Annotated in this window: 100 protein-coding genes and 6 pseudogenes (2 of these 106 running past the window's edge); 48 read left to right on the forward strand and 58 right to left on the reverse strand. The window is 74.5% G+C overall.

The features are described 5' to 3' along the window. Window positions 1–80, forward strand: the 3' portion of a protein-coding gene (locus tag GQS52_RS02480; RefSeq protein ID WP_182311453.1) for a DUF6332 family protein. 232 nt of this gene lie to the left of the window's left edge; 80 of the gene's 312 nt are visible here — the last part of the coding sequence; its start codon lies off the left edge, out of view; it ends in the stop codon at window positions 78–80. Window positions 81–170: 90 nt separating this feature from the next. Here the strand turns inward: GQS52_RS02480 and GQS52_RS02485 are convergent, their stop codons facing one another. Together GQS52_RS02485 and GQS52_RS02490 are read right to left on the reverse strand one after the other, a co-directional pair. Continuing rightward, a complete protein-coding gene (locus GQS52_RS02485) occupies window positions 171–1,211 on the reverse strand; it encodes an IS30 family transposase (protein ID WP_259371022.1) in 1,041 nt (346 codons plus the stop codon). 2,209 nt (window positions 1,212–3,420) lie between these two features. Further along, window positions 3,421–4,131, reverse strand: coding sequence for a TetR/AcrR family transcriptional regulator (locus GQS52_RS02490; protein ID WP_182311454.1), 711 nt, complete (start codon window positions 4,129–4,131; stop codon window positions 3,421–3,423). 140 nt (window positions 4,132–4,271) lie between these two features. Between GQS52_RS02490 and GQS52_RS02495 the strand changes: the two genes are divergently transcribed. After that, window positions 4,272–4,730: a nitroreductase family deazaflavin-dependent oxidoreductase gene (locus tag GQS52_RS02495; RefSeq protein WP_182311455.1), complete on the forward strand. Its 459-nt coding sequence runs from the start codon at window positions 4,272–4,274 to the stop codon at window positions 4,728–4,730. On the opposite strand, the gene GQS52_RS02500 is transcribed toward GQS52_RS02495, so the two are convergent. Together GQS52_RS02500 and GQS52_RS02505 are read right to left on the reverse strand one after the other, a co-directional pair. Continuing rightward, on the reverse strand, window positions 4,714–5,439 hold the full coding sequence (locus tag GQS52_RS02500) for a DUF4230 domain-containing protein (protein WP_182311456.1): 726 nt from the start codon (window positions 5,437–5,439) through the stop codon (window positions 4,714–4,716). The genes GQS52_RS02495 and GQS52_RS02500 overlap by 17 nt on opposite strands. Before the next feature lie 230 nt (window positions 5,440–5,669). Continuing rightward, the gene (locus tag GQS52_RS02505; RefSeq protein ID WP_182311457.1) at window positions 5,670–6,890 is read right to left on the reverse strand and encodes a geranylgeranyl reductase family protein; all 1,221 of its coding nucleotides are present in this window, start codon (window positions 6,888–6,890) and stop codon (window positions 5,670–5,672) included. 154 nt (window positions 6,891–7,044) lie between these two features. Between GQS52_RS02505 and GQS52_RS02510 the strand changes: the two genes are divergently transcribed. After that, window positions 7,045–8,427 carry a dipeptidase gene (locus GQS52_RS02510; RefSeq protein WP_269119012.1) on the forward strand — a complete coding sequence of 461 codons (1,383 nt, stop codon included), beginning with the start codon at window positions 7,045–7,047 and terminating at the stop codon, window positions 8,425–8,427. Between the two features lie 82 nt (window positions 8,428–8,509). Here GQS52_RS02510 and GQS52_RS02515 read toward each other — a convergent pair whose 3' ends face one another. Next, complete coding sequence (locus GQS52_RS02515) at window positions 8,510–8,830, reverse strand: chorismate mutase (protein WP_182311458.1); 321 nt, start codon at window positions 8,828–8,830, stop codon at window positions 8,510–8,512. A gap of 381 nt (window positions 8,831–9,211) precedes the next feature. On the opposite strand from GQS52_RS02515, the gene GQS52_RS02520 reads away from it, so the two are divergent. After that, on the forward strand, window positions 9,212–10,570 hold the full coding sequence (locus GQS52_RS02520) for a cytochrome P450 (RefSeq protein WP_182311459.1): 1,359 nt from the start codon (window positions 9,212–9,214) through the stop codon (window positions 10,568–10,570). Between the two features lie 113 nt (window positions 10,571–10,683). Here GQS52_RS02520 and GQS52_RS02525 read toward each other — a convergent pair whose 3' ends face one another. Continuing rightward, entirely contained in the window at window positions 10,684–11,760 is a 1,077-nt protein-coding gene (locus tag GQS52_RS02525; RefSeq protein ID WP_182311460.1) for an NUDIX hydrolase, read from the reverse strand. 277 nt (window positions 11,761–12,037) lie between these two features. Here GQS52_RS02525 and GQS52_RS02530 point away from each other — a divergent pair, with 277 nt between their 5' ends. Further along, window positions 12,038–13,012, forward strand: a complete 975-nt coding sequence (locus GQS52_RS02530; RefSeq protein ID WP_182311461.1) for an acetylxylan esterase — start codon at window positions 12,038–12,040, stop codon at window positions 13,010–13,012. Between the two features lie 50 nt (window positions 13,013–13,062). Here GQS52_RS02530 and GQS52_RS02535 read toward each other — a convergent pair whose 3' ends face one another. From GQS52_RS02535 to GQS52_RS02555, 5 genes are all read right to left on the reverse strand, one after another. Then, the gene (locus GQS52_RS02535; protein ID WP_182311462.1) at window positions 13,063–14,223 is read right to left on the reverse strand and encodes a winged helix DNA-binding domain-containing protein; all 1,161 of its coding nucleotides are present in this window, start codon (window positions 14,221–14,223) and stop codon (window positions 13,063–13,065) included. Between the two features lie 214 nt (window positions 14,224–14,437). Next, the gene (locus GQS52_RS02540; protein ID WP_182311463.1) at window positions 14,438–15,400 is read right to left on the reverse strand and encodes an electron transfer flavoprotein subunit alpha/FixB family protein; all 963 of its coding nucleotides are present in this window, start codon (window positions 15,398–15,400) and stop codon (window positions 14,438–14,440) included. A 60-nt stretch (window positions 15,401–15,460) separates the two neighbouring features. After that, the gene (locus GQS52_RS02545) at window positions 15,461–16,246 is read right to left on the reverse strand and encodes an electron transfer flavoprotein subunit beta/FixA family protein (RefSeq protein WP_182311464.1); all 786 of its coding nucleotides are present in this window, start codon (window positions 16,244–16,246) and stop codon (window positions 15,461–15,463) included. Window positions 16,247–16,461: 215 nt separating this feature from the next. After that, window positions 16,462–17,073 (reverse strand): flavin reductase family protein, encoded by a 612-nt coding sequence (locus GQS52_RS02550; RefSeq protein ID WP_182311465.1) that lies wholly within the window; start codon window positions 17,071–17,073, stop codon window positions 16,462–16,464. Next, window positions 17,070–17,471, reverse strand: coding sequence for a thioredoxin family protein (locus GQS52_RS02555; RefSeq protein WP_259370525.1), 402 nt, complete (start codon window positions 17,469–17,471; stop codon window positions 17,070–17,072). The genes GQS52_RS02550 and GQS52_RS02555 overlap by 4 nt, the downstream gene beginning before the upstream one ends. A 309-nt stretch (window positions 17,472–17,780) precedes the next feature. Between GQS52_RS02555 and GQS52_RS02560 the strand changes: the two genes are divergently transcribed. Beyond that, window positions 17,781–18,515 carry a lysophospholipid acyltransferase family protein gene (locus GQS52_RS02560; protein ID WP_182311467.1) on the forward strand — a complete coding sequence of 245 codons (735 nt, stop codon included), beginning with the start codon at window positions 17,781–17,783 and terminating at the stop codon, window positions 18,513–18,515. 130 nt (window positions 18,516–18,645) lie between these two features. On the opposite strand, the gene GQS52_RS02565 is transcribed toward GQS52_RS02560, so the two are convergent. The 3 genes from GQS52_RS02565 to GQS52_RS02575 are packed head-to-tail and all read right to left on the reverse strand — an operon-like array spanning window position 18,646 to window position 21,943. Further along, window positions 18,646–19,755 (reverse strand): low specificity L-threonine aldolase, encoded by a 1,110-nt coding sequence (locus tag GQS52_RS02565; protein WP_259370526.1) that lies wholly within the window; start codon window positions 19,753–19,755, stop codon window positions 18,646–18,648. Beyond that, window positions 19,734–20,501 (reverse strand): SDR family NAD(P)-dependent oxidoreductase, encoded by a 768-nt coding sequence (locus GQS52_RS02570; RefSeq protein WP_182316164.1) that lies wholly within the window; start codon window positions 20,499–20,501, stop codon window positions 19,734–19,736. Before GQS52_RS02570 ends, GQS52_RS02565 begins: the two co-directional genes overlap by 22 nt. Before the next feature lie 47 nt (window positions 20,502–20,548). Beyond that, a complete protein-coding gene (locus tag GQS52_RS02575; RefSeq protein ID WP_182311468.1) occupies window positions 20,549–21,943 on the reverse strand; it encodes a DUF6421 family protein in 1,395 nt (464 codons plus the stop codon). Between the two features lie 277 nt (window positions 21,944–22,220). Between GQS52_RS02575 and GQS52_RS02580 the strand changes: the two genes are divergently transcribed. Further along, window positions 22,221–22,907 (forward strand): glycerophosphodiester phosphodiesterase family protein, encoded by a 687-nt coding sequence (locus GQS52_RS02580; RefSeq protein WP_182311469.1) that lies wholly within the window; start codon window positions 22,221–22,223, stop codon window positions 22,905–22,907. Between the two features lie 46 nt (window positions 22,908–22,953). Here the strand turns inward: GQS52_RS02580 and GQS52_RS02585 are convergent, their stop codons facing one another. After that, window positions 22,954–23,529, reverse strand: a complete 576-nt coding sequence (locus GQS52_RS02585; RefSeq protein ID WP_182311470.1) for a GNAT family N-acetyltransferase — start codon at window positions 23,527–23,529, stop codon at window positions 22,954–22,956. 78 nt (window positions 23,530–23,607) lie between these two features. Between GQS52_RS02585 and GQS52_RS02590 the strand changes: the two genes are divergently transcribed. From GQS52_RS02590 to GQS52_RS02610, 5 genes are all read left to right on the forward strand, one after another. Continuing rightward, window positions 23,608–23,994: a VOC family protein gene (locus GQS52_RS02590; RefSeq protein ID WP_182311471.1), complete on the forward strand. Its 387-nt coding sequence runs from the start codon at window positions 23,608–23,610 to the stop codon at window positions 23,992–23,994. A gap of 160 nt (window positions 23,995–24,154) precedes the next feature. Continuing rightward, window positions 24,155–24,865, forward strand: coding sequence for a DUF5134 domain-containing protein (locus tag GQS52_RS02595; RefSeq protein WP_182311472.1), 711 nt, complete (start codon window positions 24,155–24,157; stop codon window positions 24,863–24,865). Window positions 24,866–25,054: 189 nt separating this feature from the next. After that, window positions 25,055–25,993: a M56 family metallopeptidase gene (locus GQS52_RS02600; RefSeq protein WP_182311473.1), complete on the forward strand. Its 939-nt coding sequence runs from the start codon at window positions 25,055–25,057 to the stop codon at window positions 25,991–25,993. A gap of 232 nt (window positions 25,994–26,225) precedes the next feature. Then, window positions 26,226–26,972: a phosphatase PAP2 family protein gene (locus GQS52_RS02605; protein WP_182311474.1), complete on the forward strand. Its 747-nt coding sequence runs from the start codon at window positions 26,226–26,228 to the stop codon at window positions 26,970–26,972. Window positions 26,973–27,105: 133 nt separating this feature from the next. After that, the gene (locus GQS52_RS02610) at window positions 27,106–27,975 is read left to right on the forward strand and encodes a glycerophosphodiester phosphodiesterase family protein (RefSeq protein WP_182311475.1); all 870 of its coding nucleotides are present in this window, start codon (window positions 27,106–27,108) and stop codon (window positions 27,973–27,975) included. A 125-nt stretch (window positions 27,976–28,100) separates the two neighbouring features. Here GQS52_RS02610 and GQS52_RS02615 read toward each other — a convergent pair whose 3' ends face one another. Further along, window positions 28,101–29,594, reverse strand: coding sequence for a hypothetical protein (locus GQS52_RS02615; RefSeq protein WP_182311476.1), 1,494 nt, complete (start codon window positions 29,592–29,594; stop codon window positions 28,101–28,103). Between the two features lie 173 nt (window positions 29,595–29,767). Between GQS52_RS02615 and GQS52_RS02620 the strand changes: the two genes are divergently transcribed. Next, complete coding sequence (locus GQS52_RS02620; RefSeq protein WP_259370527.1) at window positions 29,768–30,460, forward strand: DUF305 domain-containing protein; 693 nt, start codon at window positions 29,768–29,770, stop codon at window positions 30,458–30,460. A 50-nt stretch (window positions 30,461–30,510) separates the two neighbouring features. On the opposite strand, the gene GQS52_RS02625 is transcribed toward GQS52_RS02620, so the two are convergent. Further along, entirely contained in the window at window positions 30,511–31,713 is a 1,203-nt protein-coding gene (locus tag GQS52_RS02625; RefSeq protein WP_182316165.1) for an RNA-guided endonuclease TnpB family protein, read from the reverse strand. Window positions 31,714–31,965: 252 nt separating this feature from the next. On the opposite strand from GQS52_RS02625, the gene GQS52_RS02630 reads away from it, so the two are divergent. Continuing rightward, window positions 31,966–32,646 (forward strand): hypothetical protein, encoded by a 681-nt coding sequence (locus GQS52_RS02630; protein WP_182311478.1) that lies wholly within the window; start codon window positions 31,966–31,968, stop codon window positions 32,644–32,646. Between the two features lie 261 nt (window positions 32,647–32,907). Here the strand turns inward: GQS52_RS02630 and GQS52_RS27275 are convergent. Further along, window positions 32,908–33,063: pseudogene (locus GQS52_RS27275) on the reverse strand (IS5/IS1182 family transposase); the annotation flags it as partial. Window positions 33,064–33,506: 443 nt separating this feature from the next. Then, the gene (locus GQS52_RS02635) at window positions 33,507–33,842 is read right to left on the reverse strand and encodes a helix-turn-helix transcriptional regulator (protein ID WP_182311479.1); all 336 of its coding nucleotides are present in this window, start codon (window positions 33,840–33,842) and stop codon (window positions 33,507–33,509) included. Between the two features lie 118 nt (window positions 33,843–33,960). Here GQS52_RS02635 and GQS52_RS02640 point away from each other — a divergent pair, with 118 nt between their 5' ends. From GQS52_RS02640 to GQS52_RS02665, 6 genes are all read left to right on the forward strand, one after another. Then, window positions 33,961–35,058 (forward strand): NADH:flavin oxidoreductase/NADH oxidase, encoded by a 1,098-nt coding sequence (locus GQS52_RS02640; protein ID WP_182311480.1) that lies wholly within the window; start codon window positions 33,961–33,963, stop codon window positions 35,056–35,058. Between the two features lie 95 nt (window positions 35,059–35,153). After that, window positions 35,154–36,245, forward strand: coding sequence for an exo-alpha-sialidase (locus tag GQS52_RS02645; RefSeq protein ID WP_182311481.1), 1,092 nt, complete (start codon window positions 35,154–35,156; stop codon window positions 36,243–36,245). A 6-nt stretch (window positions 36,246–36,251) separates the two neighbouring features. Further along, entirely contained in the window at window positions 36,252–36,929 is a 678-nt protein-coding gene (locus GQS52_RS02650) for a uracil-DNA glycosylase (protein ID WP_182311482.1), read from the forward strand. Window positions 36,930–36,987: 58 nt separating this feature from the next. After that, window positions 36,988–38,100 carry a phospholipid scramblase-related protein gene (locus GQS52_RS02655; protein ID WP_182311483.1) on the forward strand — a complete coding sequence of 371 codons (1,113 nt, stop codon included), beginning with the start codon at window positions 36,988–36,990 and terminating at the stop codon, window positions 38,098–38,100. Between the two features lie 4 nt (window positions 38,101–38,104). Then, the gene (locus tag GQS52_RS02660) at window positions 38,105–39,157 is read left to right on the forward strand and encodes a BadF/BadG/BcrA/BcrD ATPase family protein (protein WP_182311484.1); all 1,053 of its coding nucleotides are present in this window, start codon (window positions 38,105–38,107) and stop codon (window positions 39,155–39,157) included. Window positions 39,158–39,338: 181 nt separating this feature from the next. Continuing rightward, entirely contained in the window at window positions 39,339–40,190 is an 852-nt protein-coding gene (locus tag GQS52_RS02665; protein WP_182316166.1) for a hypothetical protein, read from the forward strand. Window positions 40,191–40,365: 175 nt separating this feature from the next. Here the strand turns inward: GQS52_RS02665 and GQS52_RS02670 are convergent. Together GQS52_RS02670 and GQS52_RS02675 are read right to left on the reverse strand one after the other, a co-directional pair. Further along, window positions 40,366–41,417 (reverse strand): annotated as a pseudogene (locus GQS52_RS02670) (lactonase family protein). 64 nt (window positions 41,418–41,481) lie between these two features. Beyond that, window positions 41,482–43,078 (reverse strand): annotated as a pseudogene (locus GQS52_RS02675) (FUSC family protein). 340 nt (window positions 43,079–43,418) lie between these two features. Here GQS52_RS02675 and GQS52_RS02680 point away from each other — a divergent pair. Beyond that, window positions 43,419–43,907, forward strand: coding sequence for an Lrp/AsnC family transcriptional regulator (locus tag GQS52_RS02680; protein ID WP_182311485.1), 489 nt, complete (start codon window positions 43,419–43,421; stop codon window positions 43,905–43,907). Window positions 43,908–43,958: 51 nt separating this feature from the next. Here GQS52_RS02680 and GQS52_RS02685 read toward each other — a convergent pair whose 3' ends face one another. Continuing rightward, complete coding sequence (locus GQS52_RS02685; protein ID WP_182311486.1) at window positions 43,959–45,023, reverse strand: 2,3-butanediol dehydrogenase; 1,065 nt, start codon at window positions 45,021–45,023, stop codon at window positions 43,959–43,961. Between the two features lie 188 nt (window positions 45,024–45,211). Then, window positions 45,212–45,634, reverse strand: coding sequence for a secondary thiamine-phosphate synthase enzyme YjbQ (locus GQS52_RS02690; RefSeq protein WP_182311487.1), 423 nt, complete (start codon window positions 45,632–45,634; stop codon window positions 45,212–45,214). Between the two features lie 110 nt (window positions 45,635–45,744). Between GQS52_RS02690 and GQS52_RS02695 the strand changes: the two are divergent. Beyond that, a pseudogene (locus tag GQS52_RS02695) lies at window positions 45,745–46,862 on the forward strand (NAD(P)-binding domain-containing protein). Between the two features lie 108 nt (window positions 46,863–46,970). On the opposite strand, the gene GQS52_RS02700 reads toward GQS52_RS02695, so the two are convergent. The 7 genes from GQS52_RS02700 to GQS52_RS02730 all read right to left on the reverse strand — a co-directional run bounded on the left by GQS52_RS02700 (window position 46,971) and on the right by GQS52_RS02730 (window position 52,024). Beyond that, entirely contained in the window at window positions 46,971–47,993 is a 1,023-nt protein-coding gene (locus GQS52_RS02700; protein ID WP_182311488.1) for a LacI family DNA-binding transcriptional regulator, read from the reverse strand. Window positions 47,994–48,046: 53 nt separating this feature from the next. Then, window positions 48,047–48,442, reverse strand: coding sequence for a hypothetical protein (locus GQS52_RS02705; RefSeq protein ID WP_182311489.1), 396 nt, complete (start codon window positions 48,440–48,442; stop codon window positions 48,047–48,049). Next, window positions 48,439–49,614 carry a GTP-binding protein gene (locus GQS52_RS02710; RefSeq protein WP_182311490.1) on the reverse strand — a complete coding sequence of 392 codons (1,176 nt, stop codon included), beginning with the start codon at window positions 49,612–49,614 and terminating at the stop codon, window positions 48,439–48,441. Before GQS52_RS02710 ends, GQS52_RS02705 begins: the two co-directional genes overlap by 4 nt. A 6-nt stretch (window positions 49,615–49,620) precedes the next feature. Continuing rightward, window positions 49,621–49,791, reverse strand: a complete 171-nt coding sequence (rpmF, locus tag GQS52_RS02715; RefSeq protein WP_182311491.1) for a 50S ribosomal protein L32 — start codon at window positions 49,789–49,791, stop codon at window positions 49,621–49,623. Window positions 49,792–49,898: 107 nt separating this feature from the next. Next, entirely contained in the window at window positions 49,899–50,078 is a 180-nt protein-coding gene (locus tag GQS52_RS02720) for a hypothetical protein (RefSeq protein ID WP_182311492.1), read from the reverse strand. A 139-nt stretch (window positions 50,079–50,217) separates the two neighbouring features. Next, on the reverse strand, window positions 50,218–51,426 hold the full coding sequence (locus GQS52_RS02725) for an RNA-guided endonuclease TnpB family protein (RefSeq protein ID WP_182311493.1): 1,209 nt from the start codon (window positions 51,424–51,426) through the stop codon (window positions 50,218–50,220). Between the two features lie 10 nt (window positions 51,427–51,436). Then, a complete protein-coding gene (locus GQS52_RS02730) occupies window positions 51,437–52,024 on the reverse strand; it encodes an alpha/beta fold hydrolase (protein WP_182311494.1) in 588 nt (195 codons plus the stop codon). A gap of 126 nt (window positions 52,025–52,150) precedes the next feature. Between GQS52_RS02730 and GQS52_RS02735 the strand changes: the two genes are divergently transcribed. Then, window positions 52,151–52,618 carry a hypothetical protein gene (locus tag GQS52_RS02735; protein ID WP_182311495.1) on the forward strand — a complete coding sequence of 156 codons (468 nt, stop codon included), beginning with the start codon at window positions 52,151–52,153 and terminating at the stop codon, window positions 52,616–52,618. Window positions 52,619–52,789: 171 nt separating this feature from the next. Here GQS52_RS02735 and GQS52_RS02740 read toward each other — a convergent pair whose 3' ends face one another. Continuing rightward, on the reverse strand, window positions 52,790–53,299 hold the full coding sequence (locus tag GQS52_RS02740) for a CAP domain-containing protein (RefSeq protein WP_182311496.1): 510 nt from the start codon (window positions 53,297–53,299) through the stop codon (window positions 52,790–52,792). Between the two features lie 284 nt (window positions 53,300–53,583). Here GQS52_RS02740 and GQS52_RS02745 point away from each other — a divergent pair, with 284 nt between their 5' ends. Further along, on the forward strand, window positions 53,584–54,186 hold the full coding sequence (locus GQS52_RS02745) for a GNAT family protein (RefSeq protein WP_182311497.1): 603 nt from the start codon (window positions 53,584–53,586) through the stop codon (window positions 54,184–54,186). 119 nt (window positions 54,187–54,305) lie between these two features. On the opposite strand, the gene GQS52_RS02750 is transcribed toward GQS52_RS02745, so the two are convergent. From GQS52_RS02750 to GQS52_RS02760, 3 genes are all read right to left on the reverse strand, one after another. Next, on the reverse strand, window positions 54,306–56,126 hold the full coding sequence (locus GQS52_RS02750) for an ABC transporter ATP-binding protein (protein WP_182311498.1): 1,821 nt from the start codon (window positions 56,124–56,126) through the stop codon (window positions 54,306–54,308). A 241-nt stretch (window positions 56,127–56,367) separates the two neighbouring features. Continuing rightward, entirely contained in the window at window positions 56,368–57,765 is a 1,398-nt protein-coding gene (locus tag GQS52_RS02755) for an alpha-amylase family protein (protein ID WP_182311499.1), read from the reverse strand. 193 nt (window positions 57,766–57,958) lie between these two features. Further along, window positions 57,959–60,247 carry an ATP-binding cassette domain-containing protein gene (locus tag GQS52_RS02760; protein ID WP_182311500.1) on the reverse strand — a complete coding sequence of 763 codons (2,289 nt, stop codon included), beginning with the start codon at window positions 60,245–60,247 and terminating at the stop codon, window positions 57,959–57,961. Between the two features lie 62 nt (window positions 60,248–60,309). On the opposite strand from GQS52_RS02760, the gene GQS52_RS02765 reads away from it, so the two are divergent. Next, window positions 60,310–61,260, forward strand: a complete 951-nt coding sequence (locus tag GQS52_RS02765) for a WYL domain-containing protein (RefSeq protein ID WP_182311501.1) — start codon at window positions 60,310–60,312, stop codon at window positions 61,258–61,260. 146 nt (window positions 61,261–61,406) lie between these two features. On the opposite strand, the gene GQS52_RS02770 is transcribed toward GQS52_RS02765, so the two are convergent. Then, entirely contained in the window at window positions 61,407–62,186 is a 780-nt protein-coding gene (locus GQS52_RS02770; protein ID WP_259370528.1) for a L,D-transpeptidase family protein, read from the reverse strand. A 286-nt stretch (window positions 62,187–62,472) separates the two neighbouring features. Here GQS52_RS02770 and GQS52_RS02775 point away from each other — a divergent pair. From GQS52_RS02775 to GQS52_RS02795, 5 genes and pseudogenes are all read left to right on the forward strand, one after another. Further along, a pseudogene (locus GQS52_RS02775) lies at window positions 62,473–64,346 on the forward strand (ABC transporter ATP-binding protein). Next, a complete protein-coding gene (locus GQS52_RS02780; protein ID WP_182311502.1) occupies window positions 64,343–66,196 on the forward strand; it encodes an ABC transporter ATP-binding protein in 1,854 nt (617 codons plus the stop codon). The pseudogene GQS52_RS02775 and the gene GQS52_RS02780 overlap by 4 nt, the downstream one beginning before the upstream one ends. A gap of 161 nt (window positions 66,197–66,357) precedes the next feature. Next, window positions 66,358–68,004: an alpha/beta hydrolase gene (locus GQS52_RS02785; protein ID WP_182311503.1), complete on the forward strand. Its 1,647-nt coding sequence runs from the start codon at window positions 66,358–66,360 to the stop codon at window positions 68,002–68,004. A 94-nt stretch (window positions 68,005–68,098) separates the two neighbouring features. After that, the gene (locus GQS52_RS02790; protein ID WP_182311504.1) at window positions 68,099–68,566 is read left to right on the forward strand and encodes a hypothetical protein; all 468 of its coding nucleotides are present in this window, start codon (window positions 68,099–68,101) and stop codon (window positions 68,564–68,566) included. A gap of 58 nt (window positions 68,567–68,624) precedes the next feature. Next, window positions 68,625–69,212 carry a type VII secretion target gene (locus tag GQS52_RS02795; protein WP_182311505.1) on the forward strand — a complete coding sequence of 196 codons (588 nt, stop codon included), beginning with the start codon at window positions 68,625–68,627 and terminating at the stop codon, window positions 69,210–69,212. 111 nt (window positions 69,213–69,323) lie between these two features. Here the strand turns inward: GQS52_RS02795 and GQS52_RS02800 are convergent, their stop codons facing one another. Beyond that, a complete protein-coding gene (locus GQS52_RS02800) occupies window positions 69,324–70,118 on the reverse strand; it encodes a metal-dependent hydrolase (RefSeq protein ID WP_182311506.1) in 795 nt (264 codons plus the stop codon). Window positions 70,119–70,283: 165 nt separating this feature from the next. Here GQS52_RS02800 and GQS52_RS02805 point away from each other — a divergent pair, with 165 nt between their 5' ends. From GQS52_RS02805 to GQS52_RS02815, 3 genes are all read left to right on the forward strand, one after another. Further along, window positions 70,284–72,797: a DEAD/DEAH box helicase gene (locus tag GQS52_RS02805; protein WP_182311507.1), complete on the forward strand. Its 2,514-nt coding sequence runs from the start codon at window positions 70,284–70,286 to the stop codon at window positions 72,795–72,797. A gap of 161 nt (window positions 72,798–72,958) precedes the next feature. After that, window positions 72,959–73,432 carry a hypothetical protein gene (locus GQS52_RS02810; protein ID WP_182311508.1) on the forward strand — a complete coding sequence of 158 codons (474 nt, stop codon included), beginning with the start codon at window positions 72,959–72,961 and terminating at the stop codon, window positions 73,430–73,432. Continuing rightward, entirely contained in the window at window positions 73,429–74,058 is a 630-nt protein-coding gene (locus GQS52_RS02815; protein WP_182311509.1) for a tetratricopeptide repeat protein, read from the forward strand. Before GQS52_RS02810 ends, GQS52_RS02815 begins: the two co-directional genes overlap by 4 nt. On the opposite strand, the gene GQS52_RS02820 is transcribed toward GQS52_RS02815, so the two are convergent. Genes GQS52_RS02820 through GQS52_RS02830 form a run of 3 tightly spaced genes read right to left on the reverse strand, consistent with a single transcriptional unit; the run spans window position 74,036 to window position 77,322 of the window. Then, on the reverse strand, window positions 74,036–74,473 hold the full coding sequence (locus GQS52_RS02820) for a DUF742 domain-containing protein (RefSeq protein ID WP_182311510.1): 438 nt from the start codon (window positions 74,471–74,473) through the stop codon (window positions 74,036–74,038). The genes GQS52_RS02815 and GQS52_RS02820 overlap by 23 nt on opposite strands. A gap of 9 nt (window positions 74,474–74,482) precedes the next feature. Then, entirely contained in the window at window positions 74,483–74,896 is a 414-nt protein-coding gene (locus GQS52_RS02825; RefSeq protein ID WP_182311511.1) for a roadblock/LC7 domain-containing protein, read from the reverse strand. Continuing rightward, window positions 74,893–77,322: a nitrate- and nitrite sensing domain-containing protein gene (locus tag GQS52_RS02830; RefSeq protein ID WP_182311512.1), complete on the reverse strand. Its 2,430-nt coding sequence runs from the start codon at window positions 77,320–77,322 to the stop codon at window positions 74,893–74,895. Before GQS52_RS02830 ends, GQS52_RS02825 begins: the two co-directional genes overlap by 4 nt. A 258-nt stretch (window positions 77,323–77,580) precedes the next feature. On the opposite strand from GQS52_RS02830, the gene GQS52_RS02835 reads away from it, so the two are divergent. Next, window positions 77,581–78,258, forward strand: coding sequence for an enoyl-CoA hydratase-related protein (locus GQS52_RS02835; RefSeq protein ID WP_182311513.1), 678 nt, complete (start codon window positions 77,581–77,583; stop codon window positions 78,256–78,258). A 346-nt stretch (window positions 78,259–78,604) separates the two neighbouring features. On the opposite strand, the gene GQS52_RS02840 is transcribed toward GQS52_RS02835, so the two are convergent. Further along, window positions 78,605–79,348, reverse strand: a complete 744-nt coding sequence (locus GQS52_RS02840) for a hypothetical protein (protein ID WP_259370529.1) — start codon at window positions 79,346–79,348, stop codon at window positions 78,605–78,607. Window positions 79,349–79,536: 188 nt separating this feature from the next. Here GQS52_RS02840 and GQS52_RS02845 point away from each other — a divergent pair, with 188 nt between their 5' ends. The 3 genes from GQS52_RS02845 to GQS52_RS02855 all read left to right on the forward strand — a co-directional run bounded on the left by GQS52_RS02845 (window position 79,537) and on the right by GQS52_RS02855 (window position 81,385). After that, window positions 79,537–79,764 (forward strand): dodecin, encoded by a 228-nt coding sequence (locus tag GQS52_RS02845; RefSeq protein WP_182311514.1) that lies wholly within the window; start codon window positions 79,537–79,539, stop codon window positions 79,762–79,764. A gap of 243 nt (window positions 79,765–80,007) precedes the next feature. Further along, window positions 80,008–80,370: a hypothetical protein gene (locus GQS52_RS02850; RefSeq protein WP_182311515.1), complete on the forward strand. Its 363-nt coding sequence runs from the start codon at window positions 80,008–80,010 to the stop codon at window positions 80,368–80,370. Between the two features lie 283 nt (window positions 80,371–80,653). After that, window positions 80,654–81,385: a hypothetical protein gene (locus tag GQS52_RS02855; RefSeq protein ID WP_182316169.1), complete on the forward strand. Its 732-nt coding sequence runs from the start codon at window positions 80,654–80,656 to the stop codon at window positions 81,383–81,385. Window positions 81,386–81,464: 79 nt separating this feature from the next. Here GQS52_RS02855 and GQS52_RS02860 read toward each other — a convergent pair whose 3' ends face one another. Further along, window positions 81,465–82,856 carry an FAD-dependent oxidoreductase gene (locus GQS52_RS02860; RefSeq protein WP_182311516.1) on the reverse strand — a complete coding sequence of 464 codons (1,392 nt, stop codon included), beginning with the start codon at window positions 82,854–82,856 and terminating at the stop codon, window positions 81,465–81,467. A gap of 205 nt (window positions 82,857–83,061) precedes the next feature. On the opposite strand from GQS52_RS02860, the gene GQS52_RS02865 reads away from it, so the two are divergent. After that, on the forward strand, window positions 83,062–83,664 hold the full coding sequence (locus GQS52_RS02865; RefSeq protein ID WP_182311517.1) for a hypothetical protein: 603 nt from the start codon (window positions 83,062–83,064) through the stop codon (window positions 83,662–83,664). Between the two features lie 53 nt (window positions 83,665–83,717). On the opposite strand, the gene GQS52_RS02870 is transcribed toward GQS52_RS02865, so the two are convergent. The 6 genes from GQS52_RS02870 to GQS52_RS02890 form a co-directional block, all read right to left on the reverse strand. Further along, window positions 83,718–84,698, reverse strand: a complete 981-nt coding sequence (locus GQS52_RS02870) for an alpha/beta fold hydrolase (RefSeq protein ID WP_182311518.1) — start codon at window positions 84,696–84,698, stop codon at window positions 83,718–83,720. An 89-nt stretch (window positions 84,699–84,787) separates the two neighbouring features. Beyond that, window positions 84,788–84,916 (reverse strand): LPFR motif small protein, encoded by a 129-nt coding sequence (locus GQS52_RS27280; protein WP_259370530.1) that lies wholly within the window; start codon window positions 84,914–84,916, stop codon window positions 84,788–84,790. A 114-nt stretch (window positions 84,917–85,030) separates the two neighbouring features. Further along, entirely contained in the window at window positions 85,031–85,588 is a 558-nt protein-coding gene (locus tag GQS52_RS02875) for a DUF6328 family protein (protein ID WP_182311519.1), read from the reverse strand. A gap of 128 nt (window positions 85,589–85,716) precedes the next feature. After that, the gene (locus GQS52_RS02880) at window positions 85,717–86,598 is read right to left on the reverse strand and encodes a hypothetical protein (RefSeq protein ID WP_182311520.1); all 882 of its coding nucleotides are present in this window, start codon (window positions 86,596–86,598) and stop codon (window positions 85,717–85,719) included. Window positions 86,599–86,697: 99 nt separating this feature from the next. Then, the gene (locus GQS52_RS02885; RefSeq protein ID WP_182311521.1) at window positions 86,698–88,224 is read right to left on the reverse strand and encodes an APC family permease; all 1,527 of its coding nucleotides are present in this window, start codon (window positions 88,222–88,224) and stop codon (window positions 86,698–86,700) included. Between the two features lie 83 nt (window positions 88,225–88,307). Beyond that, on the reverse strand, window positions 88,308–89,267 hold the full coding sequence (locus tag GQS52_RS02890) for a hypothetical protein (RefSeq protein ID WP_182311522.1): 960 nt from the start codon (window positions 89,265–89,267) through the stop codon (window positions 88,308–88,310). Window positions 89,268–89,671: 404 nt separating this feature from the next. Between GQS52_RS02890 and GQS52_RS02895 the strand changes: the two genes are divergently transcribed. Together GQS52_RS02895 and GQS52_RS02900 are read left to right on the forward strand one after the other, a co-directional pair. Next, the gene (locus GQS52_RS02895; RefSeq protein WP_182311523.1) at window positions 89,672–91,024 is read left to right on the forward strand and encodes a hypothetical protein; all 1,353 of its coding nucleotides are present in this window, start codon (window positions 89,672–89,674) and stop codon (window positions 91,022–91,024) included. A 194-nt stretch (window positions 91,025–91,218) separates the two neighbouring features. Beyond that, entirely contained in the window at window positions 91,219–91,743 is a 525-nt protein-coding gene (locus tag GQS52_RS02900) for a GNAT family N-acetyltransferase (protein WP_259370531.1), read from the forward strand. A 64-nt stretch (window positions 91,744–91,807) separates the two neighbouring features. On the opposite strand, the gene GQS52_RS02905 is transcribed toward GQS52_RS02900, so the two are convergent. Then, window positions 91,808–92,278, reverse strand: coding sequence for a PPOX class F420-dependent oxidoreductase (locus GQS52_RS02905; protein ID WP_182311525.1), 471 nt, complete (start codon window positions 92,276–92,278; stop codon window positions 91,808–91,810). A 272-nt stretch (window positions 92,279–92,550) separates the two neighbouring features. Between GQS52_RS02905 and GQS52_RS02910 the strand changes: the two genes are divergently transcribed. Beyond that, window positions 92,551–93,606: a hypothetical protein gene (locus GQS52_RS02910; protein ID WP_182311526.1), complete on the forward strand. Its 1,056-nt coding sequence runs from the start codon at window positions 92,551–92,553 to the stop codon at window positions 93,604–93,606. A 23-nt stretch (window positions 93,607–93,629) separates the two neighbouring features. On the opposite strand, the gene GQS52_RS02915 is transcribed toward GQS52_RS02910, so the two are convergent. Together GQS52_RS02915 and gntA are read right to left on the reverse strand one after the other, a co-directional pair. Next, on the reverse strand, window positions 93,630–94,061 hold the full coding sequence (locus tag GQS52_RS02915; RefSeq protein WP_182311527.1) for a hypothetical protein: 432 nt from the start codon (window positions 94,059–94,061) through the stop codon (window positions 93,630–93,632). A 210-nt stretch (window positions 94,062–94,271) separates the two neighbouring features. After that, on the reverse strand, window positions 94,272–95,006 hold the full coding sequence (gene gntA / locus GQS52_RS02920; RefSeq protein WP_182311528.1) for a guanitoxin biosynthesis heme-dependent pre-guanitoxin N-hydroxylase GntA: 735 nt from the start codon (window positions 95,004–95,006) through the stop codon (window positions 94,272–94,274). 367 nt (window positions 95,007–95,373) lie between these two features. Here gntA and GQS52_RS02925 point away from each other — a divergent pair, with 367 nt between their 5' ends. Continuing rightward, the gene (locus GQS52_RS02925; RefSeq protein WP_346268218.1) at window positions 95,374–96,285 is read left to right on the forward strand and encodes an alpha/beta hydrolase; all 912 of its coding nucleotides are present in this window, start codon (window positions 95,374–95,376) and stop codon (window positions 96,283–96,285) included. A 47-nt stretch (window positions 96,286–96,332) separates the two neighbouring features. Here GQS52_RS02925 and GQS52_RS02930 read toward each other — a convergent pair whose 3' ends face one another. After that, window positions 96,333–97,292, reverse strand: coding sequence for an alpha/beta hydrolase (locus GQS52_RS02930; protein WP_182311529.1), 960 nt, complete (start codon window positions 97,290–97,292; stop codon window positions 96,333–96,335). 131 nt (window positions 97,293–97,423) lie between these two features. Here GQS52_RS02930 and GQS52_RS02935 point away from each other — a divergent pair, with 131 nt between their 5' ends. After that, entirely contained in the window at window positions 97,424–98,092 is a 669-nt protein-coding gene (locus GQS52_RS02935; RefSeq protein WP_182311530.1) for a helix-turn-helix domain-containing protein, read from the forward strand. 104 nt (window positions 98,093–98,196) lie between these two features. On the opposite strand, the gene GQS52_RS02940 is transcribed toward GQS52_RS02935, so the two are convergent. Next, window positions 98,197–98,943, reverse strand: coding sequence for a sigma 54 modulation/S30EA ribosomal C-terminal domain-containing protein (locus GQS52_RS02940; protein WP_182311531.1), 747 nt, complete (start codon window positions 98,941–98,943; stop codon window positions 98,197–98,199). 177 nt (window positions 98,944–99,120) lie between these two features. Between GQS52_RS02940 and GQS52_RS02945 the strand changes: the two genes are divergently transcribed. Further along, the gene (locus GQS52_RS02945; RefSeq protein WP_182311532.1) at window positions 99,121–99,432 is read left to right on the forward strand and encodes a hypothetical protein; all 312 of its coding nucleotides are present in this window, start codon (window positions 99,121–99,123) and stop codon (window positions 99,430–99,432) included. A 141-nt stretch (window positions 99,433–99,573) separates the two neighbouring features. Here the strand turns inward: GQS52_RS02945 and GQS52_RS02950 are convergent, their stop codons facing one another. Further along, window positions 99,574–100,872, reverse strand: coding sequence for a peptidoglycan DD-metalloendopeptidase family protein (locus GQS52_RS02950; protein WP_220472734.1), 1,299 nt, complete (start codon window positions 100,870–100,872; stop codon window positions 99,574–99,576). A gap of 140 nt (window positions 100,873–101,012) precedes the next feature. Further along, window positions 101,013–101,471, reverse strand: coding sequence for a hypothetical protein (locus GQS52_RS02955; protein WP_182311533.1), 459 nt, complete (start codon window positions 101,469–101,471; stop codon window positions 101,013–101,015). Window positions 101,472–101,675: 204 nt separating this feature from the next. Here GQS52_RS02955 and GQS52_RS02960 point away from each other — a divergent pair, with 204 nt between their 5' ends. Next, window positions 101,676–104,078, forward strand: coding sequence for a Tex family protein (locus GQS52_RS02960; protein WP_259370533.1), 2,403 nt, complete (start codon window positions 101,676–101,678; stop codon window positions 104,076–104,078). 173 nt (window positions 104,079–104,251) lie between these two features. Here GQS52_RS02960 and tnpA read toward each other — a convergent pair whose 3' ends face one another. Further along, on the reverse strand, window positions 104,252–104,680 hold the full coding sequence (gene tnpA, locus GQS52_RS02965) for an IS200/IS605 family transposase (RefSeq protein ID WP_182311535.1): 429 nt from the start codon (window positions 104,678–104,680) through the stop codon (window positions 104,252–104,254). Between the two features lie 24 nt (window positions 104,681–104,704). Between tnpA and GQS52_RS02970 the strand changes: the two genes are divergently transcribed. The 3 genes from GQS52_RS02970 to GQS52_RS02980 all read left to right on the forward strand — a co-directional run bounded on the left by GQS52_RS02970 (window position 104,705) and on the right by GQS52_RS02980 (window position 109,878). Then, entirely contained in the window at window positions 104,705–105,910 is a 1,206-nt protein-coding gene (locus GQS52_RS02970; RefSeq protein WP_182316172.1) for an RNA-guided endonuclease TnpB family protein, read from the forward strand. Between the two features lie 135 nt (window positions 105,911–106,045). Next, window positions 106,046–108,967, forward strand: coding sequence for an alpha/beta fold hydrolase (locus GQS52_RS02975; RefSeq protein WP_182311536.1), 2,922 nt, complete (start codon window positions 106,046–106,048; stop codon window positions 108,965–108,967). Between the two features lie 35 nt (window positions 108,968–109,002). Further along, the gene (locus GQS52_RS02980; RefSeq protein ID WP_182316173.1) at window positions 109,003–109,878 is read left to right on the forward strand and encodes an ABC transporter permease; all 876 of its coding nucleotides are present in this window, start codon (window positions 109,003–109,005) and stop codon (window positions 109,876–109,878) included. Window positions 109,879–109,959: 81 nt separating this feature from the next. Here GQS52_RS02980 and GQS52_RS02985 read toward each other — a convergent pair whose 3' ends face one another. The 3 genes and pseudogenes from GQS52_RS02985 to GQS52_RS28180 all read right to left on the reverse strand — a co-directional run. Further along, window positions 109,960–110,937 (reverse strand): acyl-ACP desaturase, encoded by a 978-nt coding sequence (locus GQS52_RS02985; protein WP_182311537.1) that lies wholly within the window; start codon window positions 110,935–110,937, stop codon window positions 109,960–109,962. A 165-nt stretch (window positions 110,938–111,102) separates the two neighbouring features. Beyond that, window positions 111,103–112,119, reverse strand: a complete 1,017-nt coding sequence (locus GQS52_RS02990; RefSeq protein ID WP_182311538.1) for an aldo/keto reductase — start codon at window positions 112,117–112,119, stop codon at window positions 111,103–111,105. A 126-nt stretch (window positions 112,120–112,245) separates the two neighbouring features. Beyond that, window positions 112,246–112,458 (reverse strand): annotated as a pseudogene (locus GQS52_RS28180) (nitroreductase family deazaflavin-dependent oxidoreductase); it runs 251 nt beyond the window's last position.

Consider the following 112,458-nt stretch of genomic DNA (forward strand, 5'->3'; position numbering starts at 1 on the left):
CAGCGAGGTGGTCCGGCGCCCGCTCCGGCCGCAGGCCCGCCGGCGGGCCCGGCCGGGCCCGCCCCCGGACCACCGGCTGAGCCGCAGGAACTGAGCCGCAGAACAGGGAAGACGCGCGCCGGCCCCCTCCCGGACTTGGGTTCAAGGGGTCGTCGCAACACCACTTGGTTTCAGGTGGTGAGTAGATCACGTAGACGCTCGGCTGGGGTATCCCAGCCGAGCGTCTTGCGTGGGCGGCCGTTGAGTTCCTGGGCGACGTGTTCGAGGTCTTCGGGACTGTGGACGCTCAGGTCGGTGCCCTTGGGGAAGTACTGGCGCAGGAGTCCGTTGGTGTTCTCGTTCGAGCCGCGTTGCCAGGGCGAGGCCGGGTCGCAGAAGTAGACGGGCATGCCGGTGGCCATGCTGAACTGCTGGTGGCGTGCCATCTCGCTGCCCTGGTCCCAGGTGAGGGAGCCGCGCAGGTGGGCGGGCAGGGTCTGGACCGTGGTGACGAGGCCGTCGCGGACGGTCTCGGCGTCGTGGACGCCGCCCGGCAGGTGGACCAGCATGGTGTACCGGGTGCTGCGCTCGACCAGGGTGGCGATCGCGGAGCGGCCGCCCGCGCCGATGATCAGGTCGCCTTCCCAGTGCCCGGGCACGGCCCGGTCCTCGACGTCGGCGGGACGGTCGCTGATCATCACCATGGGGTCGGTGAACCGAGGGGTGCGCCGCTGGGGGTCCCGGCGTGGTTTGCGGCGGGTGCGGCCGGAACGGACGGCGGCCTGGACCTCCCGCTTCAGGCCGCCGCGGGCCTGGAAGTACAGCGCCTGGTAGATCGTTTCCACGCTCACCCGCATGCTCTCGTCGTCGGGATGCTCCTTGCGTAGAGCGTGGCAGACCTGCTCCGGTGACCACCGCCGGCGCAGTCCGTCCCGGACGAAGCGGCGCAGCCGTCCCGCGCGCAGCAGCTTGCGCTCCTTGGGCCGGGGCCTGCGTGCGGCGGCCGCGCGGTGGGCGGCGTAGGGCCGGTAGCCCTCGGTGCCGGAGTTCGCGTCGATCTCCCGCTTGACGGTGCTCGCCGGCCGTCCCAAGGCCCGTCCGATCGCCCGCAGCGACTGCCCCGCCGCACGCAGATCACGGATCTTCTCGCGCTCGGCGAGCGTCAGGAATCGCGGGTGAAGCTGCTTCTCCAGGGCGGTCAGGCCCACCGGTGGCATGGTCACACCGCACATCGTGACGGTCCCGGCCGCGTAGTCGACACGGCGCCCGTCCGGATAGATGCGCGAAGAGCGGGTCTTCTTGACGCCCCAGTCCCAGTCCTTGGCCGTGCGCTCGTTCACACCGACCTGCCGGGCCGCAACCCGGCGTGCGACACCGGCGGCCCGAAGCCGCTCGTACTCGTCCCGCCGGGGATGCCGGCGCGGCCGGCGCTCCGAACGCCGCCCGGCCTTCCGGGCCCAGCCGAAGGCAGTGTTCCGGTTCACCCCCAGCTCCCGGGCCACCACAGTCACGTTCCCCACGACGTCCAGCCGCGCAAGGAAACGCTCCCGCAGCCCGGAAAAATCATCACGCTCAACGCCCACGGTCCCCGCAACTCCCACAGATCGCGGGTGTTGCGAGGACCGTTAGAACCCAAGGGAAAGGGCGGGGGCCGACGCGCGTCCGCACGCCCAGCCCTCCGGTACGCCTCCGTCCCGCCTCCTCACACCCTCGCCCGTCTTCGCTCGCCCACGCCTGTCCGCACCAGTGCCCATGCCCGCCCGCATCCACCCACGCCGTCCGCACCAGCCTGCGCCCGCCTGCTGTCCGGCCCTTCTCGCCCCTCCCTTCCCCTGTCGGCGCGCCCACGGCTACGGAGGCCCCGGGCTCTTCCGCCGTGGCCGATCGATCGGGCAGTCGACTTCCTCGGTGGGGCAGTTCGCTTTCGTCGCCGGGTGCGGGCCGTCGTCGCGGCCTCCGGCCGCAAAGAAGGGCCGGCTGCGAGGGGGAGGGGTGCGGGCGGGGCTTGTTCGCTGGGTGGCTGCTGGTCCTTGGTGGAGGTCACCGCGCCGGGAACGCTGCGCGCCCCCGGGTGGGCGGTCGGCGCCGTCTCGTCACTGTGCGGGCCGTTCCCGATGCCCGTCACTACTCGACTGGTGCTTCGCACCCGTGGCGGGCCCGACCGGTCAAGCGGCGGTCCGATGGGGCGGCCCGGCGAGGCAACCCGACTCAGTGGGGCGGGCGATGGCCCAGTGGGGTGAGGCGGCGGCCCGGTGGGGCTCCTTCCGCTCGCACAGAACCGGCGGCGCGGGAGGCGGGCGAAATGACGCAGGGCTGTGGCCTCCCGGTCCGCGGGATTGCGGCCTCCCCGTCTGTTGGGTGGGCCTCCCGCCCGGGTTGGCCTTCCTGTCTGCGGGCTGCAAACCCCCCGCCCGGGATGGGCTTTCCTGCCTTCGGGGCTGTGGCCTCCCACCCATAGGGGCGGAGAAGGGTGAGCTCGGCGGTTGGGCCATTGGGGTGGTCCGATTACGGTTTGCCGCCACACTTTTGACAGGCCTCCCCCATGTGGCCCAATTTCTTGCTCCATGTGAGGGACGAAAGCAGCCCGTATCGGGGCAGCCGCGAAAAGTGCGGGGCCAAACCGTAGAAACGGCGGAGAAGTGCGGTGGCAAACCGTCGACTACCGCGCCGAGCCTGCCCTCGTAGCCCTCTACCGGGCCCGAGCAAGCCCCTTGCTCCCCCAAGGGCGGGGCAGAGGCCGTTCGGGGGATCATCTCGGCACCACGAAGCCCCGCATCACCTCCCGCATGTGCTGTCGGCCGGGGCGCCATATGCCGCCGGCGGGGCCGAGTGAGGACAGTCTTCGCCGGCCGTGCGCGGGAACGGTGACCGAACTGCCGCTTCCACACGCGGCTTGCGTCCCGCCCCGCCTTCCCGGGGGTGAACCAACCCCACTGGGCCGGGCCGCCCGACCGGGCTGCCGCCTCACCTCACCGGGCCGTCGCTTGACCGGTCGGGCCCGCCACGGGTGCGAAGCACCAGTCGAGTAGTGACGGGCATCGGGAACGGCCCGCACAGTGACGAGACGGCGCCGACCGCCCACCCGGGGGCGCGCAGCGTTCCCGGCGCGGTGACCGCCACCGAGGACCAGCAGCCACCCGGCGAACAAGCCCCGCCCGCACCCCTCCCCCTCGCAGCCGGCCCTTCTTTGCGGCCGGAGGCCGCGACGACGGCCCGCACCCGGCGACGAAAGCGAACTGCCCCACCGAACCGACCCCGGCCGTGACCCGCACCACCGAACCACCAGCCACCGGGCCACCGAACCACCGGCCACCGGCCGCCCCGCACCACCCGCGGTCCACACCGCACCACCAGCCACCCGCCGAGCACCGTCGGCCACCTGCCGTCGGCCACCTGCCGTCGACCACCCGTCGGGGAGCCACCCGCCGGGGAGCCGGCCGCCTACTCGTCGTCGTCGCGCAGGCCGATGGCGTGGGCGAGGCCGGTGGCGTTGCTGTCGAAGAAGGCGTCGCGGGCTTCGACAACCTTGGTGAAGTGGCCGAAGACCTCGAAGGAGATCAGCCCGAACAGCTGCGCCCAGGTGGCGACGAGGCGGGCGACCACCGGGCGGGGCAGCTCGGGGCACATCTCCTCGGCCAGGCGGTCTGCGTCCCGCAGCACCTCCGGCTGCGGTTCGGCTGCCCGCGGGTCGAACCTGAGGGCGCCTGCGGCGTGCGCCTCGCGGACCACGCCGATCAGGACCGCTGCCACCCGGGAGGCCGGTTCGACCGTTGCCTGCGGGGCCCTGTACCCGGGCACGGGCGAGCCGTACAGGAGGGCGTACTCGTGCGGGTGCGCCAGGGCCCAGGCGCGTGCGGCGCGGCAGACCTCGACCCAGTGCCGGACGGGCGGCGCGTCGTCCGCCCGGGCGGACGCCTTCTCCGCCTCCTCGCCCAACGCGTCGTAGGCGTCGACGATCAGGGCCGTCAGCAGGTCGTCGCGACTGGGGAAGTAGCGGTACAGCGCCGAGGAGACCATTCCGAGTTCGCGGGCGACGGCCCGCAGGGACAGGCGGTCGGCGCCCTCCGCCGCGAGCCGGCGGCGGGCCTCGTCCTTGATGGCGCGGGTCACTTCGGCCCGCGCCCGTTCCCTGGCTTCCCGTACGGCGTTCATGGGGCCAGTGTGCCACCCGATGAGATCACCGACCAAGAACAAGAGCACTGCTCTTGCCCCAGTGGCCGCGCAGTGGAACACTGCTCATCAATGAGAGCACTGCTCTCGATAATTCGGATTCAGACCTACCGGAGGTACCCGTGACGGCCTCACACGCGTCCCACTACCGCAGGCCCGGGCTCCCCACCCTGCTGCTCAACCGGATCGTCCGGTGGGTCAACGGGCGAGGCATCGGCCTGGCCGGTTCCAAGACCCTGGCCGTGCGCGGGCGCACCAGCGGCGAGTGGCGCACCACCCCGGTCAACCCGCTGGAGTTCGACGGCCGGCGCTACCTGGTCTCGCCGCGCGGCCACTCCCAGTGGGTGCGCAACATGCGCGCGGCCGGCGGCGGTGAACTGCGCCTGGGTCGCAAGGCGGAGGCGTTCACCGCCGTCGAGGTGCCGGACGCGGACAAGCCGGAACTGCTGCGCGCATACCTGCGGCGCTGGCAGTGGGAGGTGGGGGCGTTCTTCGACGGGGTGGGGCCGGACTCCCCGGACGAGGAGCTGCTGCGGATCGCCTCCTCCCACCCCGTCTTCCGGATCACCCCTTCCCGCTGAACTCCACCGTGACGTCGGTGAACCCCAGGGAGGTCAGCAGCCCCACGAGCATGCTGCGGGTGTTGCTCTCCGCCCGCTTCCTCAGGTCGCTCTCCTCGGCGGCCGCGCCGATCTTCTGCGCCGCCAGTTGGTTCATCTCCTGGTGGTCCCCCGGGTTGGCGGAGAAGAAGTCCTCGACCCGGTCGAACAGCCCGCGGTTCTGCGCCACCACGTAACTGCGCTCGGGATCCAGCGAGGGGCGCTCCAACTGGGCTCTCGGCAGTACGATCTCGGCCGAGGTACGGTCCTCGTCGACCGTCACCGCGTCCTTGCCCACCCGGCCGAGGTCCACGTAGGCGCCGACACTGCCGGCCCCCACGTACAGGGTGCGCTTGCCGCGCACGGCGTCCGGCAGGAACCGCGCGTCCTTCTCCAGGTCCACCACCACCTGGAAGTTCCCGGAGGCCGCCTCGTAGCGGCTCATGTCCTGGATCGACTTCAGGACCGCCGGACCGCTGCGGTCCCGGGTCTTCTCCGAGAACGGGTCGGGGAGTCCCGGCAGCAGGCCGGCCCTGGCGACCAGGAGCAGCACCGCCACCGCCAGGAGCACCACCAGCACGCTCCGGCCCCGTCTCCGGGGGCCGCGCGACCCCCGGCCCCGCTCACTCCCCCGCGCCTCGCCCGCCTTGCCCGTCTCGTCCGCCTCGTGCGTCCCGCGTGCCGTCGACATTCGCGGGCACCTCCCCTCGTCCCGTTCGGGGGCCGTCCCCGCAAGGGTTTCTGCCCGGCGTTCCCCCGTTCATGAGGGGAACGCCGGGCGCACGCGCGGAAGCACGCGGAGGGGGCGGGCAAGGACGCGGGCGGGCCCGGCCGGATCGAAGCGGCCGGGCCCGACAGTCAGCGGCCAGTAGCAGACAACCACCGACCGGCGGCCACTGACCGGCGGCCGCCGGCCGGGGGTCAACGGTCCATCAGTTCCAGGGCCTTGCGGGCCGCGGGGTGGCGGCGGACCGACTCGGCCAGGGAGGTGGTGCCGCGGGTGATGCCGGCGAAGACGTTCCAGGCGGGCGGGAAGGTGGTGAGGATCGCGTGCAGCAGTCCCGGCCGCTTGGCGAACACGTTCAGCATGGAGCGGCCCACTCCCATCTCCGCGCCCAGGCCGGACTTGACCGCGAAGGCGTAGTTGAGCGCCTGCCGGCGGGCCTCGACCGCGTCCTGCGCCTCGGCGACCCGCACCGCCCACTCCCCCGCCAGGCGGCCCGAGCGCAGCGCGTAGGAGATGCCCTCGCGGGTCCACGGCTCCAGCAGGCCCGCCGCGTCGCCGGCCACCAGTACCCGGCCGCGCGAGAGCGGGGAGTCGGCGGTCCGGCACTTCGTCAGGTGGCCGGAGGAGACGCGGGGTTCGAAGCCTGCCAGGCCGAGCCGGGCGATGAAGTCGCCGAGGTAGCGCTTGGTGGCCTCGCCCTGCCCGCGTGCGGCGATGACGCCGACGGTCAGTACGTCGCCCTTGGGGAAGACCCAGCCGTAGGAGCCGGGCAGCGGGCCCCAGTCGATGAGGACGCGTCCCGCCCAGTCCTCGGCGACCTCCGGCGGCACCGGGATCTCCGATTCCAGGCCCAGGTCGACCTGGCCGAACTCGACCCCGACGTGCGTGCCGATGCGGCTGGCGCTGCCGTCCGCGCCGACCACGGCGCGGGCCAGGACGGTTTCGCCGTCGGCGGTGGTGACCGCCACGGTGCGGCGGTCGGGCACCGAGGGGCCGTGCTGCTCGACGCGGGTGACGGTCACTCCCTCGCGCAGCTGCGCCCCGGCCTTGACCGCGGCGTCGACCAGGGCGGCGTCGAACTCGGGGCGGTTGACCAGCCCGAAGAGCATCTTCTTCGACCGTCTGGTCCGGCCGAGGCGTCCGTCGAGGGTGAAGGTGACCGCGTGCACACGGTCCTTCAGCGGCAGGGCGAAGCCGGGGGGCAGACAGTCCCTGGAGGGTCCGATGATTCCGCCGCCGCAGGTCTTGTAGCGGGGCAGTTCGGCCTTCTCCAGCAGCAGCACCCGGCTCCCGGCGCTCGCGGCGGCGTGGGCGGCCGAGGCCCCTGCGGGCCCGGCGCCGACCACGACGACGTCCCAGACCGGCCGGTCCGCCGCGTTGTCGTCGCTGTCCTGGCTCACGTGCTCACTGCTCACGGCTGGCGTTCCTTCGCGTCGGTCCTGGTTCGGGCCCCTATCCTGCCGCGCCTCCAACGCTCCGCAATCCCTGGGGGTTCCTCCCCGCCCGTACGATGGCCGGCGCGGGCCCGCGCGACGAGGCCGGGTCCCACGAGCCCGAAGGAGAGCTTCGTTGACCCGTCCCACCCCTCCCACGCCCGCCGAAGCCGTCCGCGCCCTGATGCCGCGCGCCAGGGAGGAGCTGGCCGAACTGGTGTCCCACCGTTCGGTGGCCGACCCCCGGCAGTTCCCTCCGGAGGAGTGCGACAAGGCGGCCCGGTGGATCGCCGACGCGCTGGAGGCCGAGGGGTTCTCCGACGTGGCCCTGCTGGACACCCCCGACGGCACCCGGTCCGTCTACGGGCACCTGCCGGCGCCCGAGGGCGCCCCGACCGTTCTGCTGTACGCGCACTACGACGTGCAGCCGCCGCTGGACGAGGCGGCCTGGACCAGCCCGCCGTTCGAGCTGACCGAGCGGGACGGCCGCTGGTACGGGCGCGGCGCCGCCGACTGCAAGGGCGGGGTCATCATGCACCTGACCGCCCTGCGGGCACTGCGGGCGCTCGGCGGGATACCGGTGGGGGTCAAAGTGCTCGTCGAGGGTTCGGAGGAGCAGGGCACCGGCGGTCTGGAGCGGTACGTCGAGGAGCACCCGCAGGTGGCCGCGGCGGACGCGATCGTGATCGGTGACACCGGCAACTTCCGGCTCGGCCGGCCGACCGTGACGGCCACGCTGCGCGGCATGACCATGGTCGAGGTCTCGGTGGCCACGCTGGAGAGCAACCTGCACTCCGGCAGTTTCGGGGGCGCCGCCCCGGACGCGCTCGCCGCCCTGATCCGCATGCTGGACTCGCTGCGCGACGAGGACGGCGCCACGACCGTCGAGGGCCTCGACCGGGGCAGGGCGTGGGAGGGCCTGGAGTACCCCGAGGCCGACTTCCGCGCCGACGCGGGGGTGCTCGACGGCGTCGGGCTGGTCGGACGCGGCCCGGTGGCCGACCGGGTGTGGGCACGGCCGGCGGTGACCGTGCTGGGCATCGACTGCCCGCCGGTCGTGGGCGCGACGCCCTCGGTGCAGGCCGCGGCCCGGGCGCTGGTGAGCCTGCGGGTGGCCCCGGGCACGGACGCCGGGGCCGCGGAGCGGGCGCTGGTCGCCCACCTGGAGTCGGCCGCCCCGTGGGGGGCGCGGGTGGAGGTCAAGCCGGTGGGCCGCGGGCAGCCGTTCCGCGCGGACACCGCGAGCCCCGCGTACGAGGCGATGGGGCGGGCCGTGCGGGAGGCGTTCGGCCGGGAGATGGAGGTGGCCGGCCAGGGCGGTTCGATCCCCCTGTGCAACACGCTGGCGGCCGCCTGCCCGGAGGCGGAGATCCTGCTGATAGGCCTGTCGGAGCCGTCCGCGCGCATTCACGCGGTCGACGAGAGCGTCTCGCCGGAGGAGCTGGAGCGGCTCTCCCTCGCCGAGGCCCTGTTCCTGCAGGAGTACGCGCGCACCGGCGGGGCCGGGAACGGCGCCTGACTCCTCCGTGCCGCACGGGCCCGTGCCCCCGGGAGGCGCGGGCCCGTGCGGCACGGCTCGCCGCCCCCCGTGCGCGGCCCGGTCAGGAGCGGGCGATCGTCTCGTGGTGGCGGATGACCTCGGCGATGATGAAGTTCAGCAGCTTCTCGGCGAAGCCGGGGTCGAGCTTGGCGTTCTCCGCCAGTTCCCGCAGCCGGGCGATCTGGCGGGCCTCGCGGGCGGGGTCGGCCGGCGGGAGGCGGTGCTCGGCCTTGAGCCGGCCCACCTGCTGGGTGCACTTGAACCGCTCGGCCAGCATGTGGACGACCGCCGCGTCGATGTTGTCGATGCTGTCGCGGAGCCGGCCGAGTTCGGCCTGCACCTCCGCGTCGATGTCCGGGGTCTCCACGGTCCGGTTCGTCATCGGGGTCTCCGGTCACTGGGTCACGGGCGCCTGCGGCGACACCGTAACAGCAGGAAGGGGCATGCGGGACGAACCGCCCGCCTGGTGGACAGCGGGGCCGCCGCCGGCCCGTCCCCCGGGCGCGCCGCCGCCGCCCTCCGTCGGTCTCCCCGTGCCCGCCCCCCGGGGGGCGGGCGGGTAAGCAAAAGCCGCTTGAGTGAACGAAGTTGACCAGACGTCACTGACGGGCCGCTTCCGGGCGGAGGGGTGTGCAGCAGGGCCCGGGGCTGGGAGGATCCGGTTACCGGCCGGTTGGTTCCGGCCCCGTCCCCCTCCGGGGCCGCGGCCGCCGGCCGGCCGCCGGACGGGCACGGGGACGGACAGATGGGGAGACCGAAGACGATGACGACCACCGCACGCGTACCCGGCCCGGCGGGCCTGCCCCTGCTCGGCTCGATGTTCGACCTGCAGCGGGACTCGCTGGGCACCTACCTGCGCGGCCGGGCCGAGCACGGCGACGTCGTGCGCTTCACCGCCGGGCCCCCAGGGCTCCGCGCCGAGTTCTACGGGATCTTCTCCGCCAAGGGGGCGCAGCAGGTCCTGGCCGGCGACTCCGCCGTGTTCCGCAAGGACAACCAGTTCTACCAGGAGATCCGCGAGTCCTTCGGCAACGGCCTGCTCACCAGCCAGGACGAGGACTACCTGCGGCAGCGGCGGCTGGTCCAGCCCCTGTTCACCCGCCGCCGCGTCGACGGCTACGCCGACGCCCTGTACACCGAGGCCGCGGCAGTCGCCGAGGAGTGGCGCGCCGCCCCCGGCTCGACCGTCGACATGGTCGAGGAGATGACCCGCTTCACCCTGCGGGCCGTGTCCCGGATCCTGTTCGGCACGGACATCGACGCCGCGGTGGACGTGGTGCGCCGCAGCTTCCCCGTCATCGGCGAGTACGCCCTGCAGCGCGGCCTGGCCCCCTTCCGCCTGCCCCGCACCTGGCCCACGCCCTCCAACCGCGCGGCCGAGGTGGCGCAGGCCGAGCTGTACGCGGTGTGCGACCGTGTCGTCTCCGAGCGCCTGGCCGCCGGCACCGAGGACCGCGACGACCTGCTGAGCCTGCTGTCCCGGGCGAGGAGCGAGGAGGACGGCAGCCTCGACGCCGACGAGATCCGCGACCAGGTGCTGATCTTCCTGCTGGCGGGCCACGAGACCACCGCCACCTCGCTGACCTTCGCCCTGCACCTGCTGGGCCACCACCCTCAGGAGCAGCGGCGGGCCCACGAGGAGGTCGACCGGGTGCTCGGCGGCCGCCCGCCCGCCGCCTCCGACGTGGACTCCCTCCCCTACCTGACCATGGTGCTGAAGGAGGCCATGCGGCTGTACCCGCCGGCCCCGGTGATCGGCCGGCGGCCGGTCCGGGACGTCGAGGTCTGCGGCCACCTCGTCCCGGCCGGCGCCAACGTCTTCGTCGCCCCGTGGGTGACCCACCGCCACCCGGCCTACTGGGAGGAACCGGAGCGCTTCGACCCCGAGCGCTTCACCCCCGAGCGCGAGTCGGCCCGTCCGCGCTACGCGTGGTTCCCCTTCGGCGGGGGCCCGCGCGCCTGCATCGGCCAGCACTTCTCGATGCTGGAGTCGGTGCTGGCCCTGGCGACGTTCCTGCGGGAGTACGAGCTGGAGTCCCTGGACACCGACGTGCCGCTGAAGCCGGGCATCACCCTCGTCGCCGACGGGCCGGCCAGGGTCCGCCTCACGCCGCGCCGGTGACCGCCCGGGCGGTCCGGCGCGGGCGGACGTCGGGTCGGGCGGACGTCGGGTCGGCGAGGGGCGCGGCCGGGAGGTGCGGCCGCGGGAGGTGCCGCCGGGGGTGCCGCCGGGGGTCAGGGCCTGCTCGGGAGGGCCTGTTCGCCGCCCACCGGGACGCCCGCCTCGAGGTTGTGGGTGATTCCGCGCTCGCGGGCGCGCAGGGCCCAGCGCAGCCGGCGGTAACGCACCGGCGGCAGCAGGTGCTCGGCCTCGTCCTCGGTGGCGAAGCGCCAGGCGCGCAGCTCCGAGCCGGGAAGCGTCAGCCGCGAGACCTGGTCGGGGCCGAGACGGCCCCCGTCGAACAGCAGGCGCAGGCCGCCGTGGGCGGGCGGCGCGGGCGGCTCCCAGTCGACGACGAGCAACCGGGGTGCGGCGGGCAGGTCCAGGCCCAGTTCCTCGGCCACCTCGCGCACGCCCGCGCGGGCCGGCGCCTCCCCGCGCTCGACGACACCGCCGGGGAATTCCCAGCCGGGCTTGTAGGTGGGGTCGACGAGCAGGACGCGGTCCCGGTCGTCGAAGAGGAGCACGCCCGAGGCCAGTGTCTCGGCCGTGGGCTCGGGGGTCTGCACGATGTCGCAGGCACCCTCGCCCCGTTCCACGGCCTGCGCGACCCGCTCGGCGGCCTGCCGCGGCGTCAGCCCGCCGGTGTGGACGACGTGGGCGTCCTGCGCGAGCCAGGACAGGGCCCGGCGGTAGGCGGGGAGGTCGTCGGCGCCCGGCAGGCGCCCGAGGGCGGAGGACCCGGGCGCGGGGGGCCCGGGGGCGTCCGCGGAGGCGTCCCGCTCCGCCGCCCGCTCCCGCAGGATCGTTTCCTCTGCGTGCAGCAGGACGTGCAGGACCGGTATGCGACGGGCGGCCAGCGCGCCGAACATCTCGTCCCGGTGGTCCTGGCGCAGCAGGGCCATGGGCACTATCAGCGGACCGCCGACCTCGTTCAGCAGCGCTGCCGCGGTGTCCACGACCAGGCGCCGCCAGATCGGCAGCTCCCGGTAGTCGCCCACCCCGTCGAGCCGCTTGCGCGGCAGCAGCCGGTCCAGCCCGGAGGCGACCAGCCCCGGGTCGAAGAACACGCTGCCGGGTATCAGGTCGAGCAGTTCGCCGGCGACGCTGGTCTTCCCCGCACCGGACGCGCCGTTCACCCAGACGATCACAGTTGCTCCTCCTCGGCCGACCCGTAGAAGTTGCCCGTGCCGCGGGGAGGCCCAAACGCGCCGCTCTCCTTCCCGCCGGTTCCCCCCGGTCGAGGCCGGTTCCCGCGGCCCACCCGCCCCCGGCCGGTCGCCCCGGCCCGTGGCGCCCGGCCCGGACGGGACGGACCCGGGTGACCGCCGGCACAGGCGCGCCGGAGCGATTCGACGCCTCCTCCGGGCGTGCCGCGCCGTGCCCGGGTAGGTACGACGCAACCGCGAACGAGAGGGGAACCGCACCGTGCCGCTTGTCGACATGCCGCTGGAGCAGCTGCGCACCTACCGGCCGGAGATCGCCGAACCGGCGGACTTCGACGCCTTCTGGAAGGGGACCCTGGGCGCCGCGCGGGCCGCGGGCGGGGAGGCGGCACGGTACCGGCGGGTGGCGGACTCCCTCCTGACCTCGGCAGACGTCTTCGACGTGCGCTTCCCCGGATGGGGCGGGCAGCCGGTCGCCGGCTGGCTGCTGCTGCCGCGCGGCGCCTCCGCCCCCCTGCCGGCCGTGGTGCAGTACATCGGCTACTCCGGCGGTCGCGGCCTGTGCACCGACAACCTCCTGTACAGCTCGGCCGGCTACGCCCACCTGGTGGTCGACAGCCGCGGCCAGGGCCACGACACCCCGGACCCCGACCCGATGCCCGGCCCCCAGTGGGCCGGCGGGTTCATGACCCGGGGCATCCAGGACCCCGAGCACTACTACTACCGCCGCCTGATGACCGACTGCGTGCGCGCGGTGGACGCCGTGCGCGAGCACCCCGCGGTCGACCCCGACCGGGTCGTGGTCTCCGGCCACAGCCAGGGCGGCGGCCTGGCCCTGGCCGTCGCCGGGCTGGCCGGCGACGCGGTGGCCGCAACCCTGGTGGACGTCCCCTTCCTGTGCCACTTCCGGCGCGGTGCGCAGTGCGCCACCGCGGGCCCCTACCCGGAGCTGGTGGAGTACCTGGGCATCCACACCCGCCACGACCCGGAGGCCGCCTTCCGCACCCTGGACTACTTCGACGGGGTGCACTTCGCGGCCCGCGCCGCCGCCCCCGCCCTGTTCAGCGTCGGGATGATGGACCCGGTCTGCCCCCCGTCGACGGTGTTCGCCGCCTACAACAACTACGCGGCCGAGAAGGACGTGCGGGTGTGGCACTTCGGCGACCACGCCGGCGGGCACGGCTCCATGGCCGGTGAGCAGCTGCGGTGGCTGCGCGGGCACGGCCTGGGCGCCTGAACGGCGGGCCGCGGGCGGCCGGGGGCGGGCGGCGGGTGGCCGGCTGCGGGCTACGGTGCCGCCGCGATGCGGACCTCGCCGGCCGGGGCTCCGCCGCGGGCGGCGAAGGCGGCCAGGCGCTCCCCCTCCTCGACGACGGCCTCCCGCTCCCGCCCCGTCAGCGGGCCGAAGGGGGTGACGAGCACGTCGGTGGCCGTCCGGCTGCGCTCGACGCGCCACTTCCCCCGGACGAACCCGTCGACGAGCACCGCCCCGGGAATGACCGCGTTCCTGGTGAACATCCCCCTGCGCTCGTGCGTGCCGATGACCCGGCTGCGGTCCGCGTGCGAGAGCAGCAGGTTGTCGAACTCGGCGACGAACCGCACCGGGGCCGGGGTGTCGGGGTCCGGGAGCGGGGCCCCGGGGAGGTCGAACAGCTCGGTGCCGTCCTCGTCCCGGAAGGTGCGCAGCCGCGGGCGCAGCCGGTCGACGACCTCGCGCAGTCCGGTCAGGCCCGACCAGGTGCGCATGTCCCGTACGCTCGCCGGGCCGAACGCGGCCAGGTAGCGCAGCAGCACGCCGTCCGGTGCCGGGTCGCCCGTCGGCCCGACGCCGGTCCAGTCCTCGGCGGTGGCATAGACCTGACGCCCGCCCTCGCCCCACACCGCGCGCGGGGGGAGCTGGACCAGGGGGAGCAGCACCCGCAGCGCCTCCGCGAGCGGCGCCGGGTCCCGGTCGGGCCACCGCGCGCCCAGTTCCTCGCGCAGCTGCCCGGGGGTGCGGGGGCCGTCCGCCAGCAGTTCGCGGCCCGCGGCGGCGAGTTCGGCCGGGTCCAGGCCCTCGGTGCGCCGGGCGTACGGGCTGCTGCGGAAGGCCCTGTCCAGCACGCTCTGCACCACCGGCCGCAGGGCCGCGCAGTCGCGGGCGGTGACCAGGTGGACGGTGGCGCGCATCAGCACGATGCGCACGGCCCGTCCCTGTTCGAGCAGCTGCACCAGCTCGTCCTGGTGGAAGTCCTCCAGCCGGGACCACAGCCCGTAGTAGGGCGGGTAGGGGGCCTGCGCCTGCAGTCCGACCAGGTGCTCCAGCACCGCATCGGCGGTCGTGGCACGACGTTCCAGCAGCAGTTGCCGGGCCAGCAGCGCGCGGTTGAGCGCCCTGCGGCCGAGGACGGGAGCGGCGGGCACGGCGGCGCGGGGGCGGGAGGGGGCGCGGGAGGTCTTCGTCTCCATGCGGGCACGCTACGACCGGTCGCGGTCGGATCGCGTCCTCGATGCGGCCGCCCGACGCGGGGGCGTGAGCCGTGGGGCGCGGGGCTCGGGTCGCCCGGCGCCCGACGCGGGGCGCGGCCGGGAACGGCGTGCTGCGGAACGGGGCCGGGCGGTGGAACGCCCCGGCCCCCGCACGCGGGGAGCGTGCGGGGGCCGGGGCGTCACCGGGGGAGGGTCAGCCCTTGCGGGCCTTGATCTCCTCGGTCAGCGCGGGGACGACCTCGAAGAGGTCGCCGACGACGCCGTAGTCGACCAGGTCGAAGATCGGGGCCTCGGGGTCCTTGTTGACGGCCACGATGGTCTTCGAGGTCTGCATGCCGGCGCGGTGCTGGATCGCACCGGAGATGCCGGCCGCGACGTACAGCTGCGGCGAGACCGACTTGCCGGTCTGGCCGACCTGGTTGGTGTGCGGGTACCAGCCGGCGTCGACGGCGGCGCGGGAGGCGCCGACGGCAGCGCCGAGCGAGTCGGCCAGGTTCTCGATGATCGAGAAGTTCTCGGCACCGTTGACGCCGCGGCCGCCGGAGACCACGATCGCGGCCTCGGTCAGCTCGGGGCGGCCGGTCGACTCGCGCGGGGAGCGGGAGACGACCTTGGTGCCGGTGGCGGCCTCGGAGAAGGACACCGACAGCTGCTCGACGGTGCCGGCGGCCGGGGCGGCCTCGGGGGCGGCCGAGTTCGGCTTGACGGTGATCACCGGGGTGCCGTGCGAGACGCGCGACTTGGTGGTGAACGCCGCGGCGAAGACGGACTGGGTCGCGACCGGGCCCTCGGCACCGGCCTCGAGGTCCACCGCGTCGGTGATGATGCCGGAGCCCAGGCGCACGGCCAGGCGGGCGGCGATCTCCTTGCCCTCCGCGCTGGAGGGGACCAGGACGGCGACCGGCTCGACGGCCTTGGCGGCCTGCTCGAGCGCGTCCACCTTCGGCACCACGAGGTACTCGGCGAACTCGGGGGCGTCCGCGGCGAGGACCTTGACCGCGCCGTACTCGGCCAGGGCCGCAGCGGCACCCTCGGCGCCGGGGCCGAGGAAGACGGCCACGGGCTCGCCGATCCGGCGGGCCAGGGTCAGCAGTTCGAGGGTCGGCTTGCGGACTGCACCGTCCACGTGGTCGACGTAGACGAGGACTTCACCCATGGGATTGCTCTCCTGCAAAGATCAAGGGGCGGTAGGGAACGAACGTGGCTGCGGCCGGGCTCAGATGAACTTCTGCGCCGCGAGGTACTCGGCCAGCTGCTTCGCGCCCTCGCCCTCGTCCGTGACGATCGTGCCGGCCGTGCGCGGCGGACGCGGCGCGGCCTCCTCGACCTTGGTCCACGCGCCGGCCAGGCCGACCTGCTCCTCGTCGATCCCCAGGTCGGACAGGTCCAGCGACTCGACCTTCTTCTTCTTGGCCGCCATGATGCCCTTGAAGGACGGGTAACGGGCCTCGCCGGACTGGTCGGTGACCGAGACCACGGCCGGCAGGGACGCCTCGAGCTGCTCGCTGGCGGCGTCGCCGTCGCGGCGGCCGGTGACCTTGCCGTCGGCGACCGCGACCTCGGACAGCAGGGTGACCTGCGGCACGCCCAGGCGCTCGGCGAGGATCGCCGGCAGCACGCCCATGGTGCCGTCGGTCGAGGCCATGCCGCACACGACCAGGTCGTAGCCGGTCTCCTCGACCGCCTTGGCCAGGACCAGGGAGGTGCCCATCACGTCGGTGCCGTGGAGGGCGTCGTCCTCCACGTGGACGGCCTTGTCCGCGCCCATGGACAGGGCCTTGCGCAGCGCGTCCTTGGCGTCCTCGGGGCCGACGGTCAGCACGGTGACCTCGGCGTCGTCGGCAGCATCTGCGATCTGCAGGGCCTGCTCGACCGCGTACTCGTCGAGCTCCGACAGCAGGCCGTCGACCGCCTCGCGGTCGGTGGTCAGGTCCTCGGCGAAGTGCCGGTCGCCGGTGGCGTCGGGCACGTACTTCACACAGACAACGATCCTCAAGCTCACGCCTGCTCTCCTACTGCTTCGTCACTTCGGCTGCCGTCTTGAGGGCAGCATAGGCGCTGCCTCCCCGCGGCTCCCCCGGGGCCGGGACGCCTTGCGCTCCGGCATTAGGTTACTCGCCAGTACACCCTTGCTTTTACCTCGTTTCAAGTGAACCTAACTGTGATTCGCCCGACCTTGCCGGTGTGACGTATCCGACCCCGTGCAGCCGCCACCAATCAGCGGCGCAGGACGTTGAAGCCGCCCTGGTGGTACAGCAGCGGCCGGCCGGGGGCCCCGGTCTCCCCCGCGACGGGCCGGGCGACCACCAGGTGGTGGTCGCCCGCGGGTATCCGGGCGACGGTGCGGCACACCATCCAGGCCAGCACGCCTTCGAGGACCGGCACCCCGTGCGGGCCCTCGCGCCAGCGGGTGGGGGCGGCGAAGCGGTCGGCTCCGGAACGGGCGAAGAGCGCGGCGGTCTCCTCCTGGTCCTCGGCCAGCACGTGCACGCCCACGAAGTCCGCCCCGGCCAGCACCGGCCAGCTCGAGGAGGCGGTGCCCACCCCGAAGGACAGCAGCGGCGGCCGCGCGGACAGGGAGGACAGGGACGTGGCGGTGAAGCCGACCGGGCGCCCGCCCGCGGCTGTGATCACTGCCACCCCGCCGGCGTGCTGGCGGAACGCCTCACGGAACCGCGCGCCGTCGAACGCCGCGCCGCCGGACACGGCGGCGTCCGGCACGGCGGCCTCCGGCACGGCGCCGGTGACCTCGCCGCCGGAGGGCGGGGCGGGCACCGGGGCGCGCGGGGCCGTCGTGGCGGGTCCGTCGAGGTCGGCCGAGGCCGTCATGCTTCCGTCCTTGGGGTGTCTGGGTTCGTTGCGGGGGCGTCGTCCGTGCTTCCGGGCGGCCGTCCGGGGCCTGCGACAGCCTCGCCCAGGGCGGCCAGCACGTCCACCGTGCGCGGCTGCCCCGAGGCGCGGCGCACCAGCCGCCCGTCCGCGTCGAGCACCAGCACCGTGGGGGTGCGCCGGACGTCGAGCCGCCGCGCCAGTTCCAGGCGGGACTCGGTGTCGAGCTCGACGTGGGCCACCCCCTCGACCATGCCGGCGGCCCGCTGCAGGATCCGGCGGGTCGCCCTGCAGGGCTGGCAGAAGGCGGTGGAGAACTGCACCAGGGTGGCCCGCTCGCCCAGGGGGGCGCCGAGGTCCCCGGGGGCCAGACGTACCTGCTCGGTGTGCCGGTGCACTCCCGGCCCCCTCTCGCGCCGCGTACGCGGAAGGCCGGGAACGGCGGTCTCCGCCGTTCCCGGCGTGCGTACGGTCGGTCCGGTCATCCTCCCAGCATCGCACCACCCGGTTGCGGCGAGTCGTGCCCGTCCGGGCGCACACGTGATGAGAATCTCCTGCCGACAGGTGCAGCAGAGGTGACATCCGCCTCGTTCTCGGGAGACGATCTGCACGGGTGCAACCTACGATCCCGTAAGTTTCCGAGAGTCATGACCGCCAGCCTCGTCGGCACCCCACGACGAGGCCCGGCCCAAGAGGTGTCCAAAACAGTGGCTGAACTCGTCTACCCGCCGGTGATCGGCGCGGCCCACATGCTTTTCCGCGCCCTGGACCTGCGTCTGGACCTGAAGGGCACCGAGCACGTGCCGCGCAGCGGCGGGGCGGTGCTGGTCAGCAACCACATCGGCTACCTGGACTTCGTCTTCGCCGGCCTGGCCGCCCGCCCGGCCAAGCGGCTGGTCCGCTTCATGGCCAAGAAGTCGGTCTTCGACCACAAGGTCTCCGGACCCCTGATGCGGGCGATGCACCACATCCCGGTGGACCGGGCCGAGGGCGGCGACGCCTACAAGCACGCGCTCCGGGCCCTGCGCGAGGGCGAGATCATCGGGGTGTTCCCCGAGGCGACCATCAGCCGCTCGTTCACGCTCAAGTCCTTCAAGTCCGGCGCGGTGCGGCTGGCCCAGGAGGCCGGCGTGCCGCTGCTGCCGGTGGCGCTGTGGGGCACCCAGCGGCTGTGGACCAAGGGCCGGCCGCGCAACTTCTCCCGCGACCACGTCCCGGTCACCATCCGGGTCGGCGAGCCCGTCAAGGCCCCGGCGGAGGAGTACGCCGCCGCCCTGACCCGCAAGCTGCGCGAGCGCGTCCAGGAGCTGCTGGACACGGCGCAGCGGGCGTACCCGGAGGGGCCGCGCGGGGAGAGCGACCGCTGGTGGCTGCCGGCCCACCTGGGCGGCACCGCGCCCACTCCCGAGGAGGCCGCCGCCATGGACCGCGAGGGCCGCTGAACGACGGGCGGACGGGCCCGGGCCGGCAGGGGACCGGCCCGGGCCCGTCCCCGTACACGGGGCCGAACGGCGCGCGCGCCCGGCCCGGACCTGGTCGGTCCGGGCCGGGCGCGCGCGTGTACGGGGCGGGTTACCTGCCCATCTCCTCGGCCAGGGCCGCGGCGAAGCCGTCGACGTCGGCCTCGGTGGTGTCGAAGGACGTCATCCAGCGCACCTCGCCGGTGTGCTCGTCCCAGAAGTAGAAGCGGTAGCGCTTCTGCAGCCGCTCGCTGACCTCCCGCGGCAGGATCGCGAAGACCGCGTTGGCCTGCACCGGGCGGACGATCTCCACCCCGTCCACGGCACGCACCGCGGTCTCCAGGCGGCGGGCCATGGCGTTGGCGTGCGAGGCGTTGCGCAGCCACAGGTCACCGGCGAGCAGCGCCTCGAACTGCACCGAGACGAAGCGCATCTTGGAGGCGAGCTGCATGGACAGCTTGCGCAGGTGCTTCATCGCGCGCACCCGCTGCGGGTCGAGCACGACGACGCACTCGCCCAGCATCAGGCCGTTCTTGGTGCCGCCGAAGGAGAGCACGTCCACCCCGGCGTCGGTGGTGAAGGCCGCCAGGGGCACGCCGAGGGTGGCGGCGGCGTTGGCGATCCGCGCGCCGTCCAGGTGCACGGCCATGCCCAGCTGGTGGGCGTGGTCGCAGATCTCCCGGATCTCCTCGGGCGTGTAGCAGGTGCCCAGCTCGGTGCTCTGGGTGATCGAGACGACCTGGGGCTGGGCCCGGTGCTCGTCGTCGAAGCCCCAGGCCTGCCGGTCGATCAGCTCCGGGGTGAGCTTGCCGTCCTCGGTGGCCACGGTGAGCAGCTTCAGGCCGCCGACGCGCTCGGGCGCGCCGCACTCGTCGACGTTGATGTGCGCGCTCTCGGCGCAGACCACCGCGCCCCAGCGCTCGGTCATCGCCTGCAGCGCGGTGACGTTGGCACCGGTGCCGTTGAAGACCGGGAACACTTCGGCCCGGGGGCCGAAGTGGCTGCGGAAGACCTCCTGCAGGTGTGCGGTGTAGTCGTCCTCGCCGTAGGCGATCTGGTGGCCCTCGTTGGCCAGGGCTATGGCGGCCAGCACCTCGGGGTGGATGCCCGCGTAGTTGTCGCTGGCGAATCCGCGCACGGCGGGGTCGTGCCGACGGGTCGCGTCGGTACGGGTCGCTTCGGTGCCGGCCGTGCCGGTGTTCAGGGTCGGGGCGTCAGCCACAGGCGCTGTCCGTTCACTTCCTCTACGGGCCGGTCCCACACGGCGGCGATCTCTGCGGCGAGGTCGGCGACGTCGGTGAATCCGGCGAACTTGGCGTTCGGGCGCTCGGCGCGCATCGCGTCGTGCACGAGCGCCTTGACGACCAGGATGGCAGCGGCGGCCGATCCGGCGGGAGCCGGGTCGGTCTGCTCGGCGGCCCGGCGGAAGGAGTCGGCCATCGCCAGGGTCCACGCCTCGGCCGCGGCCTTGGCCGCGCCGTAGGCGGCGTTGCCCGCGGTGGGGCTGCTCGCCCCGGCCGCGCTGACCAGCACGTACCGGCCGCGCGGGTTGCGCAGCAGGGCGTCGTGGGCGGCCAGGGAGGTGTGCTGCACGGTGCGGACCAGCAGCTTCTCCAGCAGCTCCCAGTCGGCGAGGTCGGTCCCGGGGAAGGTCTTGGACCCGCGCCAGCCGCCGACGAGGTGGACCATGCCGTCGAGGCGGCCGAACTCCTCCTCGGTCTTCTCCACCCAGGCGCGGGTGGCGGCCGGGTCCAGCAGGTCGACGACCTCGCCGGTGACGGTCGCCCCGCCGTGGACGGCCCGGGCGGCGGAGACCGCCTCCGCCAGCCGTGCGGCGTCCGCGTCGGCGGCGACGACGGTCGCCCCGGCGCCGGCCAGGCGGGTCACGGCGGCGCGTCCGGCGGGGCCGGCTGCGCCGGCCACCGCGATCACGGCGCCGGCCGTGCCTGCGGGGATGGGGTCGGTCATGGTGCTGTTCTCCTCGTGGTCCGCGCTGCCGTTGCCGTCCGGGGCCGTCACGCGGCCGCTCGTTCGGCGTCGCGGGCGGTGATGCCCCGGGTCGAGGCAATCACATCACGGAGCTTCTTGTTCAGGGCCTCGTAGAACATGCTCAGCGGGAACTCGTCCGCCAGCACCTGGTCGACGAGCCTGCGCGGCGGCTCGTCCAGCGGCAGCGCCTCGGGGCCCTTGGCCCACACCGAGGCGGGGTGCGGGCTGACGTAGGTGGAGACCAGCTCGTAGGCGGCCAGCCAGTGCACCACCTTGGGGCGGTCGATGCCGTCGCGGTAGAGCGTCTCGATCTCGGCGCACAGCCGGTTGGTGACCTCGGACGCGAGCTTCCAGTCGATGCGCAGGGTGTTGTCGGTCCAGCGCACGGCGTCGTGCTTGTGCAGGTAGGCGAAGAGCAGCTGGCCGCCGAGGCCGTCGTAGTTGCGCACCCGGTCGCCGGTGACGGGGAAGCGGAAGAGCCGGTCGAAGAGGATGGCGTACTGGACGTTGCGGCCCTGCGGGTAGCCCTCGGCCTCGAGCTTGACGGCCTCCTTGAAGGCGGTCAGGTCGCAGCGCAGCTCCTCCAGGGCGTACATCCAGAACGGCTGGCGCTGCTTGATCATGAAGGGGTCGAACGGCAGGTCGCCGTGGCTGTGGGTGCGGTCGTGGACCAGGTCCCACAGCACGAAGGTCTCCATCGCCAGCTCCTGGTCGGCGATCAGGCGGGCGGCGTCCTCGGGCAGCTCCAGGCCCAGGGTGCGCACCGCGGCGTCGCTGACCGCGCGGAAGCGGGCGGCCTCGCGGTCGCAGAAGATCCCGCCCCAGGAGAAGCTGTCCGGCACCTCGCGGACGGCGACCGTCTCGGGGAAGAGCACCGCGGAGTTGGTGTCGTAGCCGGCCGTGAAGTCCTGGAAGGTGATCGGCACGAAGAGCGGGTTGTCGTACCGGGTGCGCTCCAGCTCGGACAGCCACTCGGGCCAGACCACGCGCAGCGCCACCGCCTCGAGGTTGCGGTCCGGGTTGCCGTTCTGGGTGTACATCGGGAAGACGACCAGGTGCTCGAGCCCGTCCACCCGCTGGGAGGCGGGCCGGAAGGCGAGCAGGGAGTCCAGGAAGTCGGGCACGGCGAAGCCGCTCTCGCCCCACTTGACCAGGTCCTTGACCAGAGCCTGGAGGTAGTCGGCGTCGTGCGGGAGGGCCGGGGCGAGCTCCTGCACGGCCTCGACGACCCGGGCCAGCTCCTTCTCCACGTCGGCACGGGCGGGCGCACCGTCCGCCGCGAAGTCGATCGAACCGTCCTTGGACTGGTGCGGGCGGATGGCTTCGACGGCCCGCTTCAACACGGCCCAGGCCGGGTTCTCCACGATCGCCGGACCGCTGTTCCTGGCCTCGACTCCCACTGCCGACGGGAGAATTTCCATGGGGACCCCTCCTTCACAAAAGAACCTTGCGTCCGCACACCGTATAGATACCCGGTTCTTGATCTCAAGTGCATCGACGACAGATCCTTCCGTCAAGGAGGCAACAGACGGATGTTCTTTCGGCGAAGGCAAGGTTTGAAAGAGGTTCGTCCGCTTTCTACGGGGAGGTCCCCGAGGTGACACGCGCGGTTGTGCGGCCGGTCACCGGGGCCGGTTAGGCTCCGTGGGCGACAGCGCCGGTCGCGACGGGACCGGTCCCGAGCAGGACGGTCGTGCCTTGAGTCTCCTCACCATCGGTCACCGCGGCGCGGCGGGCGTCGAGCCCGAGAACACCGTGCGCTCGTTCGTCCGCGCCCAGCAGGAGGGCCTGGACGTCATCGAGCTCGACCTCCACCTGAGCAAGGACGGGGCGCTCGTCGTCATGCACGACGCGGCCGTCGACCGCACCACCGACGGCACCGGCCTGATCGGCGACCTCACCCTCGCCGAACTGAGGGAGTTCGACGCCGGGCTCGGCGAGCGGATCCCGGTGTTCGACGAGGTCGTCGACGCCGTCACCCGGCCGCTCCAGGCCGAGATCAAGGACGTGGCGGCCGCCCGGGTCCTGGCCGACGCGCTGCGGCGGCGCGGCCTGCTGGACCGGGTCACCGTCATCTCGTTCCACGACGAGGCACTGCGCGAGGTGCGCACCCTGCTTCCCGGGGTGCGGACCGCGCTGGTGGCCAGCCGGCGCCTCGGACCGGACCTCGTCGACCGGGCCCGGGCCGTGGGCGCGACCCAGGTGTGCCTGAAGCTGCGCAGGCTGACCCTGGAACTGGCCGAGATGTGCCGCGCGGCGGAGCTGGAGGTGTTCACCTGGACGGTCAACACCGAGCAGGAGCTGGGGGTGGCCCGCGCCCTGGGCGTGAACGGCATCACCACCGACTTCCCCGAGATCGGACGCGCCGCCGCCTCCTCCTGCTGAACCGGCCCGCCCTGCCGGGCGGGCCGGTTGCGCGGGCTCCGCGGTCTCAGCCCCGCGGCAGTTCCCTGACCAGCAGCTCGAACTCCAGGTCGTCGCGGAGCGGCAGGCCGAAGCGCTCGTCGCCGTAGGGGAACGGCTCGGTCTGCCCGGTGCGGCGGTAGCCGCGGCGCTCGTACCAGGCGATCAGCTCCCGCCGGGCGGTGATCACCGTCATCCGCATCTCCGTCACGCCCCACCGCTCGGCCGCGAAACGCTCGGCCTCGGCGAGCACCGTACGGCCGAGCCCCGAGCCCTGCAGCCCCGGGCGCACCGCGAACATCCCGAAGTAGGCGTACGAACCCCGGTGCTCGACCTGGCAGCAGGCCACCGGCACACCGTCCTCCTCGGCCACCAGGACCTCGCCGGACGGATCGGCGACGATCTCCGCCACGCCCTGCGCGTCGGTGCGCTGCCCCTCCAGCAGGTCGGCCTCCGTGGTCCAGCCCACCCGGCTGGCATCGCCCCGGTAGGCGGACTCGACCAGTTCGACCAGTGCGGGGACGTCGGCGGCGGTGGCGGTGCGGAAGGCGGGGCGGGCGGTGCCCGCGGTGCGGTCCGGTGCGGTGCCCGATGCGGTGTCCATGGCGGCAACGCCCTTCTCTTGCGTGTTCCGGAGGGTGTCGAGGCTAACCCGGGGCCCGCGGTGCGTATCGTCCGGGCCATGGTCAACGTACTGAGCAGCCGGATCCTGCTGCGGCCCACGGACCTGGAGCGCTCCCGCTCCTTCTACCGGGACGACCTGGGCCTGGCCGTCTACCGGGAGTTCGGCACCGGCCCGGAGCGCGGCACGGTGTTCTTCCTCGGCGGCGGCTTCCTGGAGGTCTCGGGCCGCTGCGAGGCGCCGCCCGCCGCGGGGCAGCAGCTGTGGCTGCAGGTGGCCGACGTCGCCGCCGCGCACGCCGAACTGGCGGCCCGCGGCGTGACGGTGCTGCGGGAGCCCAGGCGCGAACCGTGGGGCCTGGTCGAGATGTGGATCGAGGACCCGGACGGGCTGCGCATCGCAGTGGTGGAGGTCCCCGAGGACCACCCCCTGCGCCACCGCCCCTGACCGGGCGCGCCGCCCCGCGGGCCCGGAACGCCGGCCCCGCGCCCCCGGTACGCCCTCCGTGCGCGCCCCGGCGCGCCGAGGTGCTCCCGTGCGCCCGCGTGTGCCCGGACCGGGGCGGGCAGCCTCGGTGCGGTGCCGGTCGACCGGGAGGTGCTTCCCCATGCACGGACCGCCCCTGGTGGGCTGGCTGCTCGTGGCGCTGTGCGCGGCGACCGGAACCTGGTGCCTGCTGCGGATGCGCGCGTGCCGCGCAGCGGCGGAGCGCCGGGATGCCGCCGCCGGGGCGCTGATGGGGGCCGGCATGGCCGTGATGGCCGTCCCGGTCACCGTGCTGGACACCGGCACCGCGGGCGCCGTGGTGTTCGCCGCGGTGTTCACCGCGGCGGGCCTGCACGCGCTGGTCCTGGTCCGGCACGACCGGCACCAGGTGCACCACGCGGTGGGCGCCGCCGTCATGGTGTACATGGCCGTGGTGATGGCACGGGGCACGGCGGGACACGGCGGCCACGCGGCCCATGCGGCCCACGCCGCGCACGCCGTCGGCCGGCCGGAGGCCGCCGCGTCCGGGCTCCCCCTGGTGTCCGGACTGCTGCTCGTCTACTTCGCCGGCCACGCGCTGTGGTGCGTGGTCCGGTCGCCGGTTCCGGCCGGGGTGCCTGCCGTACCCGCCGCTCCCCCTGCCCTCGCGGTCGGCGGCGGCGCCACGGGCCCCGGTGCGCCCGGGGGCGGCACCGCGAGGACGGCGGACGGCGGACCGGGGGCGGACGCGGCCGGGGCGGGCAAGGGGTGGCTGCTGTCGGCGCCGGAGGTGGCCGCGGCCTGCCGTGCCTCCATGGCCATCTGCATGGCGACGATGCTGCTGACCATGTAGCGGCACGGTGCTCCGCTGCGCCCCGGGGCGCCCCGGCGTACGGGCGCGGGGTGCGTCGTGGCCCCAACTCCCGTCCCTGCAAAGCCGTCCGGCACCGGCACGTAGGGAAACCGTAAGTGCGTGAGGAATTCGTCACAGCGCCGTTTCGCCCCGTACCCGGGGCGCGGGGATGCCCATAGGGTGACGGCCATGACGGTCCCCATCGTGCTGCTGCTCCTGGGCGGACTGTTCGCTGCCGCAGGCCCGCGGCTCCTCTCGCGCGCCCAGTGGCCGGAGCGCGAGCCGGTGCTCGCCCTGTGGGTGTGGCAGTGCGTGGTCGCCGCCGTCCTGCTGTGCTGCGTCCTGGCCATGGCCCTGACCGCCTCCGCCGCCTGGGGCGGCGTGCGCAGGCACCTCTTCGCCTTCGCCCCCTCCGGGGTGGTGGACGCCTACGGCCTTCCCCACCAGGGCCCCTGGGCCGCGGTGGTCACCGTGTTCCTGGCCTTCGGCGGGGCGTGGACGGCCGCGATGCTCACCCGCGAGGTGCGCACCGTCCGCGCGGAGCGGCGCCGCCGCCGTGCGGAGCTGCTGGACGGGGTGCCGGTGCTGCCCGGCGAGGACCGCGGGCGGGGCGGGCGGCTCGTCGTCCTGGAGAGCGAGCGCGTCGACGCGTGGTGGCTTCCGGGCACGCCGCGGCAGCTGGTGATCACCACTGCGGCCCTGCGCCGGCTCGAGGGGCGCCAGCTGGGCGCGCTCCTGGCCCACGAGCAGGGCCACGCCCGGGCCCGGCACGACTGGCTGCTCAACTGCGCCTCCGCGCTGGCCGCCGGCTTCCCGCAGGTCCCGGTCTTCGCCGGTTTCCGCAAGCAGGTGCACCGGCTGGTCGAGCTGGCCGCCGACGACGCCGCCTCGGTGCGTTTCGGCCGCCTGACCACGGCCCTGGCCCTCGTCGGGCTCAACGAGGACCGGGGCGTGTTCGGCCACTGCCCGGTGCCCACCGCCCAGGTCCCGCGCCGGGTGCACCGGCTGCTGGACCCGGCTCCCCGCCTGTCGCCGCTGCACCGGCTGCGGGTGACGGCGACGGCGATGCTGGTGCCGGCCGTGCCCCTGCTGGTGACTTTCGGCCCGGGCCTGAGCGCGCTCTCCTAGGCCCCGCCCCGGGAGGGTCCCCGGGCCGGGGAGGCCGTCGGTCCTCCCCGGCCACGGACAGGTCGTCGCCGAGGGCCGCGGCGGTCGCGGTCGCGTGCAGGTTGACCGCCGTGAAGACCCCCTGCCGCCAGGCCCGGGCATTCGTCCGCCCGCCGGGTCGGCCGCCGGGTCGGCCGCCGGGTCGGCCGGATCGGGTTGTTCGGAAGGCGGGATCCGGGCAAGGATGACCGACATGTCCGCTTCCTCGTTCCGTCCCGTCGGCACGACCGACGGCCCGGCGGACCCCGCGCCCGCCCGGGGGGTGCCGCACCGGCGGTGGGCCGCCGTGCTCTGCGGCCTCTTCCTGCTCCTGACCGTGCTGGTGGTGGGCCGCTGGAGCCCCCTGCTGGCGGTCGACTCCGAAGTGGCCCGGGGTCTCCACGGCCTCGCGGTGGACCACCCCGGCTGGACCGAGGCCGGGCGCGTGCTGACGGACTGGGTGTGGGACCCGGTGACGATGCGCGTCGTGGCGATGGCCTCGGCGGTGTGGCTGTGGCGGCGCGGGGCCGGCCGGGCCGCGCTGTGGCTGCTGGGGTGCACCGCCGCGGCCGCCGTGGTGCAGCAGGGCGTGAAGGCTGCCGTGGGCCGGGACCGGCCGCGGTGGCCGGACCCGGTGGACAGCGCCCACTTCGCGGCCTTCCCCTCCGGGCACGCGATGACGGCGGCCGTCGTCTGCGGGGCGCTGGCGTGGCTGCACCACCTGTACGCGTCGCGGCGCGGCCGGTGGGGGCCGTGGGTGCGGGGGGCGGCGTCCGTCTCGGTCCTGGGCGCGGGCCTGACCCGGCTCTACCTGGGGGTGCACTGGCTGACGGACGTCCTGGCCGGGTGGCTGCTGGGCTTCGCGCTGGTGCTCGCGGCGGCCGGGTTCCTCGCCCCGGCACGGGGTGCGCCTCCGGAGCGCCCGGCGGTCCGCCGCGGCGAGGGGCCGGACCGCTCCTGAGGTGATTGGCCGACAGGCCGATTGTCGGCGCGCCCTCTTGGAAGTTCACTTCGGTGACATGTGCACTCTTTCCTGCGTCAGGTATGCGCGGGCAGCATCGTGACGCTCGTGACCACCGATCCGAGGAGTCGCCATGTTCCGCCGTGCCGCTGTGGCGGGTGCCGTCGTCGTGGGATGCGTCGCGCCTTCGCTGGCGGGTGCGCCCGCGCACGCCGCACCCCGTACGGTGCGGGACGCACCGACGGTCGTCGCCCACCGCGGGGCTTCCGCCTACGCCCCGGAGAACACCCTGGCCGCCGTCCTCAAGGCCCGTGAGCTGGGCACCGAGTGGGTGGAGAACGACGTCCAGCGCACCAAGGACGGCAAGCTGGTCGTCATCCACGACACCACGCTGAGCCGCACCACCGACGTCGAGGAGGTCTTCCCCGACCGCGCACCCTGGAACGTCAGGGACTTCACCTACCGCGAGATCCGCAGGCTGGACGCGGGCAGCTGGCTCGGCCCCTCCCACGCCGGGGCGAGGATCCCCACCCTGGAGCAGTACGTCGAGCTGCTCGACCGCACCGGGCAGAACCTGCTGCTGGAGATCAAGGCCCCGCACCTGTACCCGGGCATCGAGGCGCAGATCCTCGCCGAACTGGAGGACGAGGGCTGGCTGCGCGGCGACCGCGTCAGGAACCGGCTCGTCGTGCAGAGCTTCGACACGGCCTCGCTGAGGACCGTGCACCTGCTGCGGCCCCGGGTGAAGACCGGTTTCCTGGGCTCCCCGTCGCCCTCCGCGCTGAAGGAGTACGCGGCCTTCGCCGACCAGATCAACCCGAACCACTCCACGGTCACCGAGGACTACGTGGACAGCGTGCACGCGTTCAAGGGTGCCCACGGGAAGCCGCTGGAGGTCTTCACCTGGACCGTGAACGACGCCGCGACGGCCCGCAGGGTGGCCGGCGCCGGGGTCGACGGCATCATCAGCAACAACCCGGACGTGGTCGCGGACGCCACCTGAAGCGGCGGCCCCCCGGGTCCGCCCCCGGGGCTCTTACCGGGCCCGCCCCGGGAGTGCCGCGGGGCGGACGCGGCGGCCCCGCCGAGGTGTCCCGGCGGGGCCGCCGCGTCCGCTCCTGCCGCAGGTCAGCGGTAGTCGGGCTGCGTCTGTGCGTTGAGCCTGTCCAGGCGGACCTTCCCCGCACTGTCGGTGCGGCGGTCGGTGATCCTCAGGACGTCCAGGCCCTTGCGGATGTCGCTGGAGTAGATGTGGCCGTTGTAGTAGTACGCGGACCACGAGCCGCCGACGGACAGGGCGGTGTCGGAGAGCGGGCCCCGTTCGAAGTAGCCGATCTCGCGCGGGGCGTCCGAGTCGGTGAACTCCCAGACGGAGACACCGCCCTGGTACCAGGCCTGGACCATGATGTCGCGGCCGTCGGCCGGGATCAGGGAGCCGTTGTGGGCCACGCAGTTCTCGGTGGCCGCCTGGTGGCGGGGGATCTTGTAGTAGCTGCGCAGGACCAGACTGCGCCGGTCGCCCTTCCCGGTGACGTCGTAGATGCCGTCGGCCCCGCGCTCGCCGCCCACCTCGGCGTTGCAGGTCGCCGCGCCCCCGCCGCCGAGCTCGTCGGTGAAGACGACCTTGTCGCCGCGCTCGTTGAAGGTGGCCGAGTGCCAGAAGGAGAAGTTGGTGTTGTCCTGGACCCGGTCGATCACCCTGGGCGACTCGGGCTCGGAGACGTCCATCAGGATCCCGTCGCCCATGCAGGCGCCGGCCGCCAGCCTCAGCTTCGGGAAGACCGTGATGTCGTGGCAGCCGGAGGTGGGGACCACGCCCGGGTTGACCGGGCCCCCGGGGTTTCCGCCGTCGGGGAAGAGCACCGGGGTGGCGACCACGGCGGACCGCTCGGGGTGCTCGACCGGCACCTTGACCACGGACATGCCGTCGTGCGGCGGCGCGCAGTCGGGGTACTCGGCCCTGGGCCCGTAGGAGGAGACGTACAGGTAGACGTCCTTCCCGTTCCTGCCGGGCACCAGCGTGTGGGTGTGCGAGCCGCAGGCGGTCTCCACCGCGGCGACGTAGCGCGGGTTCTCGACGTCGCTGATGTCGAAGACCTTGACGCCCTCCCACGAGGACTTCTCGGTGGCCGGCTGCGAGGTGCTCGCGCAGGAGTCGTCGCTGCGCGAGGAGTCGGTGGACAGGAAGAGCAGGTCCCCGGAGACGGAGACGTCGTTCTGCGAGCCGGGGCACAACACCCGGGTGACGACCCGCGGCCTCACGGGGCGGCTGATGTCGTAGACCACGAAGCCGTCGTAGTTGCCGGCGAAGGCGTGGTCGCCCTGGAAGGCGATGTCGGTGCCGAGGGAGGACGGTCCGGTGAACGGGGCCTGCTGGGGGACTTCGGCGAGCAGTCGCACGTTGTCGCTGTGCCGGACCTCGTCGACCGCGGGCACCTCCTCCTCCGCGATCAGCTCCCTGGTTTCGGCCACGTCCTCGGGCGAGCTCTTCTCCGTCTCCACCGCCCCGGGGTCGGGGACGGCCGTGGCCGGGCCGGGGGCCGCGAGCGCGGCGGCCAGGCCGAGTGCCAGTCCTGCCGCAGCCAGGGATCCGCGCCGTAGGAACAGGTGCAACGAGGTCACTGTGTCCTCCCTCACCGACGTCCGGGCCGACCGGTCCGGATCCTGGAAGTATGCCGCTTTCATGTACACATCAAAACCCTGCGGCGGGGGACCGACGGTCCACGCGGTCTTTCACCCCGGGAGCGCCGCCCGTAGAGTCGTCGCTCCCCCGAATCCCCGTCCCGGAGGTTCCGTTGACGGTCCGTCACCGACAGCTGATCGTCCGCGCCGCCTGCGCCGCCACTGCCGCCGCCCTGCTGGCCGCGTGCACGTCCTCCGGCGGGGACGGCACGGCGGGCGGGCGCGGCGACGCGGCGGGCCCGCCGGTCGTCGCCCCCGGAAGGCCCGGCGAGGACAACACCACCCTGTCCCCCGAACAGGCCGCGAAGGCCCGGCCGGACGACCGCCCCAACTCCGCCGACATCGCGTACATGCGGATGATGCCGGTCCACCACCGGCAGGCCCTGGTCATGACCGGCCTCGCCGCCGAGCACGCCGAGGACTCCCGGGTGCGGCGCATCGCCGCGCGGATCGCCGCTGCGCAGAAACCCGAGATCGAGGCCATGGAGGCATGGCTGGAGACCAACGCCCCCGACGACGGGGGCGAGGAGCACGACAAACACGGCGGGCACGGCAGGCACGGTGGACACAGCGGGGCGGACATGCCGGGCATGGCCACCGAGGAGCAGTTGCAGAAGCTGCGGGCGGCCCGCGGCGAGAAGTTCGACGAGCTCTTCCTGAAGCTGATGATCACCCACCACCAGGGGGCGGTCACCATGGCGACGGACGTCACCTCCGACGGCAACGACCCCTACGTCGAGGAGACCGCCACCGACGTCATCGCCTCCCAGTCCGCCGAGATCTCCCGGATGCGCGCCATGCTTTGACTCCTCCTCCTCGTGACCGAGGAGGATTCCTGGCTCACTCCGCCCGGCACCTAGCAGGTGGCAGGTCTTACGAGATCAGTGCCGGCCGGGGCGAGACCGGCCCGGACGAGCATCACGCGGGCGGAGTTCTTGTCCCTGGGGGAGACGGCTCCGCACATGGTGCACGTGTAGGTTCGCTCGGACAGCGGGAGTGCGTGCTTGGTTCTCGCTCCGCACCGTGCGCAGTCCGTGGTGGTGTGCGCGGGGTGGACCAGGTGCACGGCCCGGCCGTGCTTGCGGCCCATCTCCACCAGCGCCGCCTTCGTCGCGCCGATCGCGGCGTCGGCCGCCTTCCGCGCCATCGTGGTCCTGGCGAGGAACTTCGGGCGGAAGTCCTCCACCGCGACCGCGTCGTGGTCCCGGACGACGCGCTTGGCCCACTTGCGGGCGGTGTCGGTGCGCTGCCGCGCCACCTTCTTGTGCAGTTTCGCGGTCCGGCGCCGTGCCTCCCGGTATCCGGCGGAGGCGGCCTGCCCGCGCGCCGGGCGGCGCCGGGCCGTCATCCGCTGATAGCGGGCCAGCCGCTGCGCCGCGGCCTTGCCGTGCCCGGGGTGCGGCAGGTCGTGGGCGTCGGAGGTGGTGGTGGCGATCACCGCCACGCCCCAGTCGACGCCGAGCACCCGGCCGGTGGCGGGCAGCGGCTGCACTGCGGCGGCCACGACGAACGAGGCGTACCAGTGCCCCAGGGCGTCGCGGTACACGCGTACGCTCGTCGGATCGGCAGGCAGGTCCCGGGACCACACCACGGTCAGCACGATCCCCCCGGCCAGGTGCAACCGCCCCTCCTTGAGCCGAAACCCGCGCCGGGTGTAGTTCAAGGTCGGATCAGCTTCGCGCTTCTTCTTGTGCCGCGGCATCCCGGCCCTGCGCCGTACCGGAAGCCCCGCCCGGAGGTCCTTGAGCGCCTTGGCGCGGGAGGCGGCGAAGTCCCGCACCGTCTGCTGCTGCGGGACGGAGGCGCCCTCGCGCAGCCAGGCCGTCGACCGCCGGGCCGCGGTCAGCATCTTGTCCAGCTGCGCCGGACCGCACGTGGCCCTCCCCCCGGACGCCTTGTTCAAGGCGTGGATCCTGCGGGAGACGGCCACGCACTCGTTCCACACCCACCGGCACCGCGCCCACTCCGCCTCCAACCGGGCACACGCGGTCGACGACATCCGCAACCGGTACGTGTACCGGGCACACCCCTCCACCTCACCGGCCACCGCTGCTGTCATCATGGCCGGAAACCTAGCCCCCTCCACTGACAACGGAAGAAAGCCCAGGCCGGAACAGATGCGTAGAGAACTCCGCCGCTTCGCGGCTCCGCAGCAAGGACCCATTCCTCCCCGGCCTGAAGGCCAGGGCATCCTGGGAGAAGGGAAACACTCGCACTCCTCCCGCCGGCCCGCGCCGCCCGCGGTGCGGGCGCGATTGGGAGCGCGCCCCCTTCGGTGACCGGCCGGCATCGGCTTCAATCCTTCGCCGCCGTGGACGTTCCCCACGGAGAGGCCGACGACCGGAGACAGTCCGTTCGCGTCCGGCAGGACATGCGTCCTGGAACCCGGATTGCCCCGCCCCGGGAACGTTGGCGTGATCCAGGCGATGCGCCATGGCTTCAACTCACCAAGAGCTACTTACCCCGAGGGACCGAAGTGATTAAAGTCGACATTAAGCCCAATGCGGACGCCTCCTGGAGTGAGCCGTGGGGTTCACGTTTCCCTGGCGACAGGAGATCAGGCACCCCCGAAACTTCGGAAAGCAGCCTGTTCCTGGTCGAGTACTTCCCACTGGGCTTGACCATGGAGTCACCCGAATCAAAAGTCGACTTGAGAACTTCTTTGATTCCGTCGATCGATTTCGCCATGATCATGTCAGGCCTCAGGAAAGCCGCACAGCGCGACGCTTCTTGCCGCCTGGAGCTGACCATTTCTCAAATCGAATTCTCGACCGAGTTCACCGGTCAAGAAATCACGTTCTCCGTTCACATTGCCCGCAGAGACGGATTCCACACGACAGATCTCGCCCGAATGACTCGCGCGAACTTCATCACTTTTGCGACCGAGACTTGCCAGAAGTGCGTCGACTTGATTATTTCGCACCAACCAAGAGTGTCGGAAAACCCATCATTCAAAAAATACGTCGAAATTATGGGCCTGCAGATTTCTTGACTTAGTTTCGACAGCAGGGCACGGTCGCCGACCGCAGGACCATTGCGGTTCCCCGGCCCATACGAAGTGCGGTCCACAAGGCCCAATTCTTCCCTGCCCCGGCCAGAATCCGCCGGTTGCTCGCCGCCGGTCCGGCTCGCCGAGCGACTGGACCTGCCGGGCCTGGCCGCGGCGATGTGCGCCGGGGCCGACTCCATCGACGACACCGGTCGGCTGCGCATCGGGGCGACGCGCCGGCTGAGCCTTTTCGACGTTGACGCCCAGGGTGAGGAGGGCGGCCGAGATTGACGACAGGCGGTTCGGGCTGCACCGGGACCGGCGGAAGACCCGCCAGGACTTCAGCCTCGCAACGCTCCGTTCGACGGGCCCTCGCGTTGCCGACAACGCCCGGTCCATCGTGCGCCGGGTGGGGGTGAGTCCCCGGCGGGACGGGCGTCGCGGCGGCCGGCCGCCGCGCGGGTGGCCGCCGCGCGGGTGGCCGCCGCGCGGGTGGCCGCCGCGCGGGTGGCCGCCTCTCCCCACCGTGCGGACGAACCCGCACGTCGCTGCCGCGATCGCCACCGTCGGCAGGAGCACCCGGACGCCGATCCGCCACCCGGACACGTTCGTCGATCCCGACACCTGCGGCCGTCGGCCCTGCACCGCACCCAAGCCGCTGGCTCCCTCAGCAGCAGCCTCACCACCAGGAGGCACGGAGACAGGTATGCCAACCGTGCCCCCCTCGGTCGGCGCCGACGGCATCGCCGCCTCCCGGCCGCCGACAAGCCGTCCGCTGCCTGCCCCTGCGCCGTCGCGTTCAAGCTCCCCCACACGAAGAAGCCCCTGCTCGTCGAACAGGGACCCCCTTCGCCGTAACGCGGTCAGTCCCGGGACCGGGCGGCGGCGAGCACGGCGTCGAGCAGGCCGGGGAAGCGCGCGTCGAGGTCGTCGCGGCGCAGGCCGTTGAGCTTGGAGGTGCCGTAGTAGCACTGGGCGATGACCCCGGCCTCGCGCAGCACCCGGAAGTGGTGCGTGGAGGTGGACTTCGAGACCGGCAGTTCGACCGCCGAGCAGGCCACTTCCTCGTCGAGGTCGGCCAGGGCGCGCACGACCTGCAGGCGCACCGGGTCGGACAGCGCGTGCAGCACAGCCTCGAGCCGGAGCTCCTCGCGGCCCGGGTGGTCGAGCTGCCTTGCTGCGGGGCGCTGCTGCGGCACTGCGGGTCCCTTCGGATCGGTCCGCCCATAGTACGAGATCCCTCGTAGTTTGACACCTCCCGTACTACGACGCTTATCGTAGGAACGCCCTGACGGATCCTGCTGATCGGAGAGTGCCGTGAGCGCTCTGTTCGAACCCCTCACCCTGCGGTCGCTGACCTTCCCCAACCGGGTCTGGATGGCCCCGATGTGCCAGTACTCGGCCGCGGCCGACGGCCCGGAGACCGGAGTGGCCACCGACTGGCACTTCTCCCACCTGGCCGCCCGCGCGGTCGGCGGCGCCGGGCTGATCCTGGCGGAGGCCACCGCGGTCAGCCCCGAGGGCCGGATCAGCCCCTGGGACCTGGGCCTGTGGAACGAGCGCCAGCAGGAGGCGCTCACCCGCACCACCCGCTTCCTGAAGGAGCAGGGCACGGTCCCCGGCATCCAGCTCGCCCACGCCGGGCGCAAGGCCTCGACCGACGCCCCGTGGCGCGGCGGGAAGCCCCTGGCCGCCGGCGAGGGCGGCTGGGAGACCGTCGCTCCCGGCCCGCTGCCGTACTCCGACCGCCACCCGGTTCCGCACGGGCTGACCGCGGAGGGGATCCGCAAGGTCGTGCGGGACTTCGCCGACGCGGCCCGGCGCGCGCTGGCCGCCGGCTTCGAGGTGGTCGAGGTGCACGGCGCCCACGGCTACCTCCTCGGCCAGTTCCTCTCCCCCCACAGCAACCACCGCACCGACGAGTACGGCGGCTCCTTCGAGAACCGCACCCGCCTGGCGCTCGAGGTCGTGGACGCGGTGCGCGCCGTGTGGCCCGAGGAGCTCCCGGTCCTCTTCCGCGTCTCCGCCACCGACTGGCTGAGCGAGAACGAGGACGACCCGCGCGAGGGGTGGACGGTCGAGGACACGGTGCGGCTGTCCAAGGAGTTGATCGCGCACGGCGTGGACCTGCTGGACGTCTCCTCCGGCGGCAACGCCCCCCGCGCCCGGATCACCACGGGCCCCGGGTACCAGGTGCCGTTCGCGACCGCGGTCAGGGAGGCCACCGGCCTGCCGGTGGGCGCCGTGGGCGAGATCACCGACGCCCGCCAGGCGGAGGAGATCGTCGCCGGCGGGCGGGCCGACGCGGTCCTGCTCGGCCGCGAACTGCTGCGCGACCCGTACTGGCCGCGGCACGCCGCGTCCGCGCTCGGCGCCGCCCCGGGCTGGCCGGAGCAGTATCACTGGGCCGTGTGACCTGCACGGATCGTCACCTGCGGGCCACTGTCAGTGCCACCGGGCAGACTCGTGTGACGCCGGACACACTCCGACGTCACGGAAGGTGGCAGACCATGAACGACGTCCTGCTGGCGATCGGCACGCGCAAGGGCCTGTTCCTCGGGAGACGGGGCCGGGGCGCCGGGGGCTGGGAGCTCACCGGCCCCCACTTCCCGATGCAGGCCGTGTACTCCGTCGGCATCGACACCCGGACCTCGCCGCCCCGGCTGCTCGTGGGGGCGGACAGCCCGCACTGGGGGCCCTCGGTGTTCACCTCCGACGACCTGGGGGCGACCTGGGACGAGCCCGCCCGCCCCGCGGTGCGCTTCCCCGAGCACACCGGCACCTCCCTGGAACGGGTGTGGCAGCTGCAGCCGGCCGGCCCCGAGGCCCCCGGCGTGGTGTACGCGGGCACCGAGCCGGGCGCGCTGTTCCGCTCCGAGGACGGCGGCCGGTCGTTCTCCCTGGTCGACGCCCTGTGGGAGCACCCGCAGCGGAAGCACTGGGCGGCCGGGTACGGCGGCCAGGCGGTGCACACCGTGCTCCCCGACCCGCGGGACGCCGACGCCGTGACGGTCGCCGTATCGACGGGCGGCGTCTACCGCACCCACGACGGCGGCCGCAGCTGGGCGCCGTCCAACACCGGCGTGCGCGCGGACTTCCTGCCCGGCCCGTCCCCCGAGTTCGGGCAGTGCGTGCACAAGGTCGCCCGGGACACCGCCGATCCCGACCTGCTCTACCTGCAGAACCACGGCGGCGTCTACCGCAGCCGGGACGCCGGGGCCTCCTGGCAGCCGGCCGACGGCGGCCTGCCCGCCGACTTCGGCTTCCCCGTCCTCTCCCACCCGCGCCGCGGCGGTGTCGCCTACCTCTTCCCCCTGTCCGCGGACGACTCGCGCTTCCCCGCGGACCGGCGCTGCCGGCTCTACCGCACCGAGGACGCGGGGGCGTCCTGGTCCCCGCTGGACGCCGGGCTCCCGGAGGACGACCACTACGGGGCCGTGCTGCGCGACGCCCTGTGCAGCGACGGGCTCGACCCGGCCGGCATCTACTTCGGCAACCGCAACGGCGAGGTGTTCGCCGGCACCGACGACGGCGAGAACTGGAGCACGGTGGCCCGGCACCTGCCGGACGTGCTGTGCGTGCGGGCGACGGCGGTAGAGTAACCGTCCGTGGCTGCACGACCGTTGAACGAGATCGTCGAGGCGGGCTGGGCGAAGGCCCTGGAGCCGGTCGCCGGACGCATATCCGCCATGGGCGACTTCCTGCGGGCGGAGATCGCCGCCGGGCGCACCTACCTGCCCGCCGGGCCGAACGTCCTGCGCGCCTTCCAACAGCCCTTCGACGACGTCAAGGTGCTGATCGTCGGCCAGGACCCGTACCCCACGCCGGGGCACGCGGTCGGGCTGAGCTTCTCCGTCGCCCCCGAGGTCCGTCCGCTCCCCGGCAGCCTGGTGAACATCTTCCGCGAGTACAGCGCGGACCTGGGCCTGCCCGCCCCCTCCAACGGCGACCTCACCCCGTGGACCCGCCAGGGGGTGCTGCTGCTCAACCGGGCCCTGACCACCGCCCCGCGCAAGCCGGACGCGCACCGGGGCAAGGGCTGGGAGGAGGTCACCGAGCAGGCCGTCCGGGCCCTGGCCGACCGCGGGAAGCCACTGGTGGCGGTGTTGTGGGGGCGCAACGCCCGCAACCTGCGGCCGCTGCTGCAGGCGTTCCCCGCGGTGGAGTCCGCGCACCCCTCACCGATGTCGGCCGATCGCGGCTTCTTCGGCTCCCGCCCCTTCAGCCGGGTCAACGACCTGCTGGCCCGGCAGGGCGCGGACCCCGTCGACTGGCGGCTGCCCTGAACGGCCCGCGGCGTCCCGGAGGGACGCGACCGCGCCCCGGACGGTTAGGCTGCCGCGCGTGACACAGTCGAACACTCCTGCGGGCTGGTATCCCGACCCCTACGGCTCGCCCGGCCTGCGCTGGTGGGACGGCTCCCGGTGGACCCCGCACACCCACGCCGGGGACGCCCCGCAGCAGGCCGCGGGCACCCCCGTCCCGGAGCAGCACCGGCCCCCCGCCGAGCCGGCCCCCGGGCAGCACGCCCCCGCACCCGGGCCGCAGGCGCCCGGGCCGCACTCCCCCACGCCCGAACAGCACGCCCCCGCGCAGCACTACCCCGCGGCACAGGGCCCCTCGCAGGCCCCCGGGCAGGGCCCCTCCGGCCCGTACCCGCAGGCGCCGCAGCACATCCCGTCGGCGCCGTCCTCCACGCCCCCCTACGGCCACCCGCAGCAGGCGCACGTCCCCGGGCAGGCCCCGCAGGGCGGGGACAACCCCTGGGAGCTCGGGGTCGACGGCGGCCACGACCCCTCCCGCATCCAGCGGCAGGTCCAGCAGCAGGCCGGGGTCGCCCCCGCGGGCACGGGCGGCGGCACGCTGTTCACCGAACCGGTCCTGGTGGTGAACCAGAAGGCCAAGCTCATCGAGCTGAGCAACGAGTACGGCGTCTTCGACCAGGCGGGCCGCACCATCGGCACGGTGGCCGAGATCGGCCAGAGCACGGCCCGCAAGGTGCTGCGCTTCGTCAGCAGCGTCGACCAGTTCATGACCCACCGCTACGAGGTGCGCGACGCGCACGGGCAGGTCGCCCTGCACCTGACCCGGCCGGCGAAGTTCATGAAGTCCCGGATGCTGGTGGCCCGCGCCGACGGCACGCAGGTCGGCGAGATCGCCCAGCAGAACGTCATCGGGAAGATCAACTTCGCCTTCCTCGTCGACGGGCAGCAGATCGGCGCGATCAGGGCCGAGAACTGGCGCGCCTGGAACTTCGCGATCGTCGACCACAACGACGTCGAGGTCGCCCGGATCACCAAGACCTGGGAGGGCCTGGCCAAGACGCTGTTCACCACCGCGGACAACTACGTCCTGCAGATCCACCACCGGCTACCCGACCCGCTGCTCAGCATGGTCGTGGCGTCCGCCCTCACCGTGGACACCGCGCTCAAGCAGGACAGCAGAGGGTTCGGCTGATCCCGTGGCCGCCCCCGCGCCGGACCCCCGCCCCCGGCGGGGCGAGGACGGCTGGGTCCTCGGGGTCGACTCCGGCGGCTCCGGCCTGAGGATCGCCGTCGCCCGGGCCGCCGGGGGGCGGGTCGCCGCCCCGGCCCGGGTGGTGCGCGCCGCCCCGGTGCGCACCGGCCCCCGCGGGATCGACGCGGACCACCTGCTGCGCACCCTGGTCCCGGCGGCCCGGTCCCTGCTCGGCCCGGCCGGCGCCGGGGAGGGCGGGAACGCCGCCGCGGGCGGCGGCCCGGCGGGCGGGCTCGTCGCGGCGGCCGTGGGCGCGGCCGGCATGGCCGGCCTGGGCGAGGAGCTGCGGGCCGAACTGCCGGGCGCGCTGGAGGAGGCGCTGGGGGTGCGCCGCCTGGCGCTGGCCGCTGACGCGGTGACCGCCTACGCGGGCGCTCTGGGGGTGCGCCCCGGGGTGGTGGTGGCCGCCGGCACGGGGGCGATCGCCCTCGGCACCGACCTGCGCTCCGGCTGGCGGCGGGCGGACGGCTGGGGCCACCTGCTCGGTGACTGCGGCAGCGGCGCCTGGATCGGCCGGGCGGGGCTGGAGGCCGCGCTGCGCGCCCACGACGGCCGCGCGGGCGGCTCGCCGGCCCTGCTGGAGAGGCTGCGGGAGCGCTTCGGGGCTCCCGGGAGCCTGCCGGCCGCGCTCTACCCGCGCAGCGACCGGCCCGCGGTCCTCGCCTCGTTCGCCCCGGACGTTGCCGGGTGCGCGGACCTGGACCCGGTGGCCGCCGCGATCATGGAACGGGCGGCCCGGCACCTGCTGGAGGCGGCCGCCGCGGCCCGCCCGCCGGGGCCGGAGTGCGCGGTCGCCTTCACCGGCGGCCTGCTGCGGCTGGGCCCCGCGCTGCTCGTCCCGCTGGGCGCGCTGTTCCAGGAGTTCCTGCCGGACGCGGTCCCGGTGGCGGCCGGCGGCGACCCTCTCGACGGGGCCCTGCGAATCGCCGCGACGCTGTCCTCCGGAGGCCCCGCCCTGCCGGACGATCCCCTGCTGCTGCGCGTCGTGGCCGGCTGACGCCGCGGCCGGGCGACCCGCGACCCGCGCCAACCACCCCGAACGGCACCGCCCTTCCGCAAAAAGGACGGACCGGGAGGGTTGCCCCGCACGAGCACCCGGCCGCGCACCGCCGCACCCGGAACCGTTAGCATGCGACGCCATGAGTTCTGCTGCTGACGCATCCGGCCTGCCTGTGCGCATGCCGCGTCCCCGCCAACCCGGACGGCACCGCCGGCCCGAGCCGCTGTCCGCGCCGCAGGGCGCTCCCGCGCTGGTCCTCGCCGTGCCCGGGGCGCCCACCTCGGCGACGCGCGGCCTCGCGGAAGAGGTCGTCAGCATCGCCCGTTCCGAACTGATCGGCCTCGACGCCCGCATCGGCTTCCTCGACGCCGAGCCCGGCGGCGACCCCGTCTTCGACGAGTACCCCTCGCTGCACGACGTGCTGGCCAGGGCTGCCGCCGACCGCGAGGGCGACGGCCCCGCGGCCGTCGTCGTGCCGCTGCTGGCCGGCCCGGAGGCGTCGATCATGCGGCGCGTCCGGCAGACCATCATGGACAGCCGCAGCGCGGCAGAGCTGACCGATGTACTGGGCCCGCACCCGCTGCTCGCGGAGGCGCTGCACGTGCGCCTGTCCGAGGCCGGACTGGCCCGCGCGGACCGGGCGCGGCTGTTCACCGTCAACACCACGGCGGACGGCATCGTCCTGGCCACCGTCGGCGGCGAGGAGGCGGTGCAGGCCGCCGGCGTGACCGGACTGCTGCTGGCCGCGCGACTGGCCGTCCCGGTGATGGCCGCCGCCCTGGACATCGACGGCTCGATCGCGGGCACCGCCGAGCAGCTGCGGGCCTCCGGGTCGCAGCAGCTGGCCGTGGCCCCGTACCTGATCGGCCCGGAGATCGCCCCCGAACTGCTGGTCGCGGCCGCCGAGGAGGCGGGCTGCCCCGGTGCGGAGCCCCTCGGCTCCTACCTCACCGTGGGCAAGCTGGTGATCTCCCGCTACTCGGCCGCGCTCGGCCTGCCCCAGGACCGCCAGGGCATGCCCGTCCGCTGACCCGAACCCCTCCTGCCCGCCGGACGGCCGCGCCGGACGGCCGGGAGGGAACGGGAGCGGACGGAGCCGGACGTGCCGGACCGCGGTCCGGCACGTCCACGCGTCACCGCCTCCACGCGTCACCGCCCGTGCGGTGCCGTTCCGTGCGGTGCCGTTCCGTGCGGTGCCGCGCGTGTCATCGCCCGCGTGCCAGGAGCACGCAGGAGGCTGCGGCCACCGGCAGGCTCCCGGACCTGACGGGCACCCGCTGCCGGGGTCCACGTCGAACCACGTCACGTCCCCCGAGTGCTCGTTGGCCGCGTACAGGCGGTTCGCGGGGGCGTCCAGCACCAGGTGGCGGGGCCACCTGCCCCCGCAGGGGACCTCCGTGCGCAGCACCGGCCGCTCGCCGCCGTCCTCCAGGTCCAGCACCGCGACGGTGTCCCGGCCCCTGACCGCGGCCCAGGCCGTCCGCCCGTGGGGTGCGACGACCAGTTCCGAGGGGTAGGGGCGCGGTCCGCCTCCCCCGGCGGGCACCAGGGCGGTCTCGCCGGCCCGCTCCAGCTCGCCGAGCCGGGGGTCCCAGCGGCACACGGTCACCACCGGCTCGAGCTCGTTCACCACGTACAGCAGTCGTCCGTTCGGGTGAAAGGTGAGGTGCCGGGGGCCGATGCCCGGCCGGAGCCGTAGCTCGCCGTGGTGGCGCAGCACGCCCCGCGCCGGGTCGAGCGCGGACACGCGGACCGTGTCGGTGCCCAGGTCCGCGGAGAGGATCCACCGGCCGTCCGGGTCGGGCAGGACCATGTGGACGTGCGGCCCCTCCTGCCGCTCCGCGTCGGGCCCGGAGCCGGAGTACCGGACCGTGCGGGCGGGCCCGCCGACGGAGCCGTCGGCCAGCAGCGGGAGGACCGTGACGCTGCCGGAGCCGTAGTCGGCGGTCAGCAGGTGCCTGCCGCCGGGCGCGAGCGCCAGGTGGGTCGGCCCGCCGCCCGCCGGCACGACGGGGCCCAGGGGCTCGGGGGCCCCCGCCGCCGTCGTCCGCAGCGCCGCCGCCCCGCCGTCGGCGGTCTCGCTGACCGCGTAGAGCGTCCGGCCGTCGCCGGAGAGCGCGAGGAAGGAGGGGTCGGGGACCGCGTCCGTGGCCGCCGGGGCGGTCAGCGCCCCGGTCCGCGGGTCGAGGTCGACGGCGGTGACGCCCGCGCCTCCCGCCGAGGTGAACGATCCGATGTACGCCCGCGCCTGCGTCATCGCGGTGCCCCCTCGTGCCGGTCGGCCGTCGTGTGTCCGGACGACAGTACCGGGCGCGGGCCGCTCAGGCAGCGGGACGGGCGCCCGGGGCGCTGAGCACGGGGCCCTCCAGCCCGGCCAGGGCGTCCTCGAGCCCGTGCAGGTGGGCGAGGACCTGCTCGGCGTGCGGAGCGCGTCCTCCCCCGCGGCCCCCGCGGCCCTCCGGCGCCGCCACGGACACCGGTACCGGCACCGGCACCGCGGTGCGCCCGCGCGCCGACCCCGAGCCCGGCACCGCCCCCGGTCCCGGCTCCAGCAGCCGCCGGACTGCGTGCTCCACGCGGGAGAAGGCCGCGGTGAGCCGCTCGTCGTGCGAGGCCACCGGGTCGGCGACGACCTCGGCGAGGCCGCGCACCTGCACCGCGCACGCGTCCAGGAGTTCCAGCACCCGGCGCGCCCGCGCCTTGCGGGCCCGCAGCGGGCTGAGCGGGTGGACCAGCGGTGCCAGGGCCAGCCGCACCTGGCCGAGCAGCAGTTCCAGTTCCTCCACGTGCCGGGCCGGGTCCGCCCCTCCGGTGCCGGACAGCCGGCGGGAGGCGTCGGCGGTGAACGCCCGGACCGCCCGCAGCGCCTGCTCGATCCGGGCGTGGGTGAGGGCGTGCGTGGTGTTGGGCAGCACGGTCAGGGCCGCGGTCACGGCCGCCGCCGCGCCGATCGCGGTCTCCTGCAGGCGCAGCACCAGCAGCCCCGGGTGGAGGACGCCCAGCAGCCCGTACAGGAGGCCGACCATGACGGTGACGCAGAAGATCATCCAGCTGTAGGAGACCGGTGCGGTGTAGAAGATCCCGAAGACGCAGAGCGCGACGACGGCCGCGGTGGGCCCGGGCGCGCCGTCGACGGGGAGCGCGACGGCGAGGCCGGCGACGATCCCGCACACCGTGCCGACGATCCGCCGGAAGCCCCTCACCAGGGTCTCCCCCGGAGGAGGTGTTGACGAAGACCCACCAGGCGGTGCCGACCGCCCAGTACCAGCGCTCGTGGGAGACCGCCTGGCCGATCGCGAGGGCGGCCGCGGCCGCGACGGCGGCCTGCACGGCCTGCCGGGTGGTGGGGCGGGCCGCGCCGCGCGGCTGCGGGCCGGCCGCGGGGAGCACGGCCGCGGGGGCGGGGGCGCGCCTCTCGAAGCACAGCAGGCCGAAGCGTACGGCGGCGGCGCAGAGCAGGCCGGCCGACACCGCCGCGCACAGTTCGGCCGACGGCCTCGGGGAGACCTCCAGGAACTGGGCGAGGAAGTACATCATGAAGGCGAACACGCCCAGGGCGTGCCCGCGGGGCCCCCATCGGCGGGCGTACACGCCGCCGAGGACGACCGCGACGAACGCCGCGTCCCGGGCCGCGGGCAGGTCGTGCAGCGCGGCGGCCAGGGCCAGCACGGGGAACCCGGCCACCGGGAGGAGGGCGGTGGTGACCGCCTGGTCCCGCACCCGGGCGTCCGCGACGGTGAACAGGGCAAGCAGGGCGGCGAGGCCGCCCGCGACGACGGCGTCCACCGGAGCCCCGGCCGCCGTGCAGACGCCGACGGCCAGGCCGACGCCGAGCACGGCGCGCAGGGCGGTGCGCAGGCGCAGCAGACCGGGGTCGGGCGCCACCAACCGTGCGGCCGGCGCCCCGGCCCGGGGCACCCTCCCGGCCCTCGCCGCCCTCCCGGCCCTCGCCGCCGGCCCGGTCTTCGCCGCCGCCCGTGTCCGCAGTCGGCCCACGCGCCCCTCCCTCGTGTCGGTCATCGGTGCTGTCGGTGTGGTCGGTGCCGTGGCCGGCCGCCGGTGCGGGCAGGGCCGGGCACGGGAAAAGGCGCTGCGGGGAACGGGTCCGGCTCCTTTGCCGCCCGTCGCAGCCCAGCGCAACGCCTTGGTCGCCCAATGAGAGCATCCGCTGCCCCAGTGGCTCAACAGGCCGGTCGCCCGGTGGGCCATTGGTACAGTCGGTGAACCGGAGGGCGACTCACGAGGAGGCCAGTGGCCCATGGCGGTCGACGCGCTGGACGCGAGGATCCTTCGCCTGATGCTGGAGCAGCCGCGCACCAGCGTGCGCGAGTACGCCCGGATCCTGGGCGTCGCCCGGGGCACGGTGCAGGCGCGGCTGGACCGCCTGGAGCGGGAGGGGGTGGTGACCGGTTTCGGGCCGCGGCTGTCGGCCGCGGCGCTGGGCCACCCGGTGCTGGCGTTCGTGCACATCGAGGTCACACAGGGGCACCTGGACGACGTCGGGGACCGGCTGGCCGCCGTCCCGGAGATCGTCGAGGTGTTCTCCACCACCGGTGAGGGCGACCTGCTGACGCGGTGCGTGGCGCGGGACAACACCCACCTGGAGGACGTGGTGCAGAAGATCATCCGGATGCCCGGGGTGGTGCGCACCCGCACCGAGGTGGCGATGCGCGAGCGGGTGGCGCACCGAATGCTGCCCCTGGTGGAGTCGGTGGGCCGACAAGCCGCCCCCGGCCGGACCGGGTGACCGGACCGGGTGACCGGTCGTGGTTCCCGGGGCCACGGCCGGGAGGGAACGTCAGCGGCGGGGGTCCACCAGGATCTTGACGGCCGTCTCGTTGTGGTGGATCAGGGTCTCGAAGCCTTCGGTGACGAGGTCGTCCAGGCCGATGGTCCTGGTGATGAACGGCGCCAGGTCGATGCGCCCCTCCTGCACGAGCTTGATGGTCTGCGGATGGGAGTTGACGTAGGCGATCGTGCCGCGCAGGTCGATCTCCTTGAGGACGAGCTTCTGCATGTCGAGCGAGGCGGGCTCGCCCCAGATGGAGATGACGGTGACGACACCGCCCGGCTTGACGGCGTCCAACAGCGTGTCGAGGACGACGTTGACGGACGTGGCCTCGAACGCGACGTCCGCGCCCCTGCCTCCGGTCAGACGCCTGACCTCTTCGGCGACGTCGGTGGCAGAGGGGTCGATGGCATGGTCGGCGGCCTTGGCGTCCAGGGCCTTCTGCCGACGCAGCGGACTGAGCTCGGTGACCGCGACTTCGACTCCCGTCGCCTTGAGCACCGCACAGGTGAGCAGCCCGATGGGGCCGGCGCCGCCGACGAGGGCGAAGTCCCCCGCCTTCGCGCCCGAGCGCTGGAACGCGTGGTATCCCACCGACAGCGGCTCGATGAGGGCCGCCTGGTCCAGCGGAAGGTCTCCGACCGGGTGGACCCACCGGCGCTCGACGACGATCTTCTCCGCGAGGCCGCCACCACGACCGCCCAGCCCGATGAAGTTCATGTCGGGCGAGAGGTGGTAGGCCGGATTGTTCGCGCTGGTGTCGACGTCGGGGTGCAGGATGTAGGGCTCGACGACGACGCGGTCACCCGGTTTCAGGCCCTCCACGCCGTCGCCCACCGCATACACGACGCCGGACATCTCGTGGCCGAGCGTCACGGGGGCGGACTCGCCCGAGACCGGGTGCGGATGGCCGGCCGGCGGTACGAAGATCGGCCCGTCGAGGTACTCGTGCAGGTCGGTGCCGCAAATCCCGCAGTATGCGACGTCGATGCCCACCGTGCCCGGTCGGACAGCGGGCTCCGGGACGTCCTCGATACGGATGTCTCCGCGGTCGTAGTAGCGTGCAGCCTTCACTGTGCGTCGACCCCTTCGTCCGTTTTCCGCTCACACTTCGCCTTGAGTCCTGACACGGAGTGAGGTGTGCGCGTCCCGCGCAGCACATTCCCGCCACAGATAAACATTACGGTTCAATACGGCTGGGTGCGCGGCGACCGTGCTGGCCAACCGGCCTCCGGCGGTACGGCCCCCGGCAGCGGTCCCGGTCAGCCGAGGAAGGTGAGGCGGACCGAGCGGCGGGGGTTGTCCCGGTTGGTGTCCACCAGCACCACAGACTGCCAGGTGCCCAGTTCCAGGTGGCCGCCGACGACCGGAAGGGTGGCGTGCGGCGGCACCAGGGCGGGCAGGACGTGGTCCCTGCCGTGGCCGGGGCTGCCGTGGCGGTGCCGCCAGCGGTCGTCGGCGGGCAGCAGGTCGCGCAGGGCGGCCAGCAGGTCGTCGTCGCTGCCGGCCCCGGTCTCGATGACCGCGACGCCGGCCGTCGCGTGGGGCACGAAGACGTTGAGCAGCCCGTCCCTACCGGAGGCCACCTCCCGGAGGAATCCGGCGCACTCGCGGGTGAGGTCGTGCACGACCTCCCGGGAGCCCGTGGTCACGTCGATGGTCCGGGTGCGGAACGTGTCAGCCATTTCCCCATCGTCGCGCACCGGGGCGCTCCCGCGGCACCCGTGGGGCGGCGGTCGGAGCCCCTGCTCCGGCCCGGGGGAAGCAACGGCCGGCGCCCCGGGTTGGTGGAAGCATGAACGACTTCGGGGTGCGGCAGGTGGACGCGGTGGTGGTGGGCGCGGGGCAGGCGGGGCTGTCCGCCGCCCACTTCCTGCACAGGGCGGGCCTGGCGGCCGGCCGGGACTTCGTGGTCCTCGACCACGCGCCCCGGCCCGGCGGCGCCTGGCAGTTCCGCTGGCCGTCCCTGACCTGGGAGAAGGCGCACGGCGTGCACGACCTGCCGGGGATGCGGCTGCACGGGGCGGACCCGGCGCTGCCGGCCTCGGAGGTGGTCTCGCGGTACTTCGCCGACTACGAGCGCGCCTTCGACCTGCGGGTGCACCGGCCGGTGGACGTGCGCCGCGTGCGCGAGGGGACGGGCGGACGCCTGCTGGTCGAGACAGACGCCGGCGTCTGGTCCGCCCGGGCGCTGGTCAACGCCACCGGGACCTGGGAGCGGCCCTTCGTGCCGCACTACCCGGGCCGGGAGCTGTTCGAGGGCCGTCAGCTGCACACCGCGGACTACCGCGGCCCGGAGGAGTTCGCCGGGGCGCGGGTCGTGGTGGTCGGCGGCGGCACCTCCGCCGTCCAGTTGCTGATCGAGATCGCGGACGTGGCCGCGGCCACCACCTGGGTGACCCGCCGCCCGCCGGTCTTCCGGGAGGAGGCCTTCGACGCCGAACTGGGGCGGGCGGCCGTGGCCCGGGTGGAGGAGCGGGTGCGGCGCGGACTGCCGCCGCAGAGCGTGGTGGGCGTCACGGGGCTGTACGCCACCGACGCCGTGCGGGCCGCGCGCGAGCGCGGGGTGCTGGAGCGCCTGCCGGTGTTCGACCGGATCACCGCCCGCGGGGTGGCCTGGGACGACGGGCGCGAGGTCGCGGCGGACGTGATCCTGTGGGCGACCGGGTTCCGCGCCTCGCTCGCCCACCTGGCGCCGTTGCGGCTGCGGGAGCCGGGGGGGGCGGCGTCCGGCTGGAGGGGACCCGCGCGGTGCGCGATCCGCGGGTGCACCTGGTCGGCTACGGCCCCTCCGCCAGCACGATCGGCGCCAACCGGGCCGGCCGTGCGGCGGTGCGGGAGGTCCTCGCCCTCCTGGCGGAGCAGCAGGAGGGGCCTCGCGTCCCCGGGGACCGGGCCCCCGCCCCGGCCTGAACCACCGGCACGGCGCGGGCCGCAGGGAAGCCCGGGCCGCGGGGCGGCCCGGTGCACGGAGCGGCCCGGCCCGGGAAGCCCGGCCCGTGCGGTCCGGCCTGCCCGGCCTCAGTCCGCGGGGGTCCCGGTGGACTCGCGCACCACCAGTTCGGGCCGGAGGACGACCCGGCGGTGCTCGTGCTCCGCGGCCCCCTCCCCGGTCTCCTCGATCAGCAGTTCCGCGGCCAGCCTCCCCGTCCGGCGGGCGGGCCGGCGCACCGAGGTCAGGGGGACCGCCGCGGCCGCGGCGAAGTCGATGTCGCCGCAGCCCACCAGCGCCACCTCGCCGGGCACCCCTACCCCGGCCCCGTAGAGCGCCTGCAGCACTCCCAGCGCCAGCAGGTCGTTGGCGCAGAAGACGGCGGTGGGGCGGGGCACGGCGCCCAGCAGGCGCGCCCCCGCGTCCCGGCCCGCCGCCGCGTCCTGGCGCGCCGCCTCCACCTTCCGCAGCGAGTCCGGGTCCAGGCCGGCCCCGGCCAGGGCGGCCCGGGCACCCGCGATGCGGTCCCGGCACTGCGCCAGGTGCGCGGGGGCGCCGACGTAGGCGATGTCGCGGTGGCCGAGGTCCACCAGGTGCCGCACGGCCAGGGCGCCGCCGGCCACGTCGTCGACCGAGACCGAGCAGCCCGGGGTGCCGGGGAGGGTTCGGTCCGCCGTCACGAAGGGGATGCCGTGCCGGCCGAACACCCCGAGGTTCCCTCCCTCCGGGTCCACCGGGGCCACCAGCACCCCGCGTACCCGCTGTTCGGCGAAGAGCGAGAGGTACTCGGCCTCCTCCGACGGGTCCCCCGCGCTGGTGCACAGCATCACGCCCAGCCCGGCCGCGCGCGCGGCCCGCTCCGCGCCGGCGGCCACGTCCACGTAGAACGGATTGGACATGTCCGGCACCAGCACGGCGACGATCCGGCTGCGTCCGGCCCTCAGCTGGCGGGCGGACTCGCTGCGCACGTAGCCGAGGCGCTCGATGACCGAGAGCACCCTGGCCCGGGTCTCCTCCGCGACCGCCTCCGGGCGGTTGATCACGTTGGAGACGGTGCCGACCGACACCCCGGCCTGCCGCGCGACGTCCTTGATGCCCACCATGCGTGCCACGAGCCCCGCCCGTCCGTCGTCCGCGGCCCGCACCCGGCCGCCCCGGGCTCATATTACTCGTGAGTAGTCAGCGCTCCAGGCCCTTGTCCGCGGTTTCCGGGAGGGCCGCGCAGACCGCGACTCGCGGCGCGGCCCGGCCCACGGTCCGGTCGGCCGCGCCGCAGGCGCCGGCCCGCGAGACCTTCCGGCATCGCCCGCGTGCCGGTGGGGAGTTCGTCGCGCACGGGGCCGGGGAGGCCGGTGAGCGTGTGGGTGGCGAGCACGCTGCGCCCCTCCACCGCCCGGCCGTGCAGGGGGATCAGCAGCGTCTCCCGGACCGTGCCGAAGGCGGCCTCGTGCTCGGCCGTCGCAGCCTCCATCACCACCACGGGGAAGACGCGCCGACGGGCGGGCAGGACCGGGCCGGACGGTGCCGTGGCTGCGACCACCGCCCGGCCCGGGGTTCTCACACGCCTGCCACCGCGGCGGCGTGGTGCTCGTACTCGCAGGCGTCGTCCATGCCGTACGTGTCCCATGCGGGGAAGGGATCGTCGCGCGGGACCGCCTCGCCGTCGGCCAGGAGACACCCGTCGAGTGCGGCCCGTAGTGCCGCGGCGTCCAGGCCGATGCCGATGAACACCAACTCCTGGCCCTGGACGGTGTTCGGCTCGTCGACGCCCGAGGGCTCGAACCGGGCCACCGAGCCGGCCTGGGACCACAGGCCCGTGATCCGGGGGCGGCCGGCCAGCCGGAAGAACCCCTTGGAGCGCAGGACCCGGCCGAACGCACCGCTGTCGAGCCCCTCGGTCACGAACTCCCACAGCCGGGCCGGGTGGAAGGGCCGGTCGGCGCGGTAGACGGTCGAGGAGATGCCGTACTCCTCGGTCTCCGGGACGTGGTCGCCGTTGAGTTCCATCACCCAGCCGGGCGCCTGCTGGGCCCGCTCCAGATCGAACAGCCCCGTGCCCAGGACGTCCCTCGGATTCACCCGCCCGCGCGTGGCGCGGAGGAGGCGGGCTGCCGGATTCAGCCGCGTCAGCGCCGCCTCCAGCCGCGCCGCGTCCTGTTCGCCGACGAGATCGAGCTTGTTCAGCACGATGACGTCGGCGAACTCGATCTGGTCCATCAGCAGGTCGCTGACCGTGCGCTCGTCGTCCTCGTACTGGTCCAGGCCCCGTTCCGCGAGACCGTCTCCGCCGGCCAGCTCCGACAGGAAGTTCACCGCATCGACGACGGTGACCATCGTGTCCAGCCGGGCCAGGTCGCCCAGGGTCGCGCCGTCGTCCCGGGGAAAGGCGAACGTCGCGGCGACCGGCATCGGCTCCGAGATTCCGCTCGACTCGATCAGCAGGTGGTCGAACCGGCCCTCCCGGGCCAGCCGGTCCACCTCCTCGAGCAGATCGTCCCGCAAGGTGCAGCAGATGCACCCGTTGGTCATCTCGACCAGGCGCTCCTCGGTGCGGGACAGCGCGGCCTCACCGCCCCGCACCAGGGCCGCGTCGATGTTGATCTCGCTCATGTCGTTGACGATCACCGCGACGCGCAAGCCCTCGCGGTTGCCCAGCACATGGTTGAGCAGGGTCGTCTTGCCCGCGCCGAGGAAACCCGACAGCACCGTCACCGGCAGACGTTTGTCGCCCACGGCCGGTCAGCCCTCGGGCCGCAGCAGGCCACGCTCGTACGCCTTGACCAGTCGCTGGGGAACCATGCAGGAGGATCCGTCCACCGTGACCGGCACCAGCTGAGGCGTGCTCGCCTTCCACTGCGCTCGACGGTGACGGGTGTTGCTGCGGGACATCTTCCGCTTCGGGACAGCCATGAGAACTCCAGGTCGACAAGGGGGCCGGGCCAGATTACATGGAAATGATTTCCATTGTCACGCGGCACGGTGAGGACGGCGGGAAGCGCAGGCCCCCTCCCCGGGTTTCACGGAGCGAGGAGCGCGTCGACGAACCGCCGCCGCTCCCGCGGGTTGTCCCGGAACCACTGGCCGAGCCGGTGGTCCGCCCCTTCGTGGACGACGCGGGTGAAGCGCGAGCGGACGGACAGTGCCCCGGCGACGGCCTCGGTGACCTCCGGGGGGATCACCTCGTCGTGGCCGGGCACGGCGAGGACCGCGCGGGCGGTCAGACCGCGGTAGACCTCCAGGGCGGCGGAGTCGCGCCAGCTGCCCGGGGTGCGGATGACCTCGTTGACTCCTCCTCCTCGTGACCGAGGAGGATTCCTGGCTCACTCCGCCCGACACCTAGCAGGTGGCAGGTCTTACAAGATCAGCGCCGGCCGGGGCGAGACCGGCCCGGACGAGCATCACGCGGGCGGAGTTCTTGTCCCTGGGCGAGACGGCTCCGCACGCGGTGCACGTGTACGTTCGCTCGGACAGCGGGAGTGCGTGCTTGGATCTCGCTCCGCACCGTGCGCAGTCCATGGTGGTGTGCGCGGGATGCACCAGACGGATGTCCCGGCCGTGCTTGCGGCCCATCTCCACCAGCGCCGCCTTCGTCGCGCCGATCGCGGCGTCGGCCGCCTTCCGCGCCATCGTGGCCCTGGCGAGGAACTTCGGCCGGAAGTCCTCCACCGCGACCGCGTCATGGTCCCGGACGACGCGCTTGGCCCACTTGCGGGCGGTGTCCTGGCGCTGCCGCGCCACCTTCTTGTGCAGCCGCACGGCCCGGCGCCGCGCGGTCCGGTACCCGGCGGAGGCGGCCTGCCCGCGCACCGGGCGGCGCCGGGCCATCATCCGCTGATAGCGGGCCAGCTTGGCCGCCGCGGCCATGCCGTGCCCGGGGTGCGGCAGGTCGTGGGCGTCGGAGGTGGTGGTGGCGATCACCGCCACGCCCCAGTCGACGCCGAGCACCCGGCCGGTGGCGGGCAGCGGCTGCACCGCGGCGGCCACCACGAACGAGGCGTACCAGTGCCCCAGACCGTCCCGGTACACGCGTACGCTCGTCGGATCGGCAGGCAGGTCCCGGGACCACACCACGGTCAGCACGATCCCCCCGGCCAGATGCAACCGGCCGTCCCTGAGCCGGAAGCCCCGGACGGTGTAGTTCAAGGTCGGATCAGCTTCGCGCTTCTTCCTGTGCCGCGGCATCCCGGCCCTGCGCCGCACCGGCAACCCCGCCCGGATGTCCTTCAGGGCCTTGGCGCGGGAGGCGGCGAAGTCCCGCACCGTCTGCTGCTGCGGGACGGAGGCGCCCCCGCGCAGCCAGGCCGTCGACCGCCGGGCCGCGGTCAGCATCCGGTCCAGCTGCGCCGGACCACATGTGGCCTTCTCGCCGGAGGCCCGGTTCAGGGCGTGGATCCTGCGGGAGACGGCCACGCACTCGTTCCACACCCACCGGCACCGCGCCCACTCGGCCTCCAGCCGGGCGAGCGCGGTCGACGACACCCGCAACCGGTACGTGTACCGGGCGCACCCGGCCACACCGCCGACCGCCACCGCTGCTGTCGTCATGGCCGGAAACCTAGCCCCCTCCACCGACACCAGGAGAAAGCCCAGGTTGGAACAGATGCGCCCAGGGCTCCGCCGCTTCGCGGCTCCACGCCAAGGACCCATTCCTCCCCGGCCTGAAGGCCGGGGCATCCTGGGAGAAGACAGTGAAGCCGTCGTGGAACCTCAGGGGCCAGGCCCGCCGCGCGTAGACCGCCGGGGCGCACAGCCCCACCGCGTCCACCCGGGGGCCGTAGTGGGCCGCGAGGTCGGCGACGGTCTGGCCGCTCATGCTGAAGCCGACCAGCAGCAGGCCGGCCCCGGCGGGCGCGTGGAGGTCGACGAGTGCGCGCGCCTGCTCGAACCGGCGCTGCAGGCTCAGGTCGCGCAGCAGTCCCGAACTGCCGCCGTGGCCGGAGAAGTCGAGGGCGAGCGCCCGCCGGCCCCGGGCCGCGAGATCGGCCATCAGGCCGGTCAGGCGCTCCTTGTCGCCGGTTCCCGCGCCGTGCAGCACGACCGCGGTGGACCGGGCCGCGTCCGGCGCGGCCGGCACCGCCTCCACGCAGCTCAGCCTCTCCCCGTCGCACTCGAGGACGAAGCGCCGCCACCCCGGCCGGTCCATGGGCCCACCTCCGCCCGCAGCGTATCCGTCCCCCACGGGATCGGCCCGCGGGAAGAGCGGGGCAGCGGTTCCCCAACACCGCTCCCGGCCAAGTTTGTTCGGAAAATTCGCGGTTAGGCGAACGGCATGACCGAGAAGAAGACGACGACTCAGACCGCGGCCCGCAGAACCGCACAGGGCGCCAAGTCCGCAGCCGGCTCCGCCGCCGGGCAGGCCGGGAAGTCCGCCGGCAAGGCGGGCAAGGAGGCGGGGAAGACGACCCGGGCAACGGCCCGGCGGGCTCAGGAGACCGCCTCCGGAGCCTCGGACAAGGCGGCCTCCGCCGCGCAGTCCGTCAACGACACCGCGCGCAGGACCGCACGGGTCGCCGCGGACAAGGCGGTCTCCACCGGCCGTACGATCGCGACCGCCTCGCAGAGGGCGGCCTCGGTGGCCGGCACCGCCTGGCTGGCCGTGAAGGCCCGCAAGGCGCTCGCCGGCGGGACCGGCGCGGGCGCCGTGGCGCTGGGCACCGCCGCGGTGGTGCTCCGCCGCCGTGCGGCGCGGCGCCGCCGCAGCCCGCTGGCCCGCCTCACCGGCGGCCGGCTGGGCTGACCGCCCCGCCCCCTCGGGCGGGATCGGCCGTTCCGGGAACCCGCAGGCCGCACAGGCCCGTGGGTTCCCGAAGCGCTGCGTGCCGATCCCGCCCGCTCCCCTGCCGTCGGCCTCCCGGCCTCCCGGCCGCCCGGCCGTCGGCGGGTGCCGGGGCTCAGCGGGTGCCGGGGCTCAGCGGGTGCCGAAGTTCTGGACCCAGTAGTACCCGTGGGCGCTGCGGGGCTCGTAGACCTCGGCTACGCCCACGTGCCGCAGGCGGCAGTCGAGGATGTTGGCACGGTGCGAGGGGCTGCGCATCCAAGCCCTGACGACGGCCCTCGGCCGGGTGATGCCCGCGGCGATGTTCTCACCGGTGCGCTTGGCCCGGTAACCGGCGGCGCGGATCCGGTCCCCGGAGTCGCTGCCGCCCCTCCCCCGGTGCGAGAGGCGGCTCCTGTCCGCCAGGTAGTAGCCGTGGCGCAGGGCCGCCCTGGAGAGGGCCCGGCTGACCCTGAGCGGCGGGCAACCGTGCCGCATCCGCTCCCGGTTGGTCAGGTCGACCACCCGGTCGGCGTAGGAGTACCCGGAGGCGGCCGGGGCCGGATCGGCGGGCAGCACACCGACGGCCAACGGCACCAGGACGCACAGGACGGCCAGCCGGCGGCGGGAGGAGCGGGAGGATCGACGCGCGGTCGCGGACAAGGAGATCCCTCCTAGGGATGGTTTTCGGGGCCTGGGACTGACGGTCCCCGCGGGCGGGTCCGTGCCAAGCGCGGCGGCCGCACGATTCAGCCCTACGGATCAGCCCCACGGAGCAACCCCGCGGACCGACCCGCGGAGGCGCCGCGGGGAACACCACGCCCCGGACGTCCCGCCCCGGGACGCCGGCGGACCACGCGCCGGCGGGCGGGCGGCCGGGCGGAATGTTCCGCCCCGCATCCGGCCTCCGGGGGTGACATCCGGGGCCGTGCCGCTACCGTGCCGGTATGGCGGCGATGCCCCCCGCTCCTGTCGTCCTCGAGGGCCGGTTCCTGAGACTGGAACCGCTCTCCCTGCGGCACGTGCCGGACCTGTACCTCGGTGGCGGGCACGACGACGAGGTGTGGCGGTGGCTGCCGGTGGTCACCCCGCGCTCGGAGCGCGAGATGCGCTCGCTGGTCGAACAGCGCCTCGCCCAGCAGGCGGCCGGCGGGGCGTTGCTGTTCGCCGTGGTGCCGCGCGGGACGTACCGGGCGGCGGGCTGGACCGCCTACGTGGACGTCTCCGTCTCCGACGAGTGCCTGGGCATCGGCTGGTCCTGGCTGGCCCGCCCGCTGTGGGCCACGCCGGTCCGGCTGGAGATGAACCTGATGACGGCGGACCATGCCTTCCGCGGCCTGGGCTTCGGCCGGGTGCAGTGGCAGGTCGACCACGACGACCTGCGCACCCAGGACGCGGTGCTCTCCCTCGGCGCCACTCGTGAGGGCACGCTGCGGCGCCACGTGCGGCGGCCCGACGGCACCTGGCGGGACACCGTCCTGTTCTCCCTCCTGGCCTCCGAGTGGGGCCGTGCCCGCGAGCACGCGCTCGCCTCCCTGCGCCTGGGGTGATCCCCGCTCCCCGCGCGGGAGGGCCCGGCACGCCCGGCGCAGGTCCGGCACCGGGCCGGACGGGTCGCCACCGGGCCGGGCGGGGTCGGCGGCGGGCCGGACCGGTACCGGGCGGCGGGTCAGGCGGGGTCGGGGGCGGGGGCGAGTTCGGTGTCGCGGCGCACCAGGGCGGCGTAGCGGCCGCCCCGGGCGAGGAGTTCGTCGTGGGTGCCGCGTTCGGCGATGCGGCCGCGGTCGAGGACGACGATCTGGTCGGCGTCGCGGACGGTGGACAGCCGGTGGGCGATGGTGATGGTGGTGCGGCCGGCCGCGAGGGCGTCGAGGGCCTCCTGCACGGCCTTCTCGGTGCGGGTGTCCAGGGCGCTGGTGGCCTCGTCCAGGACGAGGACCGGGGGGTTGCGCAGGACGGTGCGGGCGATGGCCAGTCGCTGCTTCTCGCCGCCGGAGAAGCGGTATCCGCGCTCGCCCACGACGGTGTCGTAGCCGTCGGGCAGGGAGGCGATGTGGTCGTGGATCTGGGCGGCCTTCGCCGCGGCGGCCAGCTCGTCGTCGGTGGCGTCCGGCTTGGCGAAGCGCAGGTTCTCGGCGACGGAGGCGTGGAAGAGGTAGGTCTCCTGGGAGACCACGCCGACCGCGGCGGCGAGGGCGTCCAAGGCGAGGTCGCGCACGTCGGTCCCGTCGACGGTGACCCGCCCTCCGGTGACGTCGTACAGGCGGGGCACGAGGTAGCTCAGGGTGGTCTTGCCCGATCCGGTCCCGCCGACGACGGCGAGGGAGGTGCCGGCGGGGACGGTCAGGTCGATGCCCTCCAGGGTCGGGGACGGGGCGTCCGGGTCGTAGGAGAAGGTCACGTCCTCGAAGCGGACCTCGCCGCGGACGCGCTCCGGGCGCACCGGGTCGGCGGGCTCGTCGATGTCGACCGGCAGGTCCAGGTACTCGAAGATCCGCTGGAAGAGCGCGAGCGAGGTCTGGACCTGCACGCCGGTGGACAGCAGGCTGACGGTGGGCCGGAACAGGCCCTGCTGGAGGGAGACAAAGGCGACGAGGGTGCCGATGGAGACGGTCGGTCCCCCGGCGCCGGCGGCCAGCCCCGCGGTCCAGTAGATGACGGCGGGCATGGCTCCCATGACGATCTGGATGACCGACATCCGCCAGCGCCCGGCCGTGTCGGAGCGCACCGCCAGCTCCACCAGGCGCTCGGACTCCTCGGCGAACTGCTCCGTGAGCGAGGCGGAGCGGCCCATGGTGCGGCCGAGCAGGATGCCGCTGACCGACAGCGACTCCTGCACGGTCGAGGCCATCGCGGCCATCTGCTTCTGCCGCTGCGTGGTGATCCGCTTGCGCTCGCCGCCGACCCGGCGGCTGATCCGCACGAACAGCGGCAGCAGGGCCAGGGAGACGAGGGTGAGGCGCCAGTCGAGGGCGAGCATGGCGACGACGGTGGCCACCACGCTGGTGAGGTTGGACACCAGGGAGGTGGCGGTGGAGGTGACGGTGGCCTGCATGCCGCCGATGTCGTTGGCGATCCGCGACTGCACCTCGCCGGTGCGGGTGCGGGTGAAGAAGGCCAGCGGCATGCGCTGCAGGTGGGCGTAGACGCGGGTGCGCAGGTCGTGCATGACGCGCTGGCCGACCGTGGTGGAGATCAGGGTCTGCGCGACGTTGAGGACGGCGGTGGCCACCGCCGCGACGATCATGCCGAGGACCAGCAGGGTCAGCAGCCCGGTCCGCTGCTGCGGGATGGCGGTGTCCAGGACCTCGCGCAGCAGGAACGGGGAGGCCACGCCCACCAGGGAGGACGCGGCCACCAGCGCGCCGACCAGCGCCAGGCGCCCCCGGTACGGGCGGAACAGCCGCAGGATGCGGCGCACCTGGCGCGGCGGGGCGGGCTCCCCGGGCTGTCTCGGGGGCGGGGTCCAACGGATTCCCTCGGGGTGCATGGCTCCCTCGGCAGGCTCGGGGCGGGCGGCGCATCCGAGCATAGGTCGCGGCCGGCGCGGACCGCCGACCCCGGCCGTGCGCCGGACCCCGTGCCCGAGCGGCGCCCGGCACGGCGGCGCCCGGCACGGCGGCGCCCGGCACGGCGGCGCCCGGCACGGCGGCGCCCCCGGGGCCGCGGGTGCGGTCCCGGGGGCGCCGGGCGGAAGCGGGCCGGAGGGGCCGGAGGGGCCGGGGTGCGGCTCAGCCGACGTACAGGGCGACCGCGTCGTTGGAGCCGATGGTCGCGGTGAACCTCCCGTCCGAGCCGACCCGGTACGTCGGCCCGGTGCAGCCTCCGCCGCTGGTGCGGTTGCCGTGCTGGACGTCGCAGTAGGTGCCGGCCGGCAGCGAGGTCTGGAAGGTCTGGGTGATCGGTCCGCCCTCGTGGTTGATCGCCACGAAGCCCTTGCTGCCGCGGCCGAAGGCGATCGCGTCGTTGCCGTTGGACCACCAGTCGGTCAGCGCGGTGCCGGCGACGGCGTTGCGGAAGCCGACCATGTTGGAGATCTGCCGCCAGTTGTGCTGGCACTTCCAGCCGTCGCTGTAGCAGGCGTTGACGGTGCCGCCGTTGGGCGGTCCGGCGTCGTGGTCGGTGAACTCGTAGCCGGAATAGACGTTGGGCGAGCCGTAGGGGTGGGCCAGCATGAAGACGTTGGCCAGGGTGTAGTCGGCGCCGTTCTTGTAGGTGAGGGTGGAGCCGTTGCGCTCGGTGTCCCAGTTGTCGACGAAGGTGCGGGCCTTGCTGCCGGAGAGGTAGCCCCAGGACTCGCCGAAGTTGCTCAGGTAGGCGAGCTTCTCGTTCTGGAACATCCGCTTCAGGTCCCGGCCGTAGCGGAACTCGTCGACGTCGCCGATGCCGGTGTACTCGGTCGGCTGGACCGCTTCGCCGTCGCCGTGGATGACCTCCTGCACCCAGTAGGTGCCCGTGTTGCTGAGCTTGGACTTGATCGCCGCCACGTCGGTGGCCGAGATGTGCTTGGCGGCGTCGATGCGCAGGCCGTCCACGCCCAGCGAGACCAGGTCGTTGAGGTAGCCGGCGATCTTGTTGCGGACGTACTCGCTGCCGGTGTTCAGGTCGGACAGGCCGACCAGCTCGCAGTTCTGGACGTTGTAGCGGTCGCCGTAGTTGGTGATGTCGGTGCGGCAGGAGTGGAAGTCCTGGGTCTGGTAGTACCCCGGGTAGTCGTACTTGGTGTACGAACTGCCGCCGGTGCCCGTGCCCGAGCCGGCGCTCATGTGGTTGATCACCGCGTCGGCGACGACCTTCACGCCCGCGGCGTGGCAGGTGTCGACCATCCGCTTGAACGCGGCGCGGTCGCCGAGGCGGCCCGCGATCCTGTAGCTCACCGGCTGGTAGGAGGTCCACCACTGCGGGCCCTGGATGTGCTCGGTGGCCGGGGAGACCTCGACCCAGCCGTAGCCGGCGGGGCCGAGCTGGTCGGTGCACGCCTTGGCCACCGAGTCGTACTTCCACTGGAAGAGCGTCGCGGTGACGGTCTTCGGGCCCGGGGTCGCGGCCTGCGCCTCGTGGGGGAGGGCGGCAAGGCCGGCCGTCGCGAGCGCGGCTGCGAGCAGCCCGCGCAGGGTCTTCGATCTCATGGCGGCTCCTTCGTCGAGGGGGGAACGGGCGCACGGGGTGCGCCCACGACGACAGCCACGCGCCAGGCCGCCTGCGAGTCCCCGCGGGACGACGGGGGCTCACGAGTAAGGAGAGTGCCGCCCCTCCTGACGACCGGTCAAGGGTTCAACTGCGATTCCTTTCAGGTTCTTTCAACTTTCTTTCGGTAAAAGATCACTTCGCTTGCGCCTCGGGGGCGTCCGTGGCGGCCTGTCGCGGCGGGTGCGGTGTCCGCGCCTCCGTCAGGGCGGCGGCGGTGGCGGTTCCCTCGATCCGTGCGACCGGCCCCTGGTAGAGGATCCGGCCACCGTGCCGGCCCGGGCCCGGTCCGAGGTCGACGATCCGGTCCGCGCGCCGGATGACATCGAGGTTGTGCTCGATGACGACCACGGTGTGCCCCCGGTCGAGCAGTTGGTCAAAGATGCCGAGCAGGACGGCGATGTCGCGCAGGTGCAGGCCGGTCGTGGGCTCGTCGAGGACGTAGAGGGCCGGTTCGGCGGCCTCGCGCAGTTCCCTGGCGATCTTGAGGCGCTGGCATTCGCCGCCCGACAGCGTCGTGAGCGGCCGGCCGAGCCGGAGGTGGCCCAGTCCGACCCGCTCGATGTGGAGGAGCGCCCCGCGGATCTGCTCGTCCGGCAGCCGCACGACGGCGTCGGTGACGGTCAGTTCGTCGATGTCGGCGACGGACAGTCCGTCGACCCGGTGGCGGAGCACCTCGTCGGTGAACCGCCGCCCCCGGCAGGTCCCGCACACGGTCTCCTGGTCGTCCATGAAGGCCAGGTCCGTGCGGATGACGCCCAGGCCCCTGCAATCGGGGCAGGCGCCTTCGGAGTTGGCGCTGAACCGGCCGGCGGGCAGGCCGCTGTGCCTGGCGAAGAGCCTGCGGACGGCGGGGGCGATCCCGGTGTAGGTGACGGGCGTGGAGCGGCGGTTGGTGCTGACCGGCTTCTGGTCGATCACCACGGCGTCGTGCTGTCCGACCAGTTCTGCCGCGAGGCTGGACTTGCCCGATCCGGCGACCCCCGTGAGGACGGTGAGAACCCCGGTCGGGATGTCGACGGTCAGGTTCTTGAGGTTGTTGCGGGTGGCGTTCGCCACGGTGACCGCACCGGTGGCTTTCCGCGGGGCGGTGGTGACCGGCGTGCGCGCGCCGAGGGCGGCGGACGTCGCCGTGCGCGCCGCCCCGAGTTCGTCGAAGGTGCCCTGGAAGACCAGTCGGCCTCCGCCGGTACCCGCGTCGGGCCCGATCTCGACGACCTGGTCGGCGATCGCCATGACGGCGGGGTCGTGCTCGACGACGAGAACGGTGTTGCCCTTGTCGCGCAACTGCCTCAGCAGAGCGGTCATGGAGGCGATGTCGTGCGGATGGAGGCCGACCGTGGGCTCGTCGAAGACGTAGATCATCTCGATCAGGCTGCTGCCGAGGTGCTTGACGGTCTTGATCCGCTGCGACTCCCCGCCGGACAGACCGGTGGTGACGCGGCCGAGGTGGAGGTACCCGAGCCCGACGGCGACCATGGCCCGCAGCCGCTCCGTGAGGGCGGCCACGACCGGGGCGACCGCGGGGTCGGTCACCTGCTCCAGGAGGCCGGCGAGCTCGGTGATCTCCGTGCGGGCCATCTCGCCGATGGTGCGGCCCAGGACGGTGGCGGTGCGGCCGGCCTCGGCGAGGCGGTCGCCGAGGCACTCGGGGCAGGTGTCGGAGCGGGTGAACCGGGCGATGGCCTCCCTCTTGCGGTCGGAGAGGTGGTCGGCCGTGCGCAGGTGGGTCCGCTCGAACCGCTCCACGATGCCCTCGTAGTCCTTGGGCTGCCTGCTCCCCAGGCGTGCGGCGTGCTCGCCGCCGTACAGCAGGGCCCTGCGCTCGGCCTCCGTCCAGTCGCGCAGCGGGGTGTCCGCGTCGAAGCCGCCGATGTCGGCGTACTGGGCGTACCAGTAGCCGCCGTTGCCGAAGCCGGGCAGCAGGATCGCCCCCTGGGAGAGGGATTTGTCCAGGTCCAGGAAGCGGTCGACGGCGCTCACCACGACCTCGCCGATCCCGGAGCAGGTAGGGCACATGCCGGCGGGGTCGTTGAAGGAGAAGCGGTTCGACTCGCCCACGTGCGGCGTGCCGATGCGGGAGAACAGCAGCCGCAGGTAGGTCCAGGCGTCGGTGACCGTCCCCACCGTGGACCGGGCGTTCCCGCCGATCCTGCGCTGGTCGATCACCACCACCGGCGAGAGCCCCTCGATGCTCCCGGTCTCGGGACGCGTCCACTTCGGCAGCCGGTTGCGGACGAACGGCGGCCAGGTCTCGTTGAGCTGGTGCCCGGCCTCCGCCGCGATCGTGCCGAACACCAGGGAGGACTTGCCCGACCCGGACACGCCGACGAACACGACCAGCCGGCCGCGCGGGACGTCCACGTCCAGGTTCTTGAGGTTGTTGGTCCGGGCGCCCCGGATGCGGATCGTGCGCTCTAACATGCGACCGAGGCTACGAACGGATGCGGCCGGGTTCCGGCCGCAACAGAGACGGGACCGGGCGCATGACGGACGTCACCGGGCGCATCCTCGCCCTGCTGGCCACGCTCCGGACAGGGCGGGCGTTCAGCGGCGAGGAACTCGCCGCACGGCTCGAGGTCAGCCCCCGGACGCTGCGCCGCGACGTCGACCGGCTGCGCGGCTACGGCTATCCGGTCGAGACCCGGCCCGGCCCCGGCGGCCACTACCGCCTCGCCGCGGGCACCGCGGTGCCACCGTTCGCGTTCGACGGCGACGAGGCCGTCGCGACCCTCCTCGGGCTGGCCGCCCTCGCTGCCACCGGCGGCGCCGCCGAGGGCAGCGTGGGCGAGGCTGCCACCCGGGCCTACGGCAAGGTCGACCAGTTGCTGCCCCGGCGGCTGCGCCACCGCGCCGCCCACCTCCGCGCGAGCCTGGAGACCGGCACCGTCGCGGCCCCGAGCCCCGGCACCGGCGTCCTGGCCGCCCTGGCCGAGGCGATCCAGCACCGCCGTGTCATCGCTTTCGACTACGTGGACAAGGACGGCTCGGCCACGTCCCGCCGCGTCGAACCCCACCGCCACGTCCACCACGGCCTGCGCTGGTACCTGCTGGCGTGGGACGTCGGCAAGGAGGACTGGCGCGTCTTCCGCACCGACCGCATCACCGGCCTGCGGACGTCCACCAGCACCTGCACGCCGCGGCCCCTGCCCGCCGACACCGCCCTCGACTACCTCCGCCAGGGGCTCAACAAGGACCGCACGCGCGTCGTGCTCACCGTGGACGCGCCCCTGCCGGCCGTCGCCGACGCGTTCAAGCACCGGGAGGCCGAGCTCGCGGCCCTGGACGACCGGCGGACCAGGGTGGTGCTGATGCTCGACACCTGGCAGTGGCTGCTGCTGGACCTCGCCTTCCTGGACGCCGACTTCACCGTCCACGAGCCGCTCGGCGTCCGGGACGCCCTCCACGCCTTCGGCGCACGCCTCCTCCGCAGCTGATCCCCCCTGCCCGGAACCCTCTTGTACACGCCCTCTGCACACGCCCGCGGGGACCGGACGACGGGCCCGCAGCTCCGGACGGCCTCGGACCGGCGCTCCTCAGCGGCGCCCGGAAGCCTGTACCACCGCATCTCCCCGGTTCACCTTCAGGCGCCCAGGTGCTCGCGGTCGCCCATGACCACCACCGGGTTCGCCTCCGGGTCGAGGGTCCTCAGCAGGTACTCCATCGACGCCTTCGACAGGCTCACGCAGCCCGAGGTCCCGCTGCCGTGGTCCAGGTGCAGCCAGATGCCGCCCCCCTTGTCCTGCCCGAGGGGCCGGGTCGGGTCCAGCGGCGAGGTGCCCCGGACCCGGTTGTAGTCGATCGCCACCACCAGGTCGAAGTCGTGCCAGTGGCTCTTCGCCCAGTGGCGGGGCGCGGTGAAGGCGTCGGAGCGCGTGTACGGCAGGCGCGTGCCGGGGTCCGGCAGGACGCCGCCCGCGTCGGAGAGGGTGAAGACGCCGACGGGACTGCGGCGGTCGCCCTCGTGGTGGTCGGTGGTCCAGCCGCGCTTGCCGTTGTGGGCGTCCATGGTGCGCGCCCGCCGCCAGGTGCCGTCGTCCGCCCGGGTGAACAGGACGGCGGTGGACCGCGCGGAGCCGGCGCCCTCGCCGTAGACGGCCAGGACCTGGCGCGAGTCGCCGGGGATCCGCTCGCGCAGCCGCTCCCCCACTCCGGGGATCCCTTCCGGCGCGCGGGGCGAGGGGCGGGGCGGCGACGGCTCCGCGGCGGACGGGGCCGGCCGGGCACCGGAGCCGCCCCCGCCGTTCCCCGCGCCGCCGTCCCCGCCGCATCCGGTGAGCAGCGCGAGCAGCGCCGCGGCGGCGACCGCCGCGGCGCTCCGCCCGCGCACCCGCGCCCGCACCCGCACCCGTTCCGTCTCCACGCGCACCACCGTTCCCGCCTGCCCCCGAGTCGTCCCCCTGCACACCGAGGACGCACGGGAGACGCGGCCCGTTCCCTGCGGCGTTCCCTGCGGCGGTCCCGGCGGCGGTCCCGGCGGCGGTCCCGGCGGCGGTCCCGGCGGCGGTCTCGACGGCGGTCCGGGCGGCGGTCCGGGCCGCCGGGAAAACCGTTTGACGGTGCCGACCGGACGGCGGGAGCCTTTCCCTTCCGAACGGGGCGGATCCGCCCGCACGCCCGCACCCACACGACAATCCGGCAGGACACCCATGTCGCTTCGTGACCTCCCGCATGCCGAACCGGGTGTACCGGACGTCAGGTCCGGTTTCCGCCTGCTGGTGTGGCTGGGCAGGCAGCAGCCGGCCGGCCAGGTCGGCGCCGCCCTGTGGGGATTCCTGTGGCTGGGGTCGATCGCGGCCCTGCCGGCCGGGGTCGGCCTGGCCGTGCAGGCCGTCGTGGACGGCTCCGGGCGCGGGCTGGCCGCCGCGGCCGCCCTGCTCCTCGCCCTGGGGCCCTGACCGCGCTCGGGGACACCATGACCCACCGGGTGACCGTCACCAACTGGCTCACCGCCGCCGCCCGCCTCCAGCAGCTGCTGGCCCGCAGGACGGCCGAGCTGGGGCCGGTGCTCACCCGGCGGGTGGCGGCCGGCGAGGTCGTCGCGGTGGGCACCGGTGACGTGGAGAAGATCTGCTGGTTCGTCGAGGCGTTCTCCCGGTTCGCCGCGGCCGTCGCCGCCTGCGTCGCCGTCTCGGTCGGCCTGATGCTCTACCAGCCGCTGATCGGCGTCGCGGTGGCGGTCGGGGTTCCCGTGCTGGCGCTGTCCGTGCTGCCGCTGCTGCCGGCCGCGCAGCGGCGCGCCGACGAGCAGCGGACGCGGGCGGGCCGGGCGACCGAGCTGGCCTCGGACACCGTCGCCGGACTGCGGGTGCTGCGGGGCATCGGCGGCGAGGAGCTGTTCCTGGCCCGCTACCGGTCCGCCTCCCAGGCGGTGCGGGCCGCCGCGGTGCGCAGCGCCCGGATGTGGTCGCTGATCAGTGCGCTCCAGGTGGTGCTGCCGGGGCTGTTCCTGGTCGCGGTGGTCTGGTTCGGCGCGCGGCTCGCGCTCCAGGGCCGGATCACGGTCGGCGAGCTCGTGGCCTGCTACGGCGCCGTCTCCTTCCTGCTGATGCCGCTGCGGATCTTCGAGGAGACCGCCTCGGCCTGGATCTTCTCCCGCGCCTCCGCGGACCGGGCCGCGCGGGTGCTCGGCCTGCGGCGCGGGGACGCGCCGGCGGGCGGCGGAACGCACGCCCCCGGCGCCACCGGGACGGCGGACGGCGCGGGCCTGCCCGCCGGCGGCGACCTGTACGACCCGGTCAGCGGCCTGCTTGCGCCCGCCGGGAAGCTGACCGCCGTGGTGTGCGGCGACCCGGACGCGGCGGGCCTGCTGGCCGACCGCCTGGGCGGGCACGCGCCGGGAGCGGACGGGGACGAGCCGTCCGTCCTGCTGGGCGGCGTGGCGCTGGACGCGGTGGAGCTGCACCGGGCCCGCGCGGCGGTGCTGGTCCAGGACAAGGACCCGGTGCTGCTGTCCGGCACCCTGCGGGAGCTGCTGGACGTGCCGGCCTCGGGCGCGGTGACCGCGCGGGAGGCCCTGGAGGCCGCGCAGTGCGGCGACGTGCTCGACGCGCTCGCCCGGGCCTCGGCCGGCACTGCTGGCGCGGACGGCGACCCGATGGACGCCCGCATCACCGAACGCGGCCGCTCCCTGTCCGGGGGGCAGCGCCAGCGGCTCGCCCTGGCCCGCTCCCTGGTCGCCGACCCGGAGGTGCTGGTACTGGACGAGCCGACCAGCGCGGTCGACTCGCACACCGAGGCCCGGATCGCCGAGGGCCTGCGCGGGCTGCGCGCCGGCCGCACGACGGTGGTGTTCACCTCCAGCCCGCTGCTGCTGGACCGGTCCGACCGGGTCGTGCTGGTGCGGGACGGCAGGACCGTGGCGTCCGGCACGCACCGCGGGCTGCTGCGCCAGGACCCGCGCTACCGCGCGGTGGTCGTCCGGGAGGCGGAGGCCGTCCCGGCGGCCCGCCCCGCGGGGGCGGCGGGGACGACGGGCGCGGCAAGGACGGCGGAGGCCGTCGGGACGGAGGACGAGGCATGATCGGCATGGCGCCGCCCGAGCACGACCCCGACGCACCGCACCGGGCTGCCGTCCTCCCGGTCGGCTCGCCCGCCACGGTGCGCGCCTACGTGCGCGAACTGGCCGGCCGGCACCGCGCGGCGTTCGCCGTGCTGGTCGCGGTCAACGCGGGCGCGGTGCTGGCGTCCATGGCCGGCCCCCACCTGCTCGGCACCCTGGTGCAGGACCTGGCCGACGGGGCCCGGGAACTGCACCTGGAGCGCACGGTCGTGCTGTTCCTGGCCGCCCTGGCCGTCCAGGCGGTGCTGGTGCGGCAGGTGCGGCTGCGCGGCGCGGTGCTGGGCGAGCGGATGCTGGCGGACCTGCGCGAGGACTTCCTGGTGCGGTCGGTGGCCCTGCCCCCGGGGGTGCTGGAGAAGGCCGGCACCGGCGACCTGCTGTCGCGGATCACCACCGACATCGACCGGCTGTCCAACGCCATGCGGCAGGCGGTCCCCCACCTGGTCGTCGCGGCGGTGTGGACGGTGCTGCTGCTGGGCGCGATCGTGTGGACCTCGCCGCCGCTGGCCCTGGCCGTGCTGGTGGCGCTGCCGCTGCTGCTGGCGGTGTCCCGGTGGTACTTCCGGCGGGCGCCGCAGGCCTACCGGTCGGAGGCCGCCGGGTACGCGGCGGTCGCCGCCTCCCTGGCGGAGACCGTGGACGCCGGGCGCACCGTGGAGGCGCACCGGCTCGGGGAGCGGCGGGTCCGCCTGTCGGAGCGGCGGATCGGCGAGTGGGTGGCCTGGGAGCGCTACACCCTCTTCCTGCGCAGCGTGCTGTTCCCCGGGGTGGGCGCGGCCCACACCCTCGTGCTGGTGTCGGTGCTGGTCGTCGGGGGGTTCCTCGTGCTGGAGGGGCGGATGACGGTCGGCGAGCTGACCGCGGGCACGCTGTACGCGCAGATGCTGGTGGACCCGGTCAACCTGATCCTGCGCTGGTACGACGAGTTGCAGGTCGCCCAGGTCTCGGTCGCCAGGCTGGTCGGTGTGCGGGAGGTCGAGGAGCCGGAGGCCGACCACGGCGCCGTTCCGCGGGGGCGGGAGCTGAGCGCCGAGGAGGTCCGCTTCGGCTACCTGCCCGGCAGCGACGTGCTGCACGACGTCTGCCTGTCGGTGCGGCCGGGCACCCGGCTGGCGCTGGTCGGGCCGTCGGGTGCGGGCAAGTCCACCCTCGGCAGGCTGCTGGCGGGGATCTACGCCCCCCGCGCGGGCGAGGTGTCCCTGGGCGGGGCGCCGCTGGCGCGCATGCCCGCCGAGCGGGTGCGCGCGCACGTGGCGCTGGTCAACCAGGAGCACCACGTGTTCGTCGGGTCGCTGCGCGACAACCTGCTGCTGGCCCGTCCCGATGCCGGGGACGAGCAGTTGTGGGAGGCGCTCGGCGCGGTCGACGCGGACGGGTGGGCGGCCGCGCTGGACGGCGGCCTGGACGCCGAGGTCGGCTCCGGGGGCGCGGCGCTGACCCCGGCCCAGGCGCAGCAGGTGGCGCTGGCGCGCCTGGTGCTGGCCGACCCGCACACCCTGGTGCTGGACGAGGCGACCTCGCTGCTGGACCCCGGAGCCGCCCGGGACCTGGAGCGCTCGCTGGCCGGGGTGCTGGAGGGCCGCACGGTGGTGGCCATCGCGCACCGCCTGCACACCGCGCACGACGCGGACCTCATCGCCGTGGTCGAGGACGGCCGGATCACCGAACTGGGCGGCCACGACCGGCTGGTGGCGGCCGGCGGGGCCTACGCGGCCCTGTGGCGCTCCTGGCACGGGGACCGGCAGGACGGCGACGGGGAGGGCGACGGCGGCGGGCGGGGCCGCGCACTGGACGGCGCGAGGACGAACTGACCTGCCCCGACCCCTTCCTGACGGCGGGTCGCCCTTCGGTAGTGTGCACGCGTTCCACCGCAGAACGAGAGAACGGGGATTCCCTCCATGGGAGGACGGAACGTGCCCTTCGGCACGCCACGGGCGGGGTCGTCGGCCCCCGGTACCGGAACCGGAGGCGCATGACGATGGCTTCGGACTTCGCGCGCCTGCTCAAGCAGGACTTCTCGGACATGGAGGCCGCCGCCGAGGCGTGGCGCAAGCTCTCCACCACCATGCAGGAGCTGGCCGAGCGTCACCGCTCCAAGGTCACCGGCCCGCTGCACGCGCAGTGGGAGGGCGAGGACGCCGACGCGGCCCTGTACTACCTGGAGGACGTCGAGACCCGCATCGGCCTGGTCCGGACCGAGGCCATGGCCGTCCACGAGGTCGTCGACACCACGCGCCTGCGGATGGAGCAGGCGCAGACCGACCTGCGCAACGCGGTCAGGAGGGCCGAGGAGAACGGCTACGAGGTCGACGACGACGGGACCGTCAGCGACCCGCAGACCGCCTCGCTCCCCCGCAACGACCCCGACACCCAGGAGATCGCGCGGCAGCGCGGCGGCCCGATGGGCGAGTACCGCCGGTGGATCGACGACGCCCTCACCGACGCCCGTAAGGCGAGCGACGACGGCAAGAAGGCCCTGTCCGGGCTCAACGGCGACATCATGGAGCGGTTCAACTTCGACGCCGCCGCCGAGTCCGCCTCCGACGTCGACGCGGCCATGAAGGCCCTGGGGATCCAGGACCCCCAGGTCCCCCGGGACGACCCGAAGGCCGCCGCCGAGTGGTGGAAGGCCCTCGACCCCGAGGAACGCGACCTGTACACCACGCTGTACCCGGACCTGATCGGCTCCACCGACGGCCTGCCCACCACCGTGCGCAACGACGCCAACCGGCTCGCCCTGGAGCAGGAGCTCAACGCCCTGGAGAACCGCGAGGGCCGCAGCTTCGGCGACACCACCAACGAGGACCTCAACACCCGCCAGCAGAACCTGATGATCCTCCGGGACATGCTCGACGAGGGCGACGGCGCCCCCGCCGGCAAGGAGCGGTACCTGCTCGCCTTCGACTCCGACGGCGACGGCAAGGCCGTCGTCGCCATGGGCAACCCGGACACCGCGGCCCACACCGGGGTGCTCGTGCCCGGCACGAACACCACCATGGAGTCGATGCCCGGCCAGCTCAACCGGATCAGCGCGCTGCAGGACTCCGCCAAGGAGCACAGCGACGGCGAGGACGTGGCCATGATCAGCTGGCTCGGCTACGACGCCCCCGAGGCGGCGGCCACCGACTTCAACAGCGTCACGACCGAGGGCCGCGCCCAGGACGCGGCGCCGGACCTGCGGCAGTTCCTCGACGGCACCCGGGCCTCGCACCAGGGCGCCCCGAGCCACCTGACGGTCATCGGCCACAGCTACGGGTCGACCACCGTGGGCGCGGCCGCCGCCGGCGGCGACGGCCTCGGGGCGGACGACATCGTGGCGGTGGGAAGCCCCGGCATGACCGTCAACGAGGCCGGCGACCTGCAGATCGACCCGGACCGCGTCTGGATCGGGGCCGCGGGCGACGACGAGATCATCGACATGTTCTCCGACTTCAACCTCGGCGACAATCCCGCCGAGGAGCCCTTCGGCGGCAACAACTTCGAGGTGGACACCAGCGGGCACAGCGGCTACTGGGACCCGAACAGCAGGAGCCTCGACAACCAGGGGAAGATCATCTCCGGCCGTCCTCCGACCGAGGTCCCCAAGGAGGACAACGATGTTCCGCTCCTCCCCTGGTAGCCCCTCCCTCCCCGCCCGGAAATCCCCGATGCCCAAGTCCAGGTCCTTCTGGTGCGCCCTGAGCGCCACCGCACTACTTCTCACCGGAGCCTGCATGTCCGACGAAGGAAAGAACGCCCCCCTGCCGCGCATGAGCAAGGAGGAGGCCACCACGCGGGCCGAGGAGTACGCCTCCCGCATGGCCGAGGCCGCCGGCGTGAGCCTCCGGGAGGGGGACGCCGAAACCTACTTCTACGACTGCGTGGGCAAGAACGACGAGATCGCCGGGGACGGCCGGTTCTCCCTCTACCACGCCGTCCACGCGGACCTGCCCAAGGAGGAGCACACGGCGGCCGTCCGGAAGCTGCGCGCCGACTTCAAGGAGAAGGGCTACGAGGTCACCGGGTACCGGGAGTACGAGGACGACTACCGCACGGCCACGGTGAGCGCCACAATCCCCGACGACCGGTTCACCGTGGACGTCTCCTCCTCCGGCCCGTCGAGGAAGCCGTCCAAGACCCTGCTGTTCGGCGTCCGCACGCCCTGCCTGCTGCCGCCGGGCGCGACGCAGGAGACGCAGTGACCCGCGGCGGGCCGTCCGGGGCCCGCCGCCAGGACCGGCACCACGGGGAGCAGTGACGATGTCGAAGAACATGAAGGTCGACCCGGCGGAGCTGCGGGCGTCCGCAAGCGCCGCCGACACCATCGCCGAGGACATGGGGAGCCCCAGCGACAAGGCGGTCAAGGACGCGGACGCGGCGGGCGGGGCCCTGTCCGGCTGGTCCGTGGCCGGGGCCCTCCAGGAGATCGCCTCCAGCTGGCGCCCGGCGCTGAAGGGCCTGGAGGAGCGCACCCGAGCGGGTGCGGCGAACCTGCGCAGGTCCGCCGACGGCCACGAGTGGAACGACGACCTGGTCTCGCAGGACTTCGAGAAGTTCGACACCTCCACGCAGGCCGCACCCGCGATCGGCACCATGGGCGCCCCCGGCGGCGCCTCCCCGTTCGGTGCCCCGGCCTGGTCGACGCGGCCCACCCCCGGGGAGCCGATGGCCCCCGCCGCCAACGGGGCCCCGATCCAGCACACCCCCGGCGCGGGCCTCCCGTCCGCCTCGGACAGCCCGGCGGCGACCATGCCGGTGTACGACCCGGACGCGATCGTCGGCGGCCCGGCGCCGGACACGGGCCCGGCCCCCTTCCGCCCGGACCCGTCGAAGAACCCCTTCGGCTGATCCTTCGAAACGGGATGCGGGAACGCCGGTCCCGGTGCGTGTGCACCGGGACCGGCGTTCCCGCATCCCGTCCGTTCCCGTCCGTGTCCGGCCGCGGCCGGCCGGGCCGGTTCAGCCGACGAAGCCGAGGGCGCCCAGGGCGCCGACGCCGCCGGCCAGGACGAACAGCGGGCTGAGGACCTTGACCTCGACCCAGCTGCCGGCCTTGAAGCGCATGAACTTCGGCGGGCCCAGCGGGTACCAGCGCTTGCCGCCCAGCGGCAGCGGCCACAGGACCGGGCAGCCGGAGACGGTCAGCGCGTCGCCCAGGCAGTGCACGAGGGCGCCGACCACGATGGGCAGACCGACCCACATGTACTCCTGGCCCGGCTCGGAGAACAGCCAGCCGGCCCCGCCGACGGTGGTGTCCAGGACGTCGGCGAGCATCCAGGCGCTGGTCGCGCCGAGCAGCCACACCATCACGTCGCTGGAGGGCCGGGCCTGCCTCCACAGCAGGCCCTCGATGGCCAGCACCATGTGCACGAACAGCACGACCAGCACGCCCCAGCGGTCGACCCACACCGCGGTCGCCGAGGCCGCCGCCCCGCACATCAGCGCCCACACCCAGGTGTGGGTCAGGGTGCGGTGCCCGCCCTTGCGGTTGGGGTCCTTCTTGCCCCGGGTGGCCTTGTAGACGGCGTAGGAGACCTTGTCGACGACCTCGCACACGCCGCGCGAGAGGGGCCCGAAGGACCGGGATATGGTGGCCGCCTTGTGGTCCAGGTCGGGGGCGAGGGCCGCACCGGCGCAGATGAGCGCGCCGACGACGAGCACCGGCCACGGCATCGGCTCGTCCAGCGCGTACGCCGCCGCGCCCAGCCCCAGCCAGGCCGCCGCCCCGGACAGTGAATGCGCGGGTCCCATCATGGCGAGGACCGCCCCCCTCTTTCGTTGTGTGCTCCGCGAAGCGCGGTCCGTGCCGCGTGCGTCCCGCGGCCGCCGGTCCCGGCCGGGGCAACAGCGTAGCGCTACGTGATCACGGCGGGTGGAGCCGGTTCTGTTTCGGGGGCCGGGGCAGGCAGTATGGAGGGCGTGACCCTTATCGATCAGCTGCCGAACGACGCCGACCCCGATGCCCTGTACGAGGCGTTCTCCTCGTGGACCGAGAGCCGCGGCATCACGCTCTACCCCGCGCAGGAGGAGGCGCTGATCGAGGTGGTCTCCGGCGCCAACGTGATCCTGTCGACGCCGACCGGCTCGGGCAAGTCGCTGGTCGCTGCGGGCGCGCACTTCGCCGCGCTGGCCCGCAACGAGGTGACCTTCTACACCGCGCCGATCAAGGCCCTGGTGTCGGAGAAGTTCTTCGACCTGTGCAAGATCTTCGGCACCGAGAACGTCGGCATGCTCACCGGGGACGCCTCGGTCAACCCCACCGCCCCGGTGATCTGCTGCACCGCCGAGGTGCTGGCGCAGATCGCGCTGCGCGACGGCAGGCACGCCGACGTCGGCCAGGTGGTGATGGACGAGTTCCACTTCTACGCCGAGCCGGACCGCGGCTGGGCCTGGCAGATCCCGCTGCTGGAGCTGCCGCAGGCGCAGTTCCTGCTGATGTCGGCCACGCTCGGCGACGTCTCCCGCTTCGAGGCGGACCTCACCCGGCGCACCGGGCGCCCCACCTCCGTGGTGCGCTCGGCGACCCGCCCGGTGCCGCTGAGCTACGAGTACCGCACGACCCCGCTGACCGAGACGCTCACCGAACTGCTGCAGACCAAGCAGGCGCCGGTGTACATCGTGCACTTCACGCAGGCCGCGGCGGTGGAGCGGGCGCAGGCGCTGATGAGCATCAACATGTGCACGCGCGAGGAGAAGGACGCGATCGGGAAGCTGATCGGCAACTTCCGCTTCACCACCGGGTTCGGCCGCAACCTGTCGCGCTTCGTCCGCCACGGCATCGGGGTGCACCACGCCGGGATGCTGCCGAAGTACCGCAGGCTGGTGGAGCGGCTGGCCCAGGCCGGCCTGCTGAAGGTCATCTGCGGCACCGACACCCTCGGCGTGGGCGTCAACGTGCCCATCCGCACGGTGCTGTTCACCGCCCTGACCAAGTACGACGGCACCCGGGTGCGCACCCTGCGGGCGCGCGAGTTCCACCAGATCGCCGGCCGCGCCGGGCGGGCCGGCTTCGACACCTCCGGCTTCGTCGTCGCGCAGGCCCCCGAGCACGTGGTGGAGAACGAGAAGGCGCTGGCCAAGGCGGGCGACGACCCGAAGAAGCGCCGCAAGGTGGTGCGCAAGAAGGCCCCCGAGGGCTTCGTCAACTGGGGCCAGAACACCTTCGAGAAGCTGATCGCCTCCGAGCCCGAGCCGCTGACCTCCCGCTTCAGGGTCACCCACGCCATGCTGCTGTCGGTGATCGCCCGGCCGGGCAACGCCTTCGACGCCATGCGGCACCTGCTGGAGGACAACCACGAGGACCGCCGCAGCCAGCTGCGGCACATCCGGCGCGCCATCGCCATCTACCGCTCGCTGCTGGCCGGCGGCGTCGTCGAGCAGCTGGACGAGCCGGACGCGGAGGGCCGCATCGTGCGGCTGACCGTGGACCTGCAGTCGGACTTCGCGCTCAACCAGCCGCTGTCCACCTTCGCCCTGGCCGCCTTCGACCTCCTCGACGCCGAGTCCCCCTCGTACGCGCTGGACATGCTCTCGGTCGTGGAGTCCACCCTGGACGACCCGCGGCAGATCCTCGCCGCCCAGCAGAACAAGGCGCGCGGCGAGGCCGTCCAGCAGATGAAGGCGGACGGCGTCGAGTACGAGGAGCGCATGGAGCGCCTCCAGGAGGTGACCTGGCCCAAGCCGCTGGAGGAGCTGCTCTTCCACGCCTACGGGGTGTACCGCAAGAGCCACCCGTGGGTGGGCGACCACCCGCTCTCGCCCAAGTCCGTGGTCCGCGACATGTACGAACGGGCCATGACCTTCAGCGAGTTCGTCTCCTTCTACGAGCTGGCGCGGGCCGAGGGCATCGTGCTGCGCTACCTGGCGAGCGCGTACAAGACGCTGGAGCACACCGTCCCGGAGGACCTGAAGTCCGAGGACCTGCAGGACCTGATCGCCTGGCTGGGCGAGCTGGTGCGCCAGGTCGACTCCAGCCTGCTCGACGAGTGGGAGCAGCTGGCCAACCCCCAGGAGGAGACCGCCGACGAGGCGCAGGACCGCGCCGACCAGGTCAAGCCGGTCACGGCCAACGCCCGCGCCTTCAGAGTGCTGGTGCGCAACGCGATGTTCCGCCGGGTGGAGCTGGCCGCTCTGGAGAAGTGGCGCGAGCTCGGCGAGCTGGACGGCGAGGCCGGCTGGGACGCCGACGCCTGGGCGGACGCCATGGACCCCTACTGGGACGAGTACGACGAGCTGCCGACGGGCCCGGACGCGCGCGGGCCGAAGCTGCTGCAGATCGAGGAGCGGCCCGAGGACGGGCTGTGGCGGGTGCGCCAGGTCTTCGACGACCCGGCGGACGACCACGACTGGGGCATCAGTGCCGAGGTGGACCTGACCGCCTCTGACGAGGAGGGCCGGGCGGTGGTGAAGGTCGTCTCGGTCGGACAGCTGTAGGTCCGGACGCGGGCACGCACGGTGCCGCCGGCGGGCGCCCGGCCCCGTGCGCGGCCGGGCGGGCGCCGGGCGGATCCGGCGGCGGGCGGGCACGCTCTGACGGGCCGGCCGCGGATCGCTTACGATGCCGCGCAGACCGATGATCAGCCTGGGGGCACTACATGGCCGAGACCTCACCCGATGAGCTGCTCCAGCCCAGCGTCTCCGGGCCGAAGTTCCGCATCCGGCCCTGGGACCCGCGCACGCACCTGGCCGTCGCCGCCGTGGGCGGGTCGGCCGGGGCCACCTGGTTCGCCCTGCGCAACGCCTGGCGCTACGGGACCCTGGACGCCGAACCGGACGGGCTGGCCCGCCACCGTGCCTGGCTGGTGCGCGGCGGTGCCGCCGCGGCCGTCGCCGAGACAGCGCTGATGTGCGCGGCGGCCCTGCTGTGGGGGCCGGCGGTGGTGACGGTCCGGGCGGTGTCGATCCTCCTGGCCCTGTCCCAGATCCGGTCGATCCGGCTGCACCACCGGGCGTTCCGGCTGCGGGAGGGGCGCTACGCCCCCGGTACCCGCAACGCCGTCTACGGGGCGGTGGGCGGCCTGCTCCTGCAGGCCGCGGTGGTCGCCGCCGCGGTGGCGGTGGGGTCGTGAGTCCCGGCCGCGGGACGGACGGGGCGCCCGGGGACACCGGCACCCGGTCCCCGGGCGTGTATGCCGGGCTGGAGCTGCTGGCCGCCGGCGACCCGGACGAGGAGGTGCTCGGCGCCGCGCTGCGGCTGCTGCGCCGGGGACGGGCCGAGGAGGCCCTGGAGCTGTTGGACGGCCTGCCCGGCGCCGGGGCGCCGCAGGACGTCCCCGGGTACGCCCCGGGTGTGCTGCGGGCGGTGTGCCTGCTGGCGGCCGGGCGGCCGGAGCAGGCCCTGGACCGCCTGCGGGCCCTGCTCGACGTGTTCGGCCCGGATCCGGACCTGATGCGGCTGACCGGCCTGGCCTGCACCGGCACCGGGGACTACCCGGCGGCCGAACGCGCCTACCTGGCCGGGCTGCACGACGACCCGCACGACATCGCGCTGCTGTGCGCGTACGCGGAGCTGTGCGCGCGGGCCGCGCAGCCGGAGAAGGCCGACGCCCTGTGGGCGTGGGCCGCCGTGCTGGACCCGGACAACCCCGAGCTGCACCGCATCCGCGCCGGGATCGACTACGTGCTCGGGGCGCGCCGCCCGCCCCCCGGGGGCGGCACGCAGCGGCCGGCCGTCACAGGGCGCGGAGACCGCTGATCACCTCCCGCAGGAGCCGGGGGTCGGCCCTGCGGACCTGCGGCACGGGCAGGCAGGCCCGTACGTGGCCGGCGTCGACGAGGTCGCCGAGCAGCACCCGCACCACGCCCAACGGCAGGTCGGCGGCCGAGGCGAGGTCTGCGACGGTCAGCGGGCCGGAGCGGCAGTGCTCCAGCAGGGAGCAGTGCTCCTCGTCCAGGTCCGGGTCCGGCGCGCCGGCGTCCGGGCCGTCGGCGACCACGTGGGTGATCAGGTCGAACGCCTCGCCGCCCGGGGGGCGGGCACGGCCCCGGGTCATGGTGTAGAGACGGACCATGGGGCCCGCCTCGTCGTCGTACCAGAGCACGCCGCCGTCCGGTTCCCCCTCCGGTGCCGGCGCCTCCTGCCCGCGCGGTTCACCCGCTGGTGACGTCATCGTGGCCGGTCACCCCTGGCCGGAGTCGCCGGAGGCGGTTCTCGCCTCCACGCCCAGGTGTTCCCCGACCCGGTTGACCAGCAGGGTCATCTCGTAGGCGATCTGGCCCACGTCGGTCTCGCGGTCGCTGAGCACCGACAGGCAGCTGCCCTCCCCCGCCGCCGTGACGAACAGGAAGCCCTCCTCCAGCTCGATCATGGTCTGGCGCGCGGAGCCGCACCCGAAGTGGACGCCCGTGCCCTTGGCCAGGCTGTGGATGCCCGAGGACAGGGCGGCCATGTGCTCGGCGTCCGCGCGCCCCAGCCCGCTGCTGGCGCCGGTGACCAGGCCGTCCCCGGACAGCACCAGGGCGTGGCGCACGTGGGCCACCCGCTTCACCAGGTCGTCCAGGAGCCAGTCGAGTTCGTGGATGGTGCTGCTCATCCCCCGTCACCTTCCCGTGCGGTTGTCACTGCGGCCGCCCCGTCGGCGGCCCTTTCCGAACGCTCGCGCCCGCGGGCGGTGCCCCGGGCGAAGGCCGCCATGGTGGAGCGGGCGTCCTCCGCGGACCGTTCCCCTCCCCGGTCCTCCGTATGCGCCCCCGCCGGCCCCTCCCGGGGGCGCCTGCGCTGCGGGGGTACGTCCCTCAGCTGCGACGACAGGACCTCCTGCCGCCGGCGGCGGGGCAGCGGGGCGGGCGCCCCGGGTGCCGGGGCGGGCCCGGCGGGCCCGTCCGCGGCGGCCGGTTCGCGCACCAGCACCGGCGGGCGGCGCCGGGGCAGGGCCGGGACCCCCGTGCCGGGCTCCGCGCCGAACGGCTCCGGCACCGCGGCGGCCGGCCCGGCGGCGGCCATCGACCGCCCGGCCGCGGCGCCTGCGGGTGCTCCCGCCGGCACGGCCGTGCGGCCGCCGGTGTCCGGGCCGGCGCGGAACTCCCCGGTCTCCGCGTCCTCGCCGTCGCCGTCGGGCACCACCAGCAGCGTCTGCGGGACGAGGACCACCGCGACGGTGCCCCGGTCCTCCGCCGCGCGGAGGGTGACCCGCACCCCCTGCCGGGCCGCCAGGCGGCCGACGGTGAACAGGCCGAGCCGGTCGGTGTCGGGCAGGTCGAAGTCCTGCACCGCGCAGAGCCGGCGATTGGCCTCCTCCAGCCGCTCCCGGCTCATGCCCAGGCCCCGGTCGGAGATCTCCAGCACGAAGCCGCCCGGGACGCGTTCGCCGCGCACCGTGACCTTGGTCTCGGGGGGCGAGAAGGCGGTGGCGTTCTCGATCAGCTCGGCCAGCAGGTGCAGGACGTCGGCGACCGCGGGGCCGTTCAGCGCGACGCGCGGCATCCGGCGCACCGCCACCCGCGGGTAGTCCTCGACCTCCCCGACGGCCGCCCGCACCACCTCGACCATCCGCACCGGGCGGCGCCAGGCCCGTCCCGGCACGTTGCCGGACAGGATCAGCAGGCCCTCGGCGTGCCGCCGCATGCGGGTCGTCATGTGGTCGAGGCGGAACAGGTCCTCCAGCTCCACCGGGTCCTGGGCGCGCCGCTCCATGGTGTCCAGGAGGGTGAGCTGACGGTGCAGCAGCACCTGGCTGCGGCGGGCGAGGTTGGTGAAGACCGCGGAGACCCCGCGGCGCAGCCGCGCCTGGTCGAGCGCGGCCTCGACGGCGGCCCGCTGCACGGTGCCGAAGGCCCGCCCCACCTGGCCGATCTCGTCGTGGCCGAGGTTGAGCACGGGTGCGTCGAGCCCGGTGTCGACGTTCTCGTCGCCCCGGCGCAGCCGGTGCATCACCTCCGGCAGCCGGGTGCCGGACAGGGCCAGGGCCTCGTCGCGCAGCGCGGTCAGCCGGGTCCCGAGGTCACGGCTGATGCGCACCGACACCGCGATCGAGACGGCGACGGCCAGCAGGCCGACGCCGCCGGAGGCCAGTGCACTCACCAGCAGGGCGACGCCGTCGTCGCGGGCCCGCTCGCCGATGTCGCGGCCGCCCGAACGGTCGATCCCGGCCAGTTCGTTGAGCGAGGCGTCCAGGGTGGCGCGCCAGTGCCCGTGCATGACCGACGAGCCGACCTGCTCGGCCCCGGCAGCGCGTATGTGGGCCTCCATGCCCTCCAGCGCGGAGCCCACCGGGCCGTCGGTGAAGTCCTCGTACAGCGCGCGCTGCGGGGCGGGCAGCTCCGGCGCGTACAGGCCGTACAGCAGGCGGCGGCTGTCGATGGTGCCGACCAGGTCGTGGTACTGGCCCTGTGTCAGGTTCCCGGCGGTCTGGCCCGCCGTGATCATCGCGTCCTCGCGGGAGAGCATCTCGCGGCCCCGCACCAGCTCGTTGACGACGGCCGTGCGGGCGGCCAGGTCTCCGCTGCGCAGCGCGCCGAGCGAGGAGCGGACCTTGAACGAGGGCTCGATGACCTCGGAGTACCGCTTCAGCGCCTCGTCCCAGGGGATGTCGCGGTACTGCACGTCGTCCCTGAGCGCGCCGATCCCCTCGACGGCCTTGACCATCCGGGCCAGGCGGGCGCGCTGGCGGCCGTCCAGCTCCTCCAGCCGGTTCGTGTCCGCGGCGTGCTCGCGGAGCACGGTCACGGCCCGGGTGGTCCTCTCGCGGTCCGTGGCCATCTGGCCGCCCGCGAAGTCCCGGCCGCCGCCGGCCAGGTAGGCGACCGAGGAGCGGCGTTCGGCCTGCAGTGCCTCGACCACGTCGTCGACGGGCTCGCCGAAGTACTGGTAGGTCTGGGCGACCCGGGTCAGGCTCCAGGCGTCGCCGAGCGCCGAGGCCGCGCCGAAGGCCCACATGCCGACCGTGGAGGCGAGCGGCAGCACGAGCAGTGCCAGGAGCTTCGCTCGTATGGAACGGCGGTGCGGGTACTGCAGGCGCATTGACTCTCCGTCGCTGGCAGCGGGGCCTGTGGAGCGGCGTGAGCATACCTGTTCGACCTGCTGCTTCGACAGCTTTGTGCACGTATTTGCGCACGTAATCGCCGGGGCCGGGGCGGAAGGGACGGATCCGGTGCCCGGATCCGCCGTACCCGGCCCCGGCCTCCGGGTTTCCGGGGGGCGACCTTCCCCCGTAAGTGACCGACGAGTAACTTACGGGGAGCAGTCACCACCAGCCTGTCCCGAGCCAAGGATGCTCCCATGCCCGAACTGACCCGATCCGCCGACCTGTTCCTGCTGGACCTCGGCAGCGACGAGAACCGCTTCCACCCGGACTGGATCGGCGAGGTCGACGCCGCCCTGGACGAGGTCGAGGCCGCGGAGGGCCCCAAGGCCCTGGTCACCACCGCCACCGGCAAGTTCTGGTCCAACGGACTGGACCTGGAGTGGCTCGGCGCGAACCCGGACGGGATCAACGCCTACGTGGCGTCCGTGCACGGGCTCTTCGCACGCTTCCTCTCCCTGCCGGTCCACTCGGTCGCCGCCGTGCAGGGCCACTGCTTCGCCGCGGGCGCGATGATCGCCCTGGCCCACGACTTCCGCGTCATGCGCGGCGACCGGGGTTACTTCTGCCTCCCCGAGGTCGACATCCACATCCCCTTCACCCCCGGCATGGACGCCCTCATCCGCTCCCGGCTGACCCCCCAGGTCGCGCACACGGCGATGACCACGGGACGCCGCTACGGCGGCCGCGACGCCCGCGCGGCCGGGATCGTCGACCAGGCCGTCGACGGGGACGAGACGGCCGTCCGGGCCGCGGCGACCGAGCTCGCCGCCGGCCTCACCGGCAAGGCCGGGGCCACCTTGGGGACCATCAAGAACCGCATGTACGCCGAGGTGCTGCGCGTGCTCCGCGACGAGGACGCCAACCGGCTCTGACCGGCACCGGGGCCCGGCCGTCCCGGCTCCGGGGAGCGGACGCGGGAAGCCCCGGCCAGGACGGGGGGAACCTGGCCGGGGCGGTCGGTGTGCGGGCCGCCGCGGCGGTGACCGGCCGACGGCCGGCGCCGCGGGGCCCCGCCGGGGGGCGCCCCCGGTGCGTGCGGAGCAGGCTCCGGGGACGGCGCCCTTGCGGGCCCGCATGTTGTTCAACCATAAAACACGATGGCGCGAGCTCCGAACCCGGGGCGCGCGGAAGCCTCCTCACCGGCCTCGTCAGGTCCCGGCCCCGGCCCCCGTCGGGCCCCGGTCCCGGCCCCCGTCGGGCCCCGGTCCCGGCCCCGGGCTACCGGGCGAGCCAGACCCGCAGCGGGCCCGCGGGGGCGAAGCCGTGGCGGAGCGCCGCCGCCAGGTCCGGCCCGTGCTCGTAGCCGACCAGGGGCAGGCCCGGGAAGCGGGCCGAGACGGCGGCCACGGCCCCCGCCCAGGCGGCGTCCGCGGTGCAGCCGTCGGCCGCGAAGAGGTTCGACAGGCCCACCGCGGCCACGCCCTCCCCCCGGTGCGCGATCACGCCGGCCACCGGGCCGCCGCCGTCCCCGGGCCCGCCCGTCCAGCCCCCGAGCACGGTGACCGCGGGGTCGGCGAGCAGCCCGGGAGTCAGCGGGCCGGAGCCGTCCCCGTCGCCCCGGGCGTGCAGCCACCGGGCGAACTCCTCGGGGCCGTCCACCTCCCGCCACACCGGGCCGCCGGACGCGTCCGGCGGAGGGGCGGGCGTCGGCGGGTGCGCGGGCCGGTGGATCCACTGGGCCTCGAACAGCACGTCGAAGCCGTGCGGCGCGAGGTCCAGGCGGGCGAAGCTGTCCTTGACCGACGCCCCGGCCGCCTCCGTGTCGATGCCGGCCAGGACATCGGCCGCGACGGCGTCGGGCGACAGCGTCACCGCGTCCGGGTACAGCGGAGGGGTCCGGCGGCCGGAGGCCCAGACCCGCGGCCCGAGGCGTCCGGGGGCGCCGTGGAGGCGGCACACCGCCCGGCACCAGGCGGCGTTGTCGGCGGCGGCGAGGAACACCCGTTCATCCACTCGGCCCACAGGGCCGTCATTGTCCGTTCGGTTCACCGGGGCAGCCTGGCAGCACCTCGGACCCCGGCGCACCTGTGTTTCCGAACGGCCCCCGCCCTCCGCCGGCGGCTCTCCGCCCGCCCCGTTCCGCCTCGCGCACCGCCCACCCCTGGGGCACCGTGGAGCCGGAGAACGTCGCACGACCCACGGAGACCGCCATGAGCCACAATACCTACCGCGTGACCGAGATCTACGGGACCTCCCACGAGGGCGTCGACGCCGCCATCCGCAGCGGCATCGAGCGGGCCTCGCAGACTCTGCGCCACCTGGACTGGTTCGAAGTGACCCAGATCCGCGGCCACCTGGAGAACGGGCAGGTCGAGCACTACCAGGTGGGCCTCAAGATCGGCTTCCGCCTCGAGGACGAAGAGTCCGCGGGCTCCTGAGGCACCGCGGGCCGTCCGCCCGGCCCCGGCCTCCCGGCCCCCTGGCCCCCTGGCCCCCGCAGGATCCCTCCCGCGCACGCCCTTTCTCCGGTCCCCGCCCTCCGTCCGCGGCGCCCGCGGCTCCCCCGGGACGCGGGGCCGGACGCCACGCCCGGCCGCGTCGCGGCTCCGGACCGGCGGGCGGGCCGACTACGGTGGGCGCTCCGGGCCACGGTGAACGCCCGGGGAGCGGGAGGAGGAGGCATGGTGATCAACAGGTTGACGGAGCGGCTGGGCCGGGCGATACGCGGCGACGTTCCCCCCGAGCCGGCCCGTCCGGGCGCCCCTTCCCGGCAGCACAACCTCTTCGAGGCCGCCGCCGCCTACGTCGTCGCCTCCGCCGCCGGCGACGACGAGGCCATGGCCTCGGCCGAAAGCCGGGTCCAGCCGGACGCGCTGATGTTCGGCGTCACGGAACTCGCCCGCCGCTCCCTGGTGGCGCTCGCCCACGAGCACGGCACCACCCCCGACCTGATGGCCCGTTCCCTCCTGGGGCTGAAGAGCGGGCAGCCGCCCCGGGACCGGGCCGGGGAAGGGCCGTCCGCCGGCTCCGCCGGGCCGTCCTGACCGCCCGCCCCCGCCGCGCACGGCCGGGACGCCGCACGGGGCGTGTCGCCGGAAAGACGCCGGACCGTTGCGCCCCGCACTCTCGACGCGGAGGTTACCGGCTGGTTAGGGTGCGCCCACCCGAGGAGAGTGGAGGCAGGCGGTGACGGAGACGGCGGAGGGTGCCGGGCACGCCGAAGGACCCGTGGGGGCCGCGGACGCCGCAGGCCCCGCGGACACGCCGGGCGCACCGGCCCCGCAGGGCGCGCCCGACGACGACGCGCTGTTCGTGCTGACGGCGCTGATGCTCACCCCGGCGCAGTTCCCGGGCGTCCTCGGGGACGACTATCCGCAGGCGTGCGCGGCGCTGGGCCTGGAACCGTTCGAGGAGGGCTACGGGCTGCTCCTGGGCCAGGACGGGGCCGGCGCCCGCTGGACGGTGGCCGTCTCCGACGTGGCGCTGACCGCCTGCGCGATCGCCGCGTGGGACTGCGGCATGGAGTACGAGCTGTCCCCGCCGGAGGAGAGCGTCGAGGCGGCCCTGCCCGGCTGGCCCCTGGAGCTGGCCGTGTGCGCGCCCGGGGTGCCCGCCCCGCACGACCCGGACCCGGCCGAGGCCGGGGAGCCGCTCGCCCCGCCGGACACCTCCGTGTGGGGCCCGGCGCAGCGGCGGCTGGGCGCGGACGAGATCGCGGCGCAGTGGGCGCAGTGGCGCGCCCGGGTCGAGGAGGGGGCCGAGCTGGTCGGGGCCGGGGAGGGCGACGCCCACCCCGGGCTGCGGCGGGTGCTGGAGGAGGCGGCCGCGTACACGCGCACTCCCCCGCCGCCGGGCCGGGTCCGCTCGGCGTTCGCGTCGGACGGGGCGCGCACGGTGCGCGCCGACGGGCCCGGCTGGAGCCTGGTGGCGCGCACCGACGACATCGCCCTGGTCCTGCTCGACGACGAGCCGGGGCAGGTGCTGCCGGTGGGCCGGGGCAAGGAGCTCCCGGGCCTGCTGGAGTCCCTCGTCGCGCTGGCGGCCGCCCCGGCCCGATGAACGGCCGCCCCGGCCCGATCCCGGAGGCGGGCCGGGGCGGGGTCAGGCGCGGGCCGGGCGGGGTCAAGAGCAGGCGGGATCAGGCGCGGGCGGTGGCGCGCACATCGGCGGTGACCGCGGCCGCCGCCTTGCGGGCGGCGACCAGCACCGGGTCCCACACGGGCGAGAACGGCGGGGCGTACCCGAGGTCGAGGGCGGTCATCTGCTCCACCGTCATGCGCGCGGTCAGCGCCACCGCGGCGATGTCGACCCGCTTGCCCGCGCCCTCGCGGCCGACGATCTGCAGGCCGAGCAGGCGGCCGGTGAACCGCTCGGCGATCGCCTTGACCGTCATCGGCTGCGCGCCCGGGTAGTAGCCGGCCCGGCTGGTGGACTCGGTGACGACGGTGACGAACTGCAGCCCGGCGGAGCGGGCCTGCGCCTCCGTCAGGCCGGTGCGGGCGATCTCCAGGTCGCACACCTTGCTGACCGCCGTGCCCACCACGCCGGGGAAGGTCGCGTAGCCGCCGCCGACGTTGGTGCCGATGACGCGGCCGTGCTTGTTGGCGTGGGTGCCCAGGGCGACGTGCTGCTCGCTGCCGGAGACCAGGTTGAGGACCTCGACGCAGTCGCCGCCGGCCCACACGTCGCCGTGGCCGCGCACCCGCTGGGCGAGGTCGGTGAGCAGTCCGCCGGAGGCGCCGAGGGGCAGCCCGGCGGCCTTCGCGAGCCCGGTGGCCGGGCGCACGCCCAGGCCGAGGACGACGACGTCGGCCGGGTACTCGGCGTCGTCGGTGACCACCGCCCGGGCCCGGCCCGCCCCGTCCACCAGCACCTCGCGGGCGGCAGCCCCGGTGACGACGTCGATGCCCATGCCCTTCATGGCGTCGCGCACCAGCACGCCCATGTCCGGGTCGAGGGTGGACATCGGCTGCTCGGCGCGCTCGAGGACCGTGACCTGCAGCCCCCGGCCGACCAGCGCCTCGGCCATCTCCACGCCGATGTACCCGGCTCCGACGACGACCGCCCGGCGGGCGGGGTGCGACTCCAGGTCGCGGACGACGGCCTCCCCGTCCGCCAGCGTCTGCACGCCGTGGACGCCCCCGGCGTCCATCCCGGGCAGGTCGGGGCGCAGCGGCGACGCCCCGGTGGCGACGACGAGTTGGTCGTAGCCGGTCCACCGCTCGGTGCCGTCGTCCGCGTCCCGGGTGCGCACCCGCTGCCGTTCGAGGTCGATCTCCACCGCCTCGGTGCCGGTGCGCACGTCGATCCCCCGCCTGCGGTGCTCCTCGGGGCTGCGGGCGACGAGCCGCTCGGGCCCGTCCACCCGCCCGCCGATCCAGTACGGGATCCCGCAGGCGGAGTACGAGGTGCGCCGGCCCCGTTCGAGGGCGACGATCTCCAGGTCCTCCTCCGGGCGCATCCTGCGGGCCTGGGCCGCCGCCGACATCCCGGCCGCGTCCCCGCCGATCACCACCATCCGCTCCGCCATGCCCCGCACTCTCCTCGCTCCCTCGTACCCGCCGCTCCCGCCCCGCGGAAGCCGGCCCTGGGCCTCCTACCCGTTCCCGGTGCGGCGAACATCCGTCCCGCCCGGGATGCATCCTTCCGCCTTTTCGGCGTGTCATGTTCGGTAAGGGCGTTTCGGCGGCTCAGCCGCCGAGCGACGACCGACGACCCGCTGCGAGGAGTCCGGCATGTTCCGTCATCCCTCCCGTCCGCACCGCCCCGCCCGCTTCTCCCGCCCCGCCCGGGCCGCCGCGGCCGCCGGCTGCGCCGCGGTCCTCGCGCTCGCCGCCCCGGGGGCCGCGCTCGCCCACGACCGGGCCCCGCAGCACGGCCCCCGGGACTCGCAGTACGCGCACCCGGGCCCGTGGCAGGACCACCCGGCCCCGTGGCAGGACCACCGGGGCCCGTGGCGGGACCGTGCGGATTCGCGGGGGGAGCCGGCTCCGCGGGCCCCGCAGTACACGGCCGAGCAGGTGCACCGGTTCCTGGTGGACTTCTACGGCGAGCACGGCCCCACACCGTGGGAGCGTGCGCACCTGGTCACCGGGGAGCTGCGGCTGAAGGCCGCGCGGACGACCGGCTACGACCTGCTGCTGTGCGCGCGCAGCGCCCCCGACGACATCCGGGTCGGCCCGGTGACCACCGCCGCGTCCGCCGGCGTGGGCTGGGCGACGGTGTACACCTCGTGGGACGGCGGCCGGGAGACGTCCTCCTTCACCGCCTACGTCTTCCTGGACACCGCCGCGCCGCTGATGCTGGCCGACGTGGACTGCGCCGCCCCCGCCGGCTGAGGGGGCGGCCGCCCGGGAGGGACACGCGCACCCCGGCTCCCCGCGCGATCGGGCTACCCCGCGCGCCCCGGCTCCTCCGTGCTCCCCGGCTCCCCCGCCGCCTGCACCTCCTCGGCGAACCCGCCGATCCAGTCGGCCAGGACGGCCGCGTGGGTGAGCGGCGCCCAGTGGCCGGCCCGCAGCGGGCGGCGGCGCAGCCGGGGGGCCCAGCGTTCGAGTCCGTCCGTGAGCATCGGGCGCACGTACAGGTCCCGGGTGGGGGTGACGACCTGGACGGGGACGTCGGTGGTGCGCCGGCCGGGCCGGGCCAGGCGGGACCCCATGTTGGCGCGGTAGAGCCGGACGCCGTGCACGGCATCGTCGGCGAGCGTCGGGGCGGGGTGGCCCGGGGTCCTCCCCGCGCCCTCGGTCAGCTCCAGCAGCCGCCCCCAGGTGCGGGCCAGGACACCGCGCCACACCAGGGCGGGCAGGAGGGGCAGGTGGAAGAAGGCGATGTAGCCCGAGTGCGCCAACTGGTCGGCGAGCTGGAGGAGGTGGCGCGGCGTCGGGCGGCGCAGGCGGTCCCGCATCCAGTGGCCCACGTGGTCCAGGCAGGGGCCGGAGACGGAGGTGAAGGAGGCGATGCGCCCTCGCAGCCGGGTGCCGGTCACCGCCTCCCAGGACTGGATGGACCCCCAGTCGTGGCCGGCCAGGTGCACCGGCGCGTCCGGGCTGACGGCGTCCAGGACGGCGGCGAGGTCGTCCTCGAGCCGGTCCAGGGCGTAGTCGCGGGTGCGGCGCGGGACGTCGGAGTCGCCGGAGCCGCGGACGTCCGGGACGACGACGTGGAAGCGGCCGGCGAGCCGCTCGGCGACCTGCCGCCACACCGCTCCGGTGTCCGGGTAGCCGTGCACCAGGACGACGGTGGGGGACGCCGGGTCGCCCCACTCGCGCACCGCGAGCCCGACCCCGTCGGGGGAGGTCACGCGGCGCAGGGTCTCCCCCGGGCCGCCGGCCGGTCGTTCCGTTCCCGCCTGGACCGCCTTGTTGGACATGGTGTCAATATACGGGCCGGTAGCTCCCCGGCAAGGGCCCGCGCGAAAGGCGGCGCCCCTTTGGGGGCGCCGCCCGGGGCGGGGCGCGCTCAGTGCTGTCCGCGCGCGGTGGCGGAAGCTCCCCCGAACAGCCGAGCCAGCGCCCGGAAGGGCAGCGTCACCACCGAGGCGAGGGTGCTGCCGACGGCACGCAGGACATCCGCCACTGCTCGGAACATGGGTCAACCTCCTGGAACGAGAACGTCGTTGTACGCGTATCGCGCCTTTCCGCACCGTCCGTCCGCAAACCGCAGGGGGCTTGCACAAACCGCAGGGGGCTTGCACAAAAGAGGCTAACCGCTCTGCTTCCCGCGGCCGCGTTCCTCGCGGCGCCTCTCCCGGCGGCGCTCCGCCTTGCTGCGCATCCGGGCGGGGATGACGAACCAGCAGACGGCGAACCAGGCCGTCACGCCGAGGACCGTCCAGTGGGCGACGACGTTCCCGGTCGCCACCCGGAGCAGCAGGAGCAGGGCCGAGACGATGGTCAGGGCGAGCAGGGTGATGCCGATCATGACCAACTTACTGGCGGCCTGTACCAGTTCGGGCTTCATCTTCTGACCGGCCAGCAGCCGGTGGAAGGATACGGGCGCGATGAGCGCGCCGGTGGCGGCCGCACCGAGGACCACCGTGACGACGTACAACTGGTGGTCCAGCGGGCTGAGCTCCGGGAACCTGGGGGTGAAGGCCACCGTCAGCAGGAAGCCCAGGAGGATCTGCACGCCGGTCTGGGCGACCCTCACCTCCTGGAGGAGTTCGACCCAGCGGCGGTTGGTCCGCTCCTGCAGGGTCTCCTCGTCGCCGGAGGGTCTGGAGGAGTCCTCGTCGTGTATGTGCGCGCCGTCTTCGTTCACGGTCGGCGTATTCCCCCGCGCGCCGGGTCCATCCCTCGGGTACGGGCTCCCCCGCAGGTCGGCGGCACCGCGGTGGTGCGGGGCGCCGGCCGGCGGGGGCCGGGCGGGAGTCGGGGGCGGGAGTTCGGTCAGCCCTTCCCGAAGTGCTCGACCGGGAAGGCGCCGTTGCCCAGGGCGGTCGCGGTGAAGGCCCCGGCCAGCTCCGTGAGGCGTTCGACGCCCGCCTGCCCCAGGTGCTCGTAGGGGGCGTGGTCGAGGCGGTCGGTCGCCTCCTCGACGTCACGGCGCAGCCGCACACCGTCCTCGGTGAGCTCGCCGTCCGCGTCGAGGAGACCGCGGGCGCGCAGCCGGTCGCGGGCCTCCGCCCACTGCCCGGCGGTCCAGCCGCGGCTGGCCTGCACGAACGCCGGGGTGAAGCCCTTGCCGGTCGCGGTGTGGGTGACGAGCGCCTCCAGGCCGTCCAGGCCCGCGGCCGCCAGGGCCGTCAGGTGGCCGTCGCCGCGGTGCTCGCGGAGCAGGGTCGCGGCGTGCCACAGCGCCAGGTGGGGTTCGTCGGGAACGGGGAGGTCGGCATTGGCCGCGCAGAGGGGACGGGCCTCGCGGGAGCACGCCCCGGCCGCGCGCAGCGCCAGCCCGGCGGCCTCGGCCATCCCGGCGGAGGCGACCGCCTCCTCGCCCAGCAGCCGCCGCAGGACGGCGTCGGCGACGCGCAGCCGGATCCGCAGGACGTCCTGCGGAGTGGCCTCGGACCACACCGCCGGCACGTGGCGGGCCACGAGGTCGTGGTTGAAGTTGTAGAAGGTGGCGGTGACGGTCCCGGGCCCCACGGCACCGAGCGGGGCGGCGCGGCCGGCGAAGTAGGCGGCCGAGGGGTGCCCGATGCCCGCGGCGGCCAGCTCCGTGCCGTACTCGGGGGCGAAGTAGATCGCCGAGTGCAGCGGGTTGATCGCGTTGTGGCAGCGGCGGGCCGCGCGGGAGGACACGGCCGCGGTGGTGGAGGCGGAGGTCATGGCGCTCACGCTACCGTCCGCCCCCACCGTGCCGTACCGACCGGTAGGAACTTCCCGGGCCGGGGAGGGCGGGCCCGGAGGACCGCCCGGGGCAGCGTCTCAGCCGCCCGCCCCCACCGGGGCCGTGCGACCGGCCTCCCGCTCCGCGGCGATCTCCAGCTGGAACGCCTCGTTGCCCAGGCCGATCCGGGCGTACTGCTCGGGGCGGCGCAGCTTCAGTGCCAGCCCGTGCAGCGCGCCCACGACGGCCGCAGCGCCGATGAGGCCCGGCAGGATCCAGGCCAGCGGGGAGCCGGGCTGCGCGGCCACCAGGACGTCGAAGTCGGCCAGGGCGAAGCAGAGGATGACCAGCAGGGCGGCTCCGGCCAGACCGGAGCAGACCAGGCGGGGAGCCTGGGCCGCGGCGGCACCGCGCCGGACGAAGAAGACGATGATCGCGACCGAGGTGACGACCATCAGCAGCAGGACGCCGAGCGCCCCGACGTTGCCCATCCAGGTGAACAGGTGGACGACCGGGTCCTTGCCGGCCAGCGCGAAGGCGCCCACGACCGTGACGGAGACGGCGGTCTGCAGCAGCGACCCGATCGCCGGGGCACCGCTGGACTTCGACGCCCGGCCGACGGCCCGCGGCAGCAGCCCCTCGCGGCCCATGGCGAAGGCGTACCGGGCGACGACGTTGTGGAAGCTGAGCATGCAGGCGAGGATGCCGGTGGTGAAGAAGACATTGAGTGCGTCGGTGAACACCGGGCCCAGGCGCTCCCCGCTGAGGACGAAGATCATCCCGGCGCCCTCGTCCCGCGCCGTGCCGACCACGTGGTCCGGGCCGGTGGCGACCCCGATCGCCCAGGAGCTGAGGGCGTAGAAGACGGCGCTGAAGCCGACCGCCCAGAACATCACCCGGCCGACCACGGTCTGGGCGCTGCTGGTCTCCTCCGCGTACACCGGTGCCTGCTCGAAGCCGGTGAAGGCCGCGATGGCGAAGCACAGGGCGGTCCCCAGCCCGGCGCCGACGAGCGTGGACGGGTCGAACGCCTCCAGGCTCACGCCCTGCGGGCCGGGGTCGGCGAGGAAGGCGACGTCGAAGACGACGACGAACAGGCACTCGATCACCAGCAGGACGCCGATCACCTTGGCGTTGAGGTCGATCTTCAGCGCCCCCAGGACGGCGACCACGGCGACCGCGGCCAGCGCCGGCACCCACCAGGCGAGGGACGCTCCCAGGTACTGCCCGGCCAGCGCGGAGACCTGGTAGCCGAAGAGGCCGTAGACGCCGACCTGCAGGGCGCTGTAGCCGGCCAGCGCGACGAACGAGGCGGCGGCCCCCGCGGTGCCGCCGAGGCCGCGGGATATGTAGGCGTAGAAGGCGCCGGCGTTGTGCACGTGCCGGCTCATCTCCGCGTAGCCCACGCTGAACAGGGCCAGGACCGCGGCGAGGAGGACGAACAGCAGCGGCTGCCCGACGATCCCCATGACCGCGTAGGTGGTCGGCATCACTCCGGCCACGACCATCAGCGGAGCGCCCGCGGCGAGCACCGACAGCAGCAGTCCGGTGGTGCCGATGCGACCGGCGCGCAGTGCCCGTTCCTGCCCCTTGTAGGTGCTGATGCCTTCACTGCCCGTCAACATGGCTGTCTCGTTCCTTCGTCGTGGTGGGGCTGTCGTGGTGGGACCGGGGGCGGGGCGCGTGCGCGGGACGGCCCGCCGCGGTTTCAGGACCCGGGCCGGCCGCCGCGGGCCCGGGCGCGGGCCCGGCGGAACGCCTCGGCGGCGTCGGGCTCCCCGTAGGCCCAGGGCTCGCGGGTGGCGTGCGGGCCGATGACGTTGAACAGCGCCGCGGCCTCCGTCGTGCGGCCCTCGTGGTACTTGGCGTGGGCGAGGTAGTTGAGGTCGAGCTTGAGGCGGGCGTGGTCCCGGCCCTCCCCCTCGAGCCACCAGTCGAACGCCAGGCGCAGCCCGCGGCGGGCCCGGGCGGAGGTCCAGTACAGGGAGTCGGCTATGTCGGGGGCGAGTTGGCGGGCCGTCATCAGCACCCGGAACCGCTCGGCGTGGGCGATCACCGGCAGCATCGCCAGCGGCGACCCGGGGGGCCGTTCCCACACCACCTGGTCGGCGAACTCGTACACCTCGTGGAAGGGGTCGTCGGCCGCGCTCTCGCGGCGCTCGGCGAGCCAGGCCGTCATCGTGTGGTGCGCGCCGTGGTGCCAGGGGTCGCGGCTGCGCACCTGGTCGAAGCAGGCCTTCAGGCGGCCGCTGTCGGTACTGGTGTGCCGGACCAGGAGCAGCAGTCCGTACCAGGGCGTGGGGTCCTCGGGAAGGCTGCGGGCCGCGGACGTGCAGGCGGCCTCCGCGTCGGCCGCGGGGATCTCGCCCCGGACCGCGGAGACGACGGCGGCGTGGGCGGCGAGTACGGCGGCGTCCGCGCTGTCCGGCTCCGCCATGAGCCACTCGTCGGCCCAGCGGGAGCGGGCCGCGGGCTCGGCGAGGACGGTGACGCGGTGGGCGCGCCGGTCCCAGTCCCGGCCGGTCGCGGCCAGGAGGCTGCGCGCCTCGGTCCAGCGGCCCATGGCGAGGGCGTCCCGGGCGCGCGACAGGGCCCGGTCGTCCAGTGCCGGGTCCATGGTGAAGTCGTCCCGGGGCCGGAAGCGGAACGGCGGAGGGGGCGGGTTCATCTCGCGATGGCCGCCACGGGGGCGTGTGTCACGTCCAGCTCCGGGGAACTCGGTTGTCGAGGGGGGATGCGGTGCCTCGGCGAGGGGTGGTGCCCGGCAGCCGTTGATCATCAGCCAATCGGAACCGGGGTCGCCTCTTCAAGGCCCGCCCTGTTGTCTCGTTGTAGTCCCCGCGTGCACACTGTGTGGCCACCGGGCGGGAACGTTCCCGCAACGACGGCGTGCCGTCCCGCGCGCATATGACCATTGCACGGGACAGGTCGAGAATCGACGGCATTCCCCCGGTTTTCCTGCGCGACCCGCGCCGTGCCTGGTATTTCGGATCGTGCGCCCCAAGATCACGGGGGTGGGGCGGCACCGGGCGGCAGGGCGTCGGCCGGCGCGGACGGCATCGAGGGGAACACGTGGGCAAGAGCATCGACCGCGCGTCGTCGCATCCACTGGCCTTCGTCCGCCGGCGCCGCGGCTGGAGCTACCAGGAGCTCGCCCGGGTGGTGGCCGACAACGCCCGCGCCCTGGGGGTGCCCATGGCCGCACGCCGCGAGAAGGTGTGGCGCTGGGAGCACTGGGGCGTGGTGCCGGAGGCCGACAGCCAGCGGGCCCTGGCCCGCGCCCTGGGCGTGCCGGCCGAGCGCCTGGAGTCCCACCCGTGGCCGGACTGGCTGCCGGCCCACTCCGGGGTGCCGACGGGGCGGCCGTGGACCGGGGCCGGCAGCCTGGCCGCCCTGGCGGAGCTGGCCGACGACGCGGGAGCGGACCCGCGCGGCTACCCCCTGGTCACCGGCAGCGCCCTGGCCGAGGCGCTGGCCGAGTGGCGCACGGCGGTGGCCGGACGGTCCCCGCGGCAGCGGCCCGGCCCCCCGGGCCCGGTGGACGCGGTGACGGTGCACTGGGCCCAGGAGTCGGTCACCGGCCTGCGGCGGCTCGAGGACCGCCTCGGCAGCGGCGCGGTACGGCACCGGGTGGAGGCCGACCTCGGGCTCGTCCGCGAGCTGCTGCACCGGGGCACCCGGGAACCGCGGCTGCGCACCGAGCTGTTCCGGACGGCGGCCGACCTGGCCCACCTGGGCGGCTGGGTGTGCACCGACACCGCCCGGCACGGGCCCGCGCAGCGCTTCTTCCTCACCGGCCTGCGCCTGGCGCACACCGCCGGGGACCGGCCCCTGGCGGCGAACCTGCTGGCCGGCCTGAGCCTGCAGGCGGCGCTCGCCGGCCGCCCCTCCGACGCGCTGGCCGCGGCCGACGCCGCGCGGGAGGCGGCCTCCGGCAGGACCTGCGCGAGGGTGCGGTCGATGGTCGCCACCCGCCGGGCGCGGTCCCACGCCCTGCTGGGCGACGAGCGCGCCTGCCGCCGGGCGCTGGAGGAGGCGCGGCGGCTGCTGGACCGCGCCGAGGCCCGCAGCGGGAACGACCCGGCGTGGATCTACTACTTCGACGAGTCCGAACTGGCCGGCCAGGCCGGGAGCGCCCTGCTCGACCTGGGCCTGCCGGCCGAGGCGGCGCCCCTGCTGGAGAGCGCCCGGGCCGTCCGCGCCGCCGAATTCCCGCGGGACCGCGCCGTCTACGCCGCGCGCGCGGCCGTCGCCCACGCGCGGTGCGGGAACCGCGCGCGTGCCGGGGCCCTGGCCGAGGAGGCCGCCCGGACCGCCCTGAACTGCGTCTCCCCCGGCGCGACCGCGGCGCTGGAGCAGGCACGCGCCGCGCTGGACGAGGCGGCGGCCCTGAGCGGCGGCGGAGCACCCCTGGTCACCCCGTGAGGGCGCCCGGGGGGTGCCGAAACGCGGCTGACACCGGGTCGGGTCCGCCCGAGAATACGGGCATGGCACCCGACACACCGGCCGCACCTGCCGAACCGACCGCACCTGCCGCACCCGACGCACCGGCCGCACCTGCCGCACCTGCCGCACCTGCCGCACCTGCCGCACCTGCCTGGACCGTCGCCCCCGCCCCCGTGGAGTCCCCCGAATCGCAGGCCCTGCTGAGGGAGTACCACATCGACGTCAGCGACAGCTGGTACATGCTGCACCTCGGCCGTCCCTCGACACCCGCCGAGATCGAGGAGGGACTGGCCGACTCCCCGAGCGACGACCTGGCGCCGCCCACCGGCCTGTTCCTGGTCGGCCGGTACGGCGGCACCCCGGCGGGCTGCGCGGGCCTGCGCGTCCTCGACCCGCGCACGGTGGAGCTGACCCGGGTGTTCGTACGGCCCGCGCACCGCGGGACGGGCGGCGGACGGCACCTGCTGGCCGCCGTGGACGAGGCCGCCCGCGGCCTGGGCGCGGAGCGGATCGTCCTCGACACCCGCCTCGACCTGACCGGGGCCCGCGCCCTGTACACCGCGTACGGCTACACCGAGATCCCGCCCTACAAGCACGGCCCGTACGCGGAGGTCTGGTACGGCAGGGAACTCGGCCCGGGCCGCGGCACCGGGACCGCGACGGGCGGGGCGGCGGCCGGCCGGCCCCGGGGCCGCTGACACCGGCCGGCGGGGCGCCGCCTGCCCGGGCGCCGGGTACCCGGGCGCCGTGACGCGCCCGGTGTCAGCCGCCGTCGGCGAGGCGTGCGGGGAAGCCGCCGGTGGCCACCGGCCCCCAGCGGCGCGGGGTGACGCGCAGCAGTGACTTGCCCTGCCTGAGCATCGCCGCCCGGTACTCGTCCCAGTCCGGATGCTCCCCGGAGATGTTGCGGTAGTACTCGACCAGCGGTTCCACCGACTCGGGCGCGTCGATCACCTCGGCCGTACCGTCGATCTGGACCCAGGGGCCGTTCCAGTCGTCGGACAGGACGATCAGGGAGACCGCCGGGTCGCGGCGGGCGTTGCGCACCTTGGCACGCTCGGGATAGGTGGAGACGACCACGCGTCCGGAGTCGTCCACCCCGCAGGTGACGGGCGACCCCTGCGGGCCGCCGTCGAGGCGGCGGGTGAGCAGGACCGCGCGGTGGCGGGGGCGGACGAACTCCAGCAGCCCCCGGAGGTCGACACGGTCGTTGGTGGCGATGTTCGGGCTCATACCCGGACGATAGGCGCTGCCGCGGGCCGCGGGACCGGACGACCCGCGCGGTGCTCCGACCGGGGCCGAGAAGGCCCGGCGCACGATCCGGGACGAACGCCCCTCGTCCGCGGCTCCGAACTGCCCGCAGCACAGTCGCCGCGTACATGCAAGACCGGCAGTTTTCCCCAACGGCCTTGCCGGGTGAATATTCTGAGTGAACATCCTACGTACGCGCCCGGTCGGCAACTGCCGGGCGCAGTCCGTGTGTGGATGGCGCCAGGAGGCCGGCCGTGACCTTGTCCGTGACCCCGTTGAGAGTCCCCGAGTTCTACTGCCCCGACCCTCCGCAGGTGCACCCGGCCGCCGCGGAGCTCGACCGGCTCGGCACGCGGTGGCTCGAACGCTCCGGCATCTGCCCCGACCCCGTCCGGCGCGAGCGGCTGGCCCGCCACCGGATGGGGCGGTTCGTGGCCCTGACCGCCCCGCGCGGCCTGGACGAGCGGATGCAGGTGGTGACCGACCTCAACCTCTGGTACCACGCACTGGACGACACCTACGGGGACGCCGGGCCGGCCGGCCGCCACCTGGGCGACCTCGCCGCCGTCTTCGCCGGCCTGCTGCGCGCCCTGGGCACCCCGGAGTCCCCGGCCGGCGAACCGTTCGCCGAAGCGCTGCGCGACATCCGGCTGCGCCTGGGCCGCTTCGCCACCCCCCACCAGCTCACCGAGTGGACCAGGGGCCTGCAGAACTACTTCCTGTACGAGCTGTGGGAGTCCGCCAACCGCGAGCGGCGCAGCCTGCCGGACCTGGACGCCTACACCGTCTTCTGCGCGGACGGCCGCGCCGCGAACCCGTCGATGACCATGCTGCCGATCGTCGGCGGCTACGAGCTGCCCGGCGACGAGCAGCAGAGCCGGGCGGTACGGGCGCTGACCGAGATGAGCTGCGTCATCGCCTGCTGGGACAACGACGTCTACTCCTACCCCAAGGAACGGCTCCAGGGCCCGCACCACGCGAACCTGCTCAACGTGCTGGCCCGCGAGCGCGGGTGCGACCCGGCCGACACGGTGGCCGAGGCGGTGGCCATGCGCGACCGCGTCATGTGCGCGTTCCTGCGGCTGCGCAGGCGGACGGTGCCGCACGTCAGCGCCCCCACCGCCCGCTACCTGGCCGACCTGGGCTCCTGGATGCGCGGCCAGGTCGAGTGGGGGCTGTCCTCGATACGCTTCGCCGCCCCCGAGTACGCCGCCGTCATGCCCGAGCACTGGGCCGACTGCCCCTCGGACGACTCCCCCGGCCCGCTGGACATCCCCTCCGTCGCCTGGTGGTGGTCGGTCGACGCCTGAGGACGGGCCCCGGGCCGGCCCGCTCAGTCCTGTGCGCCCGGGCCCATCGTGTGGTCCGGGTGCCCGGGGGTGCGCCGCCGCCGTTTCATCTCCGCCTCGTGGAGGTGGCGGCGGCCGCCCAGCAGCCGCTCGCGGACCTGCTCCTCGGCCTCGGAGAAGGGGCGGTGGTAGGTGTCGTCGTAGGCCTCGACGATCTGGAAGGTCCAGTGGCCGGGGATGACGTTGCGCCCGACGATCTCGGTCTCCAGCCGGGCGGCCTCCTCCTCGTGCCCGGCCTCGCGGAGCATCCGCGCCGCCTCGCCCAGCTGCAGGTCGGCCTGGCCGGTGAGCTGGTGGAAGGAGTACAGGTGCCCGCGGGCCCGTTCGGTGGTCTCCAGCGCCTCGGAGAGCTTGCCCACCGCGTCGACCGTGGCCTCGTCCGCACCCGGCGGGATGCTGTGCTCGTCGTGTGTCATGCCGGTCCCCTTCCCCCGGAACGGCGGCCCTCCCGCCCCGCCGGGAAAAACCGCCGCGCCCCCGGCCCCGTTCACCCGGACGCGGTACCCGGCCGGGACGGGCCGTGCCCGCCGCCGGCCGACCGCGGCCCCGCGCCGCTCAGCCCCGGCACGGCACGGCACGACCTGACGGCCGATCGACCCTGACGGCCGGTCGGGCGGGGCGGCCGGTCAGGCCCCGGCCGCGAGCAGCCCGGTCCCGGCGGGGGCGGCCGCGTCCTCGACTCCGGTGCCGGCCGGCGCGGCCGCGCCGTCCCGCGCCGTGAACGGGCACGTCCATCCCTCGGGCACCCTGCGGCCCGAGTAGCGCCGGGCCTCGGAGGACTTCTCGTACTCGGCGAGGTTGGGGTTGATGTCGCCCTGGAGTTTGATGTCCTGCTTGCGGATCTTCTCCTGGAGCCTCCCCCACATGCCGTCGGCCTTGATCCGGTCGAACTGGACGTGGGAGTTGAACGCCAGCATCGGGAACGGCGGGCGCCGCCCCACCCGGCTGTGCCTCTCGTGCAGGCCGATCACGAAGAACGGGTGGCCCGCGACGCTGAAGGCGAAGTCGTCCGACCGCGGGTCGAAGGAGCGGCCTTCCGCCCACCGGTACTTCCGGACGTCGTGGTCGTGCAGCAGCTGCAGCTGCGCCCACAGCAGCCGGTCGAACTCCGCCTCGTCGAGGCCCGGCGGGTCGGCGAACGTGGCGACGAAGCTCCTGAAGGAGCGCGTCGACCAGTCCGCCGACACCACGAACTCCTCGAGGTCGTCGGCCATGCGCCGTGCCGACTCCGGATCCCCGAGCCGGTCGTAGTGGCGGTGGGTGATGCCGCCCTGCCTCCAGGCCGACCGGCCCGCCAGGCAGGCGAACGTATCGCCCAGGAGGAACTGCTCCACCTGGGCGGAAGCACCATTCGTCACCATCGCCGGCCCTCGCTCTCTCTCCGGCCGCGCCTCCCCGGGGGAGGGACACCTGCATCGACACCCGCACCAGCGGCGCCCTCGGGCGCACAACGGTTCAGGGAGCGTGACACGACACCACCCGCATCACGAAACCGCTTTCGCCACCTTCTTTTGTGGCATCCGTCACATCGGGGTTTGAGTCGGCCCGGACCGCTTCGGCTCCACGGGGCGAACGCGCAGGGCTCCCGGCCGACGGGGCCACGAGCGCGTCCCTCTCGGTGCGGAGGCCTCACCGTACCCGGCGGACGCCTCCGGCCGGTCCCCGTGATGTGCCGCTGCGGTGAAAACCCCGTGACCGGCGCCCTCCCCGGCGGGCATCCTGACCGGCATGGGCATGGGCATGGGCATGAGCGGGCGCGTCGATCCTCCCGTCCGGACCGGGACCTGCCGGCTCCCCGACGGGCGGGCGCTGGGCTGGTCGGAATGGGGGCCGCCGGACGGGGCCCCGGTACTGCTGTGCCCGGGGGCTGCGACCGGCAGCCGTCTGGGGTTCGGCACGGACCTCGTCGACACCCTCGGGGTGCGGCTGGTCTCGGCGGACCGCCCCGGCCTGGGCGCCTCCGACCCGGCCCCGGGCCGGACCCTGGACGACTGGGCGCGCGACGTGCGGCACCTGGCCGCCGAACGGGGGCTGGGCAGGCCGGCCCTCGTCGGGTACTCGCAGGGCGCGCCCTTCGCCCTGGCCTGCGCGGCCCACGGCCTCGCCTCCGCGGTGGCGGTGGTCTCGGGCACGGACGAGCTGGCCTCGCCCCGGTTCGCCGACGCCCTGGAGCCGGAGGTGCGCCGCTTGGTGGACCTCGCGGTGGCCGATCCGGAGGCCGCGGAGGCGCTGTTCGCCGGCTTCGGCAGCGCCGACGTGCTGTGGGAAGTGATCGCGGCGGGAAGCTCCGAGACCGATCTCGCGGTCTACCGGCAGCCGTCGTTCGAGACGGCACTGCGCGGCGCGTTGGCCGACGGGTTCGCCCGGGGTCCGGCCGGGTACGCCCGGGACACCCTGCTCGCCATGGGTCGTTGGCCGTTCGCCCCCGCGGACGTCGCCGTCCCCGTCGACCTGTGGTACGGGCGGCAGGACACCTCCCCGACCCACTCCCCCGACCTGGGCGCCGGGCTGGCGGCCCTCCTCCCCGACGCCCGGCGCCACCTGGTGCCCGGGGCCGGCGGGGCGCTGCTGTGGACCCGCGCCGAGCCGGTCCTGCGCTCCCTGCTGGAGCGCGGCGGGGCGCCGCTCACCCGCTGCTGAACGGCTCGTCGCTCCAGGGACGGTGCGGCTGCGGGCGGTGCGGGCCGTTACGGCGCGGCGGCACCGGGGTGTCCGGCGGCGAAGGCCCGGCGCAGTCCGCGGCCGACCGCGTCGTAGACGCCGCGGACGTGGTCGACGGCGCCGAGCATCCAGAAGAAACCGTGGGCCATGGTGGGGTTCTCCAGGTACTCGACCGGCACGCCCGCCCTCGTCAGCGCGTCGGCGTAGGCGCGGCCCTGGTCGCGCAGGGGGTCGTGGCCGGCGGTGACCACGGTGGCCGCGGGGAGGCCTGTCAGGTCGCCGCGGATCGGTGAGGCACAGGGCTCCTCGGCCCTGGCCGGGTCGGGCAGGTACTGCGCGAAGAGCCATTCGACGTCCTTGCGGGGCAGCAGGGCCCCGGCGGCGTCCTCCCCCATGGAGGGGTAGTCGTCCGCGTCGTCCGAGAAGTCCACGGCCGGGTACACCAGCGTCTGGTGGACGAGGTCCGGGCCGCCGCGGTCCCTGGCCGTCAGGGCCACCACCGCGGCCAGGTTTCCGCCGGAGCTGTCGCCGGACACGGCGATCCGGGAGGGGTCGAGGCCGAGCGCGGCGGCGTTGTCCGCCACCCACACGGTGGCCGCCCAGGCGTCCTCGGGCGCGGCCGGGTACGGGTGTTCGGGCGCCTTGCGGTAGTCCACCGAGACGACCGCGGCGCCCGCCGCGTTGGCCAGCGCCCGGGCGGGCCGGTCGGCGACCTCCAGGTCCCCCGCCACCATGCCCCCGCCGGGGAAGTGCACGACCACCGGGAGCGGCCCGTCGCCCTCGGGCACGTGTATCCGCAGCGGGACCGGGCCCGCCGGGCCGGGCGCGGTCCGCTCGACGACCCGGGCCACCGGCTCGGGTTCGCCCTGCAGGGCGATCATCGCCGCCGCGGCCGCCCTCGACTTCTCCACGGACGGTCCGGTGTCGCCCCCGCCCGCTTCGGCCGTCGCATCCGTCAGGGCCCGTATCCGGGGATCGAGTTCCACCGCTCTCCTCCTCCTGCGTCGGGAGTCCGGGAGTCCGTGACCGGACGTCAAATGGGGAGTGCTCCCCACTTGACGGACCGACCCTAGCAGCAAACGGGGAGCGCTCCACGGTTGTTGCTAGGGTGCGGACCGTGGGAGACGACCGGACGGAAGGGGCGCCGCTGCGGCGCGACGCGCGGCGCAACCGGGAACTGCTGATCGCGGCGGCCCGCGAGGTGTACGCCGAGCAGGGCGTCGAGGCGCCGCTGGACGAGATCGCCCGCCGGGCGGGCGTCGGCAACGCCACCCTCTACCGGCGCTTCCCCACCCGCGCCTCCCTCGTGGAGGCGGTCTTCCGGGACTCCCTGGCCGAGACCCTGCGCGTGGGCGAGGAGGCCCGGCGCAGCGGCGACGCCTGGAGCGGCCTGACCGGGTACCTGGAGCACATCTTCGCGGGGCTGGCCGCCGACCGGGGCGCCAACGACCTGATGACCACGGCCGTCGAGGGCGTCCCGTCCCTGGAGGCACTCAAGGCGCACCACCACGAGACCGTCAGCCTGCTGATCGGCCGCGCCCGGGAGCAGGGCACCGTGCGCGGGGACGTCACCACCGAGGACCTGCTCTTCTCCCTGGCCGCCCTCGGCAGGGTGGTGCCGGCCTCCGTCACCGTCGCGCCCGACGCCTGGCGGCGCCACCTCGCGCTCCTCCTGGACGGGCTGCGCGCCGGGGCCGCCGGCGGGCCGCTCCCCGCGCCGCCGCTCACCCCGGCCCAGCTCGGCGGCGTCCTGCACGCCCTGGGGCCGTCCACGGCGGGGCGGTAGCGGGCCGGCCCGCTACCGCGAGCGGGCCGGTCGGCGCAGGCCGCGGCACAGGCCGGCACGGACCGACGCAGGCCGCGGCGCAGGCCGGCACGGACCGGCGCAGGTCAGCGGGCGCCCTCGATCAGGCCGTAGTGGCCGTCGAAGCGCCGGTACAGGACCCGGCCGCGGTCGCTGCCGGGGCGGGCGAAGAACAGGAACGGGGACTCGGTGCGCCGCAGCCGCTCGACGGCCTGCGCCTCGTCCAGTCGCGGAGCTCCGTGCGCGCTCAGCGTGAGCGGCACCCCGGACCGCTGCGGGGGCCCCGCGGCCACCGTGCGGGCCACCCGGTAGCCGGTCGGCCCGACGCGGTAGACCACCGCGTCGCGCTCGGTGTCCGGGTCGGTGAACAGGTGGACGTCGTAGTCCATCGCGTCCATCGTCATCGCCGCGACCGCCGGGGAGCACCACACCAGCTGGGGGGCCTTGACCCGGACGATCCGGGGCTCGACACCGGGGAGGACCGGCGGCACCGCGCGGACGGCCGTCCCCTCCGGGTCCGGCCAGGGCCGCGGGGACCAGCCCCTGCTCGCCTGCGCGAAGCACTTGGCGAGCCGGCCGGCCAGCCGGTCCAGCAGAGCGTTCAGATGCGGCGCGGCGACCTGCACCCGTATCCGGCGTCCGGAGATCTCCGCGTTGACCTGGGCCACCAGGGGCGCGGGGCCCGCGGCCGGGGTCAGCCTGATCCGCACTGCCGCCACCGAGGCCTGCGCACCCGCGGCCAGTCGGGCGATGCACTCGCCCAGCCAAGTCCCCACCGTCGCGGTGAGACCCTCCCTGACCGGTGTCCCGACCGCTTCGGCCCGCTCGCTCATTGCGAACCCTTTCCCTGTTGACCAGTGCCGTCGTCCGATCGACGCGCTCGTCCGCCCATGGTCGCGGCGGTCCCCTTCCGGTTCCAGGGTCGTCCGGTCCCGACTGTCAAGGGCCGATCGGCCCTTGTGCGGCTCGACCCGCGGGGTCCTGGCCGTCCGCACAGTCCCCGCCGCGCAGTGCAACACGTCGACACGGCACCGGCCGCGAGGACCGCCCTGTGGTTCCACGCGATCAACCGCACCGGCACGGTCGAACTCCTGCTCCTGGCCGTGTTCGTGGCCACGGTCACCGCCGCCGCCGGGCGTGCCGCACAGCTGCCGGCCCTGCTGCGGGGGCTCGGCGCCGTCCTCGTCCCGCTCCTGGTCCTCGGCGGCACGGCCTTCGCTGTCGGCAGCGAACCACTGGCCGTCGTGCTCGCGGTCTCCCTCGTCGTCCTCCTGGTGCGGGTGGGCGCGGTGGCCCGGCGGATCGGACGCCACCGGTCCTGAAACCCCGCCACCTCCGGGGCCCGCCCCGCCGCGCCCGGGAACCTGAAGCCCCGATGTCCCGAGGCCCCGATGTCCCGAGGCCCCGGGGCGACGGGCCGTCCGCGCGTCGGCGGACGGCCCGTCGCCCCGGCACCGGGAGGCTCAGCAGTAGCCGTTGATCGCGCCGTTCACGCCGGTCCACAGGTAGGCGTCGCTGATCCACGTGCCGTCGGACAGCTTGTTCCACAGGCTCGTGGCGCCCCAGCGGCCGGTGTGGCTGGTGCCGTTGCTCGAGCAGGAGACGGTGACGGTGGCCCCGTCGGAGACCGAGCCGACCACCGCGTACCCGGTGCCGGGGCCGGAGCGCTTGTTCACCGTCGACGTGTCGTTGGCATCGACGATCCCCTGCGTGAAGCCGAGGGCACCGTAGTTGTACACCCCACTACCCGCGTAGACCCGCCGACTGCCGTGCATGGCCGATCCCTGGTAGGCGGAGCCGCCGTTCTTGACGACCCACTTGCCCAGGTTGTGCTCGTCCATCCCGACGTAGGCGCCGTTCTGGCGCAGGCCGAGGTGGACGTGGCGGCCGGTCGCCGAGCCGCCGCAGGTGACGTCGGTGCCGGTGTACCCGAGGAAGGTGCCGCCGCTCACCGCGGCGCCGTTGACGTTGACGCTGTTCCACAGGTGGTAGTAGTCCGTGGCGTAGCCGCGGTCGTGGACGACCCGGACCCAGCCGGTGCACATCGTGTACGCCGTTCCGGCGCGGGTGGCGCGCACCGCCTGGTCGCCCCCGGCGAAGTCGACGGAGCTCCACGGGGCCGCGCTGCCGCCCCAGCCGTGCGGGCCGCCGGTCATGGTCCAGGTCTGCCCGGTGGAGAACGGGAGCGCCATGCCCGTGCGGTAGTCGCCGGCGGCCGCCGTGCCGACCTCCCCGGCGCCGTCCCCGTCGGGTGCGTCCGCCGCCGGTGCCGCCGCCCCGCCGGGCTTGCGCCTGCCGTCCTGGGCGGCGAACAGGGGCTTCTCCCGATCCTCGACCACGGGCGAGCGCCGGGAGATGCGCGCGAACGCCTCCTCGCCCTCCATCGCCACCTTCCACTGCCCGTCCCGGCGCTCGGCGACGAAGAGCCAGCCCTCGGGCATGCGTTCCGATCCCGGTTCGGTGGCCAGCACGGCCGTGCCGAAGGCCCAGTCGCCGGAGCGGCGGGTGACGTCGACCTTCGCCCGGTCACCGTCCGCCGCGGCGCCCAGCGTCGCACGCCCGCGTTCGCGCAGCCGTGCGGTCACGGTCTCCGACAGGCCGCCGGCCCGGTCGGCGCCGGCCAGGACGGTGTCGGCCCGGGCCGGCGCCGGGGCGGCCGCGGAGGCGCCGGCCGCCCCGGTCAGGGACAGTGCGGCGGCGAGCGCCAGCAGGGCGCTCCCGGTGCGGATCCGGCGGGCGGCGGGTCTTCTGCGGTGGAACATCGGGGTCCTCCTGGGCGTCCGGGCACGGCGGCGTTGCAACGAGCCGTCAAATTGACTGAACGCCGTCAAGAATGGAGGTGTTCGGCGGCGTTGTCAGCACCGCCTCGCCACCTCCGCCCCGGCACCGGGGGACGGGCCCGTCACCGCTGCTCGCGGAAGCCGCCGCCTCGACGCGGAGGACGGGGGGAGATACCGACCAGACCGGACGGCAGGCCGTCCCCCGCCACCGCACGGGAGCCGCCGCCCCGGGAGTCCTCCTTCTTCTCCCCGGACTCCTCCTGCTCGGCCTCCTCCTGCTCGCGGAAGAACTTCTCGGCCTGCTCGCGCCGCCGCTCGCGCTCCTCGGGGCTCAGCCCGTCGTCGACCCGCTTCAGCTCCGCCAGCCTGCTGCCCAGCGCGCCCAGGTAGCGGTCGGAGCGGATCGCGTCGCCCATGGTCGTGCGGCCGGAGAGCACCTCGCGCGCCATCTCCTTGAGCGGAGCGTCCACCGACGGGTCGTCGCGCAGGGTGCGCAGCGCCCGGTGGAGCCGGCGCGCCTGTTGCCTGTCGACGGCGTCGGCCATCAGGTCCTCTTCGCCGATCTCTCGTTCCTTGCTCATCGCTGCCCCCCGGGTACGGGAATGAGTACGGACCGCAGGCCTCCCGGCACCGCGCCGGGCCGTCCTGCGCCCCAATCGTCCCTCCCCCGGGCCGCGCCCGTACACACGGACCGTCCGGGGCCGCAGGGCACGGCGGCGCGACAACGGGCCGTCCGCGACGGCAGAATGCTGGCCGATGCTCGACGAAAGAGGCGATTCAGGATCGTGACGACGGCTATTCATACGAGGATCGCCGAGGAACTCGGCGTGCGGGAGGGGCAGGTCGTCGCGGCCGTGGACCTCCTGGACAGCGGCGCGACCGTGCCGTTCATCGCCCGCTACCGCAAGGAGGCGACCGGCACCCTCGACGACGCGCAGCTGCGCACGCTCGAGGAGCGGCTGCGCTACCTGCGCGAGCTGGAGGAGCGGCGGACGGCCGTCCTGGAGTCGGTGCGCTCCCAGGGCAAGTTGGACGAGGCGCTGGAGCGGCGGATCATGGCCGCCGACTCCAAGGCCCGGCTGGAGGACATCTACCTCCCGTTCAAGCCCAAGCGGCGCACCAAGGCGCAGATCGCCAGGGAGGCGGGGCTGGAGCCGCTGGCCGACCTGCTGCTGTCCGACCCCTCCCGCGACCCGCAGGCCGAGGCCGGCGCCTTCGTCGACGCGGAGCGCGGCGTGGCGGACGCGGCGGCGGCGCTGGAGGGCGCACGGTCGATCCTGGTGGAGCGGTTCGGCGAGGACCCCGACCTCAGCGGCGAGCTGCGCGAACGCATGTGGGAGCGCGGCCGGCTGGTGGCGCGGGTGCGCGAGGGCAAGGAGGAGGCCGGCGCGAAGTTCGCCGACTACTTCGACTTCTCCGAGCCGTTCACCAAGCTGCCCTCGCACCGCGTCCTGGCCATGCTGCGCGGCGAGAAGGAGGAGGTGCTCGACCTCGTCCTGGAACCGGAGGAGCCCTCCGAGGCGGAGGGGAGCGGCCCGAGCGGCTACGAGCGGCGGATCGCGCAGCGCTTCGGCATCGCCGACCGGGGCCGGGCCGCCGACCGCTGGCTGCTCGACACGGTCCGCTGGGCCTGGCGCACCCGTTTCCTGGTGCGCCTGGGCATCGACCTGCGGACGCGCCTGAGGCAGGAGGCGGAGGACGAGGCGGTGCGGGTGTTCGCCGCCAACCTGCGCGACCTGCTGCTGGCCGCCCCGGCCGGCAGCCGGGCGACGATGGGCCTGGACCCGGGCCTGCGCACCGGCGTGAAGGTGGCGGTGGTCGACGCCACCGGCAAGGTCGTGGCGACCGAGACGATCTACCCGCACGAGCCCCGGCGCAGGTGGGACGAGTCCCTGGCCGTCCTGGAGCGGCTGGCCGCCGAGCACAAGGTGGAGCTGGTCGCGATCGGCAACGGCACGGCCTCCCGGGAGACCGACCGGCTCGCCGCCGACCTGCTGGGCCGCCGCCCGGACCTGGGCCTGACCAAGGTGGTGGTCTCCGAGGCGGGCGCCTCGGTGTACTCCGCGTCGGCGTTCGCCTCGCAGGAGCTTCCGGAGCTGGACGTGTCGCTGCGCGGCGCGGTGTCCATCGCGCGACGGCTGCAGGACCCGCTGGCCGAGCTGGTGAAGATCGACCCGAAGTCGATCGGGGTGGGCCAGTACCAGCACGACCTGTCGGAGCTGAAGCTGTCCCGTTCCCTGGACGCGGTGGTCGAGGACTGCGTCAACGGCGTGGGCGTGGACGTCAACACCGCATCGGCCCCGCTGCTGACCCGGGTCTCCGGCATCGGCGGGACGCTGGCGGAGAAGATCGTGGCGCACCGCGACGCCAACGGCCCGTTCCGCAGCCGCAGGGCGCTCAAGGAGGTGCCGCGGCTGGGCCCGAAGGCGTTCGAGCAGTGCGCGGGCTTCCTGCGCGTCCCCGGTGGGGACGACCCGCTGGACGCCTCCAGCGTGCACCCGGAGGCCTACCCGGTGGTGCGCAGGATCGCGCAGGCCACCGGCGGGGACGTGAAGTCCCTGGTCGGCAACACCGCCGTGCTGCGCTCGCTGCGCCCGCAGGACTTCACCGACGAGGCGTTCGGCCTGCCGACGGTCACCGACATCCTGGCCGAGCTGGAGAAGCCGGGGCGCGACCCGCGCCCGGCGTTCCGCACCGCGGCCTTCAAGGAGGGCGTGGAGAAGCTGTCCGACCTCGAGCCCGGGATGGTGCTGGAGGGCGTGGTGACCAACGTGGCCGCGTTCGGCGCGTTCGTCGACATCGGCGTCCACCAGGACGGCCTGGTGCACGTCTCGGCGATGTCGAAGACCTTCGTCAGCGACCCGCGGGACGTGGTCAAGCCCGGTGACATCGTGCGGGTGAAGGTGCGCGAGGTCGACATCCCGCGCAAGCGGATCTCGCTGACCCTGCGGCTGGACGACGAGGCGTCCGGCGGGCAGGGGCAGCAGTCCGGCCGGGGCCGCTCCGGCGACGGGCGCGGCGAACGGGACCGCCCGCGCGGCGGGGCGGGTTCCGGACGGCGGGGCGGCCCGCCGCGGCAGAACCGCGGGAGCGGATCGGGTTCCGGCGGTTCTGCCGCGGCGGCCGGGGGCGCCATGGCCGACGCGCTGCGCCGCGCCGGCCTGGTGCGCGACGACCGCAGGAGGTGACCGCGCGGGCGGGGCGGGCGGGCCGGGTGCCGCCCGCCCCGCCCGCCCCGCCTGCCCTGCCTCCGGTCTACCTCTGGTCTTGGTCAGTGCTCCGCCCTTCAGGGCGGGGGTGAAGGTCATCCTTGGGGCGGAGGCGCGAAGCGCCGGAGTTCGCTGCGTTTCCGCCGTGACGGTCAGACGGGCCGCTTCTGGTTCTCGATGTACTGCTTGACCACGGTCAGCGGTGCGCCGCCGCAGCTTCCGGCGAAGTAGGAGCCGGACCAGAAATGTCCGCCCCACAGGTACCGGCGCACGTGCGCGTCGTACTCCTTGCGCAGTAGCCGGGCCGAGACGCCCTTGAGGGAGTTGACCAGCTTGGAGAGCTGAACCTTTGGCGGGTAGTGCACCAGGAGGTGCACGTGGTCATCCTCGCCGTTGAACTGCTTCAGTTCGGCTTCGAAGTCCGCGCACACCCCGCGCATGACCTCCTCGCACCGCTTCAGCATCTCGTCGGTCATGGCCTTGCGTCGGTACTTCGTGACGAAAACCAAGTGAACGTGCAGGTTGTAGACGACGTGACGTCCCGTGCGCACATCAGGATCAGGGTTCCAGCGTGGTGACATAAACCAAAGGGTATGGTGATCGACGTGCAGCTTCGGTACAGCTTCCGCCTGTACCCGAGCGCCGGCCAGCGCAGCGCGTTGTCGAGGGCGTTCGGGTGTGCGCGAGTGGTCTACAACGACGCGCTCCGCGCTCGGGAGACCGCCCGCGCCGCCGGGCTGCCGTTCATCCCGTCCGGCGAACTGTCCAAGCAGCTCACCGCCTCGAAGAAGACCCCCGGGCGGGCATGGCTCGCCGAGGTTTCCTCGGTCGTGCTGCAGCAGTCCCTCCGGGACCTGGACACCGCCTACAAGAACTTCTTCGACGGCCTCAGGGGCAAGCGGCCGAAGACGGGGCCACCCCGGTTCAAGTCCCGCAAGGACACCCGGCAGTCGGTCCGGTTCACCGCGAACGCCGGATGGAAAATCACGACCGGCGGGAAGCTCCGGCTGCCGAAGGTCGGCGACCTGGCCGTGAAGTGGTCCCGCTCCCTGCCCTCGACGCCGTCCACGGTGACGGTCGTCAAGGACAGCGCGGGCCGGTACTTCGCGAGCTTCGTCGTGGAGACCGGCCCGGAGGAGACCCTGCCGGAGACCACTCCCGAGGTGGGCATCGACCTCGGCCTGAAGCACTTCGCCGTCCTCTCCGACGGCACGAAGATCGACAGCCCGCGCTTCCTGCGCCGGGCCGAGAAGCGCCTGAACAAGGCACAGCGCGCCCTCTCACGCAAGGAGAAGGGCAGCAAGAACCGGGACAAGGCCAGGATCCGCGTCGCACGGGCACACGCCCGTGTCGCCGACGCGCGCCGCGAGTTCCACCACCGGCTCTCCACCCGGCTGATCCGCGAGAACCAAGCGGTCGCCGTGGAGGACCTGGCGGTGAAAGGACTCGCACGCACGCGCCTGGCCAAGTCCGTCCACGACGCCGGCTGGTCCGCGTTCGTGAGCATGCTGGAGTACAAGGCCGCCCGGTACGGGCGCACCCTCATCCGGATCGGCCGCTTCGAACCCACGTCCCAGGTGTGCTCGCAGTGCGGTGTTCAGGACGGCCCCAAGCCCCTGCACATCCGCGTATGGACGTGCTCGGCCTGCGGGGCCGTCCTGGACCGGGACATCAACGCGGCGGTCAACGTCGCCAAGGCGGCCGGACTGGCCGTGTCAGCCTGTGGAGCGCAGGTAAGACCGGGACTCGTCCCGGCACCGCGCAGCGAAGCAGGAACCCACCCGACACCGCAGCCCTCAACGGCGCGGTAGGCGGGAATCGCCGCCTTCAGGACGGCGAGGACGTCAATGCGGCTGCGGTACGCCGCTGGGTCCGCAGTCGGTCTCCGGAATGATTCCCGCTGCTCGATGACCGTCCCGGCCCCGGTCGCGCATACGATCACCGGCATGCGCCTTCGCTCCCGCGTCCCCCGCCGCCTGTTCGCCGCCGCGGCCTCGGCGGCCGTGCTGGCGGCCGGCCCGGGGGGCCTGCCTTCCGCCGCCGCCGCTCCCCAGGCCCGCGAGGCGGGCCGCGAGGACGTGCTCCTCTCCGTGCCGGAGAGCCGGGGCAGCGGGAAGAAGGTCCGCATCGACGCCTCGTTCTTCACCTCGGACGCCTCCGGGGTCTCCGGCCGGCGGCCCGCGGTGCTGCTGGCACACGGCTTCGGCGGCAGCAAGGAGAGCGTGCGGGAGCAGGCCGTGGAGCTGGCGGACCGCGGTTACGCGGTGCTGACCTGGTCGGCGCGCGGCTTCGGCGCGTCCGGCGGGCGGATCGGGCTCAACTCCCCCGACCGGGAGGTGGAGGACGTCAAGCACCTGCTGGACTGGCTCGCCGAACGCCCGGAGGTCGAGCTCGACCGCGAGGGCGACCCGCGGGCCGGCGTCGCGGGCGCCTCCTACGGCGGCGCGATCGCCCTGCTGGCGGCCGCGCACGACGACCGGGTGGACGCGATCGCCCCGCAGATGACCTGGTGGAACCTGGCCGACGCCCTCTTCCCCCAGCGGGGTTCGGGCGCCGGGGACACCGGGGTGTTCAAGAAGCTGTGGTCGGGGATCTTCTTCACCACCGGCTCGGCCTCCGCCGGGGCGCAGCCCCCGCAGGACGCCGGCCCCGACGGCGGAGGGCCCGCCCCCGGCGGCGGGGACGGCGCTCCCGCCCAGGGGTCCGCCGCTCAGGGATCCGCCGGCCGGGGGCCGAAGGCGCAGTCCGGCGGGGCAGACCGCGCCGGCGGGGCCGACGGCTGCGGGCGGTTCCTGCCCGACCTGTGCGCCATGTACGACCGGGTGGCGGTGGCCGGGAAGCCGGACGCCGAGGCGGTGGAGCTGCTGGAGCGCTCCAGCCCCTCCTCGGTCGCGGACCGCATACGGGTGCCCGCGCTGATCATGCAGGGCCAGGGCGACTCGCTCTTCACCCTGGACCAGGCCGACGCCATGGCGCGGGCGGTCCGGGACAACGGGGCCCCCGTGGCGGTGGACTGGTTCGCGGGCGGCCACGACGGCGGTGACCAGGAGGCCGCCCGGCTGCGGGAGCGCACCGCCGTGTGGTTCGACCGCCACCTCAAGCAGGACCGCGGCGTCGACACCGGCCCCGGGTTCCGCGTCAGCCGCACCGGCGGGGTGGACTCCACCAACGGCCGCGGCGTGCTGCGCGCGGCGACCGCCGCCCGCTACCCGGGCCTGGACGGCACCGACGTGCGGACCGTCGCGCTGGAGGGCGGCGCGCAGGAGGTGTCCAACCCGCCCGGCGGTTCTCCGCCGGCGATCTCCTCCCTGCCGGGGCTCGGCTCGCTGTCCGGGGGCTCCGGGCTGTCCGGACTGTCGGGCCTGGGGGTGGGCCTGTCCCTGGACTTCCCCGGCCAGTACGCGCGCTTCGACTCCGAGCCGCTCACCGAGGCGGTGCGCGTCACCGGCTCCCCCCGGGTGTCCCTCACCGTCGAGTCCGACTCCCCGGACGCGGTGCTGTTCGCCAAGCTCTACGACGTCGGCCCGGACGGGCGCGGGCAGGTCCTGCCGCAGCAGCTGGTCTCCCCGCTGCGGGTGACGGACGCGGACCGCGAGGGCGGACGCACCGTGCGGGTCTCGCTGCCCGCCGTCGACCACCAGGTCCAGGCCGGGCACCGGCTGAGGCTGGTCGTGGCCACCACCGACCTGGCGTACGCCTCCCCCGTAGGGCGCGCCGCCCACCGGATCTCCCTGGCCGACGGCGCGGCCTCGGTGACGGTGCCCTCGGTGCCCGCCCTGCGGGTGGCGCAGGAGGGCCTGCCGTGGTGGGTCTGGGGGATGCCGCTGGGCGCGGTGGCGGTCGCCGCCGCGCTGCTCCTGACCGGCCGCCGCTCCGGCGCCGCCGGGCTGCGCGCCCCCGCCCCGGACCCGGAGCTGGCCGGGGTGCCGCTGGTCATCGAGGGCCTGACCAAGCGGTACGCGCGCTCCAGCGACCGCTACGCGGTGCGGGACCTGTCCTTCCGGGTGGAGCGCGGCCAGGTGCTGGGCCTGCTGGGTCCCAACGGCGCGGGCAAGACGACCACGCTGCGGATGCTGATGGGGCTGATCCGCCCCGACGGCGGTGGGATCCGGGTCTTCGGCCACGCGGTCCGCCCCGGTTCCCCGGTGCTCTCCCGGGTGGGCGCGTTCGTCGAGGGGGCCGGTTTCCTGCCGCACCTGACCGGCCGGGCCAACCTCGACCTGTACTGGCGGGCGACCGGCCGGCCCGCGCAGGACGCGCACCTGGAGGAGGCCCTGGAGATCGCCGGCCTCGGCGAGGCCCTGGACCGGGCGGTGCGCACCTACTCGCAGGGCATGCGGCAGCGCCTGGCCATCGCCCAGGCGATGCTGGGCCTGCCCGACCTGCTGATCCTCGACGAGCCGACCAACGGTCTCGACCCGCCCCAGATCCGCGAGATGCGCGAGGTGCTGATCCGCTACGCGGACACCGGCCGCACCGTGATCGTCTCCAGCCACCTGCTGGCGGAGGTGGAGCAGAGCTGCACGCACCTGGTGGTCATGGACCGCGGGCGGCTGGTGGCCGCCGGTCCGGTGGCGGAGATCGTCGGGGAGGGCGACACCCTGTTCGTCGGTGTCCCCGGCGCCGGCCGGGCGGAGGGTCCGGGAGGCGCCGGCGGCGGGCTGGAGGCCGCCCTGGACAAGGTCGCGGACCTGCCGGGCGTCGCCTCGGCGACCCGTACCGACGACGGGCTGCTGGTCCGCCTGGACGGGGCGACCGCGGCCGACCTCGTCGCCGAACTGGTCCGCGCGGGCGTGCCCGTGGACCGGGTCGGCCCGCACCGCCGCCTGGAAGAGGCGTTCCTCACCCTGATCGGAGGCACGGCGTGAGCATCGACCGGCCCACCGCCCCGCACGTCCCGCCGCTGGAGGCTCCCGGGCCGCCGCAGGGCGGGCACGCCCCCGGCTACCGGGCCGGGCGCACCCTGTCGCTGCGGGTGGAGGCGCTGCGCCAGCTGCGGCGGCGCCGGACCCTGGTGATCGCCGGCGTGCTGGCCGCGCTGCCGGTGGTGATGGCAGTGGCCCTGGCCGTGGGCGACTCGGACGGGCGCCGCGGCAGCGGCAGCAACGGTTCGCTGCTGATGCAGCTGGCGACGGGCTCGGCGGTGAACTTCACCGTGACGGTGCTGTTCGTCTCGGCCGGCTTCCTGCTCGTGATCCCCGTGGCGCTGTTCTGCGGCGACACGGTGGCGTCGGAGGCGAGCTGGTCCTCGTTGCGCTACCTGCTGGCGGCGCCGGTGCCGCGGGGGCGGCTGCTGCGCAGCAAGCTCACCGTGGGCCTGGCCTTCTCCCTGGCCTCCTACCTGCTGCTGGCGGCCGCCTCGCTGCTGGTCGGCGGCCTCGCCTACGGCTGGGGCGGCCTGCAACTGCCCGCGGGCGGTTCGCTGCCGTTCGGCGAGGCGGTGCAGCGGCTGGGCGTCATGGTCCTGTTCGTCTACCTGACGCAGCTGGTGACCGCCGCGCTGGCGTTCTGGCTGTCGACGGTGACCGACGCGCCCCTGGGCGCGGTCGGCGGGGCGGTGGGCCTGACCGTCGTGGGCAACGTCCTGGACGCGGTGGAGGCCCTGGGCTCCTGGCGCGACCTGCTGCCCACGCACTGGCAGTACGCCTGGATCGACGCCCTGCAGCAGGAGGTCGTGTGGGACGGCATGGTCAAGGGGGTGGCGGTGTCGGCCAGTTACGCGCTGGTGCTGTTCGCCCTGGCCTTCCGGGGCTTCCGCGCCAAGGACGTCGTCTCCTGAGCCCGTGCGGTGCGGTTCCGGGACGGGGTCCGTCCCGGAACCGCACCGCGCGCCGCCCGGGCCCGGGCGGCGCGCCGCGGGTCAGGCCCTGCGGGCCTCGTTGGCCGCCTTGCGGGCCAGGATCGCCTGCTGCCGCTCCTCGAACTTGACGGCCTGGTCGTCCAGCCCGCCCATGAACAGGCCCAGTTCCTCCTGCGCCTTCAGCCCGTCGGGGCCCAGCCCGGTGATCTCGAGGACCTTCAGGTGGCGCAGCACGGGCTGGAGCACGTCGTCGTGGTGGATGCGCAGGTTGTAGATGCCGCCGATCGCCATCCGGGCCGCGGCCCGCTCGAAGCCGGGCATGCCGTGGCCGGGCATGCGGAAGCCGACCACGACGTCGCGCACCGCCTGCATGGTCTGGTCGGGGGCCAGCTCGAAGGCCGCGCCGAGCAGGTTGCGGTAGAAGACCATGTGCAGGTTCTCGTCGGTGGCGATGCGTGCCAGCATGCGGTCGCAGACCGGGTCGCCGGAGTGGTGGCCGGCGTTGCGGTGCGAGATGCGGGTGGCCAGCTCCTGGAAGGCGACGTAGGCGACCGAGTGCAGCATGCTGTGCCGGTTGTCGGACTCGAAGCCCTCCGACATGTGCGCCATGCGGAACCGCTCCAGCTGCACCGGGTCGACGGCCCGGGTGGTCAGCAGGTAGTCGCGCATGACGATGCTGTGCCGGCCCTCCTCGGCGGTCCAGCGGTGCACCCAGGTGCCCCACGCGCCGTCCCGGCCGAAGAGGGTGGCGATCTCGTGGTGGTAGCTGGGGAGGTTGTCCTCGGTGAGGAGGTTGACCACCAGCGCGGTCCGCGCGATGTCGGTGACCTTGGACTGCTCGATCGACCACGGCTCGCCGTCCAGGGGGCCGTCGAAGTTGCGCCCGTCGCTCCAGGGCACGTACTCGTGCGGCATCCACTCCTTGGCGACCTTCAGGTGCCGGTTGATCTCGGTCTCGACGACCTCCTCGAGGGCGTGCAGCAACTGCGTGTCGCTCCAAGCGGCCGACCCAGTGCGGTGGGCAGGGGCAGTGGTCATGGTTGCTGGCTCCTCGAACTGCGGCACTTCACCTACGGATCCGTAGGTTACGACACCGTAAGTTGGCAGCCCCCGAAAACGCAACAGCCGCCGGCGGGACCGGCGGCTGCGCGGTGTACGGAAAACACCCGGACGGGTGCCCAACACCCCTTTGTCCGTAGGGAGTCAGGACCAGGGAAGCTGCGACCTGCGCCTCCAGTACTCGGGTGCCGGTTCGGCGAGGGAGTCCAGGCGGCCGAGCTGGTCGCCGGTGAGGCGCAGGCCGGCGGCGCCGAGGTTGGAGACGAGCTGGCCGGCCGTCGCGGCACCGGACAGGACGATCCCCGCCCACGGCCGGTGGAGCACCGCCGCCAGGGCGACCGCGTCGCAGCCGGCCCCGGTCTCCCCGGCGACCTCCCGCAGGGCCGGGGGGACGGGGTGGTCCGGGTGCCCGGCGGCCAGGCGACCGTTGGCCACGCCCTCCTTGACGATCACCGTCCAGCCGGCGTCGTGCGCCTCGGCCAGGGCCGCCCCGGCGGAGGGCTCCAGCAGGTTCCAGGTCGACTGCACGCTGCGGAAGAGCTGCTCGCCGTCCACGGTGACCTCCAGCGCCGCGCGGACCGCCGCGGCCTGCCCGGGACCGCTGGTGGACAGTCCGACGGTCACGCCGTCGGCGGCCAGGGCCGCCAGGCGGGCGTGCAGGGCGGTGTCGGTCAGGGCGGGGCTGTCCGGGGTGACCGAGTGGATCTGGTAGAGGTCCAGCCGGTCCCCCAGCAGGGCGCGCGTCTCGGCCAGCTGGCGGTCGAAGGTGGCGGCGCCGTGGTCCTTGACCTCGTGCACCCGCGCGTCGGTGCGCCAGCCGGCGGTGTAGGAGTAGCCCCACTTGCTGCCGACGACCGCGTCGCCGGTGCCGGGGCGCGTCCGCAGCCACTCGGCGAGGAACTCCTCGGCCCGCCCGTAGGAGCGGGCCGTGTCCAGGTAGCGCACGCCCCGCTCCCAGGCGGTGTCCAGCACCTCGTGGGCGCGGGCGCGCATCGCGGCCACGGACCGCTCGGCCGGCAGGTCCCGGTCGCGGCCGAGGTTGATGTAGGCGGGGCGGCCGACCGCCGCCGTGCCCAGTCCGATCCGGGTGACGGCCGCGGGGCCGTCACCGGGGGCGGGCGCGGCGGCGAGCGCGGAGAGGCGGTCGGGTCCGGGGGTCATGGCGGGTGCGGTCTCCTGATCGGGTCCGGCGACGGGCCTGCCACGCTAGCCGCCCCGGCCCCCGTGCGCCGCACGTCCGCGCGGCGCCCGGCGGCGGTCCGCACGGCCTCCGTGCCGCGTCCGCCCTCAGGAGGCCGGCGCGTCCATGCGGGTGAGGCGCACCACGGGGATCTCCCGCGAGGTCTTGCGCCGGTACTCCTCGTAGGGCGGGTAGACCTCCAGCAGGTGCGGCCAGACCCGGGCCTTCTCCTCGGCCGGGAGGGTGTCGGCGCGGGCGGTGAACCGCTCGGTGCCCACGCGCACCCGCACCTCGGGGTTCTCCCGGATGTTGAGATACCA

The sequence above is a fragment of the Streptomyces sp. SCUT-3 genome, assembly GCF_014083985.1.
Taxonomy (GTDB): Bacteria; Actinomycetota; Actinomycetes; order Streptomycetales; family Streptomycetaceae; genus Streptomyces_H; species Streptomyces_H thermolineatus.

Bases quoted from the DNA above. Each gene is read 5' to 3' on its own strand.
- GQS52_RS02990 (WP_182311538.1), bottom strand. From the start codon at position 112,119: ATGACCCCCGGACCCGACCGCCTCTCCGCGCTCGCCGCCGCGCCCGCC.
- GQS52_RS02850 (WP_182311515.1), top strand. From the start codon at position 80,008: ATGGTGATCAACAGGTTGACGGAGCGGCTGGGCCGGGCGATACGCGGC.
- GQS52_RS02515 (WP_182311458.1), bottom strand. From the start codon at position 8,830: ATGACGAACCGGACCGTGGAGACCCCGGACATCGACGCGGAGGTGCAG.
- GQS52_RS02880 (WP_182311520.1), bottom strand. From the start codon at position 86,598: ATGACCTCCGCCTCCACCACCGCGGCCGTGTCCTCCCGCGCGGCCCGC.
- GQS52_RS02915 (WP_182311527.1), bottom strand. From the start codon at position 94,061: ATGACACACGACGAGCACAGCATCCCGCCGGGTGCGGACGAGGCCACG.
- GQS52_RS02790 (WP_182311504.1), top strand. From the start codon at position 68,099: ATGTCCGACGAAGGAAAGAACGCCCCCCTGCCGCGCATGAGCAAGGAG.
- GQS52_RS02810 (WP_182311508.1), top strand. From the start codon at position 72,959: ATGGCCGAGACCTCACCCGATGAGCTGCTCCAGCCCAGCGTCTCCGGG.
- GQS52_RS02830 (WP_182311512.1), bottom strand. From the start codon at position 77,322: ATGCGCCTGCAGTACCCGCACCGCCGTTCCATACGAGCGAAGCTCCTG.
- GQS52_RS02520 (WP_182311459.1), top strand. From the start codon at position 9,212: ATGACGACCACCGCACGCGTACCCGGCCCGGCGGGCCTGCCCCTGCTC.
- GQS52_RS02485 (WP_259371022.1), bottom strand. From the start codon at position 1,211: ATGTGCGGTGTGACCATGCCACCGGTGGGCCTGACCGCCCTGGAGAAG.
- GQS52_RS02730 (WP_182311494.1), bottom strand. From the start codon at position 52,024: ATGGACCGGCCGGGGTGGCGGCGCTTCGTCCTCGAGTGCGACGGGGAG.
- GQS52_RS02820 (WP_182311510.1), bottom strand. From the start codon at position 74,473: ATGACGTCACCAGCGGGTGAACCGCGCGGGCAGGAGGCGCCGGCACCG.
- GQS52_RS02870 (WP_182311518.1), bottom strand. From the start codon at position 84,698: ATGTCCAACAAGGCGGTCCAGGCGGGAACGGAACGACCGGCCGGCGGC.
- GQS52_RS02925 (WP_346268218.1), top strand. From the start codon at position 95,374: ATGGGCATGGGCATGGGCATGAGCGGGCGCGTCGATCCTCCCGTCCGG.
- GQS52_RS02795 (WP_182311505.1), top strand. From the start codon at position 68,625: ATGTCGAAGAACATGAAGGTCGACCCGGCGGAGCTGCGGGCGTCCGCA.
- GQS52_RS02785 (WP_182311503.1), top strand. From the start codon at position 66,358: ATGACGATGGCTTCGGACTTCGCGCGCCTGCTCAAGCAGGACTTCTCG.
- GQS52_RS02540 (WP_182311463.1), bottom strand. From the start codon at position 15,400: ATGGGTGAAGTCCTCGTCTACGTCGACCACGTGGACGGTGCAGTCCGC.
- GQS52_RS02885 (WP_182311521.1), bottom strand. From the start codon at position 88,224: ATGTTGACGGGCAGTGAAGGCATCAGCACCTACAAGGGGCAGGAACGG.
- GQS52_RS02590 (WP_182311471.1), top strand. From the start codon at position 23,608: ATGGTCAACGTACTGAGCAGCCGGATCCTGCTGCGGCCCACGGACCTG.
- GQS52_RS02950 (WP_220472734.1), bottom strand. From the start codon at position 100,872: ATGTTCCACCGCAGAAGACCCGCCGCCCGCCGGATCCGCACCGGGAGC.
- GQS52_RS02645 (WP_182311481.1), top strand. From the start codon at position 35,154: ATGAACGACGTCCTGCTGGCGATCGGCACGCGCAAGGGCCTGTTCCTC.
- GQS52_RS02855 (WP_182316169.1), top strand. From the start codon at position 80,654: ATGCTCACCCCGGCGCAGTTCCCGGGCGTCCTCGGGGACGACTATCCG.
- GQS52_RS02940 (WP_182311531.1), bottom strand. From the start codon at position 98,943: ATGAGCGAGCGGGCCGAAGCGGTCGGGACACCGGTCAGGGAGGGTCTC.
- GQS52_RS02860 (WP_182311516.1), bottom strand. From the start codon at position 82,856: ATGGCGGAGCGGATGGTGGTGATCGGCGGGGACGCGGCCGGGATGTCG.
- GQS52_RS02585 (WP_182311470.1), bottom strand. From the start codon at position 23,529: ATGGACACCGCATCGGGCACCGCACCGGACCGCACCGCGGGCACCGCC.
- rpmF (WP_182311491.1), bottom strand. From the start codon at position 49,791: ATGGCTGTCCCGAAGCGGAAGATGTCCCGCAGCAACACCCGTCACCGT.
- GQS52_RS02600 (WP_182311473.1), top strand. From the start codon at position 25,055: ATGACGGTCCCCATCGTGCTGCTGCTCCTGGGCGGACTGTTCGCTGCC.
- GQS52_RS02755 (WP_182311499.1), bottom strand. From the start codon at position 57,765: ATGAGATCGAAGACCCTGCGCGGGCTGCTCGCAGCCGCGCTCGCGACG.
- GQS52_RS02625 (WP_182316165.1), bottom strand. From the start codon at position 31,713: ATGACAGCAGCGGTGGCCGGTGAGGTGGAGGGGTGTGCCCGGTACACG.
- GQS52_RS02800 (WP_182311506.1), bottom strand. From the start codon at position 70,118: ATGATGGGACCCGCGCATTCACTGTCCGGGGCGGCGGCCTGGCTGGGG.
- GQS52_RS02605 (WP_182311474.1), top strand. From the start codon at position 26,226: ATGTCCGCTTCCTCGTTCCGTCCCGTCGGCACGACCGACGGCCCGGCG.
- GQS52_RS02490 (WP_182311454.1), bottom strand. From the start codon at position 4,131: ATGAACGCCGTACGGGAAGCCAGGGAACGGGCGCGGGCCGAAGTGACC.
- GQS52_RS27280 (WP_259370530.1), bottom strand. From the start codon at position 84,916: ATGTTCCGAGCAGTGGCGGATGTCCTGCGTGCCGTCGGCAGCACCCTC.
- GQS52_RS02665 (WP_182316166.1), top strand. From the start codon at position 39,339: ATGCCGCGTCCCCGCCAACCCGGACGGCACCGCCGGCCCGAGCCGCTG.
- GQS52_RS02680 (WP_182311485.1), top strand. From the start codon at position 43,419: ATGGCGGTCGACGCGCTGGACGCGAGGATCCTTCGCCTGATGCTGGAG.
- GQS52_RS02760 (WP_182311500.1), bottom strand. From the start codon at position 60,247: ATGTTAGAGCGCACGATCCGCATCCGGGGCGCCCGGACCAACAACCTC.
- GQS52_RS02765 (WP_182311501.1), top strand. From the start codon at position 60,310: ATGACGGACGTCACCGGGCGCATCCTCGCCCTGCTGGCCACGCTCCGG.
- GQS52_RS02500 (WP_182311456.1), bottom strand. From the start codon at position 5,439: ATGTCGACGGCACGCGGGACGCACGAGGCGGACGAGACGGGCAAGGCG.
- GQS52_RS02595 (WP_182311472.1), top strand. From the start codon at position 24,155: ATGCACGGACCGCCCCTGGTGGGCTGGCTGCTCGTGGCGCTGTGCGCG.
- GQS52_RS02735 (WP_182311495.1), top strand. From the start codon at position 52,151: ATGACCGAGAAGAAGACGACGACTCAGACCGCGGCCCGCAGAACCGCA.
- GQS52_RS02750 (WP_182311498.1), bottom strand. From the start codon at position 56,126: ATGCACCCCGAGGGAATCCGTTGGACCCCGCCCCCGAGACAGCCCGGG.
- tnpA (WP_182311535.1), bottom strand. From the start codon at position 104,680: ATGTCACCACGCTGGAACCCTGATCCTGATGTGCGCACGGGACGTCAC.
- GQS52_RS02890 (WP_182311522.1), bottom strand. From the start codon at position 89,267: ATGAACCCGCCCCCTCCGCCGTTCCGCTTCCGGCCCCGGGACGACTTC.
- GQS52_RS02905 (WP_182311525.1), bottom strand. From the start codon at position 92,278: ATGAGCCCGAACATCGCCACCAACGACCGTGTCGACCTCCGGGGGCTG.
- GQS52_RS02825 (WP_182311511.1), bottom strand. From the start codon at position 74,896: ATGAGCAGCACCATCCACGAACTCGACTGGCTCCTGGACGACCTGGTG.
- GQS52_RS02745 (WP_182311497.1), top strand. From the start codon at position 53,584: ATGGCGGCGATGCCCCCCGCTCCTGTCGTCCTCGAGGGCCGGTTCCTG.
- GQS52_RS02610 (WP_182311475.1), top strand. From the start codon at position 27,106: ATGTTCCGCCGTGCCGCTGTGGCGGGTGCCGTCGTCGTGGGATGCGTC.
- GQS52_RS02835 (WP_182311513.1), top strand. From the start codon at position 77,581: ATGCCCGAACTGACCCGATCCGCCGACCTGTTCCTGCTGGACCTCGGC.
- GQS52_RS02570 (WP_182316164.1), bottom strand. From the start codon at position 20,501: ATGACCGACCCCATCCCCGCAGGCACGGCCGGCGCCGTGATCGCGGTG.
- GQS52_RS02550 (WP_182311465.1), bottom strand. From the start codon at position 17,073: ATGACGGCCTCGGCCGACCTCGACGGACCCGCCACGACGGCCCCGCGC.
- GQS52_RS02955 (WP_182311533.1), bottom strand. From the start codon at position 101,471: ATGAGCAAGGAACGAGAGATCGGCGAAGAGGACCTGATGGCCGACGCC.
- GQS52_RS02535 (WP_182311462.1), bottom strand. From the start codon at position 14,223: ATGGAGACGAAGACCTCCCGCGCCCCCTCCCGCCCCCGCGCCGCCGTG.
- GQS52_RS02845 (WP_182311514.1), top strand. From the start codon at position 79,537: ATGAGCCACAATACCTACCGCGTGACCGAGATCTACGGGACCTCCCAC.
- GQS52_RS02575 (WP_182311468.1), bottom strand. From the start codon at position 21,943: ATGGAAATTCTCCCGTCGGCAGTGGGAGTCGAGGCCAGGAACAGCGGT.
- GQS52_RS02725 (WP_182311493.1), bottom strand. From the start codon at position 51,426: ATGACGACAGCAGCGGTGGCGGTCGGCGGTGTGGCCGGGTGCGCCCGG.
- GQS52_RS02865 (WP_182311517.1), top strand. From the start codon at position 83,062: ATGTTCCGTCATCCCTCCCGTCCGCACCGCCCCGCCCGCTTCTCCCGC.
- GQS52_RS02780 (WP_182311502.1), top strand. From the start codon at position 64,343: ATGATCGGCATGGCGCCGCCCGAGCACGACCCCGACGCACCGCACCGG.
- GQS52_RS02985 (WP_182311537.1), bottom strand. From the start codon at position 110,937: ATGACCACTGCCCCTGCCCACCGCACTGGGTCGGCCGCTTGGAGCGAC.
- GQS52_RS02690 (WP_182311487.1), bottom strand. From the start codon at position 45,634: ATGGCTGACACGTTCCGCACCCGGACCATCGACGTGACCACGGGCTCC.
- GQS52_RS02975 (WP_182311536.1), top strand. From the start codon at position 106,046: ATGCGCCTTCGCTCCCGCGTCCCCCGCCGCCTGTTCGCCGCCGCGGCC.
- gntA (WP_182311528.1), bottom strand. From the start codon at position 95,006: ATGGTGACGAATGGTGCTTCCGCCCAGGTGGAGCAGTTCCTCCTGGGC.